At 60.6% G+C, this 108447-nt stretch carries 88 protein-coding genes and 4 pseudogenes; 28 read left to right on the forward strand and 64 right to left on the reverse strand.

Annotated elements, in window-relative coordinates; translation table 11 throughout:
* Positions 1–498 (forward strand): LLM class flavin-dependent oxidoreductase (locus KGA89_RS08255; protein WP_223471204.1); only part of this gene is annotated, 498 nt, incomplete at its 5' end.
* Between the two features lie 223 nt (positions 499–721).
* Here the strand turns inward: KGA89_RS08255 and KGA89_RS08260 are convergent.
* From KGA89_RS08260 to KGA89_RS08310, 11 genes are all read right to left on the reverse strand, one after another.
* The gene (locus KGA89_RS08260) at positions 722–1111 is read right to left on the reverse strand and encodes a hypothetical protein (protein ID WP_223471206.1); all 390 of its coding nucleotides are present in this window, start codon (positions 1109–1111) and stop codon (positions 722–724) included.
* A 10-nt stretch (positions 1112–1121) separates the two neighbouring features.
* On the reverse strand, positions 1122–2354 hold the full coding sequence (locus KGA89_RS08265; protein WP_223471207.1) for an SfnB family sulfur acquisition oxidoreductase: 1233 nt from the start codon (positions 2352–2354) through the stop codon (positions 1122–1124).
* 171 nt (positions 2355–2525) lie between these two features.
* On the reverse strand, positions 2526–3302 hold the full coding sequence (locus tag KGA89_RS08270; RefSeq protein ID WP_223471209.1) for an ABC transporter ATP-binding protein: 777 nt from the start codon (positions 3300–3302) through the stop codon (positions 2526–2528).
* A 64-nt stretch (positions 3303–3366) separates the two neighbouring features.
* A complete protein-coding gene (locus KGA89_RS08275) occupies positions 3367–4701 on the reverse strand; it encodes an ABC transporter substrate-binding protein (protein ID WP_053162345.1) in 1335 nt (444 codons plus the stop codon).
* 65 nt (positions 4702–4766) lie between these two features.
* On the reverse strand, positions 4767–6107 hold the full coding sequence (locus tag KGA89_RS08280) for an ABC transporter substrate-binding protein (RefSeq protein ID WP_223471211.1): 1341 nt from the start codon (positions 6105–6107) through the stop codon (positions 4767–4769).
* Positions 6108–6185: 78 nt separating this feature from the next.
* The gene (locus KGA89_RS08285) at positions 6186–7250 is read right to left on the reverse strand and encodes a branched-chain amino acid ABC transporter permease (RefSeq protein ID WP_003200668.1); all 1065 of its coding nucleotides are present in this window, start codon (positions 7248–7250) and stop codon (positions 6186–6188) included.
* A gap of 4 nt (positions 7251–7254) precedes the next feature.
* A complete protein-coding gene (locus KGA89_RS08290) occupies positions 7255–8136 on the reverse strand; it encodes a branched-chain amino acid ABC transporter permease (protein WP_003200666.1) in 882 nt (293 codons plus the stop codon).
* Entirely contained in the window at positions 8133–8903 is a 771-nt protein-coding gene (locus KGA89_RS08295) for an ABC transporter ATP-binding protein (RefSeq protein WP_003200664.1), read from the reverse strand. The genes KGA89_RS08290 and KGA89_RS08295 overlap by 4 nt, the downstream gene beginning before the upstream one ends.
* Positions 8900–9871 carry an AMP-binding protein gene (locus tag KGA89_RS08300; RefSeq protein ID WP_223471212.1) on the reverse strand — a complete coding sequence of 324 codons (972 nt, stop codon included), beginning with the start codon at positions 9869–9871 and terminating at the stop codon, positions 8900–8902. Before KGA89_RS08300 ends, KGA89_RS08295 begins: the two co-directional genes overlap by 4 nt.
* 4 nt (positions 9872–9875) lie before the next feature.
* Positions 9876–11294, reverse strand: coding sequence for an LLM class flavin-dependent oxidoreductase (locus tag KGA89_RS08305; protein WP_223471213.1), 1419 nt, complete (start codon positions 11292–11294; stop codon positions 9876–9878).
* Between the two features lie 181 nt (positions 11295–11475).
* The gene (locus KGA89_RS08310) at positions 11476–12537 is read right to left on the reverse strand and encodes a M28 family peptidase (protein ID WP_223471215.1); all 1062 of its coding nucleotides are present in this window, start codon (positions 12535–12537) and stop codon (positions 11476–11478) included.
* Positions 12538–12762: 225 nt separating this feature from the next.
* On the opposite strand from KGA89_RS08310, the gene KGA89_RS08315 reads away from it, so the two are divergent.
* Positions 12763–13989, forward strand: coding sequence for a multidrug effflux MFS transporter (locus KGA89_RS08315; RefSeq protein ID WP_223471217.1), 1227 nt, complete (start codon positions 12763–12765; stop codon positions 13987–13989).
* Between the two features lie 44 nt (positions 13990–14033).
* Here KGA89_RS08315 and KGA89_RS08320 read toward each other — a convergent pair whose 3' ends face one another.
* The 7 genes from KGA89_RS08320 to KGA89_RS08350 all read right to left on the reverse strand — a co-directional run bounded on the left by KGA89_RS08320 (position 14034) and on the right by KGA89_RS08350 (position 20412).
* Complete coding sequence (locus tag KGA89_RS08320) at positions 14034–15239, reverse strand: DSD1 family PLP-dependent enzyme (protein ID WP_223471295.1); 1206 nt, start codon at positions 15237–15239, stop codon at positions 14034–14036.
* Positions 15240–15423: 184 nt separating this feature from the next.
* Positions 15424–16308 carry an alpha/beta fold hydrolase gene (locus tag KGA89_RS08325; RefSeq protein WP_223471219.1) on the reverse strand — a complete coding sequence of 295 codons (885 nt, stop codon included), beginning with the start codon at positions 16306–16308 and terminating at the stop codon, positions 15424–15426.
* Positions 16295–17200: a DMT family transporter gene (locus tag KGA89_RS08330; RefSeq protein WP_223471221.1), complete on the reverse strand. Its 906-nt coding sequence runs from the start codon at positions 17198–17200 to the stop codon at positions 16295–16297. Before KGA89_RS08330 ends, KGA89_RS08325 begins: the two co-directional genes overlap by 14 nt.
* Before the next feature lie 5 nt (positions 17201–17205).
* On the reverse strand, positions 17206–17817 hold the full coding sequence (locus KGA89_RS08335; protein ID WP_003200650.1) for a flavodoxin family protein: 612 nt from the start codon (positions 17815–17817) through the stop codon (positions 17206–17208).
* Between the two features lie 3 nt (positions 17818–17820).
* Positions 17821–18504, reverse strand: a complete 684-nt coding sequence (locus KGA89_RS08340; RefSeq protein WP_003200648.1) for an iron-containing redox enzyme family protein — start codon at positions 18502–18504, stop codon at positions 17821–17823.
* Position 18505: 1 nt separating this feature from the next.
* Positions 18506–19051, reverse strand: a complete 546-nt coding sequence (locus KGA89_RS08345; RefSeq protein ID WP_223471223.1) for an acetyltransferase — start codon at positions 19049–19051, stop codon at positions 18506–18508.
* Positions 19052–19059: 8 nt separating this feature from the next.
* Complete coding sequence (locus KGA89_RS08350) at positions 19060–20412, reverse strand: phenylacetate--CoA ligase family protein (protein WP_003200644.1); 1353 nt, start codon at positions 20410–20412, stop codon at positions 19060–19062.
* A gap of 645 nt (positions 20413–21057) precedes the next feature.
* Here KGA89_RS08350 and KGA89_RS08355 point away from each other — a divergent pair.
* From KGA89_RS08355 to KGA89_RS08370, 4 genes are all read left to right on the forward strand, one after another.
* On the forward strand, positions 21058–22539 hold the full coding sequence (locus tag KGA89_RS08355; RefSeq protein WP_223471296.1) for an anthranilate synthase component I family protein: 1482 nt from the start codon (positions 21058–21060) through the stop codon (positions 22537–22539).
* Positions 22536–23120, forward strand: a complete 585-nt coding sequence (locus KGA89_RS08360; protein WP_003200640.1) for an anthranilate synthase component II — start codon at positions 22536–22538, stop codon at positions 23118–23120. The genes KGA89_RS08355 and KGA89_RS08360 overlap by 4 nt, the downstream gene beginning before the upstream one ends.
* 80 nt (positions 23121–23200) lie before the next feature.
* Positions 23201–24001 carry an autoinducer binding domain-containing protein gene (locus KGA89_RS08365; RefSeq protein WP_223471225.1) on the forward strand — a complete coding sequence of 267 codons (801 nt, stop codon included), beginning with the start codon at positions 23201–23203 and terminating at the stop codon, positions 23999–24001.
* A gap of 191 nt (positions 24002–24192) precedes the next feature.
* Complete coding sequence (locus KGA89_RS08370) at positions 24193–24681, forward strand: hypothetical protein (protein WP_223471227.1); 489 nt, start codon at positions 24193–24195, stop codon at positions 24679–24681.
* Positions 24682–24726: 45 nt separating this feature from the next.
* Here KGA89_RS08370 and KGA89_RS08375 read toward each other — a convergent pair whose 3' ends face one another.
* Positions 24727–27750 carry an EAL domain-containing protein gene (locus tag KGA89_RS08375; RefSeq protein WP_223471229.1) on the reverse strand — a complete coding sequence of 1008 codons (3024 nt, stop codon included), beginning with the start codon at positions 27748–27750 and terminating at the stop codon, positions 24727–24729.
* Positions 27738–28757 carry a substrate-binding domain-containing protein gene (locus tag KGA89_RS08380; RefSeq protein WP_028236553.1) on the reverse strand — a complete coding sequence of 340 codons (1020 nt, stop codon included), beginning with the start codon at positions 28755–28757 and terminating at the stop codon, positions 27738–27740. Before KGA89_RS08380 ends, KGA89_RS08375 begins: the two co-directional genes overlap by 13 nt.
* A gap of 734 nt (positions 28758–29491) precedes the next feature.
* Here KGA89_RS08380 and KGA89_RS08385 point away from each other — a divergent pair.
* Together KGA89_RS08385 and KGA89_RS08390 are read left to right on the forward strand one after the other, a co-directional pair.
* Positions 29492–29632 (forward strand): hypothetical protein, encoded by a 141-nt coding sequence (locus tag KGA89_RS08385; RefSeq protein WP_155252598.1) that lies wholly within the window; start codon positions 29492–29494, stop codon positions 29630–29632.
* A 267-nt stretch (positions 29633–29899) separates the two neighbouring features.
* The gene (locus tag KGA89_RS08390) at positions 29900–30634 is read left to right on the forward strand and encodes an EthD domain-containing protein (protein ID WP_223471231.1); all 735 of its coding nucleotides are present in this window, start codon (positions 29900–29902) and stop codon (positions 30632–30634) included.
* A 98-nt stretch (positions 30635–30732) separates the two neighbouring features.
* Here KGA89_RS08390 and KGA89_RS08395 read toward each other — a convergent pair whose 3' ends face one another.
* From KGA89_RS08395 to KGA89_RS08490, 20 genes are all read right to left on the reverse strand, one after another.
* The gene (locus KGA89_RS08395) at positions 30733–31866 is read right to left on the reverse strand and encodes an FAD-dependent oxidoreductase (RefSeq protein WP_223471233.1); all 1134 of its coding nucleotides are present in this window, start codon (positions 31864–31866) and stop codon (positions 30733–30735) included.
* Between the two features lie 315 nt (positions 31867–32181).
* Complete coding sequence (locus KGA89_RS08400; RefSeq protein WP_223471235.1) at positions 32182–33651, reverse strand: NAD-dependent succinate-semialdehyde dehydrogenase; 1470 nt, start codon at positions 33649–33651, stop codon at positions 32182–32184.
* Between the two features lie 16 nt (positions 33652–33667).
* The gene (locus KGA89_RS08405) at positions 33668–34684 is read right to left on the reverse strand and encodes a dihydrodipicolinate synthase family protein (RefSeq protein WP_223471237.1); all 1017 of its coding nucleotides are present in this window, start codon (positions 34682–34684) and stop codon (positions 33668–33670) included.
* A 28-nt stretch (positions 34685–34712) separates the two neighbouring features.
* On the reverse strand, positions 34713–35723 hold the full coding sequence (locus tag KGA89_RS08410) for an ornithine cyclodeaminase family protein (protein WP_223471239.1): 1011 nt from the start codon (positions 35721–35723) through the stop codon (positions 34713–34715).
* A 99-nt stretch (positions 35724–35822) separates the two neighbouring features.
* Positions 35823–36737, reverse strand: a complete 915-nt coding sequence (locus KGA89_RS08415) for a LysR family transcriptional regulator (protein WP_046062819.1) — start codon at positions 36735–36737, stop codon at positions 35823–35825.
* Complete coding sequence (locus tag KGA89_RS08420; RefSeq protein WP_223471241.1) at positions 36734–37519, reverse strand: cyclase family protein; 786 nt, start codon at positions 37517–37519, stop codon at positions 36734–36736. Before KGA89_RS08420 ends, KGA89_RS08415 begins: the two co-directional genes overlap by 4 nt.
* A complete protein-coding gene (locus KGA89_RS08425; RefSeq protein ID WP_223471243.1) occupies positions 37506–38513 on the reverse strand; it encodes an NAD-dependent epimerase/dehydratase family protein in 1008 nt (335 codons plus the stop codon). Before KGA89_RS08425 ends, KGA89_RS08420 begins: the two co-directional genes overlap by 14 nt.
* Entirely contained in the window at positions 38504–39496 is a 993-nt protein-coding gene (locus tag KGA89_RS08430; protein ID WP_003200383.1) for a fumarylacetoacetate hydrolase family protein, read from the reverse strand. Before KGA89_RS08430 ends, KGA89_RS08425 begins: the two co-directional genes overlap by 10 nt.
* Positions 39493–40065 carry a cupin domain-containing protein gene (locus KGA89_RS08435; protein ID WP_003200380.1) on the reverse strand — a complete coding sequence of 191 codons (573 nt, stop codon included), beginning with the start codon at positions 40063–40065 and terminating at the stop codon, positions 39493–39495. The genes KGA89_RS08430 and KGA89_RS08435 overlap by 4 nt, the downstream gene beginning before the upstream one ends.
* A 63-nt stretch (positions 40066–40128) precedes the next feature.
* Positions 40129–41082, reverse strand: a complete 954-nt coding sequence (locus KGA89_RS08440) for a PDR/VanB family oxidoreductase (RefSeq protein WP_003200378.1) — start codon at positions 41080–41082, stop codon at positions 40129–40131.
* Positions 41082–42125, reverse strand: a complete 1044-nt coding sequence (locus tag KGA89_RS08445) for an aromatic ring-hydroxylating dioxygenase subunit alpha (RefSeq protein WP_223471244.1) — start codon at positions 42123–42125, stop codon at positions 41082–41084. Before KGA89_RS08445 ends, KGA89_RS08440 begins: the two co-directional genes overlap by 1 nt.
* Positions 42122–43195, reverse strand: coding sequence for an aromatic ring-hydroxylating dioxygenase subunit alpha (locus KGA89_RS08450; protein ID WP_028236599.1), 1074 nt, complete (start codon positions 43193–43195; stop codon positions 42122–42124). The genes KGA89_RS08445 and KGA89_RS08450 overlap by 4 nt, the downstream gene beginning before the upstream one ends.
* A 48-nt stretch (positions 43196–43243) precedes the next feature.
* Positions 43244–44446, reverse strand: coding sequence for an MFS transporter (locus KGA89_RS08455; protein WP_223471246.1), 1203 nt, complete (start codon positions 44444–44446; stop codon positions 43244–43246).
* A gap of 126 nt (positions 44447–44572) precedes the next feature.
* Positions 44573–47104: an efflux RND transporter permease subunit gene (locus KGA89_RS08460; RefSeq protein WP_223471248.1), complete on the reverse strand. Its 2532-nt coding sequence runs from the start codon at positions 47102–47104 to the stop codon at positions 44573–44575.
* Positions 47105–47108: 4 nt separating this feature from the next.
* Positions 47109–48212: a WD40/YVTN/BNR-like repeat-containing protein gene (locus KGA89_RS08465; protein WP_223471250.1), complete on the reverse strand. Its 1104-nt coding sequence runs from the start codon at positions 48210–48212 to the stop codon at positions 47109–47111.
* 71 nt (positions 48213–48283) lie between these two features.
* A complete protein-coding gene (locus KGA89_RS08470) occupies positions 48284–49648 on the reverse strand; it encodes a DUF1329 domain-containing protein (RefSeq protein WP_223471251.1) in 1365 nt (454 codons plus the stop codon).
* 12 nt (positions 49649–49660) lie between these two features.
* Positions 49661–51340, reverse strand: coding sequence for a DUF1302 domain-containing protein (locus tag KGA89_RS08475; RefSeq protein ID WP_223471253.1), 1680 nt, complete (start codon positions 51338–51340; stop codon positions 49661–49663).
* A 127-nt stretch (positions 51341–51467) separates the two neighbouring features.
* Positions 51468–52592: an FAD-dependent oxidoreductase gene (locus tag KGA89_RS08480; protein WP_223471255.1), complete on the reverse strand. Its 1125-nt coding sequence runs from the start codon at positions 52590–52592 to the stop codon at positions 51468–51470.
* Between the two features lie 178 nt (positions 52593–52770).
* Complete coding sequence (locus KGA89_RS08485) at positions 52771–53133, reverse strand: Rieske (2Fe-2S) protein (RefSeq protein ID WP_027912453.1); 363 nt, start codon at positions 53131–53133, stop codon at positions 52771–52773.
* 15 nt (positions 53134–53148) lie between these two features.
* Positions 53149–54087: a VOC family protein gene (locus KGA89_RS08490; RefSeq protein WP_223471257.1), complete on the reverse strand. Its 939-nt coding sequence runs from the start codon at positions 54085–54087 to the stop codon at positions 53149–53151.
* Positions 54088–54412: 325 nt separating this feature from the next.
* On the opposite strand from KGA89_RS08490, the gene KGA89_RS08495 reads away from it, so the two are divergent.
* Positions 54413–55324: a LysR family transcriptional regulator gene (locus KGA89_RS08495; RefSeq protein WP_223471259.1), complete on the forward strand. Its 912-nt coding sequence runs from the start codon at positions 54413–54415 to the stop codon at positions 55322–55324.
* Positions 55325–55349: 25 nt separating this feature from the next.
* On the opposite strand, the gene KGA89_RS30735 is transcribed toward KGA89_RS08495, so the two are convergent.
* The gene (locus tag KGA89_RS30735) at positions 55350–56213 is read right to left on the reverse strand and encodes a methyl-accepting chemotaxis protein (protein WP_411740636.1); all 864 of its coding nucleotides are present in this window, start codon (positions 56211–56213) and stop codon (positions 55350–55352) included.
* Positions 56208–57269: pseudogene (locus tag KGA89_RS30740) on the reverse strand (HAMP domain-containing protein); the annotation flags it as partial. The gene KGA89_RS30735 and the pseudogene KGA89_RS30740, both read right to left, overlap by 6 nt.
* Positions 57270–57699: 430 nt before the next feature.
* On the opposite strand from KGA89_RS30740, the gene KGA89_RS08505 reads away from it, so the two are divergent.
* On the forward strand, positions 57700–58857 hold the full coding sequence (locus KGA89_RS08505; protein WP_223471263.1) for an alpha/beta hydrolase family protein: 1158 nt from the start codon (positions 57700–57702) through the stop codon (positions 58855–58857).
* A gap of 329 nt (positions 58858–59186) precedes the next feature.
* Here the strand turns inward: KGA89_RS08505 and KGA89_RS08510 are convergent, their stop codons facing one another.
* From KGA89_RS08510 to KGA89_RS08520, 3 genes are all read right to left on the reverse strand, one after another.
* Positions 59187–60929 (reverse strand): OPT family oligopeptide transporter, encoded by a 1743-nt coding sequence (locus KGA89_RS08510; protein WP_223471265.1) that lies wholly within the window; start codon positions 60927–60929, stop codon positions 59187–59189.
* Between the two features lie 258 nt (positions 60930–61187).
* Positions 61188–61595 (reverse strand): VOC family protein, encoded by a 408-nt coding sequence (locus KGA89_RS08515; RefSeq protein ID WP_223471267.1) that lies wholly within the window; start codon positions 61593–61595, stop codon positions 61188–61190.
* Between the two features lie 23 nt (positions 61596–61618).
* On the reverse strand, positions 61619–62044 hold the full coding sequence (locus KGA89_RS08520) for a YciI family protein (RefSeq protein WP_223471269.1): 426 nt from the start codon (positions 62042–62044) through the stop codon (positions 61619–61621).
* A 226-nt stretch (positions 62045–62270) separates the two neighbouring features.
* Between KGA89_RS08520 and KGA89_RS08525 the strand changes: the two genes are divergently transcribed.
* Both KGA89_RS08525 and KGA89_RS08530 read left to right on the forward strand, forming a co-directional pair.
* Complete coding sequence (locus KGA89_RS08525; protein WP_100264146.1) at positions 62271–62663, forward strand: ester cyclase; 393 nt, start codon at positions 62271–62273, stop codon at positions 62661–62663.
* Between the two features lie 116 nt (positions 62664–62779).
* Positions 62780–64030, forward strand: a complete 1251-nt coding sequence (locus KGA89_RS08530; RefSeq protein ID WP_223471271.1) for an MFS transporter — start codon at positions 62780–62782, stop codon at positions 64028–64030.
* A gap of 33 nt (positions 64031–64063) precedes the next feature.
* Here the strand turns inward: KGA89_RS08530 and KGA89_RS08535 are convergent, their stop codons facing one another.
* A complete protein-coding gene (locus KGA89_RS08535) occupies positions 64064–65125 on the reverse strand; it encodes an HD-GYP domain-containing protein (protein ID WP_223471273.1) in 1062 nt (353 codons plus the stop codon).
* On the reverse strand, positions 65110–68010 hold the full coding sequence (locus tag KGA89_RS08540) for an ATP-binding protein (RefSeq protein ID WP_223471274.1): 2901 nt from the start codon (positions 68008–68010) through the stop codon (positions 65110–65112). Before KGA89_RS08540 ends, KGA89_RS08535 begins: the two co-directional genes overlap by 16 nt.
* 231 nt (positions 68011–68241) lie before the next feature.
* On the opposite strand from KGA89_RS08540, the gene KGA89_RS08545 reads away from it, so the two are divergent.
* Positions 68242–71238, forward strand: a complete 2997-nt coding sequence (locus KGA89_RS08545) for a PAS domain S-box protein (RefSeq protein ID WP_223471275.1) — start codon at positions 68242–68244, stop codon at positions 71236–71238.
* A complete protein-coding gene (locus tag KGA89_RS08550) occupies positions 71235–71864 on the forward strand; it encodes a response regulator (protein WP_013692994.1) in 630 nt (209 codons plus the stop codon). The genes KGA89_RS08545 and KGA89_RS08550 overlap by 4 nt, the downstream gene beginning before the upstream one ends.
* Positions 71865–71940: 76 nt before the next feature.
* Here the strand turns inward: KGA89_RS08550 and KGA89_RS08555 are convergent, their stop codons facing one another.
* The 12 genes and pseudogenes from KGA89_RS08555 to KGA89_RS08605 form a co-directional block, all read right to left on the reverse strand.
* Positions 71941–72390, reverse strand: coding sequence for a chemotaxis protein CheD (locus KGA89_RS08555; RefSeq protein WP_223471276.1), 450 nt, complete (start codon positions 72388–72390; stop codon positions 71941–71943).
* A gap of 61 nt (positions 72391–72451) precedes the next feature.
* Positions 72452–73255 carry a CheR family methyltransferase gene (locus KGA89_RS08560; protein WP_013692992.1) on the reverse strand — a complete coding sequence of 268 codons (804 nt, stop codon included), beginning with the start codon at positions 73253–73255 and terminating at the stop codon, positions 72452–72454.
* Positions 73252–73776 carry a chemotaxis protein CheW gene (locus KGA89_RS08565; RefSeq protein ID WP_013692991.1) on the reverse strand — a complete coding sequence of 175 codons (525 nt, stop codon included), beginning with the start codon at positions 73774–73776 and terminating at the stop codon, positions 73252–73254. The genes KGA89_RS08560 and KGA89_RS08565 overlap by 4 nt, the downstream gene beginning before the upstream one ends.
* Before the next feature lie 75 nt (positions 73777–73851).
* Entirely contained in the window at positions 73852–74364 is a 513-nt protein-coding gene (locus KGA89_RS08570; RefSeq protein ID WP_013692990.1) for a chemotaxis protein CheW, read from the reverse strand.
* Between the two features lie 3 nt (positions 74365–74367).
* A pseudogene (locus tag KGA89_RS30745) lies at positions 74368–75720 on the reverse strand (methyl-accepting chemotaxis protein); the annotation flags it as partial.
* A 33-nt stretch (positions 75721–75753) separates the two neighbouring features.
* Positions 75754–76758, reverse strand: a pseudogene (locus KGA89_RS30750) (methyl-accepting chemotaxis protein); the annotation flags it as partial.
* A gap of 24 nt (positions 76759–76782) precedes the next feature.
* Positions 76783–78909: a chemotaxis protein CheA gene (locus tag KGA89_RS08580; protein WP_223471278.1), complete on the reverse strand. Its 2127-nt coding sequence runs from the start codon at positions 78907–78909 to the stop codon at positions 76783–76785.
* Positions 78910–78925: 16 nt separating this feature from the next.
* On the reverse strand, positions 78926–79243 hold the full coding sequence (locus tag KGA89_RS08585; protein ID WP_013692987.1) for a lipid asymmetry maintenance protein MlaB: 318 nt from the start codon (positions 79241–79243) through the stop codon (positions 78926–78928).
* Between the two features lie 32 nt (positions 79244–79275).
* Complete coding sequence (locus KGA89_RS08590; protein WP_013692986.1) at positions 79276–79644, reverse strand: response regulator; 369 nt, start codon at positions 79642–79644, stop codon at positions 79276–79278.
* An 11-nt stretch (positions 79645–79655) separates the two neighbouring features.
* A pseudogene (locus KGA89_RS30755) lies at positions 79656–80258 on the reverse strand (methyl-accepting chemotaxis protein); the annotation flags it as partial.
* 830 nt (positions 80259–81088) lie between these two features.
* Positions 81089–82330, reverse strand: coding sequence for an HD-GYP domain-containing protein (locus tag KGA89_RS08600; protein WP_223471279.1), 1242 nt, complete (start codon positions 82328–82330; stop codon positions 81089–81091).
* Between the two features lie 354 nt (positions 82331–82684).
* Positions 82685–83797 (reverse strand): GNAT family N-acetyltransferase/peptidase C39 family protein, encoded by a 1113-nt coding sequence (locus tag KGA89_RS08605; protein ID WP_027912390.1) that lies wholly within the window; start codon positions 83795–83797, stop codon positions 82685–82687.
* Positions 83798–83889: 92 nt separating this feature from the next.
* Here KGA89_RS08605 and KGA89_RS08610 point away from each other — a divergent pair, with 92 nt between their 5' ends.
* The gene (locus KGA89_RS08610; RefSeq protein WP_223471280.1) at positions 83890–85476 is read left to right on the forward strand and encodes a RimK family protein; all 1587 of its coding nucleotides are present in this window, start codon (positions 83890–83892) and stop codon (positions 85474–85476) included.
* Positions 85477–85542: 66 nt separating this feature from the next.
* Complete coding sequence (locus KGA89_RS08615) at positions 85543–86493, forward strand: magnesium transporter CorA family protein (RefSeq protein ID WP_013692972.1); 951 nt, start codon at positions 85543–85545, stop codon at positions 86491–86493.
* A 30-nt stretch (positions 86494–86523) separates the two neighbouring features.
* Here the strand turns inward: KGA89_RS08615 and KGA89_RS08620 are convergent, their stop codons facing one another.
* Together KGA89_RS08620 and KGA89_RS08625 are read right to left on the reverse strand one after the other, a co-directional pair.
* Entirely contained in the window at positions 86524–88425 is a 1902-nt protein-coding gene (locus KGA89_RS08620) for a potassium transporter Kup (RefSeq protein ID WP_223471281.1), read from the reverse strand.
* A gap of 304 nt (positions 88426–88729) precedes the next feature.
* Complete coding sequence (locus KGA89_RS08625) at positions 88730–90721, reverse strand: sigma-54-dependent Fis family transcriptional regulator (RefSeq protein WP_003200609.1); 1992 nt, start codon at positions 90719–90721, stop codon at positions 88730–88732.
* A gap of 194 nt (positions 90722–90915) precedes the next feature.
* Between KGA89_RS08625 and KGA89_RS08630 the strand changes: the two genes are divergently transcribed.
* From KGA89_RS08630 to KGA89_RS08640, 3 genes are all read left to right on the forward strand, one after another.
* Complete coding sequence (locus tag KGA89_RS08630; protein WP_039011571.1) at positions 90916–91938, forward strand: Gfo/Idh/MocA family oxidoreductase; 1023 nt, start codon at positions 90916–90918, stop codon at positions 91936–91938.
* Positions 91935–92726 (forward strand): TIM barrel protein, encoded by a 792-nt coding sequence (locus KGA89_RS08635; protein WP_223471283.1) that lies wholly within the window; start codon positions 91935–91937, stop codon positions 92724–92726. The genes KGA89_RS08630 and KGA89_RS08635 overlap by 4 nt, the downstream gene beginning before the upstream one ends.
* An 81-nt stretch (positions 92727–92807) precedes the next feature.
* Positions 92808–93734, forward strand: a complete 927-nt coding sequence (locus KGA89_RS08640; RefSeq protein ID WP_223471285.1) for a sugar ABC transporter substrate-binding protein — start codon at positions 92808–92810, stop codon at positions 93732–93734.
* 49 nt (positions 93735–93783) lie between these two features.
* On the opposite strand, the gene KGA89_RS08645 is transcribed toward KGA89_RS08640, so the two are convergent.
* From KGA89_RS08645 to KGA89_RS08655, 3 genes are read right to left on the reverse strand one after another with little or no spacing between them, the layout of a single operon-like run.
* Positions 93784–94545 (reverse strand): PAS domain-containing protein, encoded by a 762-nt coding sequence (locus KGA89_RS08645; protein ID WP_123350809.1) that lies wholly within the window; start codon positions 94543–94545, stop codon positions 93784–93786.
* Entirely contained in the window at positions 94546–95217 is a 672-nt protein-coding gene (locus KGA89_RS08650; RefSeq protein ID WP_039011567.1) for a response regulator, read from the reverse strand.
* Positions 95186–96256, reverse strand: a complete 1071-nt coding sequence (locus tag KGA89_RS08655) for an ATP-binding protein (RefSeq protein WP_114731068.1) — start codon at positions 96254–96256, stop codon at positions 95186–95188. Before KGA89_RS08655 ends, KGA89_RS08650 begins: the two co-directional genes overlap by 32 nt.
* 248 nt (positions 96257–96504) lie before the next feature.
* Here KGA89_RS08655 and KGA89_RS08660 point away from each other — a divergent pair, with 248 nt between their 5' ends.
* The 9 genes from KGA89_RS08660 to KGA89_RS08700 all read left to right on the forward strand — a co-directional run bounded on the left by KGA89_RS08660 (position 96505) and on the right by KGA89_RS08700 (position 107494).
* The gene (locus KGA89_RS08660; RefSeq protein ID WP_043042651.1) at positions 96505–96951 is read left to right on the forward strand and encodes a dimethylamine monooxygenase subunit DmmA family protein; all 447 of its coding nucleotides are present in this window, start codon (positions 96505–96507) and stop codon (positions 96949–96951) included.
* Entirely contained in the window at positions 96948–97877 is a 930-nt protein-coding gene (locus KGA89_RS08665; RefSeq protein ID WP_013692965.1) for a PDR/VanB family oxidoreductase, read from the forward strand. Before KGA89_RS08660 ends, KGA89_RS08665 begins: the two co-directional genes overlap by 4 nt.
* Positions 97878–97888: 11 nt before the next feature.
* Positions 97889–98905, forward strand: a complete 1017-nt coding sequence (locus KGA89_RS08670; RefSeq protein WP_013692964.1) for a heme-dependent oxidative N-demethylase family protein — start codon at positions 97889–97891, stop codon at positions 98903–98905.
* Positions 98906–98932: 27 nt separating this feature from the next.
* Positions 98933–100063 (forward strand): aminomethyltransferase family protein, encoded by a 1131-nt coding sequence (locus tag KGA89_RS08675; RefSeq protein WP_003200589.1) that lies wholly within the window; start codon positions 98933–98935, stop codon positions 100061–100063.
* A gap of 30 nt (positions 100064–100093) precedes the next feature.
* Positions 100094–100960 (forward strand): formyltetrahydrofolate deformylase, encoded by an 867-nt coding sequence (purU, locus tag KGA89_RS08680; protein ID WP_003200587.1) that lies wholly within the window; start codon positions 100094–100096, stop codon positions 100958–100960.
* A 21-nt stretch (positions 100961–100981) separates the two neighbouring features.
* Complete coding sequence (locus KGA89_RS08685; RefSeq protein WP_223471287.1) at positions 100982–102349, forward strand: NAD(P)-binding domain-containing protein; 1368 nt, start codon at positions 100982–100984, stop codon at positions 102347–102349.
* 13 nt (positions 102350–102362) lie between these two features.
* Entirely contained in the window at positions 102363–104705 is a 2343-nt protein-coding gene (locus KGA89_RS08690; protein WP_223471289.1) for a DUF1989 domain-containing protein, read from the forward strand.
* Between the two features lie 77 nt (positions 104706–104782).
* On the forward strand, positions 104783–106462 hold the full coding sequence (locus tag KGA89_RS08695) for an APC family permease (protein ID WP_223471291.1): 1680 nt from the start codon (positions 104783–104785) through the stop codon (positions 106460–106462).
* Between the two features lie 87 nt (positions 106463–106549).
* Entirely contained in the window at positions 106550–107494 is a 945-nt protein-coding gene (locus KGA89_RS08700; protein WP_223471293.1) for a bifunctional 5,10-methylenetetrahydrofolate dehydrogenase/5,10-methenyltetrahydrofolate cyclohydrolase, read from the forward strand.
* Positions 107495–108447: the final 953 nt, after the last annotated feature.

Here is a 108447-nt window from a genome sequence, read left to right on the forward strand (position 1 = left end):
TGTATAAGAGACAGTGGCCGCAGCGTGCGTTTCGGCGTGCGCCTGCATGTGATCGTACGGGAAACCAGCGAAGCCGCATGGGACGCTGCCGACGAGTTGATCAGCCACCTCGACGACGCCACCATCGCCGCCGCCCAGGCCAACTACGTCAAGATGGACTCCGAGGGCCAGCGGCGCATGGCGGCGTTGCATGGTGGCGACCGCAACAAGCTGGAAGTGGCGCCCAATCTGTGGGCCGGTGTTGGCCTGGTACGCGGCGGTGCCGGCACCGCCTTGGTGGGCGACCCCGAAACCGTCGCCGCACGCCTGCTGGAATACGCCGACCTGGGCGTCGACAGCTTCGTCCTGTCCGGCTACCCGCACCTGGAAGAAGCCTACCGCTTCGCCGAACTGGTGTTCCCGCTGTTGCCCGGCAAGGGCAAGGTCACCGTGGAAGGAGCCTTCACCGGCGGCGCCTTCGACGTCCGCGCCGGCCAGGAGAAAGTGACCGCTCACTAAGCTGCATCCGTGGCGAGGGAGCGTGCCCACGCTCTGGGGTGTTGATCGTTCCCACGCTTTGCGTGGGAATGCATCCTGGTGACGCTCTGCGTCACATCCCAGAAGCGGAACGCAGAGCGTCCCTGGCGACATTCCCACGCAGAGCGTGGAACGATCAATTGACCGACCCACCGCTATCGCGAGCAGGCTCGCCCCTCACAGAACGAGGCATCTGCCGCCGTCCTTATCTCAAACCATCCCCTTGTCCATCGGCCAACGCAGCGCCGTTGAGGTAATGGTCGCCAAGCAGCCGACGCTGGGTCAGCAATGCCGGCTCGGGGTTGTCCGGCCAGGGTCGCGGCAGGCTGCGACCGGCCAACTCGAAGTACACATGACCGGACAGGCGCGCCGCCTCGGCGGCAGCCAGGCGAAACGCGATGGCGGCCGACTGGGACTCGTCGGCGTACTCCAGCAAGGCATCGGCAGCGTCGATGCGGATGCGCAGTTCGCCAACCGCGGCGATCACCAGGGCTTCATGACGGGCACTCTGGGCACGCAGGTAGTCAAGCAAAGCAGCCTCGACATGACGAGCATGGGCCAGGTCGCTACGGCCTTGGGAATGTAAGTTGGACATGCGCGATACCTCAGTTCCAGGAATGACGTTGTGGCTTGATGCCGTTGAGCAGCTGATTGCCGACCAAGTGATATTTCCAACGCACCGGGTCGTGCAGAGTATGGGTCCGCGCATTGCGCCAGAACCGGTCCAGCCCCTGACTGGCCGATACGCTGCGGGTGCCGCCCAACTCCAACAGGCGGCTGGACGCCTCCAGGGAAATCTCGGTGGACAGCACCTTGGCCTGGCCGACGATCACCGAGGCTTCAGCCACCCGCTCCTCGCAGGGCTCGGCGACAGCACGGTCGACCGCATGCGCCGCGCGCCGCAGAATCGCTTCGGCCGCCTGCAGGCGCCAGGCCAACTCACCGATCAGCGCTTGGCCAAGCGGGTCCTGCCAGCCGTGTTGCAGCCCGCTGTCCACCCATGGACGCGCCTGGCGTGCTACGCGCAAGGTCTCGGCGAAGGCGCCACGGGCAATGCCGGTGTCCACCGCAGCCTGGATGATTTGCGAGATCGGGCCGTCGGAGGTGGGTTGGTCATAGGCCTTCCAGGCCGGCACCACGTCGCTCGCTGGCACCCGCACGCCGGCGATGCGCACCTGGCCGCTGGCAGTAATGCGCTGGCCGAAACCGTCCCAACTGTCGATCACCGTCAGGCCCGCCGCATCGCGTGGGACGAGCGCGATATGGACGTGCCCTTCCTCATCCACTCCGGCAACCGGCACGATATGGGCGAACAGTGCGCCGGTGCAGTAGGCCTTCTCGCCGTCGAGTACGGCTGTGTCGCCGTCGAAGCGTATCTGCGTCTGGAAGGTGGTGACGTACTGGCTGCGCGCTTCGGAAAAGGCATTGCCGAAACGATAGCCTTGCAACACCTTGGCGTAGTAACGGCGCTTCTGCTCCTCGCTGCCGGTCAGACTGAGGTTGCTGAGCACACCGAAATGGTTCTGCGGCAACTGGCCGAGGGAAGGATCGGCAGCGGAAATGATCGCGACCACTTCACTGAGAGTGGCATAGGACACCTCGGAGCCACCGTATGCCTTCGGTACGCGGATCGCCCATAGCCCGCTCGCGGAAAAGCGTTCGAGCTCTTCCCAGGGCAACCGTCGCTCGCGGTCGCGCAAGGCAGCCTCGCGGGAGAAATCCTCGGCCAGGCGCTGCGCCACCTCGATGGCCTCGGCGTCGCTACGGATGATATGGGCCGGGCTGCGCGGCACCGGACGGGCCTGCCCAGGCAGATCGAAAGACGGTGAGTCGGTCATGTGCTACTCCATGCATAACGGGTTCACCCAGAGCCAAAGCACAGCCCGTACCAAACTTAAAAACTCTTTATATTCAATAAGTTGACGAGACACCCAGATACGCATGAAAGCCCCGTGAGCGGCAAGTTGTCGGCGGACTGTTGCCCAGCCAACAGTTGCATCGCGCCTCCCTCAGCGAACCTTGCCACCCAGGTAGAAATGCTGGATGTCTTCCCGCGCCGCCAGCTCCGTGGCGTCACCCTCACCCACCACCCGACCGTTCTCCAGGATGTAGGCGTAGCTGGCATGGCGCAGGGCGACATTGATGTTCTGCTCAGCCACCAGAAAACTCACGCCCTCCTGGGCATTGAGCTGCGCGACGATGGCGAAAATCTCTTCGACAAGGATCGGCGCCAGGCCCATCGAAGGCTCATCGAGCAGCACCAGTCGAGGCTTGGTCATCAGTGCCCGGCCGATGGCAAGCATCTGCTGCTCGCCGCCCGAGGTCAGTCCGGCCTGGGTCTTGCGCTTGGTCTTCAGCCGTGGGAACCAGGCGTAGATACGTTCCAGATCCTGCTCCAGCGCCCGTCGCGTCGGCTTGCGCAGGAAACCGCCGCTACGCAGGTTATCCTCGACGGTCAGGTGAGCGAACACATGCCGTCCCTCCAGCACATGGACGACGCCCTGGCGTGCCAGCAAATTGGCCGCAACCCCGGCGGAATCCTGTCCCTGGAAGACAATCCGTCCACGGCTGACCTGTGCCCGATCGGCCTGGACCAGCCCGGAGATGGCCTTGAGCGTGGTGCTTTTGCCGGCCCCGTTGGCGCCAAGCAGGGCGACGATGTCGCCCTGTCCGACCCGCAGGGAAACCCCGGCCACGGCGAGGATCGCGCCGTCGTAGATCACTTCGATGTCTTGCACCGCCAGCAACTCACGATTCTCAGTACCCGCAAGGGCCTCAATGGTCATGGTTTCCTACCCCTTGGGCGCAGTCGCGCCCGGTTGCGTTTCGATTTGCGAGCTGTGTGCCTGGTTACTGCGCCGCGCAATCGCGGGCGGTCACGCCCTTCTCTTTCGCGTACTCGGCGGCCTTGGCATCGATCAACGGGCGCAACGTGGCGCGGTCGGCCTGGACCCAATCGGTGATCAGGTTCCACTGCCGGCCGTCCCATTGCTGCACCTTGGCCGCCCCACCGCCCTCGTGGTCGTTGCAGGACAACCGCAGCGGTTGCATCAGCCCGAGAAAACCGATTTCCTTGAGGCGTGCATCGTTGAGGTCGAGGTGCTCCAGGCCCCAGCGACCTTCCTCACCGTTGAGCGGGCGATTGCCGAAATGCTTCTGCCCGGCGCGGATCGCTTCGACGGCAATGGCGGCGTTCACCAGGCCAGAGTTGTAGTAGACGCTGCCGAAGCTCTTCGGATCCTTGAGGTCGCTCTTGCCGGTGTCGAGGATGTACTGGCGGATGCGCTGGTGGATGTCAAAGTTGGCGCCGCCCGGATAGGGTGTCAGCGCCAGGTACCCCTTGCCCGCCTCGCCGGTCGGCAGCACGTCTTCGTTGGAACTGGCCCAGATGTCGCCGACGATGCGCTCCACCGGGTAGCCGAAACGTGCCGCGGTCTTGATCGCCACTGGCGTGGACACGCCCCAGGTGCGCAGGAACACCCAATCCGGCTTGAGTTGTCGCACCTGGCGCCACTGCCCGGCCTGTTCGTTACCCGGATCGGCCACCGCGATCTGGATGTTCTCGAAGCCGTACTTCTGCGCCAGCAGTGCCAGCGGCCCCTGGGTTTCCCGACCGTAGGCAGAATCGTGGTAGACGGTGGCGATTTTCTTGCCCTTGAGCTTGTCCAGCCCGCCCTCGCGCTCGGCCACATAGTTGATGAACGCCGAGGCCTCGCTGTAGAACGTCAGCATGACCGGGAAGTTGTAGGGGAACACCCTGCCGTCGGTGGCTTCGGTGCGGCCATAGCCGAGGGTGATCAAGGGAATCCTGTCGGCGGCGGCCTTGTCCGCAAGGGCATAGGCCGCTGGTGCACCATTGGGCGAGTAGATCGCCACCGGCGCGCCGTTGAGGCCATTCTTGAAGCGCTCGTAGCATTCAATGCCCTTCTCCGCCGTCCATTCGGTCTCGCACTCCTGCCAGACCAGCTTGACGCCATTGATCCCGCCTTCCACCTCATTGATGTAGCGCAGGTAGTCGATCATCCCGGCCCAGACCGGAATGCCGCTGGAGGCATAGGCGCCGACCCGGAAGGTAGCCAGCGGGAAGAACTGTTCGTTGGCCGCCTGGGCAGCCGGGATCAGCGCCGCACAGGCACCGAGCGCCAGGCCGAAGGCGGCGAGGCTATGTTTGAAGGTTGCATGCATGATTTTTTCTCGGCTTGAGTGCTCGACCGCACAACGGCGGCCGGGCGACAGTTATCGACGGCGGCTCACTGCTCGCTGGCGCAGTCTCGTGGGGTGATGCCCTTTTCCTTGGCGTAGGCCGCGGACTTGGCTTCGATCAATGGGCGCAGCGTGGCGCGGTCGGCCTGGACCCAGTCGGTCACCAGCACCCACTTCTCGCCGTCCCACTGCTGCACGCGCGCCGCACCGCCGCCCTCATGGTCGGAACAGGACAGTTTCAGCGGCGGCAGCAGGCCTTCGAAACCACTGGCCTTGAGCCGCGCGGCATCGATGTCCAGGTGCTCGAAGCCCCAGCGCGCTTCCTCGCCGTTGAGTGGGCGATTGCCGAACTTCGCCTGGGCCGTGCGCAGTGCTTCGACCGCGATGGCTGCGTTGATCAGGCCGATGTTGTAGTAGACCTTGCCAAAATAGCTGCGGTCCTTGAGGTCGCTCTTGCCGGTGTCGAGGATCGACTGACGCAAGCGCTTGTGGATCTCGAAACCGTCGCCGCCCGGGAACGGCGCAAGCGCCTGGTAGCCCTTGGCGGCAGGGCCAGCCGGGATCACATCGGCCTCGGAGCCGGCCCAGACATCACCAATGATGTGATCGACCGGGATGCCGAACCGCGCAGCTGTCTTGATCCCCACTGGAGTGGACACGCCCCAGGTCCGCAGGAACACCCAGTCCGGCTTGATCTGCCGCACCTGGCGCCATTGCGCGGACTGTTCGTTGCCTGGATCGGCCACTGGGATCTGGATGTTCTCGAAATCGTACTTCTGCGCCAGCAAGGTCATCGGCGCCTGGGTTTCACGACCATAGGCGGAGTCGTGGTAGACGGTGACGATCTTCTTGCCCTTGAGCTTGTCGAAACCGCCCTCGCGCTCGGCGATGTAGTTGATGCCCACCGAGGCCTGGCCGTAGTAATTGAGCAGCAGCGGGAAGGCATAGGGAAACACGCTGCCGTCGGTGGATTCGGTACGCCCGCCAGCCCCGTCGATCAGCGGGATCCGGTCGGCCGCGCCCTTCTCCATCAGCGCATAGGAACCCGGCGTGCTGTGGGTGAAGAAGAACGCTGTCGGCGCACCGTCCAGCCCACCCTTGTAGCGCTCATAGCACTCGACGATACGATCGACGTTCCACTCGGTCTCGCACTCCTGCCAGACCAGCTTGACGCCGTTGATGCCACCTTCGACCTCGTTGATGTAACGGAAATAGTCGATTTCCCCCGCCCACCACGGGATACCGCTTGAGGCATAGGCGCCGACCCGGTAAGTGGCCATGGGGATGAATTGCTGGTTGCTGGCGGCCTGGGTGACGGTCGGCAGCAGGGCCTGGACGCCAGCCACGAAGAGACTGGCGAACAGGAGGCGAGGCAAAGTTCTACGCATGGTTTGTACTTCTTGTGCAGTGTTGGAAACCTCCTTTCCCTTGGTCGGGTCAAGGTCTGTTGGGGCGTGGGTCGGCGCTCAGAACCGCAGCGGCCAGACTCTGATGCGTTCGCGCAGATCGCCGAGCAGGCGTGCCAGTCCTTCCGGTTCCTTGATCAGGAACCAGATGATCAAACCGCCGAAGAGCACCTTCTGCAGGTTCTGCAGTTGCCCGGCGTCGACGTTGCCGTTGAACAGCCATTGCCCGGCATGGCTGAGCAGGATCGGCACAAGGCTGATGAAGGCCGCGCCGATGAAGGCGCCGGCAATGCTGCCCATGCCACCGATAATGATGATGAACAGAATCTGGAACGAGCGGTTGATGTCGAAGCTGCCAGCACTGGCCGTCCCCAGGTAGGCGAACGCCCAGAGCGCCCCGGCGATACCCAGGTAAAACGAACTGACGGCGAAGGCCATGCGCTTGTCGCGCTCGACCGCAATCCCAATCACCGAAGCAGCGGTGTCCATGTCACGGATCGCCATCCAGTTGCGGCCGACCTGGCTGCGCACCAGGTTGATCGCCACCCAGGTCAGCAGCACCACGCAACTGAGGGTCAACAGGTAGCGGCCGACCGGGGTGGCCAGGTTATGCCCGAACAATTCCAGGCGTGGCGCGCTGATGGTGCCGGACGAGGCGTAGTTGTAGAACCAGGGAAACTTGGCGAACACCCATTCCAGGAAGAACTGCGCGGCCAGCGTGGTGACCATCAGGTAGAAGCCCTTGATCCGCGAACTGGGGATACCGAACAGCAGCCCGACCAACCCGGCGATCACCCCGCCGCCAAGCAGCGCCAGCGGCAACGGCAGGCCAGGCACGCGCAACAGCAGGCCGTAGGTGGCGAACGCACCCACCGCCATGAAGCCGGCGGCGCCAACCGACGTCTGGCCGGTGTAGCCAGTCAGCAGGTTCAGCCCCAGGCCGGCCAGCGACAACACCAGGAAAGGAATCAGGATCGCATTGAGCCAATAGTCGTTACCCAGCCACGGCAGGCCGACAAAGGCCACCAGCAGCAATAGCAGCAGGCCCGGCCGCCAGTTCCGACGCACCAGGGTCAGGGGCGCCTCGTCGAAGCTGGCAGTGAGGCGCGGAACAGTAGCGGTCATGGCGTCATACCCGTTCAATGATCCGGTCGCCGAACAGGCCGGACGGACGGATGTAGAGGAAGATCAAGGCGAGGAAATAGGCGAACCAGGGCGTGATGCCTCCGCCGATCAGCGGCCCGATGTAGGCCTCGGCAAGGTTCTCGGCGGCGCCGACGATCAGCCCGCCGACGATCGCCCCGCCGATCGAAGTGAAGCCACCAATGATCAGCACCGGCAGTGCCTTGAGCACCACCAGCGAGAGCGAAAACTGCACGCCCTGGCGCGCGCCCCAGAGCAGCCCGGCGACCAGCCCGACCACGCCGGCCACGGCCCAGACAATCTGCCAGATGCGGTTGAGGTTGATGCCCAGCGACAGCGCCGCACGGGTATCGTCGGCCACGGCACGCAGGGCGACACCGACGCGGGTCTTGTTGAACAGCAAGGCCAGCACCGCTACCGTCAGCACCGACACTCCGGCGGCGATCAGGTCGAACTGACTGATCATGATCTCGCCGACGAACAGCGGAACGTCCTCGATGCCCAGGTCCAGCGCGCGCACCTGGGCGCCCATCAGCCCTTGGGCGAGGCCTTCGATGATGAACGACAGGCCGAGGGTGGCCATGAACAGGGTAATCTGCGAACGGTTGACCAACGGCCGCAGCACCAGGCGCTCGATCAACAATGCGCCGACGATCATCACCAACACCGTCAGGACCAACGCCAGGGCAAAGGACAGGCCCTGCTCGCGCAAGCTGACGAAGGTCAGCGCGGCGAACAACAGCATGGCGCCCTGGGCGAAATTGAACACGCCACTGGCCTTGTAGATCAGAACGAAACCGATGGCCACCAGCGAATACAGGGTGCCGGCCAGCAACCCGCCGATCAGGGTTTCCAGAAAAAAGTTCATGGGTGAGGCGCCCCCAGATAAGCGGCGATCACCTCGGGATTGGCCTGGACTTCGGCCGGCGAGCCGTCGCCGACCTTGCGTCCGTAGTCCAGCACCACGACATGGCTGGACAAGCCCATGACCACCTGGATGTCGTGCTCGATGAGAATCACCGTGGTGCCAAGATCGCGATTGATGTCGGCGATGAAGCGGCTCATGTCCTGTTTCTCCTCGGCATTCATGCCGGCCATCGGCTCGTCGAGCAACAGCAGGGTTGGCTGCGCGATCAGTGCCCGGCCCAGCTCCACGCGTTTCTGCAGGCCGTAGGCCAGGCTGCCCACGGCGACGTCGCGCCAGGCCTGCAATTCAAGGAATTCCAGTACCCGCTCGGCACGCTCGGCGAACGCCCGCGCCTCGCGCCGGGCACGCGGCAGGCCGAGGGCCTGTTCGAGAAAAAACGTGCGCTGGAAGCGAGACAGGCCGGTAAGCAGGTTGTCCACCACGCTCATTTTCTTGAACAACGCATTGTTCTGGAACGTCCGGCCGATGCCGAGCCGCGCCGCCTTCAGCGGATGCGGGCGGCGCAACGGTTCGGCGGCGAAGAACAACTGGCCGGCATCGGCCCGGTAGACCCCATTGAGGATGTTCAGCAGCGAACTCTTGCCCGCACCATTCGGCCCGATCAACGCGCAGATTTCGCCAAGCTTTACGCTGAACGAAAGGTCGGAAATCGCTTTCACACCCCTGAACGACAGCGACACGTTGCGAACCTCCAGCAGCGCACTCATGCCGCTCGCTCCAGGTACTCCTGCAACCACGATTGAGGTGCCCGTCCTTGCAATACGGCGTGTGCGGGCGCGCTCGGCACTTCGATCCGGCGCAGCCGCTGGAAGCCAAGCAGATGCCGCACCCGCGCCTTGAGCCAGCGTCGCAGGCCACGCCGCGGATCATCCAGGGTCCATTCGCACAGGCGCCGTCGCCAACTGCCTGGAAGTGGCAGGCGAGCCTCGATTTCCGCCGCCAGCGATTCGACTCGCACGGCGGACAGCAACAAGGCCGTCGGGGCGATCTCGCGACGATCGCGACTGGCTGACTCGCGGGTTTCCGGAAATGCCAGGCCTTCGCCGCCGTCCAGCCAACGACTGAACAAGTGGGTCAAGCCATCGCACCATTCGGTGCCTTCGTCGACCCATACCACTGTGTCCTCGGCGACCTGGGCCCAGCCCTGGCGCTGTGCGGTCGGCGCCTCGCTGACGAACAGCACCGACAGCGACTGCACTTGCCACAGGCCGCGACTCGCTGCGTTGGCCTGGGCCGAATACAGCCGCAGCGGCCAATCCTCATCCAGGCCACACTGCAGCCAGTGCGATACGCTTTCGCGGCGCTGGACAAAGGCGAACGTCGGACGGGCCAGGCGTAACTGGCGCTGTAGATCCCCACCACGGCTGTCGCGGTCGATCACCACGCTGTGCCCGCCCAGTTGGCGTGCGGCCAGTGCCAGGATCAACAGGCTCGGCTCGAAGGCACCACTGAGCGCCAGCCGCGCGCCTGGGGCAAAACCCTGCTGGCGCAAACCATCGCAAACACATTCGACCTCGCGCTGCACATCGATCCAACGCCAGGCTTTCCAGATGCCGAGACGCCGATGGCGCAGGGCGATCTGCGTCGGTCGCTCCCTGGCCCAGCGTTGCAAGGCCGCCAGGGCACTGTCAGTCACGCTGTCGGGCAGTGGCGAATTGAGTTCGTAGACACTCATGGGCTTACTCCTCGCCGGCCAAGACCGGTTCAGCGAGATGGGTGCGCCGGGCCAGGCGACTCAAGTCCCGATAGCCGGCGCCAGGGTGGTTGCCCGGCAGTCGCGGGCCGTCGCCGAACAGCTTGTCGCGCAAAGTACCGGGGCGGTATTCGGTCTTGTACGCACCGCGCTGTTGCAACTCGGGCACCAGCAGTTCAACCACATCGCGGAAGGTTTCATGGGCCAGGGCGTAGGCCAGGTTGAAGCCATCCACATCGGTGTCCTCGACCCAGGTCTGCAACTCGTCGGCCACGGTTTGCGCACTGCCGACAATCAACGGGCCAAAGCCGCCGATGCCGACCCAGTCGGCCAGTTCCTGGACGGTCCACTGCTTGTCCGGGTCAGCGGTAGAGAAGGTTTCCACCGCCGACTGGATGGCGTTGGTGTGGATGTGCTTGAGGACCTGGTCAGGTCGGTACTGAGCGAAGTCGATGCCGGTCCAGCCGGAGATCAGCGCCAACGCGCCCTCGTAGCTGCTGTAGGACTTCAATTCTCGCCACTTGGCCTGCGCCTTGGCATCGGTCTCGTCGACGATCACCGTCTGCAGGTTGAAGATCAGCACCTTGCGCGGATCGCGCCCGGCTTCGGCGGCACGCCGGCGAATATCAGCCACGGTCTTCTTCAGGATCACCTTGGACGGTGCGGCGACAAACACACATTCCGCATGCCCGGCGGCGAAGTCCTTGCCACGGCTCGACGCCCCGGCCTGGTAGAGCACCGGCGTGCGTTGCGGCGACGGTTCGCAGAGGTGGATGCCCGGCACCTGAAAGTGCTTGCCCTGGTGACGGATCTCGTGGACCTTGCTCGGGTCGCTGAAAACGCCGTGCTCACGGTCGCGCACCACCGCGCCCTCCTCCCAACTGCCTTCGAACAACTTGTAGAGCACCTCCAGGTATTCGTCGGCATAGTCGTAGCGCGCATCATGATCGCTCAGCGCCTTCTGCCCGAGGTTACGCGCCCCGCTGTCGAGGTAAGAGGTGACGATGTTCCACCCGATGCGCCCCTTGGTCAGGTGGTCCAACGTGGACAGCCGGCGGGCGAAGGGGTACGGGTGCTCGAAGGTCAAAGAGGCGGTGAGGCCAAAGCCCAGGTGTTCGGTCACCAGCGCCATCGGCGTGATCAACGCCAGTGGATCGTTGACCGGCACCTGGGTCGCCTGGCGGATGGCCGCATCACCATTGCCGCCAAGCACGTCGTAGATACCGATCACATCGGCGATGAAGATGCCGTCGAACTTGCCGCGCTCCAGCAGCTTGGCCAGGTCGGTCCAGTAATCCAGGTCCTTGTACTGCCAGGCGCGATCCTTGGGATGCCTCCAGAGACCAGGCGACTGGTGACCGACACAGTTCATCTCAAAGGCATTCAAACGAATTTCACGTGGCATGGGAACTCCTGCTCGATAGCTTCAGCACCACTTCCCGGTGCTTCTCACTGTTCTATCAACATGATTCGTGCCAAGTGATAAGTCGTTTATTTACAATCAGTTAGATGCGCGTTCCATCAATGGAAATGCCTGTGTGGGGACACCCTTGTTGATCAACTGTCCGGTGGCAGACACTGCGTATTCACCCACCGGGATGAAGCAGGTACTCAGTGAGTGTCGCCGCACACGCAACGATCCCCTCATGGAGCACCATTTCAAAGCCATGGGTATTTTCCGTCGGAATGGCGATGCAACCCACCCGAGCGGCCAGGCCAGCACTCAGGATGGCGCTCGCGTCGGAAGCAAAATCAACCAGGAGCGCTACTTGTGGGTGATAGCCCGAGCGCTGTGCAGCCTTGACCAGGGCGTCCACGACAGAGCGGGTGTAATAGCCCTTCTGATCCCCGGTGTTGATAATCGGGTCTGCCGATAAAACCGTCCCGTATTCCTCCAGCACCGGGCCCACCTCGACCGCGATCGTGGTGTCGCCTGGTACGCGGGCAGAGGCATAGAGCGCACCGGCGTTGGACTCTTCCTCAAGTGTCGTGCAGACGAACCAGACGTCTTGCTTGAGCGCATGCCTTTGGTTTTTCAACTGCTGCGCCGTGGTGATCACTGCCGCCAATGGCGCCCGGTCATCCAGAAAGTGAGCAGCGACTGTGTCTTTCACTTGGAACGGCTGACGCCAGTGTCGGCTGAGTACCACACGTACGCCGGGCCGGACACCGGCATACGCCAATTCCTCCTGGGAACAGCGGGTAATCACATGGACATCGCTCCACTTCACCGCTCCTGACAGCACATCCCGCCCCTGGGCAGAACCGCCACTGTTGTGCATGGAACCGTAAGACAGTACGCCGGGAAGGCATTGGCCATCGCCGAGTATGTCGACCGGACACACACCAAAGCAGATGGGCTGGGCACCGCCTAGCGCGACGACTTCAAGGTTACCGTCAGGCCTTACTTTCTTCACGATCATGGCAATTTCATCAAGGTGAGCCATGACCCTGATGGGCGATGCCTGCGAAGCCCCCTCCGTAGCCTTGATCAGGCCCCGGACGTTGCCGGCCCCGTCGACAAAGGCCTCATCGCAGTGCTTGGCCAGCTCCTTGAGGCATATTTCCCGGACTTCGTCTTCCTGCCCGCCGGGACCGCGGGCCAGAAGCAGTGCTTCGAGCAGCGGCAGAATGTCCATTGAAGGCATCGGATAGGTTCCTGTCACAACGCTTGAAAAACGTAGACCTCACCCGTTTCCCGTCCGTTCAAATAGTTCATTCGCACAAGCATCGCTGGTCAGTCCGGCCCCGAACGGAACGCTGCCGCTTTGAGGGCGACACCTGCGCCCTCCCGATATTTAGCTTGACGCCAGAGATGACGATCATCATATTCAGCAAAATATTACGACCATCATTTTGACGCCGGAGGATGTATGGAAGCCCAAACTTCATTGGCGATTGCCAGTACCCAACCGCACGCCTCCACACAACCATTGACCGGCAAAGTCGTAGCGCTGCTGGCAGGCCTGGCGGCGATCAGCATGCTGTCTACCAACATCATTCTCCCGGCGTTCGCGGATATCGGCGAAGACTTGGGCGTGACTGCTCGCGAGCTCGGCCTGACACTGTCCAGCTTCTTCATCACGTTCGCCTTGGGCCAGTTGGTGGTCGGGCCACTGGCCGACCGCTACGGGCGCCAGAAGCTGGTGCTTGGCGGCCTCTCGGTGTTCGTGGTCGGCACCGTCATCGCCGGCCTTGCCACCACCCTTGATGTGCTGATCGCCGGACGCGTCGTCCAGGCGTTGGGGGTGTGCGCAGCCTCGGTGCTGTCGCGCGCCATCGCCCGGGATCTGTTTGAAGGCGAGACGCTCGCCCGGGCCCTGTCGCTGACGATGATCGCCACGGCCGCAGCGCCGGGTTTTTCGCCGCTGGCCGGCAGCGTCCTGTCCGTCACGCTCGGCTGGCGCGCCATCTTCATCCTGGTGGGACTGGCCGCCGTGGTATTGGCCTTTTTCTACGTGCGCGACCTCGGAGAAACCCATCCCGCCGATCGCCGGGCGCCGCACTCGGCCAAGAGCGTGGTGCTCGCCTATGGCAGATTGGCGCTGGACAAGCGCTTCATCCTCCCAGCCCTTTCAATGAGCCTGCTGATGAGCGGCCTGTTCGCCTCCTTCGCGGCGGCGCCCGCCATCCTGATGCAAGGTATCGGCCTGACCTCTTTGCAGACCGGCCTGTATTTCGCCTCTACGGTATTCGTGGTGTTCGCAGCCGGCATGGCGGCCCCGCGCCTGGCGCATCGTCATGGCGCCCGAATCGCCACACTCGTGGGCATTGCCTGCGCCATGACCGGCGGCGGCCTGCTGCTCGTCGGTCCCGCCGCGCCTGGTCTTGGGTGGTATGCCCTCTCGATGATCACCTTCCTGTGGGGCATGGGCCTGGCCAATCCGCTGGGCACGGCAATCACCATGGGCCCTTTCGGCAAAGAAGCCGGGATGGCCTCTGCACTGCTGGGTTTTCTCTCCATGGGTGCGGCTGCGCTGACCACCTGGCTGGCCTCGGTCTTGAGTTTCGCGCCGGTCACGACGCTGGGTGGGATTCAGACGACGGCCTGCCTGGTGGCGCTGGTGCTGTTTCTGTTTCTGTTTCGGGGTCGTCTTTGAAGGCGCTTTCCCGGCCAAGCCAAAAGCTCGCCTTCACGCTCCGATCAATACACAGGCCAGGTTTCAACAATCTTCCCGCCGCGCACGGCCAGCAAATCGCCAAATTGCAGCAGCACGGATTCAGTCTGGGTCGGCCGTAAAAACACCTGGTCTTCCACGTTCAACCCTACGGCCAGGGAGCCGTTGACCATTTCCTGATTGGAGCTGCGACCATAAAGCTCATTGCTTTGCAGCCCCTCGGGCGACTCGAACTCGGCCATCCAGTTACCGCCGTAGAGGAAGAATGTCGCGCGCTGATTAGGGTCCCACCAGGAGAACAATCGGGACTTGTCATCCAGGGCTGGGAAATTGACGGCCCCCGTGCTCTTTATCACGGGCGTTGCGATAAAGGCCGCCGGCACATGCTCGGCCAGCGATGGCAGGTCGTAATGGGTCGGCTTGAGAAACGCCGTCCCCACCGAGACCTCGCTGCTCAAGCGTTCCTGCTCATGTATAGCGTAACTGGGGCTGCCAGCCGTATTGAGCGTGAGCCCTTCGTGCCAAAGCGCAGGGAAGTGCTCACGCAGGTAATTCACATGGCCGTTGTAAATGACCATCACCTTGTCGAACAACGCCTGGGACGAACCAAGGACCCTGGGCACGCCCATGCCGACAAACGGGTCATACCCCATGAAGCCTGAAAATTCGAGCTGCTGCGGATGGGCACTGATCAGCGTCAGCATCTCGCCGAGCAGCGCGTGGTCAGCGACTCCGCCACGGTGCAGGCCGACATCCAGCTCGATATTGATCCGCATCCGGATGCCCAGGCCTTGCGCCAATGCCAGGTAATCCATCAGCCGCCGGGGGGTGTCGAGCAACCATTGCAGTTGCCTGGAAGGGTCGAAGGTTCCCTTGTGGGTTTGGTAAAACACCTCGGCCGAGCGTACCGGTAAAGGCTTGCCGAGCAAAATGTCTGCCTCGGGAAAGGTCACCGCGTCGTGATTGAGAAACGGCTGATGAAACGACATCAGCCGCCGGGTATCGGTACGTTTGGCGATGTACGTCAGCAGTCCTGGTGATGGCAGGGATTTCTCCACCAGGCGCAAATGTTTACCAGCACGGGTGACGGATTGCTTGACCACATTGATATTGTGATCGAGCAGGTCCAGGTCAATCAGCATCATGGGGCGCATCGGCCCATGGCGCTTCAGCTCCTGGTTCAGCGCGCGGAAGTACTCGTTGTAAGGGCTGCCGCGATCGCTCGGACGCAACAACGCCCCGGCCCCGACCATCAATGCACCCACTCCGGCGGCGCCGAGCATAAAGGTTCTACGATTCATCAGGACGCTCCCTCTGCATGCGCAGTCAAGTGCACGTTACGGCAGCGGTACCCGGCTGTTGAGGCTATGGGAGGTCAGAAAGGGGACTTTGGCGGCCAGGCTTTGATCGAACCTTCTACCCCCTGGACGTTGCAATGAACCGCGTGATTGCCGCCACCACATCGGCGCCCCGTTCAAGATAGGGCACATGCCCGGAGTCCTCGATGAACTCGCCGCGTGCATCAGGCAGTTGCTGGAGCAGATTTTCCAGGGTCGCCGGCAGGAATACCTGATCATGCCGGCCCCAGATCAACAGCGTCCTCGAAGCAATCTGTGGCAGCCGTTCGAGCAGCACGTCCAGGCCTTCGCGTCGAAAATCCTCGACGACCCGCTGCACCGTGGCAAACCTCGACTTGCCGCTGGCCGCCATGGCCTGGGCCAGGCGCCCTCCTACTTCGGGCGGCGCCTTGAACACCAGGCTCCAGAAGCGCTTCATCTCCTCGACCGTACGATAGCCAAACACCGTCCCCGCCCCTTGCAGGCTGGCTTTCAATGTGGGGCCTAGCGTTTGCTCGCCCAGACCGGCAGGCGCCAGCAAGACCAGGTGACTGACACGCTGCGGGTGTTTGGCGGCATACAGCCCGGCCACGCACCCGCCCAAAGAGCTGCCGACCAGCACGAAGGGACCCTCGACGAGTGTTTCCAGCATGCCTTCGAGCTCCGCCAGCATTGCCTGGGGTCCAAAGCCGGCACCCGCCTCGTACACGGATTGGCCATGCCCCGGCAAGTCGACGAAAACGCAATGGTGATGGCGCGCCATGCCCAGCATCGCAGGGCCCCACTGATCCTTGCTGGCGCCCAAGCCATGGAGCATGACCAGTGTCGTCCGCTGTTGCCGTGCAGGGCTTTGCAGATAGGCCAGGCGTCCATGCGCACCGCTGTGCCAGCGCAGCTTCAAACCGAACTGCCAGCGGTGGACCAGGCGCAAGGTGCCGAGCAGCAATCGATCAACGCGGTTCATCCGCCACCCCTTGTCCTTTGTCAGCCGCCTTGAGGGAGAATCTTGCCGGCAGGCGCAGTTGGCATAGCGCCACACCTGACAGCGTCAACACGGCGCCAATCACCAGGCGCTGGCTGAAACCTTCGGCGAGCATGACCTGGCTGACAGCGATCGCGAACACCGGCACCAGGAGCAGGTACGGGCTCAGTTGCTGCATCGAGTTGCGACCAAGCAACCAGAACCACAGGCCGAACCCCAGCAGACCACCACTGAGCGCGGTGTAGAGCACCGCCCACCATGCCTGGGCGCTGGCCGTGTAGACGCGTGTCCATTGCTCGCCTTCCTGGACGAACGACCACAACAACAGTTGCGGTGCGGCGATAACCGCCGTCCAGGCACTCAAGGCCAGCGGATCCAGGGGCCCGAGACGCTTGGTCAACACTGACCCGGCAGCGAATGCCAAGGCCGCCAGCGCCACCAGCAACATGCCGACGAACGTCCCGCCCGCCGATGGCGTAGCCAGTAGCACCAGGACACCGGCGAACGCCAGCAGGATGCCCGCCAGGAGCCGCAGTTTCAGGACTTCCCCCAATAACGCGAATGCCAGGACGAGGGTAAACGGTGCCGCCAATTGATAGATGATCGCCGAGGTGGAGGCATCTACCCGGGCGATACCGCAATACAGCAAACCGAAATGCAAGGTCCCGGTAATCGTGGCGACCAGGGCTACGGACGCCAACTGTTCACGCTTGACGCGCTTGAGCAGCGGCAGGAGAAACAGCGCCATGATCGCGTAGCGCATGGCGACCATGAGGATAGGCGGCAACTCGGCGCCGCCGATTTTCACTGCGGTGACCTGCGCGCCCCAGAGAAACGCGACCAGTAACGCGAGCAATGAATCTTTCAATGGCATGACAGTTATCCCTTCTGAAATTGAATGGGCCGCAGGATTCTTTCCGGCTTGCCTGTCGCAAGTGCTGGGGGGTTAAGTCGACAGTGATGCTCACAGAGCCGGTCCAATGTCTCGCGCAGGGCCTGTTCCGCTTCAGGATCGTGGGCCAGTTGGGTCTGGAAGCACGGCGGAAATCCCGAGCCGACCAGAATCATTTTGTTGAGCAGCACGTTCAGCGCGACCTGGGAGAAAACCGCCGTGTGTCCATAGCGTCGGCCGACGACCGCAATCGCCGCGAGCTTGTCGCGCAGCGGACGCTCCCGTGGCCGCAGGAAGCCATAGCCGACCCGCTCCAGAAACGCCTGGAAGCGACTGTTGGTGCCGTAGGCATGCATGACGGGGAGATAGAGCACCGCATCGGCGCGGTCCAGCCGCGCCACCAACTGCCCGACGTCGTCCTGCACTTGGCAGTCCTGGTCGGAACAGGCGTTGTCGGCGTCGCAGTAGTCGATCCGGTAATCCTTGAGCCAGATGTCATCGACCGCGACCTCCTCGCCCAGGTGGCGGCGCACCAGCGCCACCACCCGTGCACTGACACCACAAGGTCGGCTTGACCCGACAATGATGGTCAGATTCATGATTCAGGACGCCTCCCGCAACCCTTCTTCGCCAGCCAGGTAGGCGCGCAAAGCCTCTTCCATCAACTGCCCGGTCAGCCACAGCGTGACGCGTGCCACTTCCTTGATCTGACGACGATCCTCTTCGGTCTTCACCGCACGCTGCATCGCCATACGCACTTCCTCGGCGTGCTTCTCGTCGATGGTCGAGTGGGCGACGAAGAAGGTCATCTGCTCATCCTTCAAGCCCAGGTCGGCACGGAACCGTTCCAGGATAGGCTGGATGTGCTCGTAGACGTCCTCGGCCCAGTAGCTGTAGCCCAGGCGAGCGATCGGCCCCTTGCGGATAGCCACATCGTTGAGAAAGGCGATCAGTGCCTGGGTCGGCGCCAGGGGTGCCGGCATGGCCTGCGGCAGCAGCCCGACCGACTCCAGGTCACGCAGCACCATGCGCTCGTGACCCAGCTCTTCCAGGGCGTGCTTGTAGACGAAGCGCAGCAGCGTCGTTTCCTCTGGATCGGCACTGAAGGCGCAGGCGGCCTGGTTCACCGAGTTGTAGCGGGTGTAGTGGTAGACCTGCAGCATGAGCTGTTGGTAGAGGGCTGGCGGCGTTGGGTTGTCCAGGCTGAATTTCCAGTAGGCGCCCTGCTTGATCTGGGCCCAGCCTGCGTCGACGATAGCGTCGAGTTCCTTGAAGAATGCTTGCATTTCAATTGGCTCCTTTAACATTGAGGTAAACACTTTCGAGTTCCAGGTACACGAGGCTGTAGCGCCGCTCGACCTGTTCCCCGGTCCAGGTAACGTCATCCACCAGCACGCGCCCGCCCAGGCCGACATAGAGCGCAGCCAATTGGCCGCGGCACAGTGCCGAGATAAATCGCAGGTGGGTGTTGGCTTTCAGCCAAATGGCCGCTTGCAGGAGAAACATGCGCAGGTGCCGACCGCCGCGGTATCGCTCGTCCAGCACCAGGCGATTGGCATCGAAGGCATCCGTCGATTGTTCGAAATAGGCCTGCACGTCGACCGCTCGCTCGACGAAGCTCAGGCCATGGCCCAACGGCGTAACGCGCAATGTCCCGACCACTTCGCCCTTGTCCAGGTAGACCAAGTGATAGGACAAGGCGTCGCGCACCTGCTCCCTGCGCTCGAAGTCATCCTCCCGTGCCGGGTTGGTCCCCAGGTAGCGACTCCTGAGTTGCCGGACGGACTCGAACAGTTCATTGGCGTTGTCGATCACGCGAACAGACAGGCTCATCGCTGACCTCACTGGCCTTGACGCTGATCGACGATGCGCGCTTCTTTCCAGCTGAACCAACTGCCAAGGTTCACATGCTCGGCCAGATCGCCCACCACCATAACCGTCGCATCGACCCCCAGCCGTTCGCGCAGGCGCTCCTTGATCAGCAGCACCAGACGCCCACGATCGCCTTCGAAGAAGCGCGACATTTCCAGCTTGGCGATGACGGTGTCGCGATCATTGGCGCGACTGAGGATGATCTGGTAACCCAGGCATTGTTCGACGCCTTCAAGCAGCGCCTGCTCGATCTGTGCGGCCGAGAAGGCGCGATCGTTCAGTTGCACGGCATCCTTCACCCGACCGACGACCTTGACGGTCTGGCGCATCGATTGCGGATAGCCGGGGCGCGACTGGATCGAGACCAGGTCGCCCGTGCGGTAGCGAATCAACGGCTTGCTGCCAGGGATCAGCATGGTCACGCACAACTCACCGTCGCCGGTGCAGCCCAGGCTTTCCCCGGACTTGGGATCGAGCACCTCGATGATGTAGTTGAGGCGATGCGGCACCAACTGGTCGTTGGCGTTGCAGGCCGCGATGATCATCGCTTCCTGGGAGCCATACAGGCTGTTGTAGGCCTGCGCGCCCCACAGGCTGTAGAGGTTGTTCTTCAATGCAGGGGTGCACAGTTCGCCGCTCATCATGAATGCGCGCAGGGCGAAGTCCTCGCGTGGGTTCAAGCCTTGGCGCTCGGCTTCCTTGGCCATGGCCAGCAACAGCCCCGGCGCCGATGCGAGCACACCGATCCGCAGGTCCTTGAGCAGTTGCAGTGCCTTGGGCCAGCCGATCACCGGTGAGTGCGGCCAGATCTTGGCGTTGCACAGGTCGAGCTGGGTGCAGACATCGCCCAGGGTGTCGCCGAAGGAGTGGACCTCGGTGGGCCCCATGATGCCGACCACGGTCTTTTCGCCCGGGAAGTGCTTTTCGATCACGGCCTGGTAGGCCATCGCCAGCTGGCGATTGCTCGCGTAGCTTTCCTTGCGGTCCCGTGGGCATGGCGTGGCGGGCCCGGTGGTCCCCGTGGTCTCGTAATAGAAGATGCTGTCTTCCAGCGGGCCGGACAAGATGTCGAAGCCTGCTTCGCGCAGATCATCCTTGGTCGTGAATGGCAAGGTGGCGAGGTCATCCAAGGTCAGCGAACGCTCGTCGACCTGGGCAAGGTGCCTGGAGTAGAACGGCGAGGACCGCTTCACGTGGCCGACCACTTCCCGCAACTGTGCCTGGTGCCAGGCCGCCAGCTCGGTGTCGCTGAGGACGTCGGTCCAATAGGCATGATGAATCGGATCGTACCGCTTCTTGAATGTCTCTAAATGCTCTTTCATTTCAGCCGCTCAGGTTTGATGGGTTACTGGAACTCAACGGCCGCTACGTTAGTAACAGAACTTACAAATACCCAGCTGCGCTATCTCGCAGTTGTGCGCGCACGAGTTTCTTGTTAAAAGCACGCGCGATTACATACGCGTAGGGATAGCTCTTCGCCCCGTCGACATTCAGAAATGAATGAAATATTAATATTCCCTCAGCAGTTGACAGCCCCAGGGCACGCTGGTAATTTCGCCGCACTGCCAATTATTCCCGCAGTGCTTAGCCAAGACTGGGATGTCTAAAAATGTACTATCACCTTTCTGCTATCAGTTCCTCCCACAGCTATCCCGACAGCTGTTCCCGGGCCATTCTGGCCATCTTCAAAAGCAATATCTGGCGTCGCTAATCTAGCGAAGACCGGAGCCTGTCTGCTGCCTGCCAGCAACGTCCTGATCTTTCCCCTCTGAAATCGAAGGCGCTCGCGCCTTGTGCCCTGCGCAACAATTGGCTGCAATCCATTGCAAGCTTTTTAGTGCGCGCGACATGAACAGCGTCCGCCCCGTCTATTCAGAATATCCGTCAACACGTATTTAAAGTGCCTGCGCGCTTTATATTCCCGTGGCGCTCTCTTAATCGAGCGCCTGAATCGTTACACCTTGAATATGGTATTAACCGTGAATAAAAATCTAATTGACGTGAATGTTCTTCGCCGCGAAGAACGTCGACCTACGGATGCACTTGGCATATATGCAAATGCGCTGGAACAACTGGGTCGCGAGTCTGTTTTCATTCTTGAATCACTGTCCGGCCCAAGCCGTGATCGCCGGGCGACGATCATCGGGCTCGAACCGCTTTTCGAAGTGTGTATCAACGAGGGCCAGGCCCAGCTGCGAGGCTGCGCCGCCCTGTGTGAACATCTGTCCGCCAGCCTGCGGCAAGCGGGCATGCAGGTCGACCCGCAACACAAGATCCATCTACCCGACAGCGAGGCGGCGTGGAATCTGCTCCGGGCTATCCAGGCAACGTTCCAGCCGGCGTCCAATGCCCCTTCCAGCCTGGCCTTCTTCGGCTATTTCTCCTACGACTGCGTTCGCCTGATCGAGCGACTTCCCGATCTGGCCAAACAGACCTACGACTACCCGCTCATTGCCCTGTCGGTCTATCAGACCCTGGTTTATTTCCACAGCAATGGCATCGTCGAAACCCTGATCAACAACCACGATCTCTGGTCGCCCCGTACGTTGGAGGACTACCCCTTCCTGAGCACAACCCCGGCAGCCGAGGCGCTGGCTCCGCTACCGTACCCCGAGGGCTTCGAGGAAGAGCGCACGGTGACCCCGGAGCAATTCGTCGAGCGTGTCGAAGTGGCGATGGAGCACATCCGCGCCGGCGACGTCTACCAGATCCAGCTCGGCCATGAGATTCGCATCCGCTCGCAGGTTTCACCGTTCGACGTGTACCAGAACCTGCGCCTGCGCAACCCTTCCCCTTACATGTACCTGGCTCACGTAGGTGGTATCGACCTGATCGGCGCCAGCCCCGAGCTGTTCGTCAGGATCAAGGACGACTTGATCGAGATGCGCCCGATCGCCGGCACCGTGGGCAAGAAGCCTGGCGTCGATCCAACTCAGTTGGTCCTGGAGCTGACCCGCTCCGAGAAGGAGCGCGCCGAACACCTGATGCTCATCGACCTGTGTCGCAACGATATCGGTCGCGTGTGCCAGGCGGGTTCGCTGGAGGTCGATGAGTTCATGCTGGTGGAAGAGTATTCGCACCTCTACCACATGGTGTCGAACGTTCGCGGCTTGCTGCGCCCAGGCCTGGATGCCTACGACGTGATCAAGGCTTCGTTCCCCGCAGGCACCATGTCCGGCGCGCCCAAGGTCAGGGCGATGGAGCTGATCGAGGGAATGGAGAGCAACCGCCGGGGCATTTATGCCGGGGCCCTTGGCCTGGTCGGTTTCGATGGCAGCGTCAACACCGCATTGTGCATTCGCTCGACGGTCTTCGACGAGGGCACGTACCACTTGCGTGCATCCGCCGGGGTGGTAGCCGATTCGGTGCCAGAGCTTGAGTGGAAAGAGACGCTGTACAAGATGGGTTCCGTTTACCGGGCAGTGACCGGCCAGGAGATCGCACTGTGAAAGTATTCTTGATCGACGCCTATGACAGCTTCGTCTTCATCATCAGCCAGTATCTGGAACAACTGGGGCTGGAAACCCATGTCGAGCGCCACGACGTACCGGACCTCATCCAGCGCATTGAAGCGTTCTCGCCGGATTTCTGCGTGCTGGGCCCTGGGCCTGGGCATCCGGCCGACGTGGGCTACATCGAAGTGATCAGGCACTTTCAGGGGCGCCTGCCGCTGTTGGGTGTGTGCCTGGGTCACCAGGCCATCGGCCTGGCCTTCGGTGCCCAGGTTTGCCGGGCCCCACACGTGATGCACGGCAAGGTGAGCACGATCGAGAACGATGGCAAGGGCGTCTATGACCACACCCAGGCACATGCGATTCGGGCGACCCGCTACCACTCGTTGATGATCAGCGAGCAGCCGCTACCCGACTGCCTGGAGATCACGTCCAGATCCACGGACGACGGCTATGTCATGGGCGTGCGCCATCGCCACCTGCCGGTGGAGGGCGTGCAGTTCCACCCTGAAAGCATCCTCACCGAAAACGGCCTGGACCTGTTCCGCAGTTTCATCCGGTGTCACGTGCACAAGTGATCCTCCCGGAAGGGGCATGCGCCCCTTCCTTCCCCGTACTGCGACTGCTTCATTCCTGCTACAACTAGAGCGATCCGTTTATGGACAAACACCACTCCCCCGCCTGCGGCCGGACCCAGGCCGAGCGTGCCGCTACGCTGACCGCCTTCACGAGCCTCGCCAAGGATGCCAACCGTTGCGATTGGGAGCGCCTGCTGAACAAAGTGCTGCGCCAACTCGGCTTCGGCAGCTACCTCATCAGCCTGGGGCCGGTAGCGCCGAGGGATACCGACCCTCTGGCCGGCCTCATCACCACCTTTCCCAAACGCTGGCTGGAACACTACCGCTGTGACGGGCTGATCGAGATCGACCCGATACTCAGGCACTGTCGACGCGAACTGGTGCCGCTTTTCTGGGACAGCGAGCGACGGCGCGCCCGGGGACGCTCCCGGCACTTCTGGGAGCAACGCGAGCAACACGGCCTGCGCAGCGGCGTGAGTATCCCGCTGCGCTACGAAATGCTCAGGGGAACACTGAGCGTGGCCTTCGACGACACACAGATCACCGAACAAAAGGGTTTTTCCAACCCCGCCGTTTACCAACTGTTCATGCTCATCCCCTACCTGCTCGCCGGGATACGACATCAGTTGCAGCGGCCTGCCCAACCGCGCCAGGACCTGACGCCCAAGGAAATGGACTGCCTGTACTGGGCCAGCGAAGGCAAGACCACTTGGGAGATCAGCCACATCCTGACCTGCTCCGAACGCACCATCGACTTCCACCTGCTCAATGCCCGACGCAAGCTGGGTTCGGTAAGCCGCCAGCAGGCCGTCAGTGCCGCGGTGGCCTGTGGGCTGGTCATGCCGACCGTTATCTCGCCGACTTACCGATGCCAGGAATGAGCACAAAAGTGGTTTCTACGACAGTCCATCCTCAGGGATAACCTGATGGCATATTCAAGTCAGCAATGGCAAGCTTCCGACCTGCAGCGCAGGCCCTTGTACAGCCGGGCAGCACGTTCATTCCCCGAAGCCTGCAGCCATTGACCTCGGGTATCCATCACCTGTTATTCAACTGAAACAAGGATGTCGGCATGAAAATCTCTCTTGGTCTCGTCGCCCTGGCCGGGTGCCTGTCCACCTTTACTGTTTCGGCCGCTGGCTCGAGCCACAGCGATTTGTTCAAGGCCCTGGCGCAGTGCCAGGCCAACGCGCAGCAGGTGGGCGAGTTCAACGACCTGGTTGATGCCGAGCAACTGACGCTCACCAAGGATGAAGCGCACAGCCCGTGGGGCGGTGGCGCCTGGCAAGCCACCCCGGCGTTGACGGTGCACGGCGTGTCGTCGACCACCCTGGTGATGACCGACCGCTTCAGCTTCTTCCTCCAGGCCAAAAGCAGCAGCCCGAAGGCCGATGCAGAGAAGCTCGCCAGCACCCTGAAACTGCAAAAGACCCTGGATACCGACGGCTACGTTGACTATCAGCGCAGCCTCGGTAACGGCGCTACCCTGCGAGTGGTCTCCACGGAAGACAAGGACAGCGATCTCTACGTGGGTTGCAGCTATGAGCAGGATGCTTCCTGAGATCCGGTGATACCCTCTCTCCGGAAATACAGAAAGGCAGAGTCATCAACGTCCGGACACTGGACCGCTCGGGCGTTTTACATCGCGTTTTTTTTGCCTGACCGAACCAGGGCTGGCAAGGCGGCTTGGTTCAGACACTCTGGACGTACGCAGTAACCGGCTGATTTCCTCCGCGCTGACCGCCTTGCTGAAAAAGTGCCCCTGAATTTCATCGCAGCCGTTTTCACGCAGGAAGGTTTGCTGCTCCTCGGTTTCCACACCTTCGGCAATGACCTTGAGGTTCAGCTTGTGCCCCAACGAAATCACGGCGGTGGCGATGGCTTTGTCGTTCTCGTTGTCGGGTAGATCGCGCACGAAAGACTGGTCGATCTTGAGCCTCGCGATCGGGAAGCTTTTCAATGCCGCGAGGCTGGAATAGCCGGTGCCGAAGTCGTCGATCGAGAGGCTGATCCCCATGGCTTGCAGGGCCTTCATTTTGCTGATGGCTTGCTGAAGGTCTTGCATGATCAGGCTTTCGGTCAGCTCCAGCTCGAGGTACATCGGGTCCAGTCCGGTTTCCTGCAAGGCATGCATCACCCGGTCGATCAGGTCCCTTTCGATGAACTGGCGAGCCGAAATGTTCACCGACATGGTGATCGGCGGCCAGCCGGCATCCTGCCACGCCTTGTTCTGCCTGCAGGCGGTATGAATCACCCAGTCGCCGATGGGTACGATCAGCCCGGTCTCTTCGGCCTGGGGAATGAACTTGATGGGAGAGACCATGCCCAGCTCGGGATGCTGCCAGCGGATCAATGCCTCCACGCCGATGATCTGGCCTGACTGCAAATCCACTTGTGGCTGGTACAACAACAGGAACTCGTCGTTGTAGAGTGCGCTTCGCAGCCCATCTTGCATGGCGAGCTTGCCCTGGACCTTGTTATTCATCTCGCTCGTATAGAACTGGAAGCTGTTGCGCCCCAGCTCCTTGGCCCGGTACATGGCGGCGTCCGCATTGCTGAGCAACGTGTCGGTATCGCCGCCGTCGGCCGGGTATGTGGCCAATCCCATGCTGCAGGTGACGTGGAGCGTATGACCGCTCAGTTGAATCGGCCGCAGGATGGCTTCCTGGATTTTGTGCAGGACTGGCGTCACGCCGTCCAGGTCCGAGGGCTGGTCGAACAGGATGATCACAAACTCGTCGCCACCCAGTCGCACGACGGTGTCGGTACGCCGTACACACCCCAGCAGGCGCTGGGCGACGGTTTTCAGCAGTTCGTCCCCGGCACTGTGCCCAAGGCTGTCATTCACCAGTTTGAACTTGTCCAGGTCGAGGAACACCACTGTCACCAGCCGGTTATAGCGCTGGGCATAAAGCATCGCCTGCTTGAGGCGGTCTTCGAGCAGCGTGCGATTCGGCAGCCCGGTCAGTGCATCATGGTCGCCCATGAAGCGAATGCGTTTTTCGGTCAGTTGGCGTTCTATCGCAATGCCGGCAAGCGGTGTCGCCAGGTCAATCAGTTGCGTCTCGGCCGCGCTGGGGCTACGCACGGTGTTGGCATACAAGGCAAACGTACCCAAGACCTTTCGCTCATGGGACAGGATCGGCGTCGACCAGCAGGCGCGAAATCCATAGGGCGCAACGAGTGAACGGTATGCTTCCCATAGTGGATCCTGCTCGATGTCCGTGACGATGACCGGCTCTCGTCGATAGGCCGAGGTGCCACATGAACCAACGTTCGGACCGATTTCAATTCCATCGATGAGCTGGCAATAGGCTTTCGGCAAACTGGGTGCAGCCCCATGCAGCAGGTGCTTGCCCTCCTCGTCCAGCTGCAGGATGGACACCTTCATGCCCTCCAGTTGGGACTCGACCAGGTGAGCCAGGCTGTCGAGGACTTCTGTAAGCTCGGTGCTCCTGGCGATCAGCTCCAGGACATGACCTTGTCCGGTACGGATGATCGCTTCTTGCTCCAATCGGTCGTTTTGCACGGCAAGCCGTTCTGTGGCGATACTCAGTTGGGCCGTTCTTTTCTCCAGTTGAAGCCGGTCTTCGAGAAATTGATTCACCGCCCGCGCCATGTTGCCGATCTCGTCCTTCCCATGGTCGGCCATCATCAAATGCGTTTTGTCCGTGTGTTCCTGACGCAATTGCCGGCTTATTTCATTCAGGCGCACGAGCACATGACGGCCCATGAAAACCCGGGTCACGAACCAGGCGAACACCAGGCTGGCGCCCAACATGATCAGCACCCATTGCTGGCTGCGATTCGAGGCCTCGACCAGACGCTGCACCGCTTCGCGATAGTCCTGGGTGTAGGCGCTCGATTGCGTACGGGCCACCGCGACGAGGCCCCCGGCCTCGTTCTTGAGTTGCTCGTTGAAGCGCTGCAGGACGTTATGTTGATCGATGAGCGTCTGGCGCAGGGAGAAGAGATCCTGCGTCTGCACGTCAGCGTCGGATAACGCGCCTGCGGTGCGTGGCAGGCGCTGATATCGGGCCCGCAGCTGTTGCACGGCCTCACTGTCAACCGCCTGCGGCAGATCGAAAAGCAGCACCGCCAGCTCCAGGCTGGCCCGGGTGTTGGTCGCCGTCAATCGAGCGGTGTGATCCTCCAGGGCCTGCTCGAAGGTGACCTCGGTTTGCAGCAGGCTTTCTCGCAGTTGCGCAACAATGTTGGCGGTATTGCGGAACATCTGACTCGACTGATGCATGTCGAGTATCGCCACGCCACTGTTTGCGGCAGTCAGTTGCTGCACCAGTTGATCGAGCGCTTCAAGCTGTTCGACGGTCGCCGCATAGCTTGAGCGCAGGATGTCCGGGGAACGGGTGGTCAGAAGCTGGTCGGTCTGGCGTTCGATCAGCAAGGTGCGCTGCACCATGTCTTGCCCATTTTGCATGCGGACCAGTCGTTCATCCGTCAACTGGCGAGTGGCGCTGTTTGAGGTGCGCAGTGCGTAGACCGCCGTAGCACCGCCTGCCAGGATCAGCAGCGCCAGCGTCAGGAACGCCAGGGTGAATTGTGCGCGCAGCGATTGTGGCAAGAGCTGGCGTCCAAACCGGGAAGTCATATCCAACGTCAGGGATTCCATTGGTGGCGATAGATGTCTCGATAGCCATTGTCAGGATCGTACTGGAATTTTTTCCCGCCATCGAAGGCGATATTGTCGTTATTGACCAAATGAATCGGCGCGACGAAGCCGCTCACTGGCTGACCTGCAAACAGCCGGTTCAATTCATCCATCACTTGCCAGCCGTGCTGGTTGAGCGGCTCGGCCACCGTAACGGTCTGGTAGGTCTTTGCCTGTATGCGCAGGAAAGCCGAAGCGCTGCCGTCACCGGCAGACAACAGGCTGATGCCATCACTGGGTATGGCGGCGCTGGTCAGCGAGGCAATCGAGTAGTCGAAATAGATGTCATTGATAGCCAGCGTATGGGTCCAGCGCTTGCCATAGCGCTGAAGCAATTCCTTGGTGATCGCCGGCATCTTCTCGCCACTTTCGGAGATCGCCACATCGCGCACCTCCAGCAACGTACATTCACGACAGGCCCGAATGACGTCTTCCATGGCCTTGGCTTTCGCCATGGCTATGCTGTACTTGGAGTCGGTCAGGATGACCACGCCGGCGCGTCCGTTTGACTGCGCCACTGCCGCCATGGCCGTGAGGCGCGCCACTTCAAGCGGGTCGGTCGTGACGTTCATGGCCACCGGCGTACCGTCAATCGGCCCCGGGCGTACTCCGGCGTGCCAGCCAACCACCGGTACCTCCTTGTTGGCGAAGAGCAGCAGCGCCGCCTTGTTCTCAAGGGCATCGGAGCCACACAGAATAAGGCCGTCGGGCTTCGCGGCCAGGGCATCGGAGAACGCCTTTGCGCGTCCGGCCGATGAGCCGGCACCATCGAATATCTTCAGCGTCCAGCCCAACGCGCTGGCGGCCTCCCGGGCACCCTGCGCGACACCGACAATGCCTCCGTTACGCAAATCTTCTGCGACAAGCGCGATGTTCTTGCCCCGCTGGGCTTGCGGGCCAGATTCAGGGCCGCTCCAGCGAACGGCGCCAAGGGTGGCCTTGGAAACGATTTCCTGCGCTTGAATCACCGTGACCGTGGCTTTTTCGAGACCCGCTGCGGTTGGCAGGTCCTGACCGTATCCGGAAGTGGCCATGAAAACACAGGAAACCGCTATTGAGGCCATTCGCAGTCGCCAGCGCCTTACTAACCTGGGCCCAATCGAACAGGTTCGATCACCGCATGTGATGCCGTGTCTGGGGCCGGTGGTGCGATCAATGTCTGGCATGACGTCCCTTTTTGCCAAGAATGCAGTGTTCCGAAAGAATAGTCGGTTCTGCTGCCATCAGCTCCTTTGTGGGTAAAGGGAATTTCCAGCGGGAGCGAGCCCGTTCCCACAGGTTTCGTTTCTTAACTGAGCGGCATTTCCCTTTATCCCACCCCTTTCCTTTTTAACGCCTGAATATCGGTGCCTGCAGGCTATCCCGACCGCTCCTCAAAGCGTCTACTACAGCCGCCATGGCGCCAACTTATTGGCATAAAAACCTACCTAATAAAAATAAATTAATACAGTGACGGTTTCCCGACGCACGGTACCAATGCGCCATTGCTGGGGGTTCAAATCGAAGCTCATCATCCGCAAGCAACCCCGCAAAACGTTTAGGCCACCGACCTGGACTACAGGAAGTAATCAATCGCATCACTCAATGGAGCAACACCGAGATGATGACTGTTTATTTTGTTGTGATGACGATCTGCAGTGGCTTCGAAGGCTGTGTCGATGAACGACAACCAGGGCCAACCTTTGCTTCCAAGACAATGTGCATGGAGACGGCCAGAGTCATGGCGCCGCGCAAAGGGGTGAAGTTCAAGTGTCGCAAAGAACGTACGTTGGTGGTCCATGAGACACTGCCGGTAGAAGGTTACGGCAAGATTGTCTCCACCAAGACCGCAGCCCAGCCTTAGCAATATGTTTTTCGCCGGAAGGGTCCGGCGGAGGAAAGGGCCGGGCTTATACGCACAGCATTGGCAGAGGCCTCAGCCAGGTAAAGACGCATCAAGCATGTTCTTACGTGATACCTGCTAGCAGAAACCCTGATTGGTTTGGAGGACAACGTTGGTCTTATCTTGTTTCTAAAACATCACCACGATGAATACCGCCTGCAAAAGTGCATTCAATGTTTAGAACGATAAGACCAATGTCATCAACCCCAACCAGACGCGAGTGCCCTCATGATTAAAATGCTAGCTGCCGTACGCCGCAAACCCGGCATGACGCATGCTGAGTTCTTGAACTATATAGAACACCAGCATGGAGAAATCGCCCGGGCTAAACCCTTGGGCGTCAAACGATACGTGCAAAATCATGTCATCGACTCGGCGTTTGGCGTTGACTCCGATAACGTCTACACACAAACATTTCACCGGGACTCCGTCACGGAATTATTTTTTGATGATATGTCAGGTTTGATTCACACCTTCAGCGATCCCTATACCCAACAAACTGTTGGGCCTGATGCAAAAAACTTCGCCGACCTGTCAAAACAGGCCGCTCAGTTGATGGATGAAGTCGAGATATCCAATGCCGGTGCCGCCCCCTCCAAATGGAAGGCGATCGTCTTCCTGAAAAAGAACCCAACGGTGCAACTGGAGGCCTTTTTCACCGCCTGGGAATCAGCTCACGACACGGTTGCCAATCAATACCCGGACTTCCAAAAAGCGCTTCGTCGGCACACTCGCTCCAGATACCTCCCCGAGGGTGACCAAGTGACATCCTATTTCGGGCCAGACATCGCGGTATACGAAGGCACCTCCAGCCTGTGGTTTGAAAATGAAGCCGATCTTTCTGTTTTTCGTCAGTATCAGCGAGCACTGTTCCAGCAGCTGTCTGACGTAGGGGTCTTGCTACCGTCGGAATCTTTTTTCGTATACGTCAAGGAGGTCATCATTTTCGATCTGGGCCAGTAAACATTTAATGAGTTAATTAACTGCATCAAGTCCACTGCCCCTCTTCGAACTGGATGCTGAAGTGATTCAAGGGCATCCAGCCGAAGGGACTGAATCACTCAGATAGGTTCAGCCAACGTAGCAGTGGACTCTCGCATGATCTGGGCATGCTCATCCTTGTCACCCGCACTTTTTTCTATCTCGCACAGCCGTGCAGAGTTCTCGACCACCAGTTGGCAACGCTCCCAACGCCGCGCTTCGAACCGGCTCAGGGCAGCCTGTAGATCGCTGTCGGCGAACAGTTCTTCAGCAAGCACGATGGCACTCTCGATGCCAATCCCGGCCCCGGACGCCAGATGGGGTGTGGTGGCATGCACCGTGTCCCCGATCATCACAACGCGGCCCTTATGCCAAGGCAACGGCACCAACAAATTGGCCAGCGGACGGTAGTCGATATTGGCACCCGGTTCGAACAGTTGCGGCACAAGCGTTTGCAGGATCGGGGCGGGGAACTCACCCAGCAGACGCGCCATTTCGCCTGGCCAACTGGCCGGATCGATCCACTCGGAAAACTCGCGGTTTTCCATGAGGAACATGTACATATGCGTTTCAGAAATCGGATTGACGCCGACCTTGGTGCGCCCCAGCCAATGACTGGGCCGTACGATTTCCGGCGGACGTTTCAGCACCGCGCGCCAGACGCTCTGATGAATGGGTTTTGGCGAGGGTGCTTCCGGGAAAAAGTCCTTTCGTGTGCGCGAATGCACACCGTCAGCGGCGACGACCAGATCATAGCGTTCAGTGGTCCCGTCGGTGAAAGACACTTCAACGCCATCGTCACGCTCGATGACGCTGTCATAGGTGATGCCGAGGCGTACTCGGGTACCCACTTCCCGCGTCCTGTCGGCAAAGATTCGAGCCAGCACCGGGCGCAGGATACCGCCACCACAGGGAATCGGTTTATCGCTGACCGGCGGTCGAAGCGCCAATTGCACGATCAGGTCGCCCACCGGTGAAAACACGTCGAAATTGGTCGACAGGTACCCTTCCCCAGCGACCCTTTCCAGAATCCCAACCGTATCAAGTGCTCGCAGCGTGGGCCCACTGAGCGTAATTCCCGCTCCCAAAGGACACCACAAAGGGTCGATTTCGACGAGGTCCACTTCGATGCCCTGACGGGCGAGCTGGATAGCCGCGGTCATACCGGAGAACCCTCCTCCGATCACCAGGACCTTACTGACTGCTGCAATCATCACGCTCTCCTAATTATTCTTATTCACTCGGGCAGACATTGCATGGCGCACCGACAAGCGCTGCGGCGTCATCGCGTCAATGCCGCAGAAACATGGAATGCCGACGCAAATGCCGGATCAGCCACGAGACTATCGAATCGGATATCAGCGCTGAAATCGCTTTGCACAATCCGAGGTATCGCTGGCGGCGATGGGTCTCGCAGATGAGCCGGGCGCCTTGACCGGGATGCCTGCCTTTGCGGCAGAACAAATAAAAAGGGCCGGCGAACTGCGGCTCATGCGAACCGCTATCCATCGGCCTTTCACGACGTTAGTTCAAACGCTTTCCAAGCCATCCCAGCAGAGGTATTTAACTTCAAGGAATTCGTCGATCCCAAGGTGAGATCCCTCTCGCCCCAGACCACTCTGCTTCACGCCGCCGAAGGGTGCGACTTCATTTGAAATCAAGCCACAGTTGATGCCCACCATGCCCGACTCGATGCGCGCGGCGTTACGCCAGATGCGTGCCGCATCACGGCTGTACAGATACGCCGCCAAGCCAAACTCGCTGTCATTGGCCATCGCAATGGCTTCGTCGTCACTGTCGAAACGCACCAGTGGCATGACCGGGCCGAAGATCTCTTCGCGAGCGACCCGCATTTCATGAGTCACATCAGCCAACAAGGTGGGCTGGAAGAAACACCCACCCAGCGCATGAGGCTTGCCGCCGGACAGCAGTCGAGCACCTTGCGCCAGCGCATCATCAACAAGGGCCTGGGATTTTCGTACCGCCGCGTCATCGATCAACGGCCCGACCTGTACTCCCGGCTCCAGGCCATTGCCCACCGTCAAGCGTGCCATGCGCTCGAGGATGCGCTCGGCCAGTGCGTCATAGATCCCTGACTGGACCAGCACCCGGTTCGCGCCGATGCAGGACTGCCCGCCATTGCGAAACTTGGCCAACATCACCCCGTCGGCTGCCGCATCAAGATCGGCATCGTCGAAGACAATGAACGGCGCGTTGCCGCCCAGCTCCATGGAGCATTTCTTGACCGTCTGCGCCGCTTGCGCCAACAGCAACCGGCCCACTTCCGTAGACCCGGTGAAGGTGAGTTTGCGCACCAACGGGTTGGCCGTGAGTTCACCGGCAATGTCGCGGGTGTCATTCCCCGTGATCACACTGAACACACCAGCCGGCACACCCGCGCGCTGCGCAAGTTCAGCGAGGGCCAGGGCGGTCATGGGCGTCTGGCTGGCCGGCTTCACGACCATCGCGCAGCCCGCCGCAAGTGCCGGAGCTGCCTTGCGCGTGATCATCGCAGCGGGGAAATTCCAGGGCGTGATCGCGGCGCAAACCCCGATGGGTTCGCGCAGTACCACAATGCGCTGCGTGTCCTTAACGCCGGGAATCAAATCACCGCGCACCCGTGTGGCTTCTTCGGAAAACCAGCGCACAAACGACGCGGCGTAATCGACTTCACCCCGCGCCTCCTCCAGCGGCTTGCCCTCCTCCAGGGTAATCAGCGTGGCGATGTCCTCACGATGTTCAACCATCAACTCATACCAACGGCGCAACACCTCGCCGCGGCGTTTAGCCGTCAAGCGTCGCCATGGACCAAAGGCCGCATGCGCCGTATCGATAGCGTGCCGAACTTCAGTTTCGCGGCAGCGTGGCAACTCGGCCAGCACCGCTTGATCCACCGGATTACGCAGCGTGTACCGACCGTGCGGCGTCTCGTTCAACCACTCGCCGGCGATGTAGGCACCGGTGCGCCACAGCGTCGGATCCTTAAGTAAATGCTTCACTTTGCAATCCTCTTAATCAGCAAGGGTGACGCCCGATCATGAACGCGCTATCCGGATCCGAAGTCACCGGCAGGCCCGCCGCAACCAACCCTTGGCGCAAAGATTTCATGAGGCGATCCGGCACGCGCATCGCCGGGGCACGCAGTGGGCCGCCGTTGAAGCCGGCGAGCCAGTCCTGGTATTTCCACATCGTGCGATTGAGCACCCCGGTACCGCCGGCATAGCTTTGCGCAGCGGCGCCATTGGCACTGCGTGCCGGGTTGACCTTCCAATACAGCTCCATCGCTTCTTCGAAGCGGCCCGTGCGGGCCAGTTCGAAAGCTTTCGGGTAATAGTCGCTCATCCAGGCGGTGTTGCTGGTGCCGGAAAACTGTAGTTTCATCAGGCTCATCAACGGGATTGCGTCACCTTCAATCGGGCAACTGATCACCACCTGATCACGGAAGTGGTAGTACATCTCGCAAATGCCCGCTGGCAACGGGAACCCTTGCTCGGACTTGATGGCCGCGATATTCGGGCAATCGGCCAGAAGGCGACGGACCAACTCCAACGACATACCCGCCGGATGCACGCGCTCAAAGCCCCAGAGCGGAATCGGGAAGAGCATGACGGCAAGGTCCGTCGCGTCGCAGAATGCCTTGGTGTAGTCGTAGATTTCCTGCTCGCTGGTCGGCCAGAACTGTGGTGGATAGGAAAGCAGGACGATGTCCGCACCGGCATTCTCGGCGAGCTTCACCGCCTCGACATTCTCGGCAAGCGTGCCAAAGGCCGCGTGGAAGAACAGGATCAGGTTTTTCCCCGACTCACGAGCCCAGGCGGTGAATTGAGCGTTTTCCTGGGCAGAGATCGTCAGCTCGCTGCAGAGCAACGTGCTGCTGTAACCCAGGCCAACCGTGTGCTCGATGTCGTGGCGGATGCCACGCTCATTGAGGCGCTTCAGATCAGCACTGAAGCTGGGGATGGTGACAGCCGAGCAGCCCACCAGGTATTCACGGGCCCAGGCGCGGGCATCAGCTTTCTTGTAAGTGGCCATGATGATTTTCCTTCGAACAGTGGAGGGGTTATTTCGAGACAGGGACAATGCTGGCAGGCAGCTCGATGCCGAGGCCTTGTTGCCTGGCGCGCTCGTACAACGCTTGTGCGATGACGACATCCTGCAGCGCCGAGCCAACCGATTTGTAGAGAACGATGTCGCTTTCTTTCTGGCGCGGATTGACGCGACCCGCGACCAGATCCGACAGCGCGACCAGTTTGTCGGCGACATAAACACCGGCGCTGATCGCAGCAATGGCGTCGCCGGTATCGTGAAGTACCTCTTGCGGCATATCCGCGACGATGCAGACGGCTCGCTCCATCGTGACCGGGTCAACCTCCCGTTGCTCAGGCAAGGTGGAACCCAACGATACGACCGTCACGCCGGCACAAAGCCATGCCCCTTGCAACACCGGAGACTCGTCACGGCTGCGTGCGGCACAAATCACCACGTCGCAGTCCTGCACGGCTTCTTGCGCAGTGTTCACCGCTTGGATATCCAGCCCCGGCCTGAAGCTTTCGGCAAAGCGCTCGCGACTCGCGGGCGTTGGGCTGAACACCCTGACACGGGCGACATCGCGCACGGCCTTGAGGCAGTCAAGCGCGCCACGCGCTTCAAACCCGGCACCAATCACGCCCACCCGCAGCGCTCGTTGAGGCGCCAATAGATCGACCGCCAGCGCAGCGGTTGCAGCGGTGCGCAACCCCGTCACCCGATTGCCGTCGATCAGGGCACTGAGCGCCATGGTTTGCTGGTCGAACAATGCGATCAGGTAGCTGGCGCAGCGCGCCCGCATGGACGCCGCGATCAACTTGCAGCCCATTTGGCCGCCAGCGGGAGGTACAGCAGTCAAACTGCGTAGCCAGATACCGTCGCCGCGGGCCATGGAACGAGGCGGCACCATGGCATCCGTCGTAGGGCAGGCATACGCCTGCGCGAGCGCGGCAACGGCTGTGCTCCAGTCGGCAAGCGAGGCAACATCGGCGTCGCTGAGAAAAAGCGTCGGAGTAATGACTTGGGACTCTTGGGTATGATGCATATCGCTAACCTCGCAATCGGGTATCAATCATTGATTGACTGACACCCTACGAGGCGCGCACCCCACCGGATACTGCTTGGGATCGAAAGCAGCTATCGCTCAAATCGATGGCATGGACAGATTGCAAATCAGCCGTCGCACTTCCCGGGAAGCACGGGTCAAGGGGCGACGGGGCGACTCGACCAGCACGACAAAGCGCTCCAGCACGGGCTCGATAATGCGCGATGAAATCAGTCGTTGATCCAGCGAGCCCGGCAGCACAGAGGCAATCGCATAACCTCCGCCAGCCGCGACGACTTCGTACTGGAGCTGGACGGAGTCGGCTTCCACGGCAACACACAACTCCACACACTGTTCGGCGGCCAGATGATCGAGCCTGGCCCTTAACAGATGGGGACGCCCCGGGACTACCAGTGGCAATCCCGATAGCCGCTTTAACGCAATGTCTCGCTCGGCAAGGAGCGGATCACTGGCTGGCCCTATCAAATGCAGCGCCAGCCTGGCCAGTAGATACGCCTCGCCGATGCTGGCTTCGTTCTCGCGCAGAACCAGCGCCATATCCAGACGACCATCCTGCAACTGCTCTTCGAGTTGCGCACTCGCGCCCTCGATCAGGTGCAATCTCACACCCGGCATCTGTGCTTGTACCGCCGCGAAAAGCGTACCGGCAAACCGCCGGACCGCCGAAGGCAGCATCCCTACGACCACCTCCCCCACCGGCTTTCCACGCCGGGTACGAATGTCATCGGCCAGGCCTTCGGCGTCCGCGATAAGACTCGATACGCAAGGCAGCAACTGCTCCCCAAACTCAGTCAGGAGCACTCCACGGCCAGTACGATGAAACAGCCGCTCGCCACATTGCGATTCGAGCTGAGCAATGTTTCGACTGACCATGGACTGCGGCATATCCAGTAAAACAGCCGCTTTACTGAGACTTCCAGCTGCCGCGACCCGCACAAACAATGTCCATCGAGGATCGACAATCGTCAAAGCAGCGTCCGCAGTCACGCTCATTCCTCGAAAATCGCTACGGCACGGACGAAACCAGCCGAAGCGTGCCTGATCTTGTAGGGGAAACAGGACACCTGGAAACCATGGGCCGGCAGGCATTCCAGGTTGGCCAGTTTCTCCATCTGGCCGTAGCCGATGTCACGTCCGGCCTTGTGCCCTTCCCAGATGATCGAAGCATCGCCCGTGGCCGCGAAACGTTCGCGCGTGTACTTGAACGGCGCATCCCAGCTCCAGGCATCGGTGCCGACCACCCGCACGCCGCGCTCGAGCAGATACAACGTGGCCTCGCGGCCGATGCCAACCCCGGCATCCAGATACCCAGGCTGGCCAAACAGCGCCCCGGCGCGGGTGTTGACCAGGACAATGTCCAACGGCTGGAGGACGTGTTCGATGCGCGCCAGCTCAGCCCGCACCTCGGCGGCGCTGACCACATGGCCATCCGGCAAATGACGAAAGTCCAGCTTCACACCCGGCTGCAGGCACCAGTCCAGCGGCAGTTCGTCGATGCCGAAAGCCGGCTTGCCACCGTCCGTGGTCGAGGCGTAGTGCCAAGGGGCGTCCATGTGCGTACCACTGTGCGTCGTGATCTGCAGGCGCTCGGCCGCCCAGGACTCGTCGCCGGGCAGTTGCGCCTTGGACAGGCCGGGAAACATCGCGGCCATCTCCGGCCAGCCTTGCTGATGGTCCATGTAGTCGATTTTCGGCAGCAACGGCGGTGGATCGGTGTAAGGGTTGTTGTCCAGGGTGACGGACAGGTCCACGAGGCGGCGTCTAGTTGATTGCATTTTCGCTCACTCCAAGCGCCACCCGCCCACGCGCACGACGCGTCGGGGTAGCCGTGTTCAAACTGTTACGTATCAAGGCGGCTGCCGAGCCGTCATGGCGAAAGCCAAGGGCGCGGGCCAGAGGGGTTTTCATCGCCGGAAAATTGCCGAACAACGCTTGCAGCCCGGCATCCGGTGCGAAGCTGATCAATGCGCGGCGTTCCTGGCCATAGGCCGCGGCCAAGGCATCGATGACCTGGGCAATGGACAGGTGCAACAGCGGCAGTTGCCAAACGCGTGACTCACCGAGCTCGGCAGCCGGCAGTTCGGCGGCCCGTAGCAGGTTATCCACGCAACACCGCACGGACATCCACCATGCCTGCGCCAGCGGTGAGACCGGGCAGCAATATGGCTGGCCTTGCGCGAAGGCGTGCAGCAGGTCGCTCATGAACGCCGAGCGCAGTCCATTGGGTTCACGTGGACGCGCGACAATGCCGGGCAGGCGCACGGCACGACCGTCCACCTCGCCTCGTCGGGCAAGGTCGTTGAGCGCCATTTCCACCATCACCTTGTGCGCGCCGTAACTCAACTGCGGGCTCGGCACCGCACGCTCATCCATGCGGGCCGGCAGGTCGCCGCCGTACACCGCCACGCTGCTGGCATACACCAGCACCGGCCGGCCCGGCTGTTCGCGCAACTGGTCAAGCAATTCCAGGCTTGCCAACAGGTTGACCTGATAGCCCAGCGAATAGTGCTGCTCGGCCGCGCCACCCGGGACGCTGACCAAGTGAAAAACCACATCAACGCCATCGGCCAACGCGCGGCGCAATAACGCGGCGTCGGTCACACTGCCGCAATGCCGGCGCAGGCGCTTATCGTCTGCAAAGCCCACCAGCTCTTTATCCAGCAGGATCAACGTACTGATCGTCCGGCCTAGTAACTCATTGGTTTCGAGCAATCGTTTCACCAGCGCCCGGCCTACAAAACCATTGGCCCCGGTAATCATCACGCGCATGGGAGGCCTCCACACACGACACACTGGTCTATCGCCCCGAACACCGATTGCCCTTGCTGGTCGAAGACTTCCATGTGCACGCGATCACCGAAGCGCATGAAAGGTGTCTGTGGCGCGCCTCGCTCGATCATCTCGACGGCACGACGTTCGGCGATGCAGGCAGCGCCAACCGTGGGGTCGGCATTGGAGACGGTGCCGGAGCCGATCAGGCAGCCCGCCCTGAGGCGCCGGGTCAGCGCCGCATGGGCAATCAACTGATGAAAACCGAAATGCATGGCGCCGCCATGGGCATGGCCAAACCACTTGCCATTCCATTCAACCTTCAGCGGCAAGTGCACACGCCCATCGCGCCAGGCCTCGCCCAACTCGTCGGGGGTGACCGCCACCGGGGCAAAGCTGGATGAGGACTTGGCTTGGATAAAACCGAAGCCAGTCTTCATTTCACGGGGGGCGAGCGCACGCAGGCTGATATCGTTGACTTGCAGAATGAGTCGAATATGACTGGCGGCCTGTTCTGCCGAGCAGCCCATGGGCACGTCATCGACCAACACCGCGTACTCGCCTTCAAAGTCGATGCCGTGGGCCTCACTCGGTAGAACGATGTCGTCGTGGGGGCCCAGGAAATCATCGCCGCAACCCTGGTACATCAGCGGGGTGTGTTCAACGCCTTCGATCGGATCAAGCGCAAACGCCTTCTGCATCCGCTCGCCATGACTGAGGAAAGACGAGGCGTCCAGCCACTGCCAGGCACGCGGCAAGGGGGCGGCGGCTTGCTGCGGATCAAAGGCGAAGGCACCGGTCAGCGTGCCTTCATTCAAGGCTTCATACCGCGCGCGCAAATCGGTTACGACGCTCGGCCATTGCTCAATGGCATCCTGCAGCGTCGCGGCAATATCGCTGGCATCCACCGCCCAGGCCAGGTCGCGAGACACCACCAGCAGGCAACCGTCACGGCTGTGATTCTTGAGAGTACTGAGCTTCATGCCGGTTCTCCTTGCAGCTCGGGGGCGAAGCGGCCATCGAGCAGCACGAAGAGCATGCGGGCCATCTGCTCGGTGCGATTGCTCCAGGCGTGGTTGGTGCCGCGCTGCACGACGATGTCACCGCGTTTGAGATGCACCTCCTCGCCATCGAGCACCAGCCAGACTTCACCCTCGGTGACCACGCCGTAATCGAGGGTTTCGGTGCGGTGCATCAGCTTGTGCTTTGAATCCGCCTGCCCCGTGCCGGCATGGGCCTGGCCAATTTCGGCGAAGGCCGCCGCGGCCTCCTCGGCGCTGATTTGGTTCTGCATGCTGTCAGGCGGGATATCCACCACGCGGATGACACTGCCCAGGGGTGCCGGACTCAATTGAAGCGGCTTGCGGGTGGGGTCGTCGCCGTTATCCAGCACGGCCGGGCTGGCGCCACTGCTCCAGATCTCATGGAAGACCGTGCCGGGTACGGCCTTGAGCGCGAAGCTGTTGGGCGTCGGGCCGCTGAGCGCGACCACCGCCTGGCCCTGGGCATCGTGCCCGGTGACCACGCGTTTGAAACCAGGAAGTTGTTGCATGTTCGACTCCTCAATCAATTGGCGAAGCACAGCAGCAGATAAAAATGGATTCATGGAAAAACCTTAAAGATCGAGCACCAGCCGCGCGCTCCTGGCACGCGAGCAACACGGCGTGAACTGGTCGTTGCGGGCTCGCTCGGCATCGGTCAAGAACATGTCGCGATGGTCCGGCTCACCTTCCAGCACGCGCGTGAGGCAGGTGCCACAGATGCCCTGCTCGCAGGACAACGGAATATCGATACCCGCCTCCTGCAGCACCTGGGCAACGCTGAGCGCGGCCGGCACCTGGAAACACTGTCCGGTGCTGGCCAGTTGCACCTCGAAGCCGTCCGCCTCACCCATCGGAGCAGCGGCAGCGCTGAAGTACTCACGGTGCAATTGCGCCTCGGCCCAGCCCTGCGCGCGCGCCGTGCCAAGCACGTGCTCCATGAAACCGTTAGGGCCACAGACATACAGGTGACGGTCACTCGCCGGCGCGGACAAGACCCGAACGCTGTCCAGACGCTGGGCATCCTCACCATCGTCCACATGAACGTGCACGCAATTGGCAAACGCCGAATGGCGGATGTACTCGATAAAGGCCATGCGCCCGGCCGAGCGACCGCAGTAGTGCAGCTCGAAAGGCGCGCCGATCCGCGCCAGGCGCTCGGCCATGCAGAGGATCGGCGTGATGCCGATACCGCCCGCGAACAGCACGCTGTGCCCCGCGCCATGCTCAAGCGGGAACAGGTTGCGTGGCTCGCTGATGCGCAGGCGACTACCTTCATGCACCTGCTCGTGCATGACCTGTGAACCGCCGCGAGACGCTGGGTCGAGCAACACCCCCAGCAGGTAGCGGTGGCGTTCTTCCGGGTGATTGCACAGCGAGTACTGGCGCACCAGGCCATTGGGCAGATACACGTCGATATGCGAGCCGGCGCTGAAGGCAGGCAACATGGAATCGTCGACCGGGGCCAGTTCGAAACTGTAGATGCCTTCGGCTTCGCGACGCTTGCGGGTGACGATGACTTCAATCATCACTTGGCACCCGCAGGCTGCTCGGCAGCAATCATCCGATCGAGTACACGCCGCGCGCGGATGGCGCCTGCATCACCGATCAGCAGGACCGGTTTCAAGTCCCAGAACGAAGCATCGCCCATCATGCGTTGCTGAGCCTCGAGCATTGGCAAGTCTTCATCGGTAAAGGGCCGGTTGATCGCGGCCGCTTGTTCGTCAGCGAATCGCTCGGCGAATTCGCCCATTGCCTTGGGAAAACAGACTGAGAACCAATAGTGAGTCGTGGTCTCGGTCTCCGGGGTGAAGAGGTGCGGAATCGGTGTGGAAACGCCCTTATCCCTGGGGAGACCGGTCGCCACTGCACCGGAAAACAGCAACATGTTCGCAGGCGCATCCCAACGCACATCGATCCAACGGTCCACCGGCGTACCCTGGGGAATGTTCCAGGCGGTGTAGAGGAACTCTGGCATGATTTCCGCAACCGTCTGGCGGTTGGACCAAACGGTGTTGCCCTCCTCTTGCACGCTAGTCAATGCACCCTTGACGCCATCGCCACCCAACGTAGACGGATGCAGGAACTCGATATGACTCAGGTCCATGATGTTGTCGGTTTCCAGCACATAGTTGGCTCTCGCGTGCAGGTAGCGTTTGCCGACATACCAATGGTCTTCATCCATGCAATTGAAATCCGGAATCAGCGTCGCATCGGCCAAGTGTGGATCACCCATCCAGATCCACAGCAGGCTGTAGCGTTCAACCAGCGGGTAGGCCTTGACCTTTGCCGCCTTGGGAATTGCACCATCTCCGTGGGGGTTATGCACACAGGCGCCACTGCCATCGAATTCCAGGCCGTGGTACGGACAACGCACCGCATCGCCTTTGAGGATTCCCATGCCCAGGGGCGCGAAACGGTGGGGGCAGCGATCGGCAATGGCTTGGGCGTTACCTTGGGTGTCGCGAAAAAACACCACGGGCTCATTGAGCAGGGTCCGTTGGAACAGCTCCCCGGCCTTGACCTCGGTGCCCCAGGCGGCTGCGTACCAGACGTTGCGGAGAAAGCTCATCGCGATTCCTCTTTTTCAAAGCTTGACGACGGGCTGGCGTGCGTCGTCGCGCGCTCGGCTTCAATCAATCGACGTAGCACCCGTCGACAGCGCACGGCCCCGGCATCGACTGGCAGCAACACAGGGTTAAGACCCAGCAGGTCGACCTCGCCAATCTGGCGCTGCTGGGCCTCGACCATGGGTTTGTCTTCACCGGCAAAAATACCGATCAACATGTCCTGGACGAAGGCATTCAACTGCGCATTGTCCTGCTCGAAACTGCGCGTGTTGGCAAAGAAGTAATGGGTGTTGGTCGCGTCCTGCGGCGTCATCAGATGCAGGTTCCATGTCACGGGCCCCTCTTCCCTGGGACGCCCTGGAGGCGTGGCGCCACTGCCGAGCAGCATCAGGCCAGGTGCGTGCCAGATGACTTCAGCCCAGACGTCTGCCCGGGTCGGGTCTTCAAGGTGAGCGCTGAAAGCCGGTGGCGGCACATCGTCCGGCGCCCACCAACTGATGCGTACGCGATCGTTGGGCAACTCCTCGATGGTGGCGCGGGTGCGTGACAACGCCCCGCCACCGAGCGTATCGGGGTGCAGGAAATCAACGTGACTCAGGTCCATGATGTTGTCGGACAGCAGTTCGTAGTGCGCGCGCGTAGGCAGATACCCATGCCCCTTGGCGTGGGTTGGCGCCTGGTCGAGGAAGGAAAAATCAGGAATCAGCGCATCGTTGGCCAGGCTCGAATCGCCAGGCCAGACCCAGATCGCGCCATGGCGCTCGGCGACCGCGAACGCACGAACACAGGCAGCCTTGGGGATACCCCCATCGCCATGGGGATTGTGCGTGCATTGGCCGCTGCCATCGAAACGCAGACCGTGGTACGGGCACTGGACGCTGTCGCCGACAATCTTGCCCATGTGCAGCGGGGCAAAACGGTGCGGGCAACGATCGGCGAGCGCCTGGATCACACCCTGGCTATTGCGAAAGAACACGATGGGTTGCTCGACGATGGTTCTGCCCAGCATGCCACCTTGCGCCAGCTCGTCTGCCCATCCAGCGATGTACCAGGTGTTGAGCAAATAACTCATGATGTTCTCCTCGTTGTTCTTATTTTGATGAAACGTCGAATGGGCAGGTCAGTGCTCAGGGTCTGCAGCAACCGCAGTGGGAAAAGCAGCCCCGCTGCCCCGCAACCGAAGACAGGCCAGGGCTACCACCAGTTGAACGCCCGCGACGATGCCCAATGCGGCTGGCAAGGCGCCGATTACCCCGCCGGTGATCGCCAGCACCACCAGCGGGCTGGCGAACTCACCGGCGAAGAACATCGCCGTGAAGCCGCCGGCCGCGCGGCCGCGCTGCTGGAAGTCGACCTGGCTCATGATCCAGGTGAGCAGGGTCGGCATCATCAGGCCGATGCCCAGGCCGTTGATCAGGACGGCGATCACCACCAGCCCGTGACTGTCGGCTACCGCCAGCAGCCCGCCACCAATCCCGGCCGCGACGAAAGCCAGGAGCATCTGCCGGTGTGCAGGGACACCACGCAACAGACGGAAACTCAGGGCGCCGACCAGCACGCCGAATTGACTGGCGCCCATGGTCATGCCGATCTGCTGAGACCCTACGACGTGCAACAGGTTGAGCAGATAACCGACTTGTACCGGCACGATGAACAGGCTCAAGCCCGCCAGGAAAGACAAGCCATACAACGGTGCCAAGGTGCGCCAGGGAAATGCCCTGCTCATCGGTTTCTTCTCGATGGCCGCATGCCCACGCGGTTCCCAGAGCAACCAGGCCATCAGCGGCAGGAACACCAGCCCCAACCCATACAGGGCAAACGGGGTGCGCCAGCCGTGCTCGCCGAGCACGCCACCGACGGCAATGAAAATCGCCGCCGACAACGACGTCGCGACCATTTGCAGGGCAAACATGCGTTCACGCCGCGCGCCGCTGTAGTAGTCACCCATCATCGTGGTGCAGCAGGTCATGATCGCCGCCTCGGCCACCCCGATGCCGGCGCGGCTGATCACAATGACCTCTAGCGACTCCAGCCATAGCGGCAGCACGCCACAGACGGTATAGAGAAACATCGCACCGATCAGCAACGGCTTGCGCCCGAGCCGATCGGCGATGATCCCGGCCACGGGTGCCAACAGCGCAATCATCAACGCCGGCAGCGTCAGGGCGATGGGCACCAGCACCGCCACACCCGGCGTTTCGGCGAAGTGCTCCTGCATGCGCGGCAGGATGGGGGCCAGCAGAACCGCACCGAGCACCGGCAGGCAACTGCCAAGCAACAGCAACAAGGATTGCGGCAGCCGCGCCTGGCGTTCAATGTTCATCGCGCACCTCCAGTGGTTGAGTCGCGCAGAACGCCATGCCGAAGGCGCTCAGGCCGGCTATGAAATCAAGCCATAGGGACTGCTGGGACAAATAGACACGAGGCATGGTTACTTCCTTTCTTGTTGTTATGACGCGACCGGATTAGCGGCCGTTGTTGTCGTTTGATCGTGCTTCGAAGTCAGGCGCAGCGAATGCTTCACGCAGGTCCCCTCCTCGGCTACGGCCGGCATCAGCGGCAGGCTCGTCGGGGGGTTGGGTCTGGCTTCGGCCTGCCCCGTGCTGACACGTTTGCTCGGCAACAGGAAGTGCGCCAGGGCCGGCAACAGGACCAGAGCACCGACCATGTTCCAGACGAACATGAAGGCCAGCAGCACGCCCATGTCGGCCTGGAACTTGATCGGCGAAAACATCCAGGTGGCCACGCCGATCGCCAGGGTCACACCGGTCAGCATCACCACCTTGCCGGTGGACAGCAGCGCCCGGTAATACGCCTCCGACAAGCTGGTGCCCTGACGCATATGGCCGAGCAGGATGCTCATCACATACAGCGCGTAGTCGACGCCGATGCCCACGCCGAGGGCGATCACCGGCAGGGTCGCGACCTTGACGCCGATATTCAGCCAGACCATCAGCGCTTCACAGAGGATCGAGGTGAGCATCAGCGGAATCACCGCGCAAATCGTGGCGCGCCAGGAACGGAAGGTGATCAGGCAGAGCAGGATTACGGCGCCATAGACCCAGAACAGCATTTCGCGGTTGGCCTGTTTGACGACGATGTTGGTCGCCGCCTCGATCCCGGCATTGCCAGCGGCCAGTAGGAACTGGACTTCATCGGTGTTGTTCGTGGCGGCGAATTGTTCGACGTGATCCACCAAGCGGGTCAGGGTTTGCGCCTTGTGGTCGGAGAGGTAGACGTACAGCGTCAGCAGGCTGCAGTCTTCGTTGTACAACCCGCGCGGTGCTCCGGCGGTGACCATGTTGAGCATCGCCTGGTTGTTCTGCAGCTCATACCATTTCGGGCTGCCTTCGCTGAGGCCCACCAGCATGCGGCGGTTAAGCAACGCCAGGGAATTGGTCGAATCCACTCCTGGCAAGGTGCGCAACTGCCAGTCGAGGGCATCGACCTTGTTCAGGATGTCATAACGCGAACAGGCGCTGGCGGGGGTCTTGATCATGACCGCGAACAGGTCGCTGCTGGCGCCGTAATGCCGGGTCAGGAATGCATCATCCTGGTTGTAGCGAGAGTCGGCCCGCAGCTCCGGCGCGCCCGCATCCAGGTCACCGACTTTCAATTGCAGGCTGACGATGAAACCGAGCGTCGCCAACGCCAGGCTCAGGGCAATGCACAACGCCGCCCACCGGCGCTGGGTGAACAGGTCGAGGAAGCGCCAGAACCCGTGGCGATGCTGGCCCGCTTGTTCGGCGTGCTCGCTTTTCAGGCTCAGTTGCGCCGCGCGGCCGCTGACCCCAAGATAGGAAAGCAATATCGGCAGCAGGATCAAGTTGGTGAAGATCAACACCGCCACACCAATGCTGGCGATCATCGCCAGGTCCTGGATCACCTGGATCTTGATGATCATCAGCACCGCGAAACCGACCGCATCACACAGCAGTGCGGTAAGACCGGCAAGGAACAGGCGGCGGAAGGTAAAGCGTGCGGCGACGACCCGGTGCATGCCCCGCCCGATGTCCTGCATGATGCCGTTCATCTTCTGCGCCCCATGGCTCATGCCAATGGCAAACACCAGGAACGGTACCAGCACCGAGTAGGGATCCAGTTGATAGTTCAGCAGCGGCAGCAGACCGAGCTGCCAGACCACCGCCACCAATGAGCAGAACACCACCAACAGGGTGCTGCGAATGCAGCGGGTGTACCAATAAAGCACCACGGTGGTGATCAGGATCGCCACGGCGAAGAAGATCAGGATCTGCCGCAGGCCAGCAATCAGGTCACCGACTTTCTTGGCGAAACCGGTGATACGGATGTCGATGTTGTCGCTCTGATATTGGTTGCGCAACGACTCCAGTTGTTGCGATAGCTGGGTGTAGTCCAACGGTCGGCCATCGGGGGTTCGCTGCAGCAGCGGTACCTGGATGATGCTCGAAGCCTGGTCAAACGCTACCAACTGACCGATTTCGTTGGACAGCTGCACATTGCGCCGCAATGCCGCAAGGCTCGCAACGCCGCCATCGTAGTTATCCGGAATAACCGGCCCACCCTCCAGGCCCGCTTCGGTCACCGCGACCCAGCGTGTGGCGGGCGTCCAGAGCGACTTCATGTAGGCGCGATCGACACCGGGCAGCAGGTAGATCTTGTCGCTCAATGCCTGCAAGGTCTTGAGGTAGTCAGCGTCATAGATCTCGCCCCGCTTGTTCACCACGGCGACGCGCAAGGCATTACCCAGCCCGCTCAACTCCTGTTGGTGCTCAAGGTAGTTGGCAATATAGGGATGATGGGTGGGAATCATTTTTTCGAAACTGGCATTGAGCTCGACACGGCTGGACTGCCAACCCAGCACCAGCGTGGTCGCAAGGCACAGCAGCAACACCCACAGACGATGGTTGAACAATGCTCGTTCGAGCACCGAGCCGGAACGCGGATCAAAGTCGTCGAACGCATTCGTAGGGGACTGGAAAAACTTACCAGGGGACGTCATAACCTCACTCCGAAGCGGCAGTGGCTGGCTGCGCGAGACGCTGCAGCCCGGTGAAACCGGCAACGATCAGGCTGCCATCGGCGGCCTCGATCACACTTGAAACAGGCTTGCCCAAGGGTTTGCCCAGTGGCAGCAGCGCCGCTCCGGTCTGCTCGCTGTTGCGAAACAGCATGCCGCCCTGGTTGACCAGCAGCAGTTGGCCGTCGGCCAAACGGGTGGCGTCGTTGAAGGAGATGGGTACGGGAACTGACAGGCGCTGGAAACTTGCACCAGCGTCCTGGGAGACAAAGGCATTGCCCTTGAGGCCGGCAACCACCAGCGCGCCATCGGCACGATTCTGCAGGGCGAAGAAACTGCCTTCGTAAGGGCTATCCAACTGGCTGAACGACATCGCGTCGTCGTCCGAGCGCGCCAGGTAGCCCTGCTCGCCCGCCAGGAACCAACGCGGTCCCTGAACACTGATGGCGTACAAGTGCAAGCCGTTCGGGTTGGCGATGCGCCCCATCAATGACTGCCAGGTCGCACCGCCATCGGTGGTCTGCAGCGCCAAGCCGTAGGCCCCAACAACCACCCCTCGATGTGCATCGATGAACTGGAGCGCCAGGAAGGGTTTGTCCGCCCCATCGGCAACAAGACGCTCGGCATTTTGTACCCGTGCCAGGGCGTCGTCCGGGTTGGCTGCCGTGGCCTGCTCAGCCTTGGCGGTATCCAGTTCGAGCCGTGCCACGCGCACGCCGTCGAGCTGCAGCGTCCAGTGCTCGCCGCCATCATGCGTCGTCAGCACCACGCCTGCGTGGCCGACCGCCCAGCCCTGTTGCGCATCGACAAACTGCACCGCCGTCAGGCTGACCGACACCGGCACCGAAGCCTGGCGCCAGCTTTGCCCGTTGTCGTCGGAGAGTAGCACCAGGCCGCGCTCGCCCACCGCAACGAGACGTGTACCGGCACGCGCCAGGCCAATCAACACGCCGTTCTGCGCAGCCGATACCTGCATGGCAGGGGTATTCAGCGGCACGTCCACGACAGCCGTGCCGGCCAGGCACTCACTCGTGGCGAAGGGCAAATGCAGGGCCAGGAGCAACGCGCTCGCCTGACTGATTCTGTTCATAACCTACCTCGGACAAACACTCGTATCCCAAGGGCAGCCCGACAGGCCTGCCCCTCACTCTCGGCTCAGGTCTAACGCACGCCGCGCCCAGCCATCGCCGCCGGCGAGAACTCCGAGGCCTTGTAGCGATCAACCGCGCGATACTGATCCGGCAACCCCGCATAGAGGTTCTGGATAAACCACGCACCAGAGGTCAGGTCGTAGAAACCGGAAGACAGTTGCACCAGGCCTGGCAGGTCGGGCAGCACGGAAGGCAGCGACCAGAGGGTCTTGGCCAGTTGACCGCTGGCGTCCCAACGATCGCCGAGCAGGGCTTGCCAAGTGTCCTCGTCGAGGTAGTAACGGCCCTTGGGCAACTGATGGCGCTTGCCGGCGGCCACCGTCGACTCGACCACCCAGACGCGGTGCAACTCCCAGCGCACGTAATCGGGGTTCAGATGGTGCTTGCCCAGAAGGTCCTGCGGCTGGGCAGCGTTCTGCACCTTGTTGGCGTTGTAGGGGACATAGATCTCCTGCTTGCCAACCAGCTTCCAGTCGAAGCGGTCCGTGCGCCCGCCCCACACGCTCAGCTCATCGAAGGACATGACCCCGGCGGTGGAAGGCGTCGGCGTATCACAGCAAGCGTTGGGCAGCGTGCGCACCCGGCGCTGGCCGCTCAGGTAGACATGAGCCTGGGATTTGTCGCCGTTGATGTTTTCACGCCCAAGGATCTGCTCGCCGGCACGAATCGCCGGGCCAAGATTGACGAAGTGCACCAGCCAGTAGTCGCCCGAGTAATTTTCAGGGCCGCCCTCCTGGAAGTAGTAGGGCATTTCCTGGGTCAACAGGCCGTCGCTGGTCATCACCTGGTTGCCGTCGGCAGTCATCAGATAGTGGCGGAAATGCCCCGCCACCGAGGTCCCGCGCCAGTTCAGCAAATGGTTCCAGATCGCTTCGGTGCCGTTCTGTGGAATCGGAAACGGGATCCCGCCGTAGGCACCGTCGGGGATCAGGCCGGCGCTGCTGTCGACCAGTTTGGCGCGGGTGGCATTCTTGAATGTGTTGTCATAGACCCACTGTGGCGCGGCCGCCGTGCGCCGGGTCGGATAGACATCGATGCGATAGGTGTCGGGGAAGCGCTTGAATAACTCCTTCGTGCCGTCGCTGAGCTTGTCGGCGTACTTGGCCAGGTTCTGCGCAGTAATGCTGTACAAGGGTTTGTCCGCGGCAAACGGATCGCTGCGCTTGCCGCCCGGCACATAGGCAGGATCGACCTTGGTGTAGCCGCCATCCCAAGCCGGAATACTGCCATCGGCATTGCCGGCTTTCTCGGCACCGAAGGGCGTCAGGGTCTTGCCCAGCGCGGCCGCTTGTTCGGCGCTGGCAGCCAGGGTCATCGGTGCGACGGCGGCCAGCAGGGTCAAGCACAAGGCCTTTAGAGTGAACTGAATGGTCATGCGCAAATCCTCTTAGAACGTGGTCTTGACGGAGAAAGCCAGGTAGTCCCGGTCCTTCAACGACTGCTTGTAATTGAATTGGTTGGCGGCGTTGAGGCTGGTGTCCTCGGGGCCGTAGAAGTGGGTGTAGGTCAGCCCCACCGTCACTTGGTCCAGGTAGGTGGCGGAGACGCCGATGTTCATGTCCCCTCCTCTATCGGGGCCAAACCCGCTGATCACCGCCGACTTGCCCATGGGGAAGTAGCTGATGCCCAGCGGCACGCTGATATCGACGCCCGGGAAAAACTGGCGATAGGTGGGCGTGTACACCAGCTTCAGGCCCAGGCCGTCATCGGTGGCGTTAGGGTCGAGGGCGGCGCGGTTCCTGGTCACGGCCAGCAGGCGGTTCCAAGCGATCTCCCCGACCAGGCTGGCCTCATTGGCGACGAAGGAAGGGCCCAGCGACGCCAGGACGTTGAGGTTGACGTGGGCCGTCCGGCCAACGGCGTACAAGGCGTCATCGTTGTTGTCCGCGTCGACACCCGCCAGGACGGTCTGGGCGTTGGACACCAGCGGCATGTTCCAGCGCATGGATGCCTCACCGGCAAAGCTGTACTCGTCCACGGAAGTCGCGAAACTGGCGCCCAGGACGCGGATGTCTTCCGGGTAAACCCAGGAATATTCGCCGACTTGCCCGGTACTGAAGTTCGGCCCGGTGGCATTCGGCTTCAAGTACAGCGTTGGGGTTTTCTCGTGATATTGGAGCGCGTACAGACCGTAATCCGTCGTCCCGGTGTTGTACTTGAGCTGCAGGCCGCCTTGGCCGGAGCTCCTGGCTTTCTTGTCCTTGCCATGGAAAAACGCTGCCGGGCTGTTGGCATTCCCGCCAAGGAAATCCGGGAACGGCCCGCCGGTGATCAGCCGTTCATTGCCTTCACCGATGGTATCGCTGGTGGAGAAATAGCTGCCGGCGCCCGGCAGGCGGGTGGCCTCCCACTCCAGCTGGTAGAAGGCGCCCAATGACACATCGTCGGTCAGTTGGTAGGCGGTCGAGAGTTGATTGACCGGCCGGGTGATTTCCTTGAACTGGGTATTGGGCACCGATTGCGCCTTGACCACGTCCACCGGCGCCATGGCCCCGGCAATGCCGTTGCCGCCGAAGAACAGGCTCTCGCCCCAGATCAGGCCGTGGCGCCCGGCGCGAACCGACAAGGTACGGTCGGCCAGCTCACCGTTCCAGTAGACGAAGGCATCCAGCAGTTCACCGTCACCGCCGTGCAGTTGACGGGTATCACTGGTGAACTCGTTGAAACCCACCGAACGTTGGTTGGCACTGGCCGCGTCGTTGTTATCGTTGCGGTCCTGGTAGACGGTGTCGTACCAGGCGGCACCGCTCAGACGAGCGCCGAAGTTGTGAAAGCCGATGTCCAGCTCGGAAAGAATATCCAGGCGATTGGAGATCAACCCCTTCCCGAAGTTGTGATCACCGTCGTTCTGGTTCAACGCCGTCTGCCCTTCGCTGAGCTTGCTGCTGGGCTCCTTCAGGCGCCAGGCCGCGCTGTACTTCAGCGTGTTGTCCCAGCGCAAGCTGAGATCGGGATTGCCGGTGTCGATCTGAAACGCCTGGGCTGCCGAGGCGCCAAGCCCGAGGCTGGCCGCAAGGGTCAGGGTGAAGGGGACGCGCCGCGACGCAGCGATCTTGCGAGTAGCCATCGAAGTAACCCTCTTTATTGTTGTTGTATGTCAGCTCTTCTGGTGAAACCGCGCCCGCAGTCCAACCGGGCCAAGCCTGCACAGGCATGAAACATCCATGGGAAGCGAATTTGGTTTTGTCGGCGTCTCAGATAGGCTCTGCCGTGAGCTCAAGCATCCGCCTGACCAGGCCGATCCGGTCGAAGCTGCTGTCGTGGGCCATTTCCTTGTCACCGGCCAGCACCGAGCTTTCGCTGATGAATTTGCAGCGTTCATAACGGCGCGCCATAAAGCGCTCGAGCTGCTGTTCGACGCTGCCGCCGGCGACCAGCTCTTCGCCAAGCACGACGGCATCTTCAATGGCCATGCCGGCGCCCTGGCCCAGGTGCGGTGTCGTGGCGTGTACCGCGTCGCCGATCAACACGACACGGCCGCGGTACCAGGGCTCACTGACGAACACCACCTCCAGCGGCTTGTAGACCACCTGTTCGCTGTCGATTATTTGCTCGCGCAGTTCGCCGATCAGCCCGGTGAAGCCGCTCAGGCGCTGGCGCATCCGGGTCGCCAGCGTGGCAGGCTCCATCCTTGGATTGGCGGGTTCGTGGGAGGTCATGAACAGGTACATCTGGTCCTGACCCAGCGGCACCAGCCCGGCATTACCGGCGGGTCCCTGGAACGTGGCCAGATGATCGATCCCGGCGGCACGCGGGAAGTTGTAGCGCCACACCGCTTGGCCGGTGAAGCGCGGCGGGTACTGGTCGCCGAACAGCAAGCCGCGCATTTTCGAGTACAGGCCATCGGCGCCCACGACCAGGTCGTAACGACCCCGACTGCCATCGGTGAACAGCACATCAACGCCCTCGCCCACCTGCTCCAGCGTCTCGACGCTCAAGCCCAGGCGAATCGAAGCGCCCAAGGCAATGGTGGTTTCGCTGAGGACTTGATGCAGGGCCAGGCGCGAGATGCCAACGTTGGCCGGATACTCGGGTCCAGCCAGGCGCTGACCGGGGATTCGCGCCAGCTGCTCACCGGCCGTGGTATTGATGGTCAGATCCTCGAACGCGTAGGCCGCGCCCAGGTAGCCCTCCAGCACACCCAACTTGGCCATCTCACGCACGACGTTACTCTGCTGGATGATGCCAACGCCGTAGACGGTCCACTGCGTCTTGAGCTCGACAAGGTCGACGACGATGCCTTTGCGACGCAAAGCGATTGCGGCACACAGGCCACCGATACCACCACCGACGATAAGCACCTTTTTCACTGCGTTCATGCTCGTCTCACTCTTATTCTTGTTATTCACGCAAGCGTTCTGCCGGATCGTTCCCAGGCTTCACGGCCGGCTGTTTCTGCACGCATTCGCTACCGCGTTGTGTTCACTTTCTCGGCAAAGCAGGCGTTTGACTAATCGCATGTAGGGATACGATGTATCAGCAACCGCGATACGTTAACTAAGGTTCACACGCCTCCAACTGACCCGCTTCGAGCACCAGCCAATCGGCTTCTGCATGCCATTGCAGCGCACTCAGGCTTTCCCCCAGGCACGGGCCGTACACGCACAGACCCGTGTCAGGAAGGAACCGCGCACCATGGGCGTAACAGACAATCTGGCGGCCATCGACGCTGAGAAAACGGTCCTTGCGATACTCCAGGCGCACCGCCAAGTGTGGGCAACTGTTGCGATAGACGCGCACCTCGCCGTCATGGCGCAGGGCAAACACGCTGTCCTTGCCTGTACCCAGAGGATCGAACCCGCGGGCCTGCCCTTCGACCAATTCATCCAATCGACTGAGAACAATCGCGTCGTGGCTCATGGACGAAATACGCACTCAGGCCTGCTTGGGCGGTGGGCCGCTCGGGAACCATTTTTCCCGGGAAGTGAACAGGAACAATTGCGAGTTATCCGCCGACAACGGCGCCTGGCGCGCCTGCCAGGCGTCATCGTGCTTGTCCATGTCGGCGTCGTATTCGATGTGGCAGCCCAGCGGGCTGTTGAAGTACCAGAACCAGTTGGAACCGAAGAGGTGACGGCCCGGCCCCCAGAAGCTGGTCCAGCCTTGCTGCTCGAAGCGACGCCCGGCCAACAGCACTTCCGTACCGCTGCCCATGTGAAAGGTAAAGTGCTCGCACCCCTTCATATGCGGCGGCGTCTGGATCATGAACAAACAGTGATGGTCATCGGAACCGGCGGGACGCATGAACGGACCCGCGCCAACAAAGGTGTCGGTGGTCACGAAGCCCAGGCGTTTGTAAAAGGCCTCGGCCTTAGCCGCATCCGGCACGAAATACACCACGTGGGACAGGGTGCGCGGCAGGGCCTGCATATCGGGGTTGATGCCCGGCTGGTTGACCGGGCGCTGGGGGGCATGGCCCGGTGCATTGGTCAGGTCCGCCGGCGCGCTGTACGCACGCCGCACACTGATCTGGAAACCAATGGCAAAGCCCATGTCGTCCACACCGTGCACGGAACCATCGGCACCGCGGGTCACCAGGCGATCACGCCCCAGCTCATCGGCGATGGCCTCAAGATCAGCCGCGCTGGCCACGCCGTAAACGGTTTCACGAATCGAAGGCGCAGGCCCGATGGCCGCCGGCAGACTGGCATCGTCCGCACGACGGATGATCACGGCAGTGCCGTCGAGGGCTTCAAAACGACCGCCCTCGCTGTCGACATCGACAGGCAGCAGGCCGTAGTCACGCAGGCAATGGGTACAGGCTTGAATGTCGTCGACGCCAAAAATCAAGGCATCAAGGCCAATGATGTTCATTGAGTTACCACTCCATTGTAATTATTCAGCGCAGGCCAGCACCCCGCTTACGGGAGCCGTGCCAGGCGAAGCGCTGCCGAGGCTGGTCTTGGAGTCGATCAAGCGTCACGCCAACCGACTGTGGGCTGATACTGAAGGGGGACAAACTCACTGACTAATCGCTTGTCGGGATGCGACCTATCGGCAAACGCGATACCTGGCTGCACAGCGCAAATGGCCTGAAAAATCGAACAGTCATCGTTTGATTCACCCACTCGCGGGACTTGACGCCGCGATAGGAAGGCCGGAAGGTATTTACAAAATAAATACAAGAATCGAGACCGCCATGCGTTTTAACCACTTGGATCTCAACCTCCTGGTGGCGCTGGATGTGTTACTGGAAGAGCAGAACATCACCCGCGCCGCCGAACGCCTGCACATGACCCAATCCGCCACCAGCGGCGTACTGGGCAGGCTGCGGCTCTACTTCGAAGATGAACTGCTGGCGCAGGTCGGGCGCAAGATGCAGCCCACGCCCTATGCCCGTGAATTGGCAGCGCCCGTGCGCCAGGTCCTGCTGACAATCCAGTCCTCGATCACCGCCAAACCGGTGTTCGACCCCGCCACCAGCAAGCGCCATTTTCGCCTGATCACTTCGGACTATCTGATCAGCGTCCTGTTTGCCCGGGTGATCCAGAAGATCTCCCTGGAGGCCCCGCATATCACCTTCGAACTGCTGGGCCCCGGCGACACGTCCACCGAAATGCTGATGCGCGGCGAGGCCGACATGATGATCGTGCCTGAGCGCTACCTCCTCGAAGGCCACCCATCGCAGTTGCTGTTCGAAGAAGAGCATGTATGCGTGGTGTGGGACGGCAACACCCAAGTGGGCGACAGCATCAGCCTCGATCAGTACATCGAGATGGGTCATGTCTCGGTGATTTTTGGCCGCAACCGGCAGTTAAGCGTCGAAGAATGGCTGATGAGCCAGTACGGTTTCACCCGTCGCATGGAAGTGGTGACCCACGACTTCAACACCTTGCCGCAGTTGATCGTCGGCACCCAACGCGTCGCTACCATGCTCCAGCGCATGGCCAGGCTCTACGCCAACTACCTGCCGCTGCGCATCCTGCAACCACCGGTGAAAATCCCGGTGATGCGTGAGTTCATGCTCTGGCACCGGACCATGGAGGGGGATCCGATGCACCGTTGGCTGCGGGCGAAAATCAGTCAGATCATCAACGAGCTGGAGCAGTAGTAGCGACCATTACTCGCAGGCGAGGTCAGGTACGAAAGTGCCCGACAGCCGCCTTGAGCTCGCCGCCAACCTGTTGCAAGTCGGCCGTCGAGACTTGCAGTTGCAGGCTTTCCCTGGCACTGCCCTCGGCCACTTCGCGCACCCGCGTCATGCTCTGGCTGACTTGCTCGGCCACCACACTCTGCTGCTCGGCGGCCGCGGCAATCTGCTGGTTCATCTGCTCGATGCGAGACACCGCCCGGGTAATCCGCGCCAGTGCCTGGGAGGCTTGTGCGGCAAGCACCACCGTTTCATCGCTCAGCACATGGCTGCCTTGCAAGCGCTCGGCGGCTTGTTGGGCAACACTGCTCAGACGAACGATCAGCCCTTCGATTTCCGTGGTCGAACGCTGTGTGCGTCGTGCCAGGCCACGCACCTCATCGGCGACCACAGCGAAGCCACGACCGTGCTCACCGGCCCGCGCGGCCTCGATGGCGGCGTTGAGCGCCAGCAGGTTGGTCTGCTCGGCCACCGCCTTGATGACATCGAGCACACCACCAATCGCCGCGCTCTCCACCAGCAAGGACCGCATGGCCTCGGCACAACCACTCATTTCCACAGCCAGGTGGTCGATCTTGCCACCCGCCTGGCGCACCAGCTCGTCGCCCTCACGCGCTTGTTGGTCGGCATGCGCCACCGCTGCGCTGGCCTCACCCGCGTTGCGGGCGACCTCCTGCGCCGTGGCGGCCATCTGTTGCATGGCGGTGGCGGCCAGTTCGGTTTCCTGGCGTTGGCGCTCAACACCACGGCTGTTGCTCTGGGTCACTTCGGCCAGACTGCCGGCCATACCGTTGAGCGAGCCGACACCACGGTCGATGCGCCCGACCAAGCCATGCAGACTGCCCAGCATGCTGCCCACGGCTCCCAACAGTTGGCCCAACTCATCACGACGACCACTGTCTGACGGCGGATCACTCAAGTCCCCCGCCGCCACGCGCTGGACCAACTGCACAGCCTGGCGCAACGGCTGCACAATCAACTGACGGATCAGCAGGCTGGCGCCAATGCCCAAGGCCAGCGCCAGGACGGTGATCAAACCCAATTGGCGATCAGCATCACGATTATCGTCCAGCACCGCCTGCCTTTGCTGTTCATCGGCCTGGGTCAGCAGCTGACTTACCTGCTCGGTCTGCGCGTTCATCGCCGCACTGCTTTGCGCACTTTGCCGACGGCTGTCGACGAACTCGACGAAGGCCTTGCGGTAGTCGCCCAAGGCCGCGTTTGCCTCCTGCAGCGACTCGCCTTGCTGCTCACCGAGATCGAGCGCCTGCATGGCGGCCAGCAGGTCACTCATGCTCATTTCCCAGTCGCTGCGGTAGCGCTCCTCGCCATCGAGCGAGTAGTACAGCTCGCTGTCACGCAGTTTGGCGAGCTTGTCCCGCAACGCAGCCGTCTGCTCAAGTCGCACCATCTGATCGCTGTCCGGCGGTGTCCCCTGCCCCAACCGGGTGTTGAGCGCATCCAGTTGATCGAGAAACAGCAGGGTAAAACTGTCGCCAGCCGTCTGCGCCAGCGCCTGCATGCGCAGGCGCGCTTCCCGGGCTCGACGCAACGAATCGGCATAACCGAGGAACTGCTCCAGATACGTGCTAGCGGCCGTGCCTACTGCGCTATTGGTGGGCTCAGCATCGAGTTGCCGGTTAAGTGTACCGATCGTCTCGCGGACCTGGTCCTGGCGTTGCGGAGCAAGATCCAGGGCGAATGCCTTCTCGGCGATACGCGCACGCAGGATCAGTGCCTGGATCGATGACGCCTGACGCGATTGTTCACCGCGCTGCTGCAGCACACTCAGGGAACGAAAAGCAGTGACCGCCACCGCCAACGTCACCAGCAGCACCAGGCCGAAACCCAGCGACAGCTTGGCCCCCACCGATAGGTTGCCAAACACACGGCTCAGTACGGGCATGTCCAACTCCTCGCACGGTCGTGGAAAAACAGCCTGCCCTTGGTGACCAGGCTGATCGCTGTGCCGGGTTTGGACTCACTCATCTGCCGATACCTTATTCTTGTTGTTGTGCGCGCCCGGGACTCCGACCAATAGCGCGGTGTAGCAGCAACTCTAATGAGTCGTACCTCGACGACACCAATCGCATCCTGCGTTATGAGCAATCGCAAAGTACGATGATAGGTACCCGGATTTGCGGCTTGAACGGTCAGAAGAAAACCCCTACGCCATGGCGACCGTGCGCTCTATCAGCGTTCGCAATACCTCCCATCCCGACTCGCGATTGGCCAAACCATTGGCCTCCCCTTAGCCTGCTTCGAACCGCCAGGCCTGGCCATTTCCGCGCCGGACCTGGCCGCCTGCCGTTGCTTGCACAAGGACAATAACAATCATGTTCCGCTACTTCCCGACCAACTACGTGTGGAATCTTTCCGTCGACCTGGCCATTGAAATGGGCGCCCGCATCGGCGAAATCGAAGAGATGTGCGCGCCGCTGCAAGAGGCCGCCAAGCAACCGGACGCCGCCGGTAGCAAGGCCTTCCGTGAGACCTGGGCGAACATGGCCGACAAGCTGTGCGGCCTGGCTGAAGAAGACGAAGGCAAGGGTCGAATGTTGTCTGCCGGTGAAAAATACAACCGCGCCGCGACCTACTACCTGAGCTGCGAACGCCTGCAGGCCCATGGTGCTCCTGGCCGCACGGAGCTGTACCAACGCTTTCTGCACACCTTCCAACGCGGTATCGAACTGGCACGAGAAAACTGCGAGCGCGTTGAAATCCCTTACGAAGGCAAACACATTTCCGGCCTGCTGGTCCGTGCCGAAGGCGTCAACGGCCCAGCGCCGATTCTGGTACAGGTCAATGGACTGGACTCCACCAAAGAAATGAAATACCGCGTCGGCCTGCCCGCCTGGCTGGCCAAACGGGGCGTGTCGTCGTTGATCATCGACCAGCCGGGAACAGGCGAAGCACTGCGCCTGCATCACCTGACGGCGCGTTTCGACAGTGAGCATTGGGCCAGCCGCGTGGTCGACTGGCTGGAAACCCGCGACGATGTCGACGCCAAACGCATTGGCCTGGAAGGTGTGTCACTGGGCGGCTATTACTGCCCGCGCGCTGTCGCCTTTGAGCCGCGCTTCGCTTGCGGCGTGGTGTGGGGTGCCAACCATGACTGGCGTGATGTACAGAAGCGTCGCCTGGAAAAGGAAGGCAGTTTTCCGGTGCCGCATTACTGGTCGCATGTGGCCTGGGTATGGGGCGCCAAAGACACCGATGAGTTCATGGCCATCGCCGAGAATGTTCATCTGGACGGCATCCTGGATCGCATCAAGGTGCCATTCCTGGTCACCCACGGTGAAAAGGATTCGCAGATTCCGCTGAAGTGGGCACACCGCACCTTCGAGCAGTTGGTCAACAGTCCAAAGCGCGAGCTGAAAGTCTTCACCGAACGTGAGGGCGGCGTGCAGCATTCGAGTTTCGATAACAGTATCAATGCCGGCCAGTACATTGCCGACTGGGTGGCGGAAGTGCTCGGTGGTCGTACTGCATGAGGGGGTTGAACGTCCCGGCACGACTGTAATGCTGTTCACTTAGGAAAAACGGCGCTTCTTTTCAGAAATGGAAAGTGCCGTTTTTTTGTTTTTTTAGAAAGCACGGTGTTTAGTTGCTTTGGTGTGTATATCCGTTTTTTGCGTAACGGCGGCTTAGGGCTCCGCTCTTACAGCGGGTCACTTTCGACTGGGCCGGCTTCCGGGCTTTTCGAAAGTGACCCGCCGTCAGGGCGGAACCCTAAGTGGCCGTTACCGCAGAAACGGATATACACACCACTATGAAGCGCGCCCATCGCATTGACGAGACCAACCGTCGATAGTTACTCATCTCACCCATCCCCAAGCATCTGCCACAACGACGCCCCAACCCCGGTAATGCTCTCCCCGGCAATCAACCCCGCCGCAGCAGTAATGGCAAAGCGTTCCGTAAGGCTCGGCCAGCGACAGCTCACCAGCCACGTCAGCACCGCACCAAGGGCCATCATCAGCGACACCGAGGCCGGCAAGACAAAGGCCAGGCCCAAGGCCGCCGTGCTTGGCAGGTAGCGGGCCCGATGCGCCGGCAGCAGGCTGTCGAGGATCCCCAACAACAAGCCGACCAGGCCGCCGATGAAAATCGCCCAGCGGATGCTCGCTGACAATGAATCCAGGCCCAGGGTCAGGGTTTGCGCCACGGCCTTCCAGGTAGCCACTGCCGGGGCCGGCCACTCTTCGGTGAGCAGCATGGTTTGCGGGTCCGGGATCAGGGCCAGGTAAGCCAACACCCCGACGATGCTACCGACGAAAATCCCCAGGGTCTGGGCAATCAACTGCTTGCGCGGCGTGGCGCCAATCGCCCGGCCTACCTTGAAGTCGTTCATCAAATCGGTGCACTGCCCGGCCGAACCACCGGCGGTGTTGGCGCTCATCAGGTTGATCGGCACCTGCCCTGGCGCGACGATGCCGAAACTCAACTGAGACAATTGGCCGATGGCCCCGATCGGCGGAATGCCCGTGGCGCCGACCACTCGGGCGGCCACCGCCGCCAGGCAGATCGCCAAGGGAATGGTCAACAAGGCCATCCACGGATTGATGCCGAACAACAGCACTTGCAGGCTCACCACCAGGATGATCGACAGTACGAAACCGACGGCAGGCCCAGGCTTGGGTATCGTCCAGATCGCCCCGCCGCCCGCCCTGGTGGACCGATGCAATGCCCACAAGCGAATCGCCAACGAGGCCAGGGTCGAGCAGACCATCAGGCTCACCCCCGGCCAGAGCAACCACTCCACCAACGCAGCGAACTGCGGACCGCTGCTGCCGTGCGGCAATCGCACCAAGCCTTGCGCCAGCAGCCACGGCGCCAATCCGCCCCACGCCAGCAAGGCACCGAGCAGCAGGGTCAGGCCCACGCGAATACCGATGATCCCGCCGAACCCCACTAACAACAGCGAAGGGTCTGCGGTAAACGTCAGGCGCTCCAGTTGGGCGCTCGGGAACCAGCGCGGGATGGCCCATATGAAGGTGTCGACCGCCTTGACCAGCCCGGACAGCAACGCGGCGCTGAGCAGCACCTTCAAGCGCGTCGCGGCTTCGTGGCCGTGGTTGTAGATATGCAGCAGGGTTTCCAGGGTCGCCATGCCCTCGGGAAACTTCAGCGCCTTGTCATTGAGCAGTGAGGGGCGCAGGTACCAGGCAATCCAAATCCCCAGGAAGCTCACCGAAAAAACCCAGGCCACCATGGGAATGGCGTCCAACTGCTGGCCGGTCAACAAAGTATAGGCCGGTATGGGCGCGACCAGCCCACCGGAAATGATCGACGCAGCGGCAGAGGCCACGGTCTGGTTGATGTTGCTTTCGTGCAGCGTCCAGGGCAGTCGCCCCACCGATCGACTCGCCAAGCCTTGCCAGATGCCATAACCAACCAGCAAGGCAATGATCGACATATTGAACGACCAACCGATCTTCAACCCGGCATAGACATTGGAAGGTGTCAACAGGATACCGAGGACGATTCCCGTACTGACCGCACGTGGACTGAGCTCGCGTTCGACGGCGGTGTTCAAGGGGAATGTGGACGAGGTTGGATGCATGCGAAGTCCTTGTCGGCACTGGAGGGCAGCCGCCGGATTCAGACTGATCCCTTTGGGAGCGAGCTTGCTCGCGATAGCGGTGGATCAGTTACAGAGATAGAGACTGACACTCCGCCATCGCGAGCAAGCTCGCTCCCACAGGACCACTTGAAACGGCAACTCAATAAGTGAACGCAGTATTGGCGCAAGGTTCACCTGACAGAGGCAAACCCTGGAGCGTGCTCATCCGAGTCGTCCATCCATGGGGCTGTGCGCGACTTATTTTTCCCCCTCGCAATTGACCATCCAGGCAATCCCGAAACGGTCTTCGAACATGGCAAAGCGTTCCGCCCAGAAGGTCTTATCCAGGGGCATGTACACGCTGCCACCTGCACTTAAACCATTGAACAGCCGCTCGGCCTCCTCCACGCTGTCGACGTTGAGGGAAACCGACACGCCTTGCGGCTTGCGAAACGGTTGGCCCGGTGGGCAGTCGGAGGCCATCAGGCTGAAAGCGCCGACGGTCAGGCAAGTGTGCATGATCAGGTTGGGATCCTTGGGCATCCCGGTTTCCTCGGGGGCCTCGGCAAAAGACATGGAAAACAGATCGCCGCCCAGTACCTCCTTATACAAGGCGAAGGCCTGCTTGCAGTTACCGTTGAAGGTCAGGTAAGGAATGATTCTCATGGTGGGGTCTCCTGTGGTCGGTTTCACGATTGATCGGACATCTGCGCCCGCAGGCGTTCTTCCTGCTCGCGCAACTCGGGGGTAAAGGACTCACCGAACTCCTCGAGCTCGAAGATCTGGCGGATCTCGATTTCACTGTCGCTGACCATCGGGTTCGGGCAGCGCTTGACCCAGTCGATGGCCTCCTGCAATGACTGGACCTTGAAGATCCAGAAGCCGGCGATCAGCTCCTTGGTTTCAGCAAAGGGCCCGTCGATCACCGTCCGGTCCTTGGCGGAAAACTGCACGCGCACGCCCTCGATACTGGGGTGCAGACCTTCACCGGCGAGCATCACCCCGGCCTTGACCAGCTCTTCGTTGTAGGCACCCATGGCGGCCAGCAGTTCCGCGCTGGGCATTTCTCCGGCTTCCGATTCCGGACTGGCTTTGACGATCACCATAAATCGCATGCTCTGATCTCCTGAGAGTGGATGGATTAGGCCGTCCGTGTGGCGGCTCTATGGGTTAATCGAATGGCATTGGCCGAAATCGACAGGCTGATGTGATTATTTTTTCGATACGCCGTAGACCACGCCGCTGGCACACTCAATGGATCTGCCAACGTCACGGAGAGCAGGCCGAAGCGGCAGCATGACTATGCTTTTTGGAACAGACACGTAGCGGAGATCAGTCCCCATGACTTCGAATCTTGCCGATATCTATAACGACTACATAACCTGCCTGAATGCACAGGATTGGGAAAACCTGGGCCTTTTTGTGCACCAGGAAGTGGTTCACAACGCGAGACGATTAGGATTGCATGGCTATCAAGGCATGCTGGAAGCGAACTATCGGGACATTCCCGACTTGCGCTTTGAAGTCGAATTCCTGGTGATCGACCCACCCAAGTTGGCGGCTCGCCTGGGATTCAATTGCACGCCGGCTGGGGAGTTCCTGGGTCTTGCGGTTAATGGGACACGGATCGCCTTCACCGAAAACGTCTTCTATGCGTTCGAGGACGGCAGGATCCGCGAGGTCTGGTCGATTATCGACAAGCAAGCGATCGAAGCTCAGCTCCATTCAACGTAGCGGATGGATGAAATGTAATCCAAGAAGCAATGTGCTCGACATCCATAGTTCGACGCCCCCCGAAGTGAGGAACCTGTCGATCCCATAGTCTGTGAGCCACCCTGGAGGAGATGGCGATGACACACACCCGCTTTTTTGGAAAAAACGTACTGGCCTGCACGTTCATCCTGGCGATTATCGGCTGGGGGATCGGCTTCTATGGCCCGCCGATTTACATGCAAGCCGTCATGGAGCGCACGGGTTGGCCGATCGCCCAGGTCTCGGCTGCCGTGACCTTGCACTTTCTCAGCGGCACGCTTGTCATCGCCAACCTGCCGCGCCTTTACGCGCGCTTCGGGATACCCGCCATCACTCTGCTGGGCAGCATCGTCCTGGGCATTGGCGTAAACATCTGGGCTCACGCCAACCAGTTATGGGTGCTGTATACCGGCGCCCTCTGCTCGGGTATCGGCTGGGTGACATTGGGTGCTGCGGCCGTTAACACCCTGATCGCGCCGTGGTACGTCAAGGAAAGACCCAAGGCCCTGGGCAAGGCCTACAACGGCGCCAGCCTGGGTGGCGTGATCTTTTCGCCGCTGTGGGTGTTGCTGATCGAGCGTTTCGGCTTTGCCATGGCGGCGCTGGTAATCAGCATTGTCGCGGTGCTGCTCATAGGCACCTTCGCTTTCCTGGTTTTCAACAAAACCCCACGAAGCCTGGGACAACATCCCGACAATGCAGACCAACCGGAACCCGTGCCGATCAGCGCCGGCGTCACGCCGTGGACCGCCATGCAGACCCTCAGGTCGGCAGGCTTCCGCACCTTGGCAACCGGCATGTCCTTGGGGCTGTTCGCCCAGATCGGCTTGATCGCGCACCTGTACTCGATCCTGATGGGTCGCATGGGGGCGCATGACGCCTCATTCGCCATGGGTCTGGCCACTGCCAGTGCGATGGGCGGGCGATACGTCGCCGCACGCTTGATGATCCAAGGCATGAACCGCCGACAACTGGCCTGCCTCGGTTATGCCATCCAGATGCTGGGCACGCTGATGCTTCTGGGCCTGGACCTTCACCCGACAGTGGCCTGGATAGCCGTGGTGTTGATCGGTTCGGGCATTGGCAACGCCACGTCCTTGCCACCCCTGATAGCCCAGACCGAGTTCAGCCGTGAACAAACCGCCAGGGTGATCGCCCTGATGGTCGCGATCAGCCAAGCCACCTACGCCTTCGCCCCGGCCTTTTTCGGCCTGTTGCGCTCGCTCTTCACCGATCCGAATCACGCCATCGTCGCCGTCGTGACAACAGCGGTCGTCGTGCAGGGGCTCGCCATTTGGTCGTTCTTTCGGGGCGTGTCCGCTCGCTGCTTCAAGAAAACCGCTTTCTGACCGCTCCCCCTTGGCCAGGCAGTACGCTGAACATCAGCCCTCCTGCGCATCAGGCAGGCGCAAGCGATCTATTTCGTCAAAGAGATTACAAAAGACATCCACCAGGAAAGGATCGAACTGGGTACCGGCTTGTTCGATGATGAAACGCCTGGAACGCTCGACATCCCAAGCCTGCTTATAGGCGCGAGGCATCCTTATGGCGTCATACACATCACATATCGCCACAATCCTTGCCGATAACGGGATCTCCTTGCCTTGCAATCCCTTGGGATAGCCGGTGCCATCCCAACGTTCGTGATGCGCCAGGGCAACTTCCGCTGCCAGGTCCGTCAACGGAGAGCCCTCTGGGTCATGCAGGATTTCATAACCAATGCGGGCATGCTCCTGCATGATCGCCCGCTCCTGCGAGGTCAATGCTCCAGGCTTTTGCAGAATGGCATCTGCAATGCCGATTTTTCCAACATCGTGCATCGGTGCAGCCATCCTCATGAGGTCACACCATTGAGCGGGCATGCCGATTGCCTTGGCCAACAAAGCCGCGGACTCGCCAATACGGACAATATGCTGCCCCGTGTCGTCATCGCGATAGCTGGCTGCTCGACTCAAGCTGCTGCTGATCGCCCTGTAGCTGGAAGCCAGCTGGGCCGTGCGCAGTTCCACTTTGCGCTCAAGTTCAGCATTGACGTCGCGCAGGAGCTTGGCCGCCTGCGCCAGCTCCAGGCAATTACGCACCCTGAGCAGCACTTCAGGCAGATCAATGGGTTTGGAGATGAAGTCGTTGGCGCCCATTTCCAGTCCTTTGCGCCTGTTCTGCTGATCACTCAAGGCCGTCACGATGATGACCGGTGATTCCGTGCGGTCACGTGCATTGAGGCGATCAAGGATCTCAAAGCCGTCGGGTGCGGGCATGTCCAGGTCCAACAACAGCAGGTCCCAGGCGTTCGCAAGCAACCAGTCCAGTCCTTTGGCAGAGTCGCTGAATGTGGTGATGTTCTGCAGGCCCACGGCTCGCAAGCATGAATCCAGAAGCCGGAGGTTAGTGGCCACGTCGTCGATAATGACGATCCTGCTTTGCGCATCTACTTTGGCAAACATACATCCGCCCTCCCCGTGGCGAGCGTCAATACCAGACTACGAATACTCTGCCTCTCCAATGGAGAAGAGACGATGGCCTGGCATTCAAGCTGGCCAACCGAAGCGTGATCGACGGCCGCACGGACCACGATGATCGACATGGCAGTCTTTGCGATACGCGTGCGCAAGCCGCTGAAAAAAGTGTTCAGCACCGGCGTTGGGTCGGCAGTGGCGACGATCAATACGCTGACCGCCGTGGCATCAAGCACGAGACCCGCTTCGGGCAAGGTATCAACCCGTTCCAGCTCGAAGTCGCCGATTAACGCCTCTCGAACCACCTCAGCATCCTTGGGGTCGTTACTCACCAACAACACGCGTGGCAAGGCTATCGCCGACATTTTGGACTCGTTCCCCGGCACAGGAAACGCCGCCGAGCACAGGTCGATCCAGAACGTCGTCCCGACTTCGACGTGGCTTTCAAAGCCCATGGTGCCGTGCATCAGGAGCGCCAGATCTCGGCACAACACCAAGCCAATGCCAGTCCCCTGGATGGACGAGTTCTCTTTACCCAAACGCTGGAAGGGTCTGAAAAGCTCGCCCAGCAAAGCCGGGGAAATCCCCATGCCGGTATCCGTCACATAAAGACGAAGCCTGGCTCCGTCCTCGACAACCAAAGCCCCCAGAGTAATGTCTCCACCGGGCCGGTTGTACTTGATTGCATTGGATAACAGATTGATCAGGACCTGCTTGAGACGACGCTTATCCGCCCAGACATGCCATGTATCCAGGGGAGCATTGATGTGCAACGTCTGGCCATGCGCCGAGACTTGCTGCTGGACCATGTCAGCGCAGTTGGATAACAGGCTTGCCACGTGTACGGGCTTGAGATCCAGCAGTGGCTTCTCGGCCTGCAAGCTGGAGAGGTCCAGCAGATCGTCAACCAACTGCATGAGGTGTTCACTGGCCTTGATGATTTCCTCCAGGTTGGCCGTCTCTTCCAATGCCGGGGCAGGCGACTGCATGAGCCCCAACTGGGCAAACCCGTAGATCGCATTCAATGGCGTACGCAGCTCATGGCTCATGCTGGAGATGAATTTGGACTTGGCAGTACTGGCGGCCTCTGCCTCCAGGGTTTTCTCCCGCAGATCCAACTGGGTCTGCTTGAGTGTCGTAATGTCGACACACGCCACGACCACGACACTGGAATCATCCAGCCGAGAGGGCTCCAGCGTACGGCCCCGGCAAAGGATCCAGATCAGCTTTCCATGCACGTCCCTGATCCGGAACTCCACTTCCGGCGCCACGCTTGCACTGCCCCTGGCCTCCTCCAGAAACCGGGTGAAGGTTTGCCGATCTTCAACGGGAATGTTCTCCAGCAATCTCGCCATCGGCACTTCATTGACGGCAAAGCCGAAACGCTGGCTCAGGGCACCCTTGAGAATAAAACGCGGCCGTTTCGGGTAGTACTCCCAGAGCCCTTCGGCAAAACTCTCCATGACCAACTCCAGACGCTGCTGTGTGGAGCTGCGTATGAATTCGGCCTGGGCCAACTGCCTGCCCATCCCCAGTGCCTGGTCAGACATTGACCACAGTTCGGTGATATCGGAAGGACTTGCCGCTGGTTGCCAGTTACCCCGGCCGATCTCTCGCATCATGCGAGAGACCCCTTGCACCGGCGTGCTCAACTGGCGACTGAGATCACGTGTGCGCCACCACATGAAGGCAAAGAACAAGGCATAGAACACAACCAGCCCCGCGACCAACAGGTACCCCACTTCGCGGTAATGACTGGCAAGCAGATTGGTTTCCTGCATCGCCGCCGCTTCGTCCACTACCGCCAACAAGAGCCAGCCGGTGGTGGGGATCTCGCTCCAGGCGACCAGGTGAGGCCGTCCATTCAACGTCAGCGCAACAATGCCCTCTGGATGACCCGGCAAGTTCTTATTGAGACTGGCGAGGTCCGGATAACGAGAGAGGTTCAAATCCGGCGATTGCAGGCGCTCGCGATCAACAGGCTCTCCAGCGGGCTGGTTATCGACGGCTCGCAGGGAAAAATCACGTTGCCCCGCCTTGGGCACGGCCATGATATCGAGCTTATTGTTGACCAGCATCAGGTAGCCACCCCAAGGCATCTTCAACTGCTCTATTTGCTTCAAGATGCCATCGACCGTTACGTCGACCCCGGCTACGCCCTCCAGGAAGTCGCCGCTGTAGACCGGCGCAATGGCAGACATCATCCACCCCTGGCCGGCGGGATCCAGGTAGACATCGGTCCAGACTACTTTTTTATCAGGATTATGTTTTGCATCGGCCAAGTAGTAGAAGTTGTATTGGGTGATGTCCATATCATGTGGGTACTGCTCGAGCGTATTAAACCAGGGATAAATCCGGTTATAACTGTCCCACGTATTGAAATAGATGCTGGCAATCAGAGGATCCCCGTCCTTCAACTGCTTCATCATGAAGTCCTGATTCGCCAGCAGCGATATCTTGTAGAGGTCCTGCTTTTTCAGCGGGGTGACATTCGAATAAAACGAGGCGGACGCCCCGTCGTTTGCTGCGCTGTAACGGACACCATCGGCACTTGCTGAAAGCGATGCCGCCACGGGAGGCTGGTTTTCGGTGAGCTCATGCTCAGTGGACTTGGCATAAAGACTGATCGTTTTGTGAACCTGCTCCAACTGTTCTTGCACCAACAGCGCATTCTGCTGAACCGATACCTGAATGTCTCGTGTTGCACTTTGATGCAGGTGCTCGATCTGGGAGTTTCGAATGGACTGGTTCGTGATGAAATAAGTGCTAATCAGCACGCCTTCCACCAAGACGAGCGGCAACAGGCTGGTACTGGCAAACGCCCGCCAGATCCATCTGCGCAAACTGACCCTATTCTTTGAAGCTGCTTGCATAGATACGCTCGTTGCGCCGGCCACACAATTGATATCACAGCGGCATCATTGTGGTCTCATCCTTGATATCTGTCCAAGGTAACCCCCTTCCTTTCGTCCGCGGGCAAAACCCTGCAGGTATACCAAGCATCGATCAAAACCCGTGGGCAGCCCTATGACCATAGTCGAACACTCGATTTAGCTCTCAAGACTTAAGCTATGCTCAGGAACGAGTTGCCAGAGGATGGGCGAATGGATTCAGCCATTGCGGTAGCAACACCGGACACGCAGGATGCGGACGACGTGGGTGTCTTGTTGCTGGACGCCCAGGGGGCGCTGCTCATCATGGATGACTGCGCCAGCGGATTGCTGGGGTTAAGCGAGACCGCCGCTTCCCTGGTTCCCTTACCCTCCCTGTTTTCTCTCAAGCCGCAGACTTTTGAACAGCACATCACCAATGCTCGGCTCAAGGGTAGCTGGCATTTCCAGGGCATGTCGGCCGGTGGTGACACGCTGAGTGTGAAGCTCGACTACAAAGCGCAACAATCCACGTACCTGGTAAAAATCCACCGTGCCGAACACATCCACCTTGCCGAGCAGGATTATCGCTTGGCGTTCGACTCCGCCGGTACGGGCCTGGCCTTGCTGCGAATAAGCGGCGAATGGATCGCGGCCAATCAAATGTTGTGCCAGATGTTTGGCTACACCGAAGAAGAACTTCGCGCGACGTCTTTCCAGCGGCTGACTCATCCGGACGATACCGATGTCAGCAAGGATGAATTAAACCGGCTCATCCAGGGGCAACGCTCAAGCCTGACACTGGAAAAACGCTACATTCGAAAAGACGGCAGCACACTGTGGGCACGATTGACGGTGGGTATCGCCCGTACCCCCGATGCAAGGGCGCTTTACTTTGTGTCGCAGCTTGAAGACATCAGTGAACACCTTGCCCTGCGCCAGGCCTTGTTCAATAACGAAAAAAAGTACCTGTCACTGGCCAAAAACTCACAAAACATCATCCTTCGCTACAACCGGCTCGGACAACAAATCTACGCCAACCCTGAGCTTGAGCGCGCCAGGGGCTTTCCCAACACTCACATTACTGAACGCACCTCGACACCCGATCAGCTCGACGAGTACTTTCGCACGCAAGTAAAACTCACGTTATCTACCGGCGCAGCAAACACGTTCCTGCTGGAAAGCAGGGACCCGTATTCAGGTCGCTCCGTGGATTTCCTGTGCAACCTGACGCCGGAGCATGACGAAACAGGCGAGCTTTGCGGAGCGCTTGTCACGGCCCAGGATATCAGTGCGTTGCGCCGCCAGGAGCGCGCCGAAAATGCGCGCTCTGCCATTTTCCAAAAAATGGTCACTAACGACACGCTGCTTGAGGTGCTGCCGCTGCTCAGCGCCTACCTGGAAATCCTGACACCCGAGTTTCGCAACGCCATGGCTTTCAAAGCCGTGCCCGGCGACGATTCCCTTCGAGCGCCACCGACGGACACATCCTTGATTGAAACCTGCCTGGCCGACGACCTTGGCCGACATCCCGGGCTGTTCGAGCATCCTCACTTCATACGTGATTTAAGGCGCGATGCCTCTGACCTTGCTTTCAGCCAGCCCGCCTTGCAGGCAGGCTACCGGGGTTGCTGGGTAGAACCGGTGATCAATAAGACCGGCGTCACGCTGGGCGTCATCCTGTTGTTCGTCGGCGGTGAAACCCAACTGAGCGAGCAGGACCGCAAGCATGCGCAAATGGCCAGTCATATCGGCGCCATCGCCTGGGAGCGCTGCTCAGCCCACAGCCACTTGGCCCAAAGCGAACGTCGCTACCGCGAAGTCTTCGATCATTCGCAAGACATGCTTTGCCTGCTCGCTGTGGATGCCGACCAGCAACTCAGTTGCCTGGAGGCCAATCCAAAGCTGTGCGAGATGCTCGCCAAGAGCCATTCGGACATGATCGGCCAACCGTTGGGCCAATGCCTGGAAAAAGAAGCCGCAAGTATTGTCGAGGCTATCTGCCTGCACTGCATCGCCGTGGGTGCTCCCATCGAGCTGGATGCGCATCTGCCTTGCAGTCAACGCTCGATCGTTGTCCACTTCAACCTGGTGCCCGTAGCCGATTCAAATGGGCGCTTGCATCGCCTGGTCTGCATTGCTCGCAACATCACCGATATCCGGGAAGCCCGGCGCAACGAATTGGCCCGGCAGCAGGAACTCGGCACATTGGTTGAAAACTCTCCTGATGGCATTGCACGACTGAGTCGCACAGGAGAACTGTTGTTCATCAATCCGGCATTGGAAACCTGGTTGGATCGTCCGCAGATCGACTTGCTGCACAAGGACCTGCTCGAGATCCTGCCGAAAAACCTGCAGAGCCAACTATTCCGTGCAGCCGTCATCGAAGCCGTGGAAAAGGGCCAGCCCCTGGAGCATGAGTATGTGCTCACCGAGCAGCATCGACTGCAACGCGTGTATCACATCAGTCTCGTTCCCGAGCAGGACATCCAGGGAAAAATTGCCACCGTGCTGGCTGTCGTTCGCGATATATCGCAGCTGCGCCTGGCCGAACTGCGCCTGGCATCGCTCAACAAGCAATTGCGCCAATTGATGTCCAGTCGGGAAAGTGCGCGGGAAGAGGAACGCAAGCTGATCGCCCAGGAGATCCACGATGAACTCGGGCAACATCTGACCGCAATCCGCATGGGCACGTCGCTGCTGCGCTTCCAGTACGGCGAGCAACTGCCCCAGCTCAGTGAACAAGTCGCACGCCTGCTGCAACTGATCGACCAGACGGTGCAAGTGGTCAGGGATATTTCCACCAGCCTGCGCCCTTCCATCCTCAACATGGGTATCGCCGCGTCACTGGAATGGCTGACCGACACGTTCAAGCAGCAATGGGGCATCGACTGCAACCTGCAGATTCATCCGCCGCAAATCCGTCTGGACGATGCCAGTGCAACCGCTGCATTTCGAATCGCCCAGGAGTCGCTGACCAACATTGCCCGGCACGCCGAAGCCACCCGGATCAACATCACGTTTGAGCAAGGCGACAATGGCTGGTCGCTGGAAATCACCGACAACGGCAAAGGCTTTGAGCAACGTGAACAATCGTCCAGGACCCTCGGCTTGCTGGGCATGCGCGAACGGGGCCTGACTTTGGGAGGGACCACCACCATATCCAGCAGCATCGGCAGCGGTACTACCGTTCAACTGCGCGTACCTGTTTCAAGGAGTCACGACTCATGATCCGTTTAATGGTGGCCGACGATCACACGATCATGCGCGAAGGCCTCAAGCAGTTGTTCGCGCTGGTCAAGGATTTTTCCGTGGTGGCGGAAGCGGAAAATGGTGTCCAGGTCCTGGAGTTGCTGCGCCACACAGACGTAGACGTGCTACTGCTCGACATGACCATGCCCGGTTCAAGTGGCGAAGATTTGATTGGCCGTATCCACGCCCATTACCCCAAGCTGCCGATGCTCATCTTGAGCATGCACAATGAAGCCCATATAGCCCAACGTGCGCTACGCGCCGGCGCCTCAGGCTACATGACCAAGGACCGCGACCCGGAAGCGCTGCTGGCAGCGATCCGCAAGGTGAGCACCGGGGCGCGCTACCTGGATCCACAACTGGCCGAGCAGATCGCACTCCAGAGCAGCGGTGTAACGCCCGAAAACGCTGCGCAGAGCCTGACCTCACGTGAATTCCAGATCCTGCGCATGCTGGCTCAAGGGCTGAGCGTCAACCAGATTGCCGAACAACTGGTGATCAGCAATAAAACCGTCAGCACCCACAAGACACGGCTGATGGAGAAGATGTGCTTTGCCACCAGCACAGACCTGGTGCGCTACGCCTTGAATGAAGGACTGGTCTGAAACGACGGCACGATCTCAGGGCTGATGTCCGCGAACGCCGCATGCCACCGCGCAATCAACACCTTGATCCGCGCCATCAGGCATGACTCTTGGGCGCTTCGAATACCTTGAGCAGCGAGTTGACATGCTTGAGTTGAAGGCGTCCGGTGCTCACATCGAACACCAGGTGGCGATGCCCCCGGCCACCTACGTGATAAACCCGGCATTGCAACCCATGGGCCTGGATCAGGCTCCTGGCGGCATCGACGTTCTGTTGGCCAATCCCGATACCGTTGCACCGTTTGATCCCTGGGAACATGTCAGCCCCGCCAAAAAGGCTCACCTCGAACTGCTCGGGCCGAGCCCCCGCACGATGAATGCACTCCAACAGCAGCGCCAACGCATCGGCGGCGTAACGACCGTTCAGGTTGCCCACGCCTTGCGACCGTTGCCGCGGCAGCATGTAATGACACATGCCACCCAACAAGCGTTGCGGATGCCAAAACACCAGTGCGACACAGGACCCCAGGACGGTACACAAGCGCATTTGGCGCCCTCCAAAAACTACGTCTCCGGGTTGCAGGAAATACTCGACCACCCGAGCCACCTCAAGCGTCCGGCTTGCGGTAGATAGACGGTTTGACCAACTGCAATTCATCGCTGATGCCATTCAGGCTTTCTGAATGACTCACGATGAAGTAGCCGCCTGGCCGCAGGTGTTTGCTCAAGCGTCTCACCACCTCAGACTTGGTCTGGTTATCGAAATAGATCATCACATTGCGCAGGAAGATCACGTCGAACTGCCCCACCGAAGGCAGTGCATTATTCAAGTTGATCGAAGTGAACGTGATACGTGACGCCAACGCGCGATCAACCATGAAAACGCCGTTGTTGCTGCCCACGCCCCTCAGGCAGTACCTGTTCAGCAGCGCCTCGGGAATGCCGCGGATACCGTCCAGCGGGTAGCGTCCGCCCTGGGCTTTTTCCAGCACCCGGCTGCTGATATCGGAAGCGAGGATCTCCCATGGCCGGGTGCCCAGGCTGTCGGCCAGCACCATGGCCAGGGTGTAGGGTTCTTCTCCGGTGGAACAGGCCCCACTCCAGATGCGCACCGGGCCATTGCCACGAAGCTCGGGGAGAATCACATCGCGCAGAAACTCAAAATGCCTGGGTTCGCGGAAAAAGTAGGTTTCGTTGGTGGTCAGCAAGTCCACCGCCATTTGCAACTCGGTCCGGTCCTTCATCAACAAGCGATAATAGCTGCCGTAGGTGGTCAAGTTGAAAAACTGCAAGCGCTTGGCCAGGCGGCCACTGACCAGCTGTTTCTTGGCAACGGATAGGCTGATCCCGGCAATTTCGTGAATCATTGCCCGAAACTGCTGGAACTCGTTGTCGGAGAGCACGACATTCATGGTCTCGGCCCGTCAGCGTTGACGTTCGAAGGGAGCAGCGCCGACCAGTCCTCGCTACTGAGCATGTGCTCGATGTCCAGTAACAAGACGAAACGATCACTGAGCTTGCCGACCCCCACCACAAATGCAGGGCTAAGGCGCCCCTGGAGTGCCGGTGCCGGCTCGATCTGCTCGGCCGGTATCTCCAGCACTTCGCTGACTGCGTCCACGATGATGCCCACCAGGCCTGCGCCGCCGCTGCCGTGGACCTCCAGCATGACGATGCAGGTGTGTGGGTTTTCCAGGGTCTGGGCGCCCCCGAAACACAGCCCGAGGTCCAGCACAGGAATGGCCGCTCCGCGCAGATTGGTGATGCCGCGAACCTTCGGCGGCGCCATCGGCAACGGCGTAATCGGACCGTACTCGACAATTTCCCGTACACACAGGGTGCCTATCGCGAACATCTCCTGGCCCACGCTGAAGGTCAGGTACTGTGGCGCTGCCGTCCCTGGGGCCGGCAAGCGCGAGGCAGATATGGACATGGTTCATTCCTCGGGATCCACCGTAGACGGCAGCATCCATCTCAAGACAACGTAGGCATGCCTGAGCGCTACCACTCAGTGCAACTGGCTGGCGATCTCACTGACACACAGCACCTGGTCGATCTGAAGCACAGTCAGGAACGCACCCCGCACCTTGACCATCCCTCGAATGAAGTCTTCACGGATCCGGTTTCCGATCGCCGGAGCGGCCTTGATGTCGGCCAACTCGATTTCGATCACCTCGCTCACCGAGTCGACTACGATACCCAGCACTTGCGGCTCGCCTTCCTGAACCAGTTCCAGGATAACGATGCAGGTCCTGCTGCCTTGCTGCGTGGCGCCCCTGCTAAAGCGCGCCTGCAGATCGATCACCGGCACCACCGAACCGCGCAGATTGATCACTCCGCGGATAAAATCCGGCATCATCGGTACGCTTGTAACCTGGCCGTACTCGATGATTTCTCGCACGCACAAGGTATCGATCGCATAAAGCTCCCTGGCGGATACGAACGTCAGGAATTGCAGGAATTCGCTGTCACACGGACTCTGCGGTGCGCGCTCGAAATGGCTCAAGACTGCAGGTTCCATGGCTCAACTCCCGAAGCGAATGAAACCGCCTTCCTGGGCATGCTCACTGCTTTGCATGCCGCCCAGACTGGAAGATGCGGCCCGTGGTACGGCAGAAACCGCAACCCGACCATGCAGGGTGAAAAAGCCCATCAACTCCTGCAACTGCTCGGCCTGGCTACTCATTTCCTCGGCGGTAGCAGCCAGCTCTTCGGACGCCGAGGCGTTTTGCTGAGTGATCTGGCTCATCTGCGACATGGCGGTATTGATCTGCTCCGAGCCGATGGACTGCTCTTCAGATGCAGCGGCAATCTCCTGGACCAAATCAGAGGTCTTGGTAATCGAGGGTACGATTTCATCAAGCAGATTGCCGGCCCGCTCAGCCAGGGCAACACTGTTCTTGGCCACTTGGCCGATTTCCTGCGCCGCGACCTGGCTGCGTTCGGCGAGCTTGCGCACCTCAGCGGCGACGACTGCGAAACCTTTGCCGTGCTCACCGGCACGGGCCGCTTCGATGGCCGCGTTGAGCGCCAGCAGATTCGTCTGGTAGGCAATCGAGTCAACGATCCCTATTTTCTCGGCGATGGTTTTCATGGCCGAGACGGTGTCCTTGACGGCCTGTCCACCTTCACTCGCTTCCTTGCTCGCCTTGCCGGCCATGCCATCGGTCACTTTGGCATTCTCGGTGTTCTGGGAAATCGACGCCGACATCTGTTCCATCGACGCCGATGTCTCTTCAACCGACGCTGCCTGTACCGAAGCCGACTGGCTGATACTCTGGGCCGTGGCGGAAATTTCTTCCGAGGCACTGGACAGCGAATCGGCGGAACTGCGCACCTCGCCAATGATCTGCGAAAGCTTGCTCACCGTTTCGTTGACCGCATTCTTCAAGTCTTGCAGGCTGCCCTGGTAATCACCTTTGACGCTGCGGGTCAGGTCACCACTGGACAGGGCCACCATGACCGTCATCGCTTCGTTGAGAGGGGCAACGATAGAGTCCAGGGTGCTGTTGATCCCCGCCACGATGCGGCGGAAATCACCTTGATGACGGGTGCTGTCTGCACGGGTATCGAGCTTGCCGATCATGGCATTCTCGCTCAGCATCTGGGTGTCTTCGATCAGCGCCTGGACGTTGCTGCGCAGCTGTTCGATGTTGTCGTTGATGAAAGCTTTTTTGCCGGGAAAACGGGCCAGCGGTGCCGACAGGTCACCTTCGCCGAAGGAACGTATGCAAGCCATGGCCTGTTTTTTCACGCTGATGTGGCCATTGACCATGTCGTTGATGCCCTGGGCAATCTGACGGTACGAGCCTTGGAATCGCTGTACGTCGATCTGCACATCAATGTCGCCTTTCTCGTGCTCGTCCGACATGTGACGCATCTCTTCGATCAACGCCGTGATGGTGCTGCGAAGATGCTCGATGGTGACGTTAATAAAGGCTTTCTTGCCGGGGAACGCTTGCAGGGACGCCTGCAGATCGCCCTCACTGATCGACTTGATGCAGGCCATGGCTTGCTTCTTGACGCTGATATGCCCACTGACCATATCGTTGATGCCTTGGGCCATCAGCCCATAGCTGCCAGCAAAACGTGCCGCATCGATCTGCACGTCGATGTCGCCTTTGTCATGCTCTGCGGACATGTGATTCATTTCGCCGATCAGTTGATTCAAGGTCCCGCCCAGCCGGTCCATGGAGCCCATCAGCCCGGTACGTTCAGGGCCATTGTTGCTGCCCTGCACATCCAGTTGCCCGGCCACCAACCGCTCGGCCAGCAGCCGAAGATCATCGGGCTCGCCACCCAATGCGTGGAGCAGCCGGCGTACCAGGAAGAAGCCGATCAAGCAGATGACCAGCAAGGTGGCGCCGCCAACCAAGGCGATGCTGTAGATCGCCGTCTGTTCGGTCGATGCCGCGATCACCGCATTTTTACGCCCCAGGTCCAGGTTGTACTGACGGATATCGCTCAAGGCGGAAGTGACCTTTTCGCGCGTCACCTCCAGGTCGAGCAATAAACTACGGGCTTCAGGGGCGGCATTCTTGAAGGCGTTATCGAAACGTTCCATGCCCCGGTTGTATTCATTGACCGTGCTGCGCAAGGCGCTGAGCAGCGTCGCATCGTGATCGTCGGAGACGAACTCCTTCTGGTAGCGATCCAGCGCCTGGATCACCGTTTCCTTGTCGCTTTGCAGGGGACTACCGGCCGGTCCGGACAGACTCTGCCATTGCCGGCTGTGGCTATCCGCCAGGGCCAGGGCCACTTGATCCAGCAACTGCAGGCTGGGCACTGTATTGACTTGTGCATAGCTGGCAGTGGTCCTGACCCCACCCATCAGATAAAGACTGAGACTGACCAGGATCAGGATGCCCAACACAGCTGAGGCGACCAGCAGCGAGATATTTTTTTTGACGGTCATGATGCTGTACTCCAGGGAGAACGATTAAGTCAATTCAGGGCTGAGGGTCGCACCGTGCTTCTGTCGGCTAGGGACCTGCCCGAGTAGTTTTGGAATATCCAGGATCAACGCTACTGCTCCGTTCCCCAGGATGGTGAAGCCGCCCAGTCCATGAGCTGTACCGAAAATCTTGCCCAACGGCTTGATCACTGTCTGGAACTCACCGAGCAATTGATCGACGACCAGGCCCACCCGCATCCCTGCGTAATGCACGACCACGATGTTTTCACGGCCATGGTTAGGCTCATCGATGGCGAACATCTCGCGCAGGCGCAGGACTGGGAGTACCGAGCCCCGCAGGTCCAGGAAGTCCTGATCGCTGCAGTCGTCGGTCGATAGCTCGATGCACTCCTCAACCACGTCCAGAGGCAAGACATAAGAGGCATTGCCCACCCCGATCAGAAAGCCATCGATGATGGCCAGGGTCAGCGGCAGGCGGATACGCACCGTGGTGCCCACCCCTTCCTCGCTTTCCAGGTTGACCGAGCCTCGCAGGGCGACGATGTTTCGTTTGACGACGTCCATTCCCACGCCGCGCCCGGACAGGTTGCTGACCTGATCGGCAGTGGAGAAGCCTGGCTCGAAAATCAGATTGAGAATGTCGCCGTCGGCCAGCTGTTGCCCTTCGGCAACCAGGCCGCGTTCAATCGCCTTGGCAAGGATGCGTTGCTTGTTCAGGCCACCCCCGTCGTCACTGACTTCAATGACGATGCTGTTGGCCTCGTGATAGGCATTGAGGCGAACGGTGCCCTGTTCAGGCTTGCCGCGCTCGCGGCGCAGTTGGGAGGGTTCGATGCCGTGGTCCATGGCGTTGCGCACCAGGTGGGTCAGGGGATCGCCGATGCGTTCGACCACGGTCTTGTCCAGCTCGGTCTCGGCGCCGAGCACCTGCAAGGCGATGTCCTTGCCCAGTTCCTTGGAGACATCGCGCACCACCCGCTGGAAGCGGTTGAATGTGCCGCCGATCTGCACCATTCGCAGGGTCAGGGCGCAGTCGCGCACCTCCTCTACAAGACGCGAGAGCGAGCTTGTCGCTTCAATCAGCTCGCTGATGCCGCTTTGGATCGCCCCCAGATTGGCACCAGCACCGGCGATGATCAGTTCGCCCACCAGGTTGATCAATTGATCCAGTTTTCCGGCGTCGACACGAATCAGATTACCTTCGGCCGGACGGGCCTCTTTTGCTCCCCGGTTCTTGGTGACATCATCGCGAGCCGCCTGGTCTGGTACCACGGCGGACACCGCGACAGTCGTCGATTCATCTGAAGACGGGCTCGCCTGCCAACCGTCACGTGGCACGGAACCACAGGCGATAAAGGCTTCGACCATGGCATCGGGCTCCGCATCGAGACGGCCGATCAACGCCCGGAAGCCTGCCAGGTCGCCGTTGCACGGCAACACGCAGATCTGGCTGCCCTCACGAACGAAGTCGAACGCACCTTCAATGGTGGCCTGCTCGGCATCACTGACAAACCCCAGCTCAAACCCCAGGTAACAGGTTTCCGGATCCATCGTCGAAATATCCGGCATGCCATCGGTGATGCACACGACCGTGCTGATCTGGCCGAAACTGTTGAGGTAACGCAGCAACGACAGCGGGTCCATACCGTTGCGCAGGACGTCGGGACACAGGCGCAGGGACAAGTGCCAGCGGGCGGCACAAGTCGATTGCAGCGGCTCGCTCATTGCCAGGGACGGCGCCGATTCGTGACGGTGCTCAAGGTAGCCGTTAAGACGCTCGACCAACGCCGCGCCCTGCCGCTCATGCTCTGCGGTCATGCCTTGCAGGTCACCGTGGCTGGCAAGCAATTCAATCAGCGTGCACAAGTGGTCCCGCACTTCCAGGAACAGGGCACTCAGCGATTCGTCGACCCGCAGTTCATGTCCACGGACCCGATCCAGCACGCTTTCTGCCACATGGGTAAAGGCAACGATCGGCGTGAAGCCAAACAGGCCGGCAGAACCTTTGATGGTATGGGCGACGCGAAACAAGGCGTTGATTGTGTCGACATCATCCGGCGCCTGTTCGATCTGCAGCAACGCCTCTTCCATCAGGAGCAGAAGCTCCTGGCTTTCGGCGATGAACGTTCGTAGCACGTCGTCCAGATTCATGGGCGAACTCATGGCTTCAACCTCTCTGCTGAAGGGACGGAGCCGACTGGTCGAAAAAGCTGTGCAACCCACTCATGTCCAGTGCATCAAGCACCGCCGTACTGGGGTTGCTCAGCAGCAGGTTGGAGCCATGGCGCAGCGACTCCTGTTTGATCAGCACCAACAGCTGGAGCCCGGCGGTATCCATTTCGTCCACGCCGCCCAGATCCATTTCGACTTCCTGAGCCAACGGAAACAGCTCCAGCAACAGGTCTTTGCGTTCAGCGGCGGTGTAAATGGTCAGTGGCCCTTCGAGAACCAGAATCCGACGCAGACAAGCCGTGGTATTTGTCATGACAACCTCCTTTCCAGGGACTCTGGGCGGCGCTACGGCATGATCAGTTTGGAGACGGCACCCAGCATCTGGGCCGGCTGGAAGGGCTTGACCATCCAGGCCTTGGCACCGACGGCCTGGCCCTGTTGCTTCATGGCCTCTCCGGTTTCGGTGGTCAGCATGATCACGGGCGTGAACTTGTAGGCCGGCAGTTGTTTAGCGGCCTTGATGAAGCTGAGGCCGTCCATGTTCGGCATGTTCACGTCACTTACAATCAAGTGGATCTTGCGTCCGTCGAGCTTGGTCAGGGCGTCACGACCGTCAACACCTTCGATGACCTCGTATCCGGCGCCCTTCAAGGTGATGCTCACCACTTGGCGAATGGAGGCAGAGTCATCGACAATCAGGATGGTTTTGCTCATGGGGAAACTCCCTAGAAAAAAGTGATCTCGGATGAAGTGCTGCTCACCACAGGCTTACCGTGATGGATCGCATGCTGTTCAGGCATGGTGTAGGTGCTCGCCAATTGCTCAAGCCAGGCATCCGCGATGATTGGGGCCGGTGTGCCGCCGGCGAGCGCGAATTGCTGGCGTTCGACGATATGCCCATGCAGCTTGCCAAGGTCGTTGTTGACCAGGGAAAGCATCTGGCCGACTCGATCCTGGAACTGCAGGGCGACCAGTACCCCCGATATCTCGGTGGCAACGTTTTCGCTCTGCTGCTGAAGACTGCTGCTGGTATCGACAATGGCCTGGGCGTTGTGCCGGAAGTGCTCGATCACCTGGAACACCAGTTGCTCCGAATGAGCCAGGGTTTGCGAATCCTGCTGCGCCTGGTGCTGAGACAGCTCGACGGTGCGAGAGATGGCAGCGTTGACGGCATTGACCGTTTCGCTGATTTTCTGCCCCGTCTCCCCGGATAGACTGGACAGCTTGCGCACTTCATCCGCCACTACCGCGAAGCCGCGTCCGGCATCCCCTGCCCGCGCCGCTTCAATCGCGGCGTTGAGTGCCAACAGATTGGTCTGCTGGGCAATATCACCGACGAACTTGGCCATCTCCTGCAATTGAGAGGTGAAGTCGGAAAGAAGCAATACCTCCTTGAGTTGCGACTCCTTGCGCAACAGCGCATCGCGAAGGGCAACCATGATCGAGTCCAGGTCCCGCTGGCCGACCTCAAGAATTTCCAGCAACCGTGTACCCGAGCTCTGGCTCGCCCCTTGGGAAGCAGAAGCACTGATGTCTCCCGACAGCGTCGCGAAGCGGTTACTCAGCTTGAGGATCGACTCCTCGCTGAGGATGCGCGCTGCATCGATCTGCTGGCTCCAGATCGGCAGTACCTGTGCGCATACCTCGCCCAATCCTTCATCCGGCGAAGCGGTCAGCGGAAGGTGAAGTGGCTGATCATCGCCTTGCTGTGCGTGCTGCCGACTGCTCAATAAACGCCGGCTCCACACACCCATCAGCAACGCGCCAAGCAAGACCAGCGCGCAACTGGCTGCACTGCGCAGACTGAAGTCCGTGCTGACCAGAATCGCGACACAACCGAAAACTCCCGTCAGTCCCGCGGGCAGCATCAAGATCAGGGGGGAGGAAATTACCTGTCCTTTCACCTTCATCTCTCCAGTTCAGTGCGGATCCGACGGGACCCCGCGCAAGACATCCACGATTGGGATGCCCGGTTTTTGTTGGCCTGGAGAAATAATGGCCAAGTGATGGCCGTGAAACTATCGGAGCATCCTGATTTACACCTAAGGATTGCGGTTGGTGCGGTAGGAGAATTCCTACCCGACAGTGACAGGCCCCCAAAACGACAGCAAAAAAAACCAGCGACAGGCGCTGGTAAAAAAACTCGAACTCGCAGGCGTCATCCGAATCGCGACTCGCTGCCCTGCCCCGTGCCCACCCAGAGCGCTTCAAGGCTCTTGAAGCCCCAGGTCCTCTCCGACTCAATGCTGACGATGCTGTCCTGCCCACAGGCCAGATCAATAGATTCGGGAGGCAGCGGCGTACGACTCGCCGCCGAGTAGAAAACCTTCACCCTGGGCGTGAGCAAATAATCGGCGTGTTGCTCCATTACCACCGCCAACCTGCCACTTTGAAGGCGTACCAAAGCACCAACCGGATAGATACCAATGCATTTGACGAAGGCGTGAAACACTTTCTGATCGAAATGCCCGTTCCATCCCGCCATTTTTCGAATCGATTCGGCGGGGCCCCAGCGATCCCGATAAGGACGGTCAGACGTCACGGCGTCATACACATCACAGACAGCGGCCATGCGCGCGAATAGACTGATCTGGGTGCCACATAACTTATGGGGATAGCCACTACCGTCCACCTTCTCATGGTGATGCAGGCAAACGTCCTGCACCCGGGAAGTGAAATGCCTGCTGTCCGCCAGCAGCCTGGCACCCGCCTCGGGATGTGTGCGCATCGTCATGTGTTCGGTGTCATTCAAGGGCAATGGTTTCGCCAGGATGGCGGTGGGTATCACCATCTTGCCCACGTCATGCAGCAAGCCCGCCAGCCCGGCTTCTTGTACCAGTTGCGGCGGTAAATCCAGCTGACGTGCCAAACCAATCATCAACCCACAGACCGCTACGGAATGCATGTAGGTATATTCATCGGCAGTCTTGAGACGCACCAGGCTGAGCAGTGCATCAGGATGACGTAACAGCGAGTCGGAGATTTCACCAACCATGTCCGTGACTTGATTCAGTTGAACGATCCGTCCCATGCGCAAGTCGCCGAACATCTCCATGACCGCCGCCTTGGAACTGGAGCAAAGGTTGACCGCCCTCAACAACTCTTCGCTCATTGCCACCCTCGGACGCGGCCTGGGTACTTCGGTGCATGATCGGGTCGACAAGCGTGGGGGCTGCTGAGCCTGCACAGTGTTTTCATCAGGCGCAGAGGCTTGCACGTCCGCCCCCTTGGACAGGTCGATCCACGCACCAACAATGTCCGAGGCAAGGACTTTCTCCAGCACCTCCTCATTCTGAATCAGGAAGCTTTTGTTCCAGAATGGACGCTCTACACAGGAACCGGAGAGTTCCTGGACATACATTCCTACGCAAAGATCGGTTACACCGATATGCCTCAACACGACACAGATCCTCCTCTGTCCGCAACCGCTTCCTGAATTGCCCGAAGCGCGATTGTCTTGGATACGCACCAGGATGCCACCCTAGCGCTTGAATAATAGCCAGGTGCCATCAACTATATAATCGGAGCAATCTTATTTAGGGCTAGGAAATACAGAGGGTCGTGTAGGGATTTTCCTACGCCGCGTCACCCACTAAGAACGGAACGCATCAACCTTGAGTCCAAACCGGCTCATTTTTTTGTACAACCCGTACCACCTGCTGGTTCATCTTTGCTGGGAGCCTGCGTAAAAAAGTCGAAGCCGCCCCTTCCCAACCGCAACACTTCATTACCGAAACGGGGGTTGGGTATCGCTTCATACCTTGGGCATAGATTGACGAGGGTAAATCGTCACGGAGGCGCGTAGCTTATTGCCGCCGAAAACACACATTCTGTCGAACGCCTTGTGGCTGACGGGAAGATGCTGGCAGTCAAGTGCCTGACGGTGCTGACTATGATCAATGTCTGGATCATGCAGGTAGACGAAGTCCTCATCGTAATCAGTGACAATGACCCAGTGTGGGGCTTTTGAGCGCGTCAGTCGGTAGCTGCTGATCAACACCAGGGGTTGACCGCCCTCCTTCAGTGCGAGGGCCAGGTCCAGTTGGTTGCTGCTCACCTGCTCCACATCACTCTGCGCGAGTTCGCTGCAGAACGCTTCGTGTACCAGGCGCATTACTTCTTTTTTATGTTCGTCGCGCACGCCGTCGAGAAATAGCGGACCTGCGATACTCACCTGCAAGCGTACTCGAAACCCCCGGCGCCAGGCCGCGAGTGCCAACCCTTGGGGACTGCAACCGCCGTGCCCTGAAGTCATGAACACGGTGGTGGCTTCACGCCAGATCTGCAGTTCGTCCCGACGCCCGATTAAACGATCGGGTTGCAATGCCTTCATGGCCATCAAGAGGCAAGCCGGGCCGCAGGTAAACTCAGTGGTCTGTTGGTAATAAGGTACCTGGAGCTCACGGTTTTCCCGAGGCTGCACAACACGTTTTTCCAAGCGCAGCGCATGCAAATGGTCTTCGTAGTAGTCATTTACCACGGCGAAGCGCCGGTACCCATTGCGCTCATAAAGACTGATGGCAACCGGATTATCCGGTCGGACTTCCAGTCGCAGGTAGGCGCAGTCGTTCGCGCGTGCGCACTCTTCCGCCTGATCCAGTAGCTGTTTCCCCAAGCCCAGGCCACGACTATGGGTGGCGATGGCGATGGAGTACAGACGCGCCAGCGAGGTGCCGCGGTGGAACAAGACCAGGCAGTAGCCCATCAATTGGCTCTCGGCCTGCGCGACGATCAGGCTGGCATGGGCTCGGCCGATCATCCACTGGAAACTGCGCGGCGTGAGCCGGTCATGAGTAAAGCACTGGTTTTCCAATTCCAGCAGAGACTTCAGGTCATCGTGTGTCGCCTTGCGAAATACCAGATTCATATAGCCGCCGTAAAAGTTGCGTAACGAAACGAGACTTTTAAAAAGTATCGTGCTTAATAGATAAGGACTTGTTCTCCAACGGACCTTCTCATATGTCAGCGGCACAGGGTGATTGGCGTGAAGTATCAGAGCAAAATCGGCTAGCGGCAATATCAAACCTTACTTATTTATCGAGCGCGCCCAGGCGGCAAAGCCAAGTCGTTATTATTGTTGAGCGAAAAGAAGACTGGGCGTCTTATTTCCCATCAGACGATGTGATGAGTGCCCAGGAATATCTCGAGCAACCCCTTGAAAGCGAGGCTGGCAAGCGTGTTCAGGTTATTAATCTGTGTCGGAGCTACAAGTACCTGGGACACGGGTATTATTGTTCATTGCTGGCAGAAGCACGCGGCCATAAAGTTATTCCGTCTGTGCGAACCATCAGCGAGCTGACCCGAAAGTCACTGTACAGCCTAGCGCTGGATGACTTGGACAAGGCGCTGGACAAAGCACTGAACAACCACCTTTATAGTAATACCGAAGGATTCACGCTCACTCTTTACTTTGGCAAAACCAACCTTGAGCCTTTGCAGGAACTGGCCCGGCAAATTTTCGAAATATTCCCGTGTCCGATCCTCTTGGTGGAGTTCCGTAAAAGCAATAGTTGGCACATCGAGGGGATAAAGCCTGGCGTCTTGCAAAAGCTACGCGAAGACCAGGAGGATCAATTTGCCAACTCGCTGGACAGTTTCAGCCGCAAGATCTGGCGAGTACCGCGGTCACCCCGCGTGGCCCGTTACGACCTGGCCATATTGCATGACCCACAAGAATCGCTGCCGCCTTCCAATGCCAAGGCACTGGAAAATTTTATCAGGGTGGGCAAAGGTCTGGGCATTGATGTCGATCTGATCGAAAAGAAAGACTACTCACGGATAGCCGAGTATGACGCCCTGCTGATTCGCGAAACCACCAGCGTGGATAACCACACCTATCGCTTCGCCAAGAAGGCGGAAAGCGAAGGCCTGGTGGTGATGGACGATCCCACTTCAATCCTGCGCTGTACCAACAAGGTGTACCTGACTGATCTGCTCAAAAGCCATCAATTGGGTATGCCGGCAACCGAGATTCTCTACAAGGAGCGACCGGAAGACTTCGAGCGAGTCGGTGAACGCCTGGGCTTTCCATTAGTGCTGAAGATTCCCGATGGTTGTTTTTCCCGTGGCGTAATCAAGGTCGAAAGCCAGCAGGCGCTGCTGGATGCCACCGCTGAGCTCTTCGAGCACTCGGTATTGCTACTGGCTCAGGAGTTCTTCTACACCGAGTACGACTGGCGCATCGGTGTGCTCAACCGAAAACCGATTTTCGCCTGCCAGTACTTCATGTCCAAAGGTCACTGGCAAATCTACAACCACAAGGCCAAGGGCCAGGACATTAATGGGGAATGCCGCACCTTGGCGGTTCACGAAGCACCGCGGGCGGTGGTGGATCTGGCGGTGAAAACCGCGAATCTCATTGGCGATGGTTTGTACGGGGTCGACCTGAAACAGTCGGGGGATAAGGTGGTGGTCATCGAGGTTAACGACAACCCGAACATGGACGCGGGCATCGAAGACGCATACTTGCAAGACGACCTGTATTCCTTGGTTCTGGAAGAGTTCATTCGCCGCCTTGAGCTGAAACGTCGCGGTCAGGCCTGGTGAATACTTGATCCGCTACACGACCTGCAAGACACTGACTTCCTCCGTCAACAACGCGATAGGTCAGACGTGATCAAGAGTTTCCTACTCGCCAATGGGGCGCTGGTACCGGTTGAACAGCTCAATGCTGATGTGATGTTGTTCAGTAATCCCGATGCGGCAGAACGAGATCTGTTGCGCAGCGAGTTCAAACTGGACGATCACGCGCTGGCTTCGGCACTGGATCCGGACGAAGTCTCACGCATCGAATTCCATCCGGATAACCTGTTCTTGATCTGGAAGCGTCCGGAAAGTTACTCGGGCGGAGATAGCCTGGCCTTTGAGGTCTCATCGTTCGGCTTGCTCTTCTCTAAAACACGCTTGCTGATAATCGCGACTGACGACTCCCAGTTGAGTGGATTGGGGCAGCGGCACCCCTTGCACACAACGCAAGATGTGCTGCTGGACATACTGTTCAACAACCTCCACCACTACCTGGGTCACCTCAAGGTGATCAAGATGGTGGCTCGCGAGCTGCAGCAGAAATTCAACGCCTCGATGGAGAATCGACATCTGGTCCAGATGTTTAACCTCAGCGAAAGCCTGATCTACTACATCAATGCGATTCACAGCAATGGCGCTGTCCTGACTCGGCTGCGCAACCATGCGGAAAAAGAGCACTTCAGCGTCGAGGCGATTGCGCTTATCGACGATTTGATCATCGAAAACACCCAGTGCAACAAACAGGCGGAAATCTACTCCAGGGTGTTTGCCGGCTTGATCGACGCACGCGGCAATTTGATGAACAACACCATGAACAACCTGTTACGCAAACTGACGCTGATCAATGTGGTATTCCTCCCTCTCAACCTGATCGCCAGCATTGGTGGCATGTCCGAGTTCAGCATGATGACCTCAGCCGTTCCCTGGTGGGTTGCCTATCCGCTTTTTCTCACGGGAATGGTAGTAGCCGGGGGCCTGATGGTTATCGCGCTCAAGCGTCTGACGCGTGGTTCATCCAGCATGAATGGCCCGCATTGAACGAGCCCCTCTGGATACTCGATGACTCTTTTACATCTCGACCTGTGTGCCCAGCTCTATCACCCGGTTCAACGGCAACTTGAAGTACTTCAGGTTGCTATTGGCGTTCTTCAGCAAAAATGCAAACAGGGTTTCTCGCCAACGGGCCATTCCGATACGCTTGGTCGGGATCACCGTCTCCCGGCTGAGGAAATAGGTGGTGCGCATCGGACTGAAGTCCAGTTCAGCCAAGTGACAGAGACTCAAGGCCAAGGGGACATCGGGCTCCTCGATAAAGCCAAAGTGCAGACTGACCCGGAAGAACCCTTCTCCATAGGCTTCAATCTCAAACCGTCGGTCAGCACTCACACGAGGGCTGTCTTCAGACACCACTGTGAGCAATACCACTTGCTCATGCAAAACCTGGTTATGCAGCAGGTTGTGCAGCAGTGCATGAGGAACAGCATCTGTCCTGGCCGTAAGAAACACTGCCGTACCTTGCACCCGATGGGGAGGCTGCGTACGGATGCTGCCGATGAATAGCGGTAGAGGAAGTGCGGTTTCATCCAGCCGCTCCACAATAATCTTTCTGCCCCGCTTCCAGGTCGTCATCAAAATGAACAGGCTGATGCCGGCAATCACCGGGAACGCCCCACCCTGAAAAATCTTGGGTGCATTGGCCGCGAAATACAGACCGTCTACCAGCAGGAATCCGAGCAGCATTGGGATGGCCAGCCAGCGCGGCGTTTTCCACAGGAGCAGGACGACTGCCGAGGACAAGACTGTCGTGATCAACATGGTCCCCGTCACAGCGACGCCATAAGCTGCGGCCAGAGCACTGGACGACTCGAAACCAATCACCAACAGCACGACACCCACCATCAACGCCCAGTTAACCGTACCGATATAGATCTGTCCCTGTTCCTGGCTGGAGGTATGTTGGATAAACATGCGAGGGACGTAACCCAACTGGATGGCCTGGCGAGTCAGGGAAAAAGCACCGGAGATCACGGCTTGAGAGGCGATGATGGTGGCGAGTGTGGAGAGCGCGACCATCGGTAACAGTGCCCATTCAGGCGCCAGTAAATAGAACGGGTTGCGCACGGTCTCCGGGTTCCCCAGGATCAGGGCGCCTTGGCCAAAGTAATTGAGCACCAAGCCGGGCAACACGAGAATGAACCAGGCGCGAGCAATGGGCTTGCGGCCAAAGTGGCCCATGTCGGCATACAGTGCTTCAGCACCGGTCAATGCCAACACCACGGCACCCAGAATGGCCACGCCAATCCCCGGATGCACCACAAAAAATTGCACTGCCCACGCAGGATTGAGCGCCTGCAGAACTTCCGGTCGTTGCAGGATGCCGTAAATGCCGAGCGCACCCAGCACCATGAACCACAGCACCATGACCGGGCCGAACAGGATGCCGATACGCGCCGTGCCATGTTTTTGGATCAGGAACAGCGCTACCAGGATGACCACGGACAGCGGAACGACCCACTGCTCGATTCCATCGAACGCAAGCTGCAGCCCTTCGACCGCCGAGAGCACCGAGATGGCTGGGGTGATCATGCTGTCCCCGTAAAACAGTGCAGCGCCGAACAGCCCGAGCAATACCAGGACCCTGCTCATTTTGGGAAACGGCGCCGCAGCCCGACGTGCCAATGCGGTCAAGGCCATGATGCCCCCCTCGCCCTGGTTGTTGGCGCGAAGGATAAACAGCACGTACTTGATCGAGACGACCCAGATCAGTGACCAGAAGATCAACGACAGAATACCCAGTACACCGTCCTGGTTGGCCTGGACGCCGTAGTGACCGGCGAACACTTCTTTGAGTGTGTAAAGCGGGCTGGTGCCAATGTCCCCATAAACCACGCCCACCGCGGCGACGAGCAAGCCCACTCCTGATGTTTTGGTAGGGGAGTCTTCGTGGGCGGGAATCGCTGCTTCGCTCAAGGGTTGCGTCTCTCAAATTACGGGGGTGGAAGTGTATGCCATCCTTGAGCAATACGATTTGCCAGGGCCATTGGAAATGCAAGGCGCTTGGACGATCGGAAAATCGCGGCCAGTATCGTTGTGGGCCAAAACACCTACCGTAAAGAAACCGTAAAAAATTTACATTCCCCGTTGGCCTGTCATCGTCAGGACTGCGCGTTAACGCTTCCCCATCACGGGCAGCTACGCGCTGTCGCGCATGCTCTATATCAGCAGCCCAGCGAGGGATCGTGGCAATTTTCAGAGCATTTACGACAGCATCCCGCTAAGAACGAAACGCATCAACCTTGAGCCCAAACCGGCTCATTTTGTTGTACAACCCACCCCGCGACACATTCAGCCGCTGAGCAGCCAGGCGGATATTTCCGCGCGTATCCTTGAGGGCGGCGATGATGGCATTCATCTCATGGGTGCCAAGGTCCGGCGCCATCCGCGGCTCAGGGACACTTCCCCATGTCGATGGGCGCCCTCGCTGCCTGATTTCCAAGGCAAGATCGCTCGGCTCGATCAGTTCGGTCATCGCCAGGTTGGTGGCCCGCTCAATGACGTTTTCCAGCTCACGGACATTGCCTGGCCAGTGATAGGCGCCGAGCATGTCCAGCGCCGCGGGCGAAAGGTCCTGCATCGACTTGCGTAGCGACCGGGCACAACGCGCAAGAAAATGCCGCGCCAGCAACGGCACATCTTCGCGGCGCATCCGCAGTGGCGGCACCGTCAGGTTCAGCACGTTGAGCCGGTAGTAAAGATCCTCACGAAAGGCGCCTTCGGCCACTGCCTGGCTCAGGTTGCGGTGGGTGGCGGCGATGATGCGCACGTTGACCCGCAGCGATTTTTTCGCCCCCACCCGTGTCACCTCGCCTTCCTGCAGGACACGCAGCAGGCTGACCTGCGCATCAAAGGACATGTCACCGATTTCATCGAGGAAGATCGTCCCGCCATCGGCCAATTCGAACTTGCCTGCCGACCCACCGCGCGCCGCTCCGGTGAAGGCGCCTTCGACATGACCAAACAGTTCGCTCTGCACCAGGTCACGGGGAATGGCGCCGCAATTGACCGCCACGAAAGGCCCGCCACATCGGTCGCTGCCATTATGGATAGCCTGGGCGAACAGCTCCTTGCCAGTGCCGCTCTCACCGAGGATCAGCGTGGTCGAATCACTGCGACTGGCAATCCGCGCCAGGTGCAGTGCATCCTCAATCGCCTGTGAGCGGCCGAGGATGGTTTCGAAGGTGTAGCTGGCCTGGGTGCCAATGATCCGCCGGGTGATTTCCCGGATGCGTCGGTTCTCGCGCAACGACACAATCCGCCCGCCTTGCTCCAGCGGGCAGACCGACACCAGGCAGGCCAGATGGCTGCGGTCGTGCAGTTCAAAGGTGCAATCCAGGTCCCGCACCCCTTCCCCGCCCCCCAGCAGGACGGCATCGGTCAATTCGCTCTGGCCCAGGCTCTTGAACGGGCTGCCGAGCAGGTCACGGCCGACGCGGAACAACTGTCGGGCGTAATGGTTGAGCGCCTTGATGCGGCCCTGCTCATCCAAAACCACCAAGCCCTCGTTGAGCACCTCAAGGACTGTCTGTTGTTCTTCCAGCAAGGCTTGCAGCGCCATCTGCCTCGAGACCGCCTCGGCCGCGGCCTGGACCGTGCCCAGCGTATGGAAATGAAACCAGCCGGGTTCCGCCGTCAAGGTCAACATACCCAGCGTCCGGCCTTGGGGATCGCGAATTGGCGCGGCGGCGCAATGCATGCGGCGCTGGCGCAGGCCAAGCCCGAAGTTCTCCTCGGCCAACACATACACCAAACGGTCTTCGACGATCGCCAGCCCGGTGCAATTGGTGCCCTGTACCGACTCCAGCAGTCGACTGCCAATGGGTGTGAGGTCCAGGCCACAGAAATACAAAGTCGTGCCTTCGGCATCGGTCAGGTTGATATGGCCCCTTGGGTTATAGGCGAGCAAACCGCGCATGACTTGCGCCGCAGCGGCGATCAGCACCCGGTTGGCTGCCAGGGTCGCGGTCAGGTCGGCAGGCGCGACAAAACGGTACTCGCCGTCTTCCGGATCGAGGCCGGCAGCGACGCTGCGCAACCAGGACTCCCAAATCACCCGGCGGATCCCGGCAGGCCGTTCGATAGCTCCCTGCAAGCACGCGCGCCAAGCCTCATCCAGCGCAGTGCCTGGCCCTTCGTTCAACGACGCGGGGCCCAGCGTGGTGAGGTAGTCACGGTCTTCGGCGCTCAATGCTGCAGGTTGCTGGTTCATTATCCGGCCAACTGTTCATATTTTCGACATGTCAGTATAGACATGTCATTTAGATGAACATGAATTTCAATAAAAACAAATAAATTCCCTTTAGTATCAATTAGTTAATTATTGGCACAGCACTTGCTCCCTGCCTGGACAGACGAGGACATTCTTACCGCCGAGTCGTAAAAACAATAAAGGGAGTCATGTTCATGAGCACATCCAAGACCATTCGCCTTGGCCTCATCGGCGCCGGCCGCATGGGCAGTTTTCACGGCCTGACCGCCGCCCGGCACATCCCCGGCGCCTGCCTCGCCGCCATCGCCGACCCTACCCCCGGCCAAGCCGCACGCTTGGCGGCAGAACTGGACGTGCAGAAGGTCTATACCGACCCACAGCAATTACTCGGTGACCCGGACATCGACGCCGTGCTGATTGCCGCCCCGGCACGCAGCCATGCCGAATTGGTGATCAGTGCGGCCCGGGCCGGCAAAGGGGTGTTCTGTGAAAAACCGATGGCCATCACCCTGGACGAAGCTGACCGCGCCATCGCCGCCGCTGCTGACGCGCGGGTGACGCTACAAGTTGGCTTCAACCGTCGCTTTGCCAGAAGTTTTCGCACTGCTCACCTGGACGTGGTCGGCGGCCGCATCGGTACGCCACAACTGCTGCGCTCGCTGACCCGCGACCCAGCGCTGAACAACCCGGCCGCGTCGCCGCAATGGGTAATCTTCCTCGAAACCCTGATCCATGACTTCGATACCCTGCGCTACCTGAATCCGGGCGCCGAAGCGGTTGAGGTTTTTGTGATGGCCGATGCCCTGATCGCACCGGACTACAAGGACAAAGGATTTCTCGACACCGCGGTGGTCACGATCCGTTTCGATAACGGCGCCATCGCCACGGCCGAGGCCAATTTCCAGGCCGTGTATGGCTACGATGTCCGCGGCGAAGTGTTCGGCAGCGCTGGCATGCTGACCATGGGCAACGTCAACGACTCTGACTTGCTGCGGTACCTGGCCAATGGGGTCCAGGCCGACACCCAGCGCATGGACACCGACCTGCTGCGTGATGCCTATGTGGCCGAGCTCAACCACTTCGTCAGTTGCGTGCGCAGCGGTGAAAAACCTCTGGCCAGCGGTGAAGACGCGCGGGCAGCACTGGCGATTGCCCGTGCCTGTATCGAGTCCTTCCAGCAGGGCAAAGCGGTGCGTGTGCAAGGAGCTCTGTCATGAGTTTCACACCGTTCAAACTGGCGATCAGCGCCGAGATGGTCTTCCTCGACCTGCCCTTTACCGAGCGGGTCAAACGTATCCACGCACTAGGCTTCAGCGTCGAGATATGGAACTGGACGAGCAAAGACATCCGGGCCCTCTCGGCGACCGGCGCGGATTTCACCTCCATGACCGGCTACATCTGCGGCAACCTGACCGATCCCGAGGACATCCAACACCTGCTCGACAGCGCCCGGGAATCCTTGGCCGTCGCCGCTCAATTGGGTTGCCCTAGCCTGAACCTGCATGGCACCGGCCTGGGTGACCAGGGGTTGCCGGTCAAACCTGTTGCCCAAACCACTGGCCGCATGTGGTTGAACGCCTGCAAGACGCTGGAAAAAATCGCCCGCCTGGGCGAGGACGCGGGTCGGGTTTTCCTGCTGGAAAACCTCAACACCGAAGTCGACCACCCGGGCACACCGTTCGCCCGCGCTGACGAAACCCTGGCGCTGATCGAGGCCGTGGGCAGCCCGCACCTGAAGATGAACCTGGACCTCTATCACGCACAGATCGGCGAAGGAAACCTGATCGAACTGATCCAGCGCGCCGGCAGCTCCATCGGCGAAATCCAGGTTGCCGACGTCCCGGGGCGCATGGAGCCCGGTACCGGTGAAATCCATTATCCCGCCATTGCCAGGGCCTTGTTCGGCATGGGATACAGCGGTGTCGTCGGCCTCGAAGGCTGGGCCAGCGGTGACAGCGAGGTTGCGCTTGAGCGTTTCAGGCAGGCCTTCACGCTTGATGGATAAAGCGTTTGTCGAACTCAAAACGTGCGGCAGATTTTCATCTTTTGGTGACGTACAACTCATAACAACAAAAGGAAAACCATCATGCGTCGTTGCACACTGCTTTTCACCACCCTGCTATTGCTCTTCAGCCAATGGGCCGCCGCCGACTATCGCATCGGCGTCAGCATCGCCAGGGTCGACGACAACTTCATGACCTACGTGCGTAATGGCCTGGACGAGGCCGCGAAAAAGGAAAACGTGCAGATTCAGTTCGAGGACGCCCAAGGCGATGTGGTGCGCCAACTCAACCAGGTCCAGGGCTTTATCAACCAGCAAGTGGATGCGGTCATTGTCCTGCCGGTGGACACCTCCGCCACGGCCAATATCACCCGCGCCGCAGTCGAAGCGAAAACGCCGCTGGTCTACGTCAACCGTCACCCGGACGAGCGCACCTTGCCCAAAGGCGTCGTCACCGTCGCGTCCAATGACATCGAGGCCGGACAGCTGCAAATGCGCTACCTGGCCGAAAAGCTCGGCGGCAAGGGCAACCTCGCGATCATCATGGGCGACCTGGCGCAAAACGCGACCCACGACCGCACCGAAGGCGTCAAGCAGGTGCTCAAGGATTATCCCGGGATCAAGATTGTCGAGCAGCAAAGCGCCGAGTGGCAGCGCAACAAAGGGATGGACCTGACCAGTAACTGGCTATTGGCGGGCAGCCGTTTCGATGCCATCGTTGCCAACAACGACGAAATGGCCATCGGTGCGGCCATGGCCTTGCAACAGGCCGGCAAAGCCAAGGGCGAGATCGCGATTGTCGGCATCGACGGTTTGCCTGACGGTCTGGCGGCGATCAAGCGTGGGATGCTGGTCGCCTCGGTGTTCCAGGACCCCAAGGCCCAGGCGGCCAGCGCGGTACAGGCAGCACTCAAGATGATCAAGGGAGAGCCGGTGGAAACGGACGTCTGGGTGCCCTTTCAGTTGATCAAGCCTGAGCAGTTGGCGGTGTTTGAACAACATTACAAGTAGCGACACGCTCGACACTTCGCCGCGATCCCGGCCAGGGATCAGCGGCGACTCAGCGAACTGAGGCCTGACCTGCCGTTCGCTCGAAAATCGCCCCCTCTATACCCAGCACTTCACGCGTATCGGCATAGATCCCGATGCCCTTTTCCCAGACGTGCTTGATCGACTGATCGGCGCAACGAATCCGGTAATTGAGCTCGAACGGCTCGTTGCGCGACAACGCATATTGCACCTCGCGCCAGACGTAGTCGGCATCCTGCGCCAGGATCAGGCTGTTGTAAGTGAACTCATGATTGTCCACCAGCCGCTCCGCAGGATATCCGGTCAGTTGCAGGCAGCCGGCACTGACAAACTCCATGGTCCAGTCGCGGTTGTTACGGCCCCGATAGATCAGCCCAGGCATGCTATCGAGCAGGCTCATGCTGCTGCGCTGACTGGCCTGCAAGGCAATTTCGCGGCGTTTGTGTGCCGTGACGTCCCCGACGACCAGATAGAACCCCTGCGGGCCGCGCTTGAGGTTCACCTCGAACCAGCGTAATTCACCAGAAGGATGTACAAAACGCAGGCGTTGATTGAACGAGGTCTCGGGACGCCGACGCAGCTCATGCAAGGCCTTGCGCCACAGCGGGCGGTCTTCCTGGTGCACATAATCGATGAGATTGCGCTCCGCGCCCGGCGCCCCCATCAACTCGGTCCAGGCCAGGTTGAAGTGAGCGATCTGGCCGTTGTCGCGCAATTCCAGCAGGGCGGCGGGAAAGCGATCCATCAGGTGCACACTCGGTGTCTGTGCAAAAGCTTCCGGGCTTTCCCTCATCTAATGACGCTCCTCGTGTCTTACCGACGCGCCGTTGTGCACCCACGCCGCCAACTCCAGACGTGAGTGCAGGCTGAACTTCTGCAACAGATTCCTCACATAAATCTTGACCGTACCATCGCTGATTCCCAGTTCCCGGCCGATCTGTTTATTGCTCATGCCGGCACCGATCAGGGCCAGGGTCTGCCCTTCGCGCTCGGTCAGGTTGCCTGTGTCTGGCAGGTCCGGGTCGTGCGCAGGCCGGCTCACCGATTCGTCCTGATCGGCCAGCAGGGCAACCAGGGTTGAATCCAGAACGATCGCGCCCTTGTGGCAATTGCGCATGTAGCTCAACAACGCATCGGGCTCGGTTTCCTTGAGCACATAACCACTGGCCCCCAGGCGCAAGGCCGTCAACAGCTCGGCGCGATCCATCGACGCAGTGAGCACCACCACCTGACAGTCGAGGCGCAACTGACGCAGTTCATCGAGCACCTGCAAACCGCTCAAGCCGGGCATGTGCAAATCGAGCAAGACCTGCTGCGGCGCCAGGCTCACGGCCAGGTTGATGCCTTCGCGACCGCTGGCCGCCTGCCCCACCACTTCGAAGTCGTCACTGGCGCCGAACAACTGCGCCAGGCCTTTGCGAAACAGCGGATGATCATCGATCAGTAATAAGGTTGTGCAGTCCATCGAAACTCCCCTGTGGCTGGTCTTGATGGCAGCGAAGGCCAAGATGTACGCGGACCCCATGCGGGCGGATCGCTTCAATTGTCAATCGGGCGCCAATGTTCGCGGCGCGCTCGCGGATAATCGCCAGACCGAAATGATTTGCCTCCCCTGACGCCGGACTGAGTCCGATGCCGTCATCCTCCACCGAAATGGAGACATCACCGTCCTGGTTTTGCCGCAACTCGATGCGGACATGCCGCGCATGGGAATGGCGCACCGCGTTGGCCAGTGCTTCACGAATAATCTGCAAAATCTGTAACTCGGTTCCCGGGCTCAAAGCATCGTCAGCCAGGCGGTTGTCCAGCTCGAACACGATGATGCAGCGCCGCGAGAACTCGGCGACCGAGTCGGCCAGTGCCTGGCGCAGCGAGCGCCCGTCCATGGTCAGACGCGCACTGGTAATCAACTCGCGCACCTGGCGCTGCAACTGGCTCAAGCCAGCGCACAGGTCCTGCAAACCCGCAGAGGCTTGTTCCGGCTCGCCCAACTGGGATTGCAGGCCATGGGCCTGGAACGACAGGTAACCGAGTTGCTGTGCCACCGAGTCGTGCAGCTCACGGGCCAAGGCACCGTGGCGGGACGTCGCCTGTTTGCGCTGCTGCTCACGGTTGTAGCTGCGCAAGCGCACAGCCATGCCTACCGCCTGCGCCACCTCTTCCAGTAACTGGCGCCAACTGGCACCGGCCCGTTTCGGGCTATCGAGCAGCAACACGCCCTTTTGGCCCTCGGGCAAGGCGCACACCAGTCGGTGCACGCCGCGTTGCCGACACGGGCCGCAGCTTTGGGGGGTGTCTGCCGCGCTTGCGTCGCGCCAGGGGCAAGTCACCACGTCCTGGCAGCCCTCGATCAAACCGCGTCGCGTCGGGCTGAGGTCCTCGCCGCCAAGGATCAGGTTCAACCTGGCAGGCGGCAGCAGTGCGTCGAAACGGTCCAGAAAACCCGATAAGGCACCGTCAGCGTGCGCCTGGCTCAAGGGCAACCCGGCCAACAGCTTACGCACGCTGCGGGCCTGTTCAGGGCGCACAGGCCCTAACCAGAGCGGCCACCACTGCGGTCGTGTTCGCACTCTCGATAACTCCCCGTCCGGTTGCTCCACATTCCTCGAATACCAGCAACTTCCATGCCCCGGACGGCCGTGTAGCAAGGCTTATCTCCAAAGGCATAGCCCTTTTTCCAGATTGAGAAGATTTTCCCCATAGGAAAGTATCTCTCCCAACAGGAAATAAAAAAGCACTTTGGAGAGCCCGCATGAAGCCCACCCTTAGCCGCCCCATCGTGGTGATGCAATCGGCAACCGTCTGCACAGAGGTTGTCGCTGAACTGGACAATCCCCTGCTGTTGAACGGCGAACAAGCCGACTTCACCCGGCACCTGCAACAGGCCTTGGCCAGCGCAACCGTGGGGTGTCGGCTCTACCTGCTGGGCGATGAAGCTTTTGTCTGGCGTGTTCACGGGCAGGCTCGCGCCGCTGGCCTGGAAGACGACGAGATCAGCATGACCTGCGCAACGCCCGGCCTGCGCCAGGTGTACTGCGCGCACTGTGGCCTGACCCAGGCGGCCGGGTCGGAGTCGTCGCTGAACTGCATTGGTTGCCACGTCGGGCTGGAGGTGCGCACGCATTTTTCCCGGCGCCTGGGGGCTTACCTCGGCGTGTGCATCAACCCCGACCAACCCTATGCGGCATTCCAGCCATGAGCGCGGTCCTCGACGTTCAGGTCAGCGCGGCAAGAATGCTCACGCCGGTGGTGCGCGAATTCACCCTGACGGCCCGCGACGGCACCCTGCCCGGCTTCTCGCCCGGCAGCCATGTGCAGGTGCATCTGCCACTGGCCGAGGGCAAGGTGCGCAACGCCTACTCGCTCACCAGCGACCCGGCGCACACCCAGCACTACCGCATCGCCGTGCGCTTGCAGGACGCTTCTCGTGGCGGCTCGCAGTACCTGCATCGCCAGGTGCAGGTCGGCGACACGTTGCAGATTTCACCACCGGCCAATCTGTTCGCCCCCCACGGCACTGCACGCCTGCATATCTTGATCGCCGCCGGCATCGGCATCACGCCGTTCATGGCCTATATCGCTGCGATGGAACAGCAGCAGGCCGATTTCGAACTGCATTACCTGTTCCGCCCGGGCCTGAGCGACGCCTACCTCGACGAACTGCAACAGCGTCTCGGCGCGCGCCTGCATGCCTATGACAATCGCCCCGACCTGAGCCAGATCCTCGCCGACCGGCCGCTGGGCAGCCATGTCTACACCTGTGGCCCGCAGTCTCTGCTCGACGCGGTTGAGCGTGAGGCCTCGCGCCTCGGTTGGCCGCGCAAGCGCGTGCATTCGGAAACGTTCAAAGGCGCGCAACCCGGCCAACCCTTCGACCTGCACCTGCTGCGCAGCGGTCGTCGCCTTCGGGTGGAGGCCGACCAGAGCCTGCTCGAAGCCCTCGAACACGCTGGCCTGCAAGTGCCCAACCTGTGCCGTGGCGGGGTCTGCGGCCAGTGCATCACCCGCCACACCGGCGGTGCCATCGAACACCGCGACAGCTTCCTCTGCCCGGCCGAGCAGGCCGACTTTCTGATGCCCTGCGTCTCACGCGGCAGCGGCCCCTGCATTTCGCTGGACCTATAGGAGTGAGTGACATGCCCCTGCAAGCGAGCCCCGTGCTGAGCTATCGCGATGATTTCAGCTTTCGCAACAGCCCTGCGGCAATCCGCCGTTTCCCCTTCCCCTTTGTCGAGGACAGCTACCTGTACTCGGTCAATATCGAACCGGCCACCTCCCGCGACCCCGGCTCGATCTATGAGCATGCCTTCGACATCGACGAGCACTACTGTTCGGAAATGGCCGAACGCGCCCTGGTACTGGATCAGGACCCGCGCCGCTACCTGGTGATGCCGCACATGCAAGTAGCAGCCTGGGATGCCTTGCAGATGCTGATGGAACACCTGGCCGCCGACTATCCGCAGTGGTTCAGCCTGGTGCGTGACGGCGACCGCTGGCATTGGCGCAACCGCCTGCTGGAGATCGATCAGCCGTTCATTTTCGGTGATGCCACCAGCCTGCCCAGCGCGCCGCTGGAGTTCATCGGCCGACAGGTTCAGGGGGATTTCGCCCTGCTCGATCAACGTGACGGCGATCTGTACATGGACGCCGGCCTGGTCACCAGTCCCGCTGACTGGTCCCTGGCCTTCGACGCCGGCATGAGCTTCAAGCAGTGGCATTCACCGGTGCCCATGGCCCACCAGATGGGCGTGTTCGACCGTGCGCTGAAGTATCTGCTCAACCTGCAAGTGGGTCAGCCGGTGCGGCGCCTGAACTGGACCCTGACCATCAAGCCGCGCCTGGACTCCTCGCCCGAGACGTTCCATGAATGGGGCGCCGACCGCGGCCGCATCACCGCCGAAAACGTCGGCCAACAGGTGCATCTGCGCGTCGAGCTGCAGGTGATGGCCCGTCTGCCGCGCAGCAACGCGGTGATGTTCAGCATCCGCACCTACCTGATCAGCCTGGACGAACTGGTCACTCAACCCGGCTGGGGTTGTCGCCTGCATCGCGTGCTGCGCGACCTGCCCGGCCCTATCGCCGACTACAAGGGCATGACCCGCTACAGACACACGCTGGTCGAGTGGCTGAGCCAATTCGACCCGCACGCCTGATCTCTCTTTCCCGACAAGGACCCTCACATGACCCTTTCATGGCGTATTTCTGCATTGGCCGAGCGGCACCGTGCCCTCGGTTCAAACCTTGAAGACTGGAACGGCATGGGCACCGCCTGGACCTACAGCAGCGCGCTGGCCGACCACCACGAAGCGATCCGCACCCGTGCCGGCCTGATGGACGTGTCGGGGCTGAAAAAAGTCCATTACGTGGGACCCCATGCCGAAAGCCTGCTGCAATGGGCGACCACCCGCGACATCGCCAAACTCTACCCCGGCAAATCGGTGTACGCCTCGATGCTCGACGAGGACGGCAAGTTCGTCGATGACTGCATCGTCTACCGCACCGGGCCTAACGCGTTCATGGTGGTGCATGGCGCTGGCACCGGGCATGAAATGCTGGTGCGTTCCGCCCTGGGCCGGCAAGTGGCGGTGCTGTTCGACGACGACCTGCACGACTTGTCGCTGCAAGGGCCGCTGGCGGTGGACTTTCTCGCCGAGCACGTGCCCGGCGTCCGCCAGTTGCCGTACTTCCATCACCTGCAGACGCGCCTGTTCGAACGCCCGGTGATGATCTCCCGCACCGGCTACACCGGCGAGCGCGGCTACGAGATTTTCTGCAAGGCGGCCGATGCACCGTTCCTGTGGGACAGCATCCTCGAACAGGGTGCCAGCCTGGGGATTATCCCGTGTGCCTTCACCGCGCTGGACTGGCTGCGGGTGGAAAGCTCGCTGATGTTTTTCCCCTATGACAACTCGCAGATGTACCCCTTCGCTGACCAGAAGGCCGGCGACACCCTGTGGGAAATGGGCCTGGATTTCACCGTCTCGCCCGGCAAACAAGCCTTCCGTGGCGCCGAGGAACACCTGCGCCTGCGCGGTCAGGAGCGTTTCAAGATCACCGGTGTGCTGCTCGAGGGCGTACGCCCGGCCGAGGCCGGCGACACCCTGTGGCAGGGCAACCAGCAAGTCGGCGTGATCACCTGCGGCATGTACTCGCGCCTGAGCAAACGCTCGATGGCCATCGCCCGCCTGAGCGTCGCCTGCTCCGTGCCCGGTATTGCACTGCAGGTGCGCGGCAGCCTTGAAGCGGGCGCCGTGACCCATGCCCTGCCCTTCGACGACCCGGAAAAAACCAAACGCACGGCCAAGGGCTGAGCCGCCCCTTAATTTAATCAGGAGCCTTCAATGGACGCCTCCAGCGAACATTACATTCTCAAGATCACCTGCCCGGCGGCATCCGGGATCATCGCCGCGATCAGCGCCTGCCTGGCCCGGCAGCAGTGCTACATCAGCGAACTGGCACAGTTTGACGACGAGTTCACCGGGCAGTTTTTCATGCGCGCGGTGTTCCGTTTCAACACCGGCGTCGACGGTGATATAGGCACCCTGCGCGAAGGCCTGGGCGACCTGGCCGGCGGCTTCGACATGCAGTGGCAGTTGTTCAGTTCGCGCCAACCGACCCGGGTGCTGCTGATGGTCAGCAAGTTCGACCATTGCCTCACCGACCTGCTCTATCGACACCGCAAGGGCGAGATGGACATGCACATCACCGCCGTGGTCTCCAACCACCTGGACCTGCGGGCCATGGCTGAGCGTGAAGGCATCCGTTTCATTTACCTGCCCATCACCAAGGACAGCAAGGCCAGCCAGGAGGCCGAGCTGATGCGCATCGTCGAAGACACCCAGACCGACCTGGTGGTGCTCGCGCGCTACATGCAGATTCTATCCGACGGACTGTGCCAGCAGTTGTCGGGGCGTGCGATCAACATCCATCACTCATTCCTGCCCGGATTCAAGGGCGCCAAGCCGTATCACCAGGCCTACGACCGCGGCGTGAAGCTGATCGGCGCCACTGCCCACTACGTCACCAGCGACCTCGATGAGGGGCCGATCATCGAGCAGGAAATCCAGCGCGTCGATCACACGCACCTGCCCGATTCGCTGGTTGCCATCGGCCGCGATACCGAAACCGTCGCCCTTTCCAAGGCACTGAAATACCACCTGGAACACCGGGTATTCATCAACCAGGACAAGACAGTGATCTTTCGCTGAAACCCTTCAGGAGGCACGCTCATGACAATACGCGTAGCAATCATCGGCGCCGGCCCGTGCGGCCTGGCCCAACTTCGCGCCTTCCAGTCGGCCCGCGACAAGGGCGCCACCATTCCCGAACTGGTGTGCTTCGAAAAACAGCAGGACTGGGGCGGCATGTGGAACTACACCTGGCGCACCGGTCTGGACGAGAACGGCGAACCGGTGCACGGCAGCATGTACCGCTACCTGTGGTCCAACGGTCCGAAGGAATGCCTGGAGTTCGCCGACTACACCTTCGAAGAACATTTTGGCCGCCCCATCGGCTCTTACCCGCCACGGGAAGTGCTCTGGGACTACATCAAGGGCCGCGTCGAAAAAGCCGGGGTACGGGATTACATCCGTTTCAACAACGTGGTGCGCCAGGTCACCTTTGACGAAGCGACTCGACGCTTTACGGTGGTCGCCCACGACCACGGCAGCGATACCCAGACCTCGGAAGAGTTCGACTATGTGATCAACGCCTGCGGGCACTTTTCGACGCCGAAGATGCCGTACTTCCCCGGATTCGAGCAGTTCGGCGGGCGCATCCTGCACGCCCATGATTTCCGCGAGGCGCTGGAGTTCAAGGGCAAGGACCTGCTCATCGTCGGCAGCAGCTATTCTGCCGAAGACATCGGTTCCCAGTGCTACAAATACGGCGCCCGCAGCATCACCAGCTGCTACCGCACCGCGCCCATGGGCTATGACTGGCCCGCCAATTGGGAAGAAAAGCCGCTGTTGCAGCGCCTGGAAAAAAACCGCGCGTACTTTATCGACGGCACCCACAAGACCATCGATGCGGTGATCCTTTGCACCGGCTACAAACATCACTTCCCCTTCCTGCCGGACGAACTGTGCCTCAAGACCGATAACCGGCTATGGCCGATGAACCTGTACAAAGGCATTTTCTGGGAGTCCAACCCGCAACTGATCTACCTCGGCATGCAGGACCAGTGGTACTCCTTCAACATGTTCGACGCCCAAGCCTGGTACGCACGCGATGTCATCCTGGGGCGCGTTCAACTGCCTGATCAGGCTGCAATGATCGCCGACAGTCGGCAATGGCACGAACGGGAACAGACACTGGAAACCAATCAGCAGATGTTCGAATACCAGGGTGCCTATATCCAGCACCTGGTGGACGCCACCGACTACCCGAACTTCGACATCGCCGCCGTCAATGAAACCTTCCTGCACTGGAAGCATGACAAAGCGGAAAACATCATGGGTTATCGCGACAAGTCCTATCGCTCGTTGATGACCGGCACCCAGTCACCGCCGCACCACACCCCCTGGCTGCATGCACTGGACGACTCGATGGCGGCGTACCTTGCCGAGCCGCCAATGTCCATCACGTCGGTCGGCTGACCGGGAGGTTCTCATGAACGCACCTCGTGTCTCTCATCCCCGGGAGCCCGGACTGTTTGCCCGGGCCCCGGCCCTGGAGCGCTATCGGGTAGCGGCCGGCGGCCTGACGCTGGTGGCCTTGCAGCCTGGCGACAGCCTGCAAGTGATCGACCTTGAAGGACAGCAACCCTGTGAACTGCTGGCCGTGGACGCCAACGGTCGTAGCGCGCTGGCGGCCTGGGCATTGAGCGGTTCGGCGGCCTGCGGGTTCATCGGCGCACGGCTCGCCGAGCCGACGGTGCAAGCTCGGCGCATCAACCAAGCGTTGAGCCGACGCGGTGTTGAGCCTTACCAACTGCCCAGCGCGGCTTCGCTCTGGGACGAGGACAGCCCTGCCGACTTCAGTCGCCACTTCGTCGCCAGCGATGAACTGCTGGTAATTGTCGCCGCCCCCGCAGGACCCACATCCGTCGATCGACAGTACCGGCCCAGCGAACTGCGGTTGTGGGTGACCCGAGCCAATCCCTCGTCGCTGCTGCTCCCGGCGTTACCCGAACCGTTGGGTGAGTTACTCGACGAATTCACAATTCACGCCGGCACCGCCCACAGCTACACCGTCGGCAAAGGGCAGTACGTGCAGGTGCTGGATGTCGCCGGTCGCCAATGCTCGGACTTCGTCGCCCTCGATCGACGGGCACTGGATCGCGGCCTGGAACTGGACCTGGACCAGACCGTCACCCGTACCCTGAACGGCAGCGCCTACCCGGCTCCGGGACTGTTCTCGAAGTTTTTCGACCGGCAGATGCAGCCGATGCTGGAGGTGGTGCGTGACACCGTCGGCCGCCACGATTCCTTCGCGCTGGCCTGCGCCGCGCGCTACTACGAGAGCCATGGCTACTTCGGGCACGACAACTGCAGCGACAACCTGAGCCGGGCCCTGGCGCCCCACGGGGTCGAGGCTCGCAGCGGTTGGCCGGCGATCAATTTGTTCTTCAACACCGGGATCGACGCTCACCAGCAGATGACGTTGGACGAGCCCTGGTCGCGTCCCGGCGATTACGTACTCCTGCGGGCCATGACCGACCTGCTGTGTGGCAGCACCTCATGCCCGGATGACATCGACCCGGCCAACGGCTGGAACCCGACCGATATCCAGGTCCGCATCTACAGCGAAAAGGAGCGTTTTTCCATCGCCATGAGCACTCGAACCACGGCCGATGCCGACCCGATCCTCACCCGTGAGTCCGCGTTCCACTCACGCACCAGCGCCTTGACCGGCAGCTTTACCGACTACCGCAATTGGTGGCTGCCGTTGCGCTACGACGGCTATGGCGCAATCGAGGAATACCTCGGTTGCCGTGAACGCGTCGCGGTGATGGACCTGACCGCCCTGCGCAAATTCGAAATCATCGGCCCCGACGCCGAAGCCTTGCTGCAGTACTGCCTGACCCGGGATGTACGGCGCCTGGCGGTGGGTCAAGTGGTGTATTCGGCGATGTGCCACGAACACGGTGGCATGCTCGACGACGGCACCCTGCTGCGCCTGGGCCCGGACAATTTCCGCTGGATCTGCGGTGAGGATTACGCCGGGGCCTGGCTGCGCGAACAGGCACAAAAGCTCGGCATGAAGGTCTGGGTCAAATCCGCCAGCGAGCAGATTCACAACCTGGCCGTCCAGGGCCCGATGAGTCGTGAGCTGCTCAAACAGATGGTCTGGACCCCAGCGACCCAACCGAGCCTGGAAAACCTGGGCTGGTTCCGGTTCCTGGTGGGCCGCCTGGACGGTTACGACGGCTGCCCGCTGATGATCTCGCGCACCGGCTACACCGGCGAACTGGGCTACGAAGTCTGGTGCCAGCCCGAAGACGCCGAGCGGGTCTGGGACCGGATCTGGCAACTGGGCCAACCGCTGGGCCTGGTGCCACTGGGCCTGGAAGCGCTGGACATGCTGCGCATCGAAGCCGGGCTGATTTTCGCCGGCTACGAATTCAGCGACCAGACCGATCCTTTCGAGGCGGGTATCGGCTTTTCTGTGCCGATGAAAAGCAAAACCGACGACTTCATCGGCCGCGATGCGCTGTTGCGGCGCAGCGCCCACCCCACTCACAAGCTGGTGGGCCTGCAACTGAGTGGCAACGAAGCCGCCCACCACGGTGACCCGGTGTATCGCGGCCGGGCCCAGGTCGGGGTCATCACCAGTGCCTGCCGCTCGCCGCTGCTGGCCAGCAACATCGCGCTGTGCCGGGTCGATGTGGCCTGCGCCGACGTCGGCACCATGCTTGAGATCGGCAAAGTCGATGGCCTGCAGAAGCGCATCAGCGCCGAGGTCACCGCAGCGATTTTCTACGACCCGGACAAGAGCCGGGTGCGCAGTTGATCAACCAGACGGACCTGAGCGCCACCCTGACTTTGACTGCCCCCACTACTCCGCTACTCAGACATGGGAATACGAAGATGGAAGCGACTACGTTCGAGACCGTACCGCAGGCCGCCAGCTCAGTGGGCAGCCTGCACCGCAAGATCGATTGGCGCGGGGCATTCTGGGTTGCCAGTGGCGTACCCGCGCTGGTGCTGTTTTCAATCGGTGCGATTGCCGCCACGGTGGGCAAACCGGCGTGGATCGTCTGGATCGTGTCGATCCTGTTCGGGTTTATCCAGGCCTTCACCTACGCCGAAATCGCCGGACTATTCCCGCACAAATCCGGCGGTGCCTCGGTCTATGGCGCGGTCGCCTGGGTGCGTTACAGCAAGCTGATCGCACCGGTTTCGGTGTGGTGCAACTGGCTGGCCTGGTCGCCAGTGCTGTCGATCGGTTCTGGGCTGGCAGCCGGTTACATACTCACCGCACTGTTCCCCGCCGATGCGCTGATCAATACCTGGCAACTGACCCTGCTCGATCTGGGCTGGATCAAGAGTGGCCTGTCGCTGCGGATCAATGCGACATTCGCCATCGGTCTGTTGATCCTGCTGACGGTTTTCGCCGTGCAGCATGGCGGCATTCTGCGCTCGGCGCGTCTGACCCTGGTGCTTGGCGTGACATCGCTGATCCCCTTGCTGCTGGTGGGCGTGGTGCCGTTGTTCACCGGTGATTCGGCCCAGGCCAATTTCCTGCCGTTGTACCCCCTGGCCCATGATGCGGCCGGGCAAGTGATCGATGGCCCCTGGGATCTGTCCGGCTGGTCGCTGATGGCCGGCGGTCTGTTCATGGCTGCGTGGTCCACCTACGGCTTCGAAACGGCGGTGTGCTACACCCGGGAATTCAAAGACCCCAAGCGCGACACGTTCAAGGCGATTTTCTATGCGGGCCTGCTGTGCATCCTAGTGTTCACCCTGGTGCCCCTGGCGTTCCAAGGCAGCCTGGGGCTCGGCCAACTGGTGACACCGGCGGTGCTGGACGCCAGCGGCGCAGTGGTTTCTCCGGCGGTCTACAGCGGCCTGTTGTCGCCCGCGATCTACAGCGGCATGGGCGTCGGCCAGGTGATGGCGGACAGTATCGGCGGCGGCAAACTGGTCGCCAACATCGTGCTGATCATGCTGGTCCTGGCCACCTTGCTGGCGATCATGACGTCGATGTCCGGCTCATCGCGCACCTTGTACCAGGCGTCGGTGGACGGCTGGCTGCCGAAGTACCTGGGCCGCACCAATGAACACGGCGCGCCCACCGCCGCGATGTGGACCGACCTGTCTTTCAACCTGCTGCTGTTGCTGATGTCCGACTATGTCTTCGTGCTCGCCGCGTCCAACGTCAGCTACATCATCTTCAACTTCCTCAACCTCAACGCTGGCTGGATCCATCGCCTGGATCGTCCCGACTGGGCGCGCCCGTACAGGGCCCCTACCGTGCTCCTGGTGGCCGGTGGCGTGCTGAGCTTCGTCAACCTGGCCTGCATGGGGCTGGGCGCCGATATCTGGGGCGCCGGAACCCTGATGACCGGCCTGCTGCTGGCGCTGTTGATCCTGCCGGTGTTCTGCTACCGCCACTATGTGCAGGACAAGGGGCTGTTCCCCGAAGCCATGCTCAACGATCTCTACGTTCAGGCCGACACGGGTCAGAAACGCGCGGGCCGGTTGCCTTACCTCACGCTGATTGCGGGTGTCCTTGTGGTGTACGGCAGCCATCAATTGGTAGTCTGAGCGCCCTTGCCTGCAGATCCCTGATGAATCATCGAGGTGCAACGACGCCTCGATGATTATTTCGGCCCTCTATCCATCAAGACAACGGTGACTCTTTTGATCAGCACCACCCCCGCACTTGCCCGCGACATCGACGGCAAGGCCATCTCCGCCCGGGTTCTCGACGAGGTTCGAGAAGAGGTTCTGACCCTGGCGCAGCAGCACATTTACCCTGCCCTGGCGGTACTGTTGGTGGGTGAAGACCCGGCCAGCGAGGTTTATGTGCGCAATAAGCTGCTGCGAGCCAAGGACGTCGGCATCCGCTCACTGGAGTACCGTCTGGCTGAAAATACCAGCCAGCGCCAGGTGCTGGAACTGATTGCCCAACTGAACGCAGATGCCACGGTGAATGGCATTCTGGTGCAGTTGCCATTGCCGGGGCATATCGACGAGGCGGCCGTCATTCATGCCATCGACCCGATCAAGGACGTGGACGGTTTTCATCGGGAAAACGTCGGCGGCCTGGTGCAAGGCATAGAAGTCCTTACGCCCTGCACGCCCAGCGGCTGCATGCGTCTGCTGCAGGAAACCTGCGGTGATGTGAGCGGCTTGCACGCCGTGGTCGTCGGGCGCTCGAACATCGTCGGCAAACCCATGGCGACCCTGCTGTTGCAGGCTCATTGCTCGGTCAGCGTGGTGCACTCACGCAGCGTCGATGCCCCGGCGTTGTGTCGACTGGCCGATATCGTCGTCGCAGCGGTAGGCCGTCCAGGGCTGATCGATGCCAGTTGGCTCAAGCCTGGGGCGGTGGTGATCGATGTCGGGATCAATCGTATTACCGACGAATCCGGCAGCCATCTGGTGGGCGATGTCGACTACGCCAGCGCGCGCACCGTCGCCAGCGCGATCACGCCGGTACCCGGTGGCGTCGGGCCGATGACCATTGCTTATCTGCTCAAGAACACCTTGATCGCCAGCCAGTTGCAGCATGCGGCCCAGGCTCGTGGGCAGACATCTGCCAGCCCACTCGAGGGTGTAGTGCTGTTCACTTAAGCCGTTCCCGGAGATTCTGATCTTCCGTTCCTAGCGTGTTTTTGGGTGAGATTGGTGTGTATATCCGTTGCTGCGGTAACGGCTACTTAGGGTTCCGCTTTTACAGCGGCTCACTTTTGAAAAGCCCGGGAGCCGGCCCAGTCAAAAGTAAGCAAAACGCTTTTGCCCCACCACTCGGCACCTCGCTTAGGCTCGGTGTGCCTGAACGAAGGCATTGCTCCGTGGGCCGCCGCGAAGGGCCATCCATGGCCCAGCGCGGCTAACCCGGCATCCATGCCGGGTTGCCCACTGCGCAATACCTTCGTTCAGCCAGCGTGGTTAATGGGGCGCCCCAGATCAAAAACAGAACCGAGGCGGCCTGATAGCCGACCTGGCTCTGGGTGATCGCGTTCCCCTGTGGGAGCGGGCTTGCTCGCGAAGACGGTGGGTCAGTTTGCGGTGATGTTGGATGTGCGGGCCTCATCGCGAGCAAGCTCGCTCCCACAAGGGATCTTGGGTTTTCTTGAGTCTTGTGTTCACAGCAGGACCATTGTGGGAACGAGCATGCTCGCGATGGCGGTGGTTCAGCCACATAGGCTCTTGCTTTGCTTTGGATTTTGATCTCGGCGCCCCGTTAACCACGCTGGCCGAACGCAGGCATTGTGGAGTGGGCACCTCGGCATGGATGCCGAGGTAGCCGCGCTGGGCCATGGATGGCCCTTCGCGGCGGCCCACGGAGCAAGGGCTGCGTGCGGGCATGCCGAGCCTAGGCGAGGCACCAAGTGGTGGGGCATGAGCGTTTTGCTTACTTTTGACTGGGCCGGCTCCCGGGCTTTTCAAAAGTGAGCCGCCGTAATTAGATGGACTCGCCCACGCCGAGGCGTCAATGCGCCGCGGTGGCAGTCTAAGAAGCCAACGACAGCGAGGGCGAGTCCATGAAAAAGAATACGACGCTTAAACAGTCCCTGTCTTCA

It is taken from the genome of Pseudomonas sp. A-RE-22, from assembly GCF_019956035.1.
In the GTDB taxonomy this organism is placed as follows: Bacteria; Pseudomonadota; Gammaproteobacteria; order Pseudomonadales; family Pseudomonadaceae; genus Aquipseudomonas; species Aquipseudomonas brassicacearum.

Coding starts and splice junctions, on each gene's coding strand:
- KGA89_RS08260 (WP_223471206.1), bottom strand. CDS start 1,111: ATGTCCAACTTACATTCCCAAGGCCGTAGCGACCTGGCCCATGCTCGT.
- KGA89_RS08265 (WP_223471207.1), bottom strand. CDS start 2,354: ATGACCGACTCACCGTCTTTCGATCTGCCTGGGCAGGCCCGTCCGGTG.
- KGA89_RS08270 (WP_223471209.1), bottom strand. CDS start 3,302: ATGACCATTGAGGCCCTTGCGGGTACTGAGAATCGTGAGTTGCTGGCG.
- KGA89_RS08275 (WP_053162345.1), bottom strand. CDS start 4,701: ATGCATGCAACCTTCAAACATAGCCTCGCCGCCTTCGGCCTGGCGCTC.
- KGA89_RS08280 (WP_223471211.1), bottom strand. CDS start 6,107: ATGCGTAGAACTTTGCCTCGCCTCCTGTTCGCCAGTCTCTTCGTGGCT.
- KGA89_RS08285 (WP_003200668.1), bottom strand. CDS start 7,250: ATGACCGCTACTGTTCCGCGCCTCACTGCCAGCTTCGACGAGGCGCCC.
- KGA89_RS08290 (WP_003200666.1), bottom strand. CDS start 8,136: ATGAACTTTTTTCTGGAAACCCTGATCGGCGGGTTGCTGGCCGGCACC.
- KGA89_RS08295 (WP_003200664.1), bottom strand. CDS start 8,903: ATGAGTGCGCTGCTGGAGGTTCGCAACGTGTCGCTGTCGTTCAGGGGT.
- KGA89_RS08300 (WP_223471212.1), bottom strand. CDS start 9,871: ATGAGTGTCTACGAACTCAATTCGCCACTGCCCGACAGCGTGACTGAC.
- KGA89_RS08305 (WP_223471213.1), bottom strand. CDS start 11,294: ATGCCACGTGAAATTCGTTTGAATGCCTTTGAGATGAACTGTGTCGGT.
- KGA89_RS08310 (WP_223471215.1), bottom strand. CDS start 12,537: ATGCCTTCAATGGACATTCTGCCGCTGCTCGAAGCACTGCTTCTGGCC.
- KGA89_RS08315 (WP_223471217.1), top strand. CDS start 12,763: ATGGAAGCCCAAACTTCATTGGCGATTGCCAGTACCCAACCGCACGCC.
- KGA89_RS08325 (WP_223471219.1), bottom strand. CDS start 16,308: ATGAACCGCGTTGATCGATTGCTGCTCGGCACCTTGCGCCTGGTCCAC.
- KGA89_RS08330 (WP_223471221.1), bottom strand. CDS start 17,200: ATGCCATTGAAAGATTCATTGCTCGCGTTACTGGTCGCGTTTCTCTGG.
- KGA89_RS08335 (WP_003200650.1), bottom strand. CDS start 17,817: ATGAATCTGACCATCATTGTCGGGTCAAGCCGACCTTGTGGTGTCAGT.
- KGA89_RS08340 (WP_003200648.1), bottom strand. CDS start 18,504: ATGCAAGCATTCTTCAAGGAACTCGACGCTATCGTCGACGCAGGCTGG.
- KGA89_RS08345 (WP_223471223.1), bottom strand. CDS start 19,051: ATGAGCCTGTCTGTTCGCGTGATCGACAACGCCAATGAACTGTTCGAG.
- KGA89_RS08350 (WP_003200644.1), bottom strand. CDS start 20,412: ATGAAAGAGCATTTAGAGACATTCAAGAAGCGGTACGATCCGATTCAT.
- KGA89_RS08355 (WP_223471296.1), top strand. CDS start 21,058: ATGGTATTAACCGTGAATAAAAATCTAATTGACGTGAATGTTCTTCGC.
- KGA89_RS08365 (WP_223471225.1), top strand. CDS start 23,201: ATGGACAAACACCACTCCCCCGCCTGCGGCCGGACCCAGGCCGAGCGT.
- KGA89_RS08370 (WP_223471227.1), top strand. CDS start 24,193: ATGAAAATCTCTCTTGGTCTCGTCGCCCTGGCCGGGTGCCTGTCCACC.
- KGA89_RS08375 (WP_223471229.1), bottom strand. CDS start 27,750: ATGGAATCCCTGACGTTGGATATGACTTCCCGGTTTGGACGCCAGCTC.
- KGA89_RS08385 (WP_155252598.1), top strand. CDS start 29,492: ATGGAGACGGCCAGAGTCATGGCGCCGCGCAAAGGGGTGAAGTTCAAG.
- KGA89_RS08390 (WP_223471231.1), top strand. CDS start 29,900: ATGATTAAAATGCTAGCTGCCGTACGCCGCAAACCCGGCATGACGCAT.
- KGA89_RS08395 (WP_223471233.1), bottom strand. CDS start 31,866: ATGATTGCAGCAGTCAGTAAGGTCCTGGTGATCGGAGGAGGGTTCTCC.
- KGA89_RS08405 (WP_223471237.1), bottom strand. CDS start 34,684: ATGGCCACTTACAAGAAAGCTGATGCCCGCGCCTGGGCCCGTGAATAC.
- KGA89_RS08410 (WP_223471239.1), bottom strand. CDS start 35,723: ATGCATCATACCCAAGAGTCCCAAGTCATTACTCCGACGCTTTTTCTC.
- KGA89_RS08415 (WP_046062819.1), bottom strand. CDS start 36,737: ATGAGCGTGACTGCGGACGCTGCTTTGACGATTGTCGATCCTCGATGG.
- KGA89_RS08420 (WP_223471241.1), bottom strand. CDS start 37,519: ATGCAATCAACTAGACGCCGCCTCGTGGACCTGTCCGTCACCCTGGAC.
- KGA89_RS08425 (WP_223471243.1), bottom strand. CDS start 38,513: ATGCGCGTGATGATTACCGGGGCCAATGGTTTTGTAGGCCGGGCGCTG.
- KGA89_RS08430 (WP_003200383.1), bottom strand. CDS start 39,496: ATGAAGCTCAGTACTCTCAAGAATCACAGCCGTGACGGTTGCCTGCTG.
- KGA89_RS08435 (WP_003200380.1), bottom strand. CDS start 40,065: ATGCAACAACTTCCTGGTTTCAAACGCGTGGTCACCGGGCACGATGCC.
- KGA89_RS08440 (WP_003200378.1), bottom strand. CDS start 41,082: ATGATTGAAGTCATCGTCACCCGCAAGCGTCGCGAAGCCGAAGGCATC.
- KGA89_RS08445 (WP_223471244.1), bottom strand. CDS start 42,125: ATGAGCTTTCTCCGCAACGTCTGGTACGCAGCCGCCTGGGGCACCGAG.
- KGA89_RS08450 (WP_028236599.1), bottom strand. CDS start 43,195: ATGAGTTATTTGCTCAACACCTGGTACATCGCTGGATGGGCAGACGAG.
- KGA89_RS08455 (WP_223471246.1), bottom strand. CDS start 44,446: ATGAACATTGAACGCCAGGCGCGGCTGCCGCAATCCTTGTTGCTGTTG.
- KGA89_RS08460 (WP_223471248.1), bottom strand. CDS start 47,104: ATGACGTCCCCTGGTAAGTTTTTCCAGTCCCCTACGAATGCGTTCGAC.
- KGA89_RS08465 (WP_223471250.1), bottom strand. CDS start 48,212: ATGAACAGAATCAGTCAGGCGAGCGCGTTGCTCCTGGCCCTGCATTTG.
- KGA89_RS08470 (WP_223471251.1), bottom strand. CDS start 49,648: ATGACCATTCAGTTCACTCTAAAGGCCTTGTGCTTGACCCTGCTGGCC.
- KGA89_RS08475 (WP_223471253.1), bottom strand. CDS start 51,340: ATGGCTACTCGCAAGATCGCTGCGTCGCGGCGCGTCCCCTTCACCCTG.
- KGA89_RS08480 (WP_223471255.1), bottom strand. CDS start 52,592: ATGAACGCAGTGAAAAAGGTGCTTATCGTCGGTGGTGGTATCGGTGGC.
- KGA89_RS08485 (WP_027912453.1), bottom strand. CDS start 53,133: ATGAGCCACGACGCGATTGTTCTCAGTCGATTGGATGAATTGGTCGAA.
- KGA89_RS08490 (WP_223471257.1), bottom strand. CDS start 54,087: ATGAACATCATTGGCCTTGATGCCTTGATTTTTGGCGTCGACGACATT.
- KGA89_RS08495 (WP_223471259.1), top strand. CDS start 54,413: ATGCGTTTTAACCACTTGGATCTCAACCTCCTGGTGGCGCTGGATGTG.
- KGA89_RS30735 (WP_411740636.1), bottom strand. CDS start 56,213: ATGCTGGGCAGTCTGCATGGCTTGGTCGGGCGCATCGACCGTGGTGTC.
- KGA89_RS08505 (WP_223471263.1), top strand. CDS start 57,700: ATGTTCCGCTACTTCCCGACCAACTACGTGTGGAATCTTTCCGTCGAC.
- KGA89_RS08510 (WP_223471265.1), bottom strand. CDS start 60,929: ATGCATCCAACCTCGTCCACATTCCCCTTGAACACCGCCGTCGAACGC.
- KGA89_RS08515 (WP_223471267.1), bottom strand. CDS start 61,595: ATGAGAATCATTCCTTACCTGACCTTCAACGGTAACTGCAAGCAGGCC.
- KGA89_RS08520 (WP_223471269.1), bottom strand. CDS start 62,044: ATGCGATTTATGGTGATCGTCAAAGCCAGTCCGGAATCGGAAGCCGGA.
- KGA89_RS08525 (WP_100264146.1), top strand. CDS start 62,271: ATGACTTCGAATCTTGCCGATATCTATAACGACTACATAACCTGCCTG.
- KGA89_RS08530 (WP_223471271.1), top strand. CDS start 62,780: ATGACACACACCCGCTTTTTTGGAAAAAACGTACTGGCCTGCACGTTC.
- KGA89_RS08535 (WP_223471273.1), bottom strand. CDS start 65,125: ATGTTTGCCAAAGTAGATGCGCAAAGCAGGATCGTCATTATCGACGAC.
- KGA89_RS08540 (WP_223471274.1), bottom strand. CDS start 68,010: ATGCAAGCAGCTTCAAAGAATAGGGTCAGTTTGCGCAGATGGATCTGG.
- KGA89_RS08545 (WP_223471275.1), top strand. CDS start 68,242: ATGGATTCAGCCATTGCGGTAGCAACACCGGACACGCAGGATGCGGAC.
- KGA89_RS08550 (WP_013692994.1), top strand. CDS start 71,235: ATGATCCGTTTAATGGTGGCCGACGATCACACGATCATGCGCGAAGGC.
- KGA89_RS08555 (WP_223471276.1), bottom strand. CDS start 72,390: ATGCGCTTGTGTACCGTCCTGGGGTCCTGTGTCGCACTGGTGTTTTGG.
- KGA89_RS08560 (WP_013692992.1), bottom strand. CDS start 73,255: ATGAATGTCGTGCTCTCCGACAACGAGTTCCAGCAGTTTCGGGCAATG.
- KGA89_RS08565 (WP_013692991.1), bottom strand. CDS start 73,776: ATGTCCATATCTGCCTCGCGCTTGCCGGCCCCAGGGACGGCAGCGCCA.
- KGA89_RS08570 (WP_013692990.1), bottom strand. CDS start 74,364: ATGGAACCTGCAGTCTTGAGCCATTTCGAGCGCGCACCGCAGAGTCCG.
- KGA89_RS08580 (WP_223471278.1), bottom strand. CDS start 78,909: ATGAATCTGGACGACGTGCTACGAACGTTCATCGCCGAAAGCCAGGAG.
- KGA89_RS08585 (WP_013692987.1), bottom strand. CDS start 79,243: ATGACAAATACCACGGCTTGTCTGCGTCGGATTCTGGTTCTCGAAGGG.
- KGA89_RS08590 (WP_013692986.1), bottom strand. CDS start 79,644: ATGAGCAAAACCATCCTGATTGTCGATGACTCTGCCTCCATTCGCCAA.
- KGA89_RS08605 (WP_027912390.1), bottom strand. CDS start 83,797: ATGAATCTGGTATTTCGCAAGGCGACACACGATGACCTGAAGTCTCTG.
- KGA89_RS08610 (WP_223471280.1), top strand. CDS start 83,890: ATGTCAGCGGCACAGGGTGATTGGCGTGAAGTATCAGAGCAAAATCGG.
- KGA89_RS08625 (WP_003200609.1), bottom strand. CDS start 90,721: ATGAACCAGCAACCTGCAGCATTGAGCGCCGAAGACCGTGACTACCTC.
- KGA89_RS08630 (WP_039011571.1), top strand. CDS start 90,916: ATGAGCACATCCAAGACCATTCGCCTTGGCCTCATCGGCGCCGGCCGC.
- KGA89_RS08635 (WP_223471283.1), top strand. CDS start 91,935: ATGAGTTTCACACCGTTCAAACTGGCGATCAGCGCCGAGATGGTCTTC.
- KGA89_RS08640 (WP_223471285.1), top strand. CDS start 92,808: ATGCGTCGTTGCACACTGCTTTTCACCACCCTGCTATTGCTCTTCAGC.
- KGA89_RS08645 (WP_123350809.1), bottom strand. CDS start 94,545: ATGAGGGAAAGCCCGGAAGCTTTTGCACAGACACCGAGTGTGCACCTG.
- KGA89_RS08650 (WP_039011567.1), bottom strand. CDS start 95,217: ATGGACTGCACAACCTTATTACTGATCGATGATCATCCGCTGTTTCGC.
- KGA89_RS08660 (WP_043042651.1), top strand. CDS start 96,505: ATGAAGCCCACCCTTAGCCGCCCCATCGTGGTGATGCAATCGGCAACC.
- KGA89_RS08665 (WP_013692965.1), top strand. CDS start 96,948: ATGAGCGCGGTCCTCGACGTTCAGGTCAGCGCGGCAAGAATGCTCACG.
- KGA89_RS08670 (WP_013692964.1), top strand. CDS start 97,889: ATGCCCCTGCAAGCGAGCCCCGTGCTGAGCTATCGCGATGATTTCAGC.
- KGA89_RS08675 (WP_003200589.1), top strand. CDS start 98,933: ATGACCCTTTCATGGCGTATTTCTGCATTGGCCGAGCGGCACCGTGCC.
- purU (WP_003200587.1), top strand. CDS start 100,094: ATGGACGCCTCCAGCGAACATTACATTCTCAAGATCACCTGCCCGGCG.
- KGA89_RS08685 (WP_223471287.1), top strand. CDS start 100,982: ATGACAATACGCGTAGCAATCATCGGCGCCGGCCCGTGCGGCCTGGCC.
- KGA89_RS08690 (WP_223471289.1), top strand. CDS start 102,363: ATGAACGCACCTCGTGTCTCTCATCCCCGGGAGCCCGGACTGTTTGCC.
- KGA89_RS08695 (WP_223471291.1), top strand. CDS start 104,783: ATGGAAGCGACTACGTTCGAGACCGTACCGCAGGCCGCCAGCTCAGTG.